The 115,343-nt window shown below is 52.6% G+C and carries 110 protein-coding genes, 5 tRNA genes and 1 other annotated feature (2 of these 116 running past the window's edge); of the genes, 49 read left to right on the forward strand and 66 right to left on the reverse strand.

Translation table 11 applies throughout. The annotated features are described in order from the left end of the window. Window positions 1-679: the 5' portion of a flagellin gene (locus tag ACB496_RS13480; protein WP_102104019.1), read on the reverse strand. The gene continues 227 nt to the left of window position 1, outside the view; the window shows 679 of its 906 coding nt (coding positions 1-679); the start codon lies at window positions 677-679; its stop codon lies beyond the left edge, outside the window. 239 nt (window positions 680-918) lie between these two features. Between ACB496_RS13480 and fliD the strand changes: the two genes are divergently transcribed. The 4 genes from fliD (at window position 919) to amyA (ending at window position 4,705) form a co-directional block, all read left to right on the forward strand. Then, window positions 919-2,322: a flagellar filament capping protein FliD gene (gene fliD, locus ACB496_RS13485; protein ID WP_123427527.1), complete on the forward strand. Its 1,404-nt coding sequence runs from the start codon at window positions 919-921 to the stop codon at window positions 2,320-2,322. A gap of 24 nt (window positions 2,323-2,346) precedes the next feature. Continuing rightward, the gene (gene fliS / locus ACB496_RS13490) at window positions 2,347-2,757 is read left to right on the forward strand and encodes a flagellar export chaperone FliS (protein WP_102104021.1); all 411 of its coding nucleotides are present in this window, start codon (window positions 2,347-2,349) and stop codon (window positions 2,755-2,757) included. After that, window positions 2,757-3,116, forward strand: coding sequence for a flagella biosynthesis regulatory protein FliT (fliT, locus tag ACB496_RS13495; RefSeq protein WP_102104022.1), 360 nt, complete (start codon window positions 2,757-2,759; stop codon window positions 3,114-3,116). The genes fliS and fliT overlap by 1 nt, the downstream gene beginning before the upstream one ends. A gap of 101 nt (window positions 3,117-3,217) precedes the next feature. Next, window positions 3,218-4,705: an alpha-amylase gene (gene amyA, locus ACB496_RS13500; RefSeq protein WP_371972839.1), complete on the forward strand. Its 1,488-nt coding sequence runs from the start codon at window positions 3,218-3,220 to the stop codon at window positions 4,703-4,705. 45 nt (window positions 4,706-4,750) lie between these two features. On the opposite strand, the gene yedD is transcribed toward amyA, so the two are convergent. After that, the gene (gene yedD, locus ACB496_RS13505; RefSeq protein WP_123427523.1) at window positions 4,751-5,164 is read right to left on the reverse strand and encodes a lipoprotein YedD; all 414 of its coding nucleotides are present in this window, start codon (window positions 5,162-5,164) and stop codon (window positions 4,751-4,753) included. Between the two features lie 210 nt (window positions 5,165-5,374). On the opposite strand from yedD, the gene ACB496_RS13510 reads away from it, so the two are divergent. After that, a complete protein-coding gene (locus tag ACB496_RS13510; RefSeq protein ID WP_371972840.1) occupies window positions 5,375-5,962 on the forward strand; it encodes a DapH/DapD/GlmU-related protein in 588 nt (195 codons plus the stop codon). A gap of 279 nt (window positions 5,963-6,241) precedes the next feature. On the opposite strand, the gene fliE is transcribed toward ACB496_RS13510, so the two are convergent. Continuing rightward, complete coding sequence (fliE, locus tag ACB496_RS13515; protein WP_100779700.1) at window positions 6,242-6,556, reverse strand: flagellar hook-basal body complex protein FliE; 315 nt, start codon at window positions 6,554-6,556, stop codon at window positions 6,242-6,244. 228 nt (window positions 6,557-6,784) lie between these two features. Between fliE and fliF the strand changes: the two genes are divergently transcribed. From fliF to rcsA, 14 genes are all read left to right on the forward strand, one after another. Next, window positions 6,785-8,467, forward strand: a complete 1,683-nt coding sequence (fliF, locus tag ACB496_RS13520; protein WP_100779699.1) for a flagellar basal-body MS-ring/collar protein FliF — start codon at window positions 6,785-6,787, stop codon at window positions 8,465-8,467. After that, window positions 8,460-9,455, forward strand: a complete 996-nt coding sequence (fliG, locus tag ACB496_RS13525) for a flagellar motor switch protein FliG (protein ID WP_100779698.1) — start codon at window positions 8,460-8,462, stop codon at window positions 9,453-9,455. Before fliF ends, fliG begins: the two co-directional genes overlap by 8 nt. Next, window positions 9,448-10,155: a flagellar assembly protein FliH gene (gene fliH, locus ACB496_RS13530; RefSeq protein WP_100779697.1), complete on the forward strand. Its 708-nt coding sequence runs from the start codon at window positions 9,448-9,450 to the stop codon at window positions 10,153-10,155. Before fliG ends, fliH begins: the two co-directional genes overlap by 8 nt. Then, complete coding sequence (gene fliI / locus ACB496_RS13535; protein WP_100779696.1) at window positions 10,155-11,525, forward strand: flagellar protein export ATPase FliI; 1,371 nt, start codon at window positions 10,155-10,157, stop codon at window positions 11,523-11,525. Before fliH ends, fliI begins: the two co-directional genes overlap by 1 nt. Window positions 11,526-11,546: 21 nt before the next feature. Further along, window positions 11,547-11,990 (forward strand): flagellar export protein FliJ, encoded by a 444-nt coding sequence (fliJ, locus tag ACB496_RS13540; protein ID WP_100779695.1) that lies wholly within the window; start codon window positions 11,547-11,549, stop codon window positions 11,988-11,990. Then, window positions 11,987-13,213, forward strand: a complete 1,227-nt coding sequence (fliK, locus tag ACB496_RS13545) for a flagellar hook length control protein FliK (RefSeq protein ID WP_371972841.1) — start codon at window positions 11,987-11,989, stop codon at window positions 13,211-13,213. Before fliJ ends, fliK begins: the two co-directional genes overlap by 4 nt. 105 nt (window positions 13,214-13,318) lie before the next feature. Next, the gene (gene fliL / locus ACB496_RS13550; protein ID WP_100779693.1) at window positions 13,319-13,786 is read left to right on the forward strand and encodes a flagellar basal body-associated protein FliL; all 468 of its coding nucleotides are present in this window, start codon (window positions 13,319-13,321) and stop codon (window positions 13,784-13,786) included. A gap of 4 nt (window positions 13,787-13,790) precedes the next feature. Further along, window positions 13,791-14,795 (forward strand): flagellar motor switch protein FliM, encoded by a 1,005-nt coding sequence (fliM, locus tag ACB496_RS13555; RefSeq protein ID WP_107703323.1) that lies wholly within the window; start codon window positions 13,791-13,793, stop codon window positions 14,793-14,795. Further along, on the forward strand, window positions 14,792-15,205 hold the full coding sequence (gene fliN / locus ACB496_RS13560; protein ID WP_100779691.1) for a flagellar motor switch protein FliN: 414 nt from the start codon (window positions 14,792-14,794) through the stop codon (window positions 15,203-15,205). The genes fliM and fliN overlap by 4 nt, the downstream gene beginning before the upstream one ends. A 2-nt stretch (window positions 15,206-15,207) precedes the next feature. Further along, complete coding sequence (fliO, locus tag ACB496_RS13565; RefSeq protein ID WP_107703322.1) at window positions 15,208-15,582, forward strand: flagellar biosynthetic protein FliO; 375 nt, start codon at window positions 15,208-15,210, stop codon at window positions 15,580-15,582. Next, complete coding sequence (fliP, locus tag ACB496_RS13570) at window positions 15,582-16,319, forward strand: flagellar type III secretion system pore protein FliP (protein WP_100779689.1); 738 nt, start codon at window positions 15,582-15,584, stop codon at window positions 16,317-16,319. The genes fliO and fliP overlap by 1 nt, the downstream gene beginning before the upstream one ends. 10 nt (window positions 16,320-16,329) lie before the next feature. Beyond that, complete coding sequence (gene fliQ, locus ACB496_RS13575; RefSeq protein WP_039032550.1) at window positions 16,330-16,599, forward strand: flagellar biosynthesis protein FliQ; 270 nt, start codon at window positions 16,330-16,332, stop codon at window positions 16,597-16,599. Between the two features lie 8 nt (window positions 16,600-16,607). Next, complete coding sequence (gene fliR / locus ACB496_RS13580; RefSeq protein WP_100779688.1) at window positions 16,608-17,402, forward strand: flagellar biosynthetic protein FliR; 795 nt, start codon at window positions 16,608-16,610, stop codon at window positions 17,400-17,402. Window positions 17,403-17,688: 286 nt separating this feature from the next. Next, entirely contained in the window at window positions 17,689-18,312 is a 624-nt protein-coding gene (gene rcsA / locus ACB496_RS13585) for a transcriptional regulator RcsA (protein WP_100779687.1), read from the forward strand. Between the two features lie 89 nt (window positions 18,313-18,401). Here rcsA and dsrB read toward each other — a convergent pair whose 3' ends face one another. Beyond that, window positions 18,402-18,596, reverse strand: a complete 195-nt coding sequence (dsrB, locus tag ACB496_RS13590) for a protein DsrB (RefSeq protein WP_181826524.1) — start codon at window positions 18,594-18,596, stop codon at window positions 18,402-18,404. A gap of 128 nt (window positions 18,597-18,724) precedes the next feature. Here dsrB and yodD point away from each other — a divergent pair, with 128 nt between their 5' ends. Beyond that, the gene (yodD, locus tag ACB496_RS13595; RefSeq protein WP_371972842.1) at window positions 18,725-18,952 is read left to right on the forward strand and encodes a YodD family peroxide/acid resistance protein; all 228 of its coding nucleotides are present in this window, start codon (window positions 18,725-18,727) and stop codon (window positions 18,950-18,952) included. Window positions 18,953-19,245: 293 nt separating this feature from the next. Then, on the forward strand, window positions 19,246-20,073 hold the full coding sequence (locus ACB496_RS13600; protein WP_100779684.1) for a mannosyl-3-phosphoglycerate phosphatase-related protein: 828 nt from the start codon (window positions 19,246-19,248) through the stop codon (window positions 20,071-20,073). On the opposite strand, the gene dgcQ is transcribed toward ACB496_RS13600, so the two are convergent. The 3 genes from dgcQ to ACB496_RS13615 all read right to left on the reverse strand — a co-directional run bounded on the left by dgcQ (window position 20,040) and on the right by ACB496_RS13615 (window position 23,030). After that, entirely contained in the window at window positions 20,040-21,731 is a 1,692-nt protein-coding gene (gene dgcQ / locus ACB496_RS13605; protein ID WP_102104033.1) for a cellulose biosynthesis regulator diguanylate cyclase DgcQ, read from the reverse strand. The two genes, ACB496_RS13600 and dgcQ, sit on opposite strands and share 34 nt — an antisense overlap. A 126-nt stretch (window positions 21,732-21,857) precedes the next feature. Continuing rightward, window positions 21,858-22,040, reverse strand: coding sequence for a YodC family protein (locus ACB496_RS13610; RefSeq protein ID WP_102104034.1), 183 nt, complete (start codon window positions 22,038-22,040; stop codon window positions 21,858-21,860). A gap of 78 nt (window positions 22,041-22,118) precedes the next feature. Continuing rightward, window positions 22,119-23,030 (reverse strand): DUF808 domain-containing protein, encoded by a 912-nt coding sequence (locus ACB496_RS13615; protein ID WP_100779682.1) that lies wholly within the window; start codon window positions 23,028-23,030, stop codon window positions 22,119-22,121. A gap of 177 nt (window positions 23,031-23,207) precedes the next feature. On the opposite strand from ACB496_RS13615, the gene yedA reads away from it, so the two are divergent. Beyond that, window positions 23,208-24,122 carry a drug/metabolite exporter YedA gene (gene yedA / locus ACB496_RS13620; RefSeq protein WP_231275927.1) on the forward strand — a complete coding sequence of 305 codons (915 nt, stop codon included), beginning with the start codon at window positions 23,208-23,210 and terminating at the stop codon, window positions 24,120-24,122. Here the strand turns inward: yedA and ACB496_RS13625 are convergent. From ACB496_RS13625 to ACB496_RS13645, 5 genes are all read right to left on the reverse strand, one after another. After that, on the reverse strand, window positions 24,094-24,585 hold the full coding sequence (locus ACB496_RS13625) for a very short patch repair endonuclease (RefSeq protein ID WP_371972843.1): 492 nt from the start codon (window positions 24,583-24,585) through the stop codon (window positions 24,094-24,096). The genes yedA and ACB496_RS13625 overlap by 29 nt on opposite strands. After that, the gene (locus tag ACB496_RS13630) at window positions 24,566-25,999 is read right to left on the reverse strand and encodes a DNA cytosine methyltransferase (RefSeq protein WP_228483380.1); all 1,434 of its coding nucleotides are present in this window, start codon (window positions 25,997-25,999) and stop codon (window positions 24,566-24,568) included. The genes ACB496_RS13625 and ACB496_RS13630 overlap by 20 nt, the downstream gene beginning before the upstream one ends. A 49-nt stretch (window positions 26,000-26,048) precedes the next feature. Next, on the reverse strand, window positions 26,049-26,744 hold the full coding sequence (locus ACB496_RS13635) for a phosphohydrolase (RefSeq protein WP_371972844.1): 696 nt from the start codon (window positions 26,742-26,744) through the stop codon (window positions 26,049-26,051). A gap of 48 nt (window positions 26,745-26,792) precedes the next feature. Then, window positions 26,793-27,062 carry a cell division protein DrpB gene (drpB, locus tag ACB496_RS13640; RefSeq protein ID WP_100779678.1) on the reverse strand — a complete coding sequence of 90 codons (270 nt, stop codon included), beginning with the start codon at window positions 27,060-27,062 and terminating at the stop codon, window positions 26,793-26,795. Between the two features lie 211 nt (window positions 27,063-27,273). After that, window positions 27,274-28,137 (reverse strand): N-acetylmuramic acid 6-phosphate etherase, encoded by an 864-nt coding sequence (locus ACB496_RS13645; protein ID WP_371972845.1) that lies wholly within the window; start codon window positions 28,135-28,137, stop codon window positions 27,274-27,276. A gap of 164 nt (window positions 28,138-28,301) precedes the next feature. Between ACB496_RS13645 and ACB496_RS13650 the strand changes: the two genes are divergently transcribed. Beyond that, window positions 28,302-29,918, forward strand: coding sequence for a sensor histidine kinase (locus ACB496_RS13650; protein WP_181826529.1), 1,617 nt, complete (start codon window positions 28,302-28,304; stop codon window positions 29,916-29,918). After that, window positions 29,915-30,634, forward strand: a complete 720-nt coding sequence (gene dcuR, locus ACB496_RS13655; RefSeq protein WP_371972846.1) for a two-component system response regulator DcuR — start codon at window positions 29,915-29,917, stop codon at window positions 30,632-30,634. Before ACB496_RS13650 ends, dcuR begins: the two co-directional genes overlap by 4 nt. Here the strand turns inward: dcuR and ACB496_RS13660 are convergent. After that, window positions 30,615-31,580, reverse strand: a complete 966-nt coding sequence (locus tag ACB496_RS13660) for an FAD:protein FMN transferase (protein WP_371972847.1) — start codon at window positions 31,578-31,580, stop codon at window positions 30,615-30,617. The two genes, dcuR and ACB496_RS13660, sit on opposite strands and share 20 nt — an antisense overlap. Window positions 31,581-31,674: 94 nt before the next feature. Then, complete coding sequence (locus ACB496_RS13665) at window positions 31,675-34,452, reverse strand: flavocytochrome c (protein WP_371972848.1); 2,778 nt, start codon at window positions 34,450-34,452, stop codon at window positions 31,675-31,677. Window positions 34,453-35,068: 616 nt separating this feature from the next. Between ACB496_RS13665 and ACB496_RS13670 the strand changes: the two genes are divergently transcribed. Then, window positions 35,069-36,577, forward strand: coding sequence for an anion permease (locus tag ACB496_RS13670; protein ID WP_187469907.1), 1,509 nt, complete (start codon window positions 35,069-35,071; stop codon window positions 36,575-36,577). A gap of 55 nt (window positions 36,578-36,632) precedes the next feature. Further along, the gene (gene fumA / locus ACB496_RS13675) at window positions 36,633-38,282 is read left to right on the forward strand and encodes a class I fumarate hydratase FumA (RefSeq protein WP_371972849.1); all 1,650 of its coding nucleotides are present in this window, start codon (window positions 36,633-36,635) and stop codon (window positions 38,280-38,282) included. A 65-nt stretch (window positions 38,283-38,347) separates the two neighbouring features. Here the strand turns inward: fumA and ACB496_RS13680 are convergent, their stop codons facing one another. Further along, window positions 38,348-38,746, reverse strand: coding sequence for a DUF350 domain-containing protein (locus ACB496_RS13680; protein WP_107703310.1), 399 nt, complete (start codon window positions 38,744-38,746; stop codon window positions 38,348-38,350). Between the two features lie 279 nt (window positions 38,747-39,025). Here ACB496_RS13680 and ACB496_RS13685 point away from each other — a divergent pair, with 279 nt between their 5' ends. Both ACB496_RS13685 and ACB496_RS13690 read left to right on the forward strand, forming a co-directional pair. Next, the gene (locus ACB496_RS13685; RefSeq protein ID WP_319418224.1) at window positions 39,026-39,598 is read left to right on the forward strand and encodes a hypothetical protein; all 573 of its coding nucleotides are present in this window, start codon (window positions 39,026-39,028) and stop codon (window positions 39,596-39,598) included. A 20-nt stretch (window positions 39,599-39,618) separates the two neighbouring features. Continuing rightward, a complete protein-coding gene (locus ACB496_RS13690; RefSeq protein WP_371972850.1) occupies window positions 39,619-40,314 on the forward strand; it encodes a hypothetical protein in 696 nt (231 codons plus the stop codon). Window positions 40,315-40,492: 178 nt separating this feature from the next. Here the strand turns inward: ACB496_RS13690 and ACB496_RS13695 are convergent. Then, window positions 40,493-40,582: transfer RNA gene (locus tag ACB496_RS13695), tRNA-Ser, on the reverse strand. Between the two features lie 93 nt (window positions 40,583-40,675). Here ACB496_RS13695 and mtfA point away from each other — a divergent pair. Further along, entirely contained in the window at window positions 40,676-41,473 is a 798-nt protein-coding gene (mtfA, locus tag ACB496_RS13700) for a DgsA anti-repressor MtfA (RefSeq protein ID WP_107703307.1), read from the forward strand. A 100-nt stretch (window positions 41,474-41,573) separates the two neighbouring features. Beyond that, window positions 41,574-41,649: transfer RNA gene (locus ACB496_RS13705), tRNA-Asn, on the forward strand. Window positions 41,650-41,702: 53 nt separating this feature from the next. Here the strand turns inward: ACB496_RS13705 and cbl are convergent. Both cbl and nac read right to left on the reverse strand, forming a co-directional pair. After that, complete coding sequence (gene cbl / locus ACB496_RS13710) at window positions 41,703-42,653, reverse strand: HTH-type transcriptional regulator Cbl (RefSeq protein ID WP_100779667.1); 951 nt, start codon at window positions 42,651-42,653, stop codon at window positions 41,703-41,705. 96 nt (window positions 42,654-42,749) lie between these two features. Further along, entirely contained in the window at window positions 42,750-43,667 is a 918-nt protein-coding gene (nac, locus tag ACB496_RS13715) for a nitrogen assimilation transcriptional regulator NAC (RefSeq protein ID WP_095282537.1), read from the reverse strand. A gap of 320 nt (window positions 43,668-43,987) precedes the next feature. Here nac and ACB496_RS13720 point away from each other — a divergent pair. Further along, window positions 43,988-44,063, forward strand: a tRNA-Asn gene (locus ACB496_RS13720). Window positions 44,064-44,154: 91 nt separating this feature from the next. On the opposite strand, the gene ACB496_RS13725 is transcribed toward ACB496_RS13720, so the two are convergent. Together ACB496_RS13725 and ACB496_RS13730 are read right to left on the reverse strand one after the other, a co-directional pair. Continuing rightward, entirely contained in the window at window positions 44,155-46,851 is a 2,697-nt protein-coding gene (locus ACB496_RS13725) for a cation-transporting P-type ATPase (RefSeq protein WP_371972851.1), read from the reverse strand. Between the two features lie 51 nt (window positions 46,852-46,902). Further along, window positions 46,903-47,334, reverse strand: coding sequence for a universal stress protein (locus tag ACB496_RS13730; protein WP_100779664.1), 432 nt, complete (start codon window positions 47,332-47,334; stop codon window positions 46,903-46,905). Between the two features lie 516 nt (window positions 47,335-47,850). Here ACB496_RS13730 and ACB496_RS13735 point away from each other — a divergent pair. From ACB496_RS13735 to ACB496_RS13745, 3 genes are read left to right on the forward strand one after another with little or no spacing between them, the layout of a single operon-like run. Then, window positions 47,851-48,936: an efflux RND transporter periplasmic adaptor subunit gene (locus ACB496_RS13735; protein ID WP_371972852.1), complete on the forward strand. Its 1,086-nt coding sequence runs from the start codon at window positions 47,851-47,853 to the stop codon at window positions 48,934-48,936. Continuing rightward, window positions 48,936-51,998, forward strand: a complete 3,063-nt coding sequence (locus tag ACB496_RS13740; protein WP_371972853.1) for an efflux RND transporter permease subunit — start codon at window positions 48,936-48,938, stop codon at window positions 51,996-51,998. Before ACB496_RS13735 ends, ACB496_RS13740 begins: the two co-directional genes overlap by 1 nt. Continuing rightward, window positions 51,995-52,960, forward strand: coding sequence for an acyltransferase (locus tag ACB496_RS13745; protein ID WP_371972854.1), 966 nt, complete (start codon window positions 51,995-51,997; stop codon window positions 52,958-52,960). Before ACB496_RS13740 ends, ACB496_RS13745 begins: the two co-directional genes overlap by 4 nt. 25 nt (window positions 52,961-52,985) lie before the next feature. On the opposite strand, the gene pagP is transcribed toward ACB496_RS13745, so the two are convergent. After that, the gene (gene pagP, locus ACB496_RS13750) at window positions 52,986-53,561 is read right to left on the reverse strand and encodes a lipid IV(A) palmitoyltransferase PagP (RefSeq protein WP_371975237.1); all 576 of its coding nucleotides are present in this window, start codon (window positions 53,559-53,561) and stop codon (window positions 52,986-52,988) included. Window positions 53,562-53,784: 223 nt separating this feature from the next. On the opposite strand from pagP, the gene shiA reads away from it, so the two are divergent. From shiA to ACB496_RS13765, 3 genes are all read left to right on the forward strand, one after another. Beyond that, complete coding sequence (gene shiA, locus ACB496_RS13755) at window positions 53,785-55,098, forward strand: shikimate transporter (RefSeq protein ID WP_107703303.1); 1,314 nt, start codon at window positions 53,785-53,787, stop codon at window positions 55,096-55,098. Between the two features lie 76 nt (window positions 55,099-55,174). Beyond that, window positions 55,175-56,629 carry an AMP nucleosidase gene (locus ACB496_RS13760; RefSeq protein ID WP_107703302.1) on the forward strand — a complete coding sequence of 485 codons (1,455 nt, stop codon included), beginning with the start codon at window positions 55,175-55,177 and terminating at the stop codon, window positions 56,627-56,629. 15 nt (window positions 56,630-56,644) lie between these two features. Further along, on the forward strand, window positions 56,645-58,417 hold the full coding sequence (locus ACB496_RS13765) for an aminopeptidase P family protein (RefSeq protein WP_371972855.1): 1,773 nt from the start codon (window positions 56,645-56,647) through the stop codon (window positions 58,415-58,417). Window positions 58,418-58,512: 95 nt separating this feature from the next. Here the strand turns inward: ACB496_RS13765 and ACB496_RS13770 are convergent. Both ACB496_RS13770 and emmdR read right to left on the reverse strand, forming a co-directional pair. Further along, window positions 58,513-58,588: transfer RNA gene (locus ACB496_RS13770), tRNA-Asn, on the reverse strand. An 80-nt stretch (window positions 58,589-58,668) separates the two neighbouring features. Next, window positions 58,669-60,111 (reverse strand): multidrug efflux MATE transporter EmmdR, encoded by a 1,443-nt coding sequence (gene emmdR, locus ACB496_RS13775; protein ID WP_312068950.1) that lies wholly within the window; start codon window positions 60,109-60,111, stop codon window positions 58,669-58,671. 228 nt (window positions 60,112-60,339) lie between these two features. Here emmdR and ACB496_RS13780 point away from each other — a divergent pair. Beyond that, window positions 60,340-60,415: transfer RNA gene (locus tag ACB496_RS13780), tRNA-Asn, on the forward strand. A gap of 112 nt (window positions 60,416-60,527) precedes the next feature. On the opposite strand, the gene ACB496_RS13785 is transcribed toward ACB496_RS13780, so the two are convergent. The 4 genes from ACB496_RS13785 to dacD all read right to left on the reverse strand — a co-directional run bounded on the left by ACB496_RS13785 (window position 60,528) and on the right by dacD (window position 63,950). After that, window positions 60,528-60,863: a DUF496 family protein gene (locus ACB496_RS13785; RefSeq protein ID WP_095282548.1), complete on the reverse strand. Its 336-nt coding sequence runs from the start codon at window positions 60,861-60,863 to the stop codon at window positions 60,528-60,530. Between the two features lie 168 nt (window positions 60,864-61,031). Beyond that, complete coding sequence (locus tag ACB496_RS13790) at window positions 61,032-62,090, reverse strand: FUSC family protein (RefSeq protein ID WP_100779656.1); 1,059 nt, start codon at window positions 62,088-62,090, stop codon at window positions 61,032-61,034. A 99-nt stretch (window positions 62,091-62,189) separates the two neighbouring features. Then, window positions 62,190-62,663 carry a DNA gyrase inhibitor SbmC gene (sbmC, locus tag ACB496_RS13795; RefSeq protein WP_100779655.1) on the reverse strand — a complete coding sequence of 158 codons (474 nt, stop codon included), beginning with the start codon at window positions 62,661-62,663 and terminating at the stop codon, window positions 62,190-62,192. A 120-nt stretch (window positions 62,664-62,783) separates the two neighbouring features. Further along, complete coding sequence (gene dacD / locus ACB496_RS13800; RefSeq protein ID WP_100779654.1) at window positions 62,784-63,950, reverse strand: serine-type D-Ala-D-Ala carboxypeptidase DacD; 1,167 nt, start codon at window positions 63,948-63,950, stop codon at window positions 62,784-62,786. Window positions 63,951-64,148: 198 nt separating this feature from the next. Here dacD and sbcB point away from each other — a divergent pair, with 198 nt between their 5' ends. Further along, window positions 64,149-65,585: an exodeoxyribonuclease I gene (gene sbcB, locus ACB496_RS13805; protein ID WP_199174656.1), complete on the forward strand. Its 1,437-nt coding sequence runs from the start codon at window positions 64,149-64,151 to the stop codon at window positions 65,583-65,585. A gap of 62 nt (window positions 65,586-65,647) precedes the next feature. Here the strand turns inward: sbcB and ACB496_RS13810 are convergent, their stop codons facing one another. The 4 genes from ACB496_RS13810 to ACB496_RS13825 all read right to left on the reverse strand — a co-directional run bounded on the left by ACB496_RS13810 (window position 65,648) and on the right by ACB496_RS13825 (window position 69,075). Then, window positions 65,648-67,006 carry an APC family permease gene (locus ACB496_RS13810; protein ID WP_181826542.1) on the reverse strand — a complete coding sequence of 453 codons (1,359 nt, stop codon included), beginning with the start codon at window positions 67,004-67,006 and terminating at the stop codon, window positions 65,648-65,650. Further along, window positions 66,996-67,058 (reverse strand): membrane protein YoeI, encoded by a 63-nt coding sequence (gene yoeI, locus ACB496_RS13815; RefSeq protein WP_100780850.1) that lies wholly within the window; start codon window positions 67,056-67,058, stop codon window positions 66,996-66,998. The genes ACB496_RS13810 and yoeI overlap by 11 nt, the downstream gene beginning before the upstream one ends. A gap of 221 nt (window positions 67,059-67,279) precedes the next feature. Continuing rightward, a complete protein-coding gene (locus tag ACB496_RS13820; protein WP_100780849.1) occupies window positions 67,280-68,209 on the reverse strand; it encodes a LysR substrate-binding domain-containing protein in 930 nt (309 codons plus the stop codon). A 41-nt stretch (window positions 68,210-68,250) separates the two neighbouring features. Continuing rightward, window positions 68,251-69,075, reverse strand: a complete 825-nt coding sequence (locus tag ACB496_RS13825; protein WP_107703296.1) for an SDR family oxidoreductase — start codon at window positions 69,073-69,075, stop codon at window positions 68,251-68,253. 175 nt (window positions 69,076-69,250) lie between these two features. On the opposite strand from ACB496_RS13825, the gene hisL reads away from it, so the two are divergent. The 9 genes from hisL to hisIE all read left to right on the forward strand — a co-directional run bounded on the left by hisL (window position 69,251) and on the right by hisIE (window position 76,505). Further along, entirely contained in the window at window positions 69,251-69,301 is a 51-nt protein-coding gene (gene hisL, locus ACB496_RS13830; RefSeq protein ID WP_099516347.1) for a his operon leader peptide, read from the forward strand. Continuing rightward, window positions 69,277-69,400: a sequence feature (His leader region), on the forward strand. It overlaps the preceding gene by 25 nt. Window positions 69,401-69,435: 35 nt before the next feature. Further along, complete coding sequence (gene hisG / locus ACB496_RS13835) at window positions 69,436-70,335, forward strand: ATP phosphoribosyltransferase (RefSeq protein ID WP_100779649.1); 900 nt, start codon at window positions 69,436-69,438, stop codon at window positions 70,333-70,335. 53 nt (window positions 70,336-70,388) lie between these two features. Further along, window positions 70,389-71,693: a histidinol dehydrogenase gene (hisD, locus tag ACB496_RS13840; protein ID WP_107703294.1), complete on the forward strand. Its 1,305-nt coding sequence runs from the start codon at window positions 70,389-70,391 to the stop codon at window positions 71,691-71,693. Beyond that, window positions 71,690-72,751: a histidinol-phosphate transaminase gene (hisC, locus tag ACB496_RS13845; RefSeq protein WP_371972856.1), complete on the forward strand. Its 1,062-nt coding sequence runs from the start codon at window positions 71,690-71,692 to the stop codon at window positions 72,749-72,751. Before hisD ends, hisC begins: the two co-directional genes overlap by 4 nt. Beyond that, window positions 72,748-73,815, forward strand: a complete 1,068-nt coding sequence (gene hisB / locus ACB496_RS13850; protein ID WP_123427473.1) for a bifunctional histidinol-phosphatase/imidazoleglycerol-phosphate dehydratase HisB — start codon at window positions 72,748-72,750, stop codon at window positions 73,813-73,815. Before hisC ends, hisB begins: the two co-directional genes overlap by 4 nt. Continuing rightward, window positions 73,815-74,405 (forward strand): imidazole glycerol phosphate synthase subunit HisH, encoded by a 591-nt coding sequence (hisH, locus tag ACB496_RS13855; RefSeq protein ID WP_371972857.1) that lies wholly within the window; start codon window positions 73,815-73,817, stop codon window positions 74,403-74,405. Before hisB ends, hisH begins: the two co-directional genes overlap by 1 nt. Beyond that, a complete protein-coding gene (gene hisA / locus ACB496_RS13860; RefSeq protein WP_371972858.1) occupies window positions 74,405-75,142 on the forward strand; it encodes a 1-(5-phosphoribosyl)-5-[(5-phosphoribosylamino)methylideneamino]imidazole-4-carboxamide isomerase in 738 nt (245 codons plus the stop codon). The genes hisH and hisA overlap by 1 nt, the downstream gene beginning before the upstream one ends. Continuing rightward, window positions 75,124-75,900 (forward strand): imidazole glycerol phosphate synthase subunit HisF, encoded by a 777-nt coding sequence (hisF, locus tag ACB496_RS13865; protein ID WP_100779643.1) that lies wholly within the window; start codon window positions 75,124-75,126, stop codon window positions 75,898-75,900. Before hisA ends, hisF begins: the two co-directional genes overlap by 19 nt. After that, window positions 75,894-76,505, forward strand: a complete 612-nt coding sequence (gene hisIE, locus ACB496_RS13870; RefSeq protein WP_371972859.1) for a bifunctional phosphoribosyl-AMP cyclohydrolase/phosphoribosyl-ATP diphosphatase HisIE — start codon at window positions 75,894-75,896, stop codon at window positions 76,503-76,505. Before hisF ends, hisIE begins: the two co-directional genes overlap by 7 nt. Before the next feature lie 38 nt (window positions 76,506-76,543). Here the strand turns inward: hisIE and wzzB are convergent, their stop codons facing one another. Then, window positions 76,544-77,524, reverse strand: a complete 981-nt coding sequence (wzzB, locus tag ACB496_RS13875) for an LPS O-antigen chain length determinant protein WzzB (protein WP_312154547.1) — start codon at window positions 77,522-77,524, stop codon at window positions 76,544-76,546. A 193-nt stretch (window positions 77,525-77,717) separates the two neighbouring features. Here wzzB and ACB496_RS13880 point away from each other — a divergent pair, with 193 nt between their 5' ends. After that, complete coding sequence (locus ACB496_RS13880) at window positions 77,718-78,722, forward strand: NAD-dependent epimerase (protein ID WP_371972860.1); 1,005 nt, start codon at window positions 77,718-77,720, stop codon at window positions 78,720-78,722. Between the two features lie 55 nt (window positions 78,723-78,777). Here ACB496_RS13880 and ugd read toward each other — a convergent pair whose 3' ends face one another. From ugd to wcaC, 34 genes are all read right to left on the reverse strand, one after another. Continuing rightward, on the reverse strand, window positions 78,778-79,944 hold the full coding sequence (gene ugd / locus ACB496_RS13885) for a UDP-glucose 6-dehydrogenase (RefSeq protein WP_371972861.1): 1,167 nt from the start codon (window positions 79,942-79,944) through the stop codon (window positions 78,778-78,780). Between the two features lie 253 nt (window positions 79,945-80,197). After that, window positions 80,198-81,604: an NADP-dependent phosphogluconate dehydrogenase gene (gene gndA / locus ACB496_RS13890; RefSeq protein ID WP_371972862.1), complete on the reverse strand. Its 1,407-nt coding sequence runs from the start codon at window positions 81,602-81,604 to the stop codon at window positions 80,198-80,200. Window positions 81,605-81,753: 149 nt separating this feature from the next. Then, a complete protein-coding gene (locus ACB496_RS13895; RefSeq protein WP_371972863.1) occupies window positions 81,754-82,830 on the reverse strand; it encodes a DUF1972 domain-containing protein in 1,077 nt (358 codons plus the stop codon). Then, window positions 82,827-83,912: a hypothetical protein gene (locus ACB496_RS13900; protein WP_371972864.1), complete on the reverse strand. Its 1,086-nt coding sequence runs from the start codon at window positions 83,910-83,912 to the stop codon at window positions 82,827-82,829. The genes ACB496_RS13895 and ACB496_RS13900 overlap by 4 nt, the downstream gene beginning before the upstream one ends. Next, on the reverse strand, window positions 83,896-85,077 hold the full coding sequence (locus ACB496_RS13905; protein WP_371972865.1) for a glycosyltransferase family 4 protein: 1,182 nt from the start codon (window positions 85,075-85,077) through the stop codon (window positions 83,896-83,898). The genes ACB496_RS13900 and ACB496_RS13905 overlap by 17 nt, the downstream gene beginning before the upstream one ends. Beyond that, window positions 85,064-86,035 (reverse strand): glycosyltransferase family 52, encoded by a 972-nt coding sequence (locus ACB496_RS13910; RefSeq protein ID WP_371972866.1) that lies wholly within the window; start codon window positions 86,033-86,035, stop codon window positions 85,064-85,066. The genes ACB496_RS13905 and ACB496_RS13910 overlap by 14 nt, the downstream gene beginning before the upstream one ends. Then, window positions 86,032-87,288: a lipopolysaccharide biosynthesis protein gene (locus tag ACB496_RS13915; protein WP_371972867.1), complete on the reverse strand. Its 1,257-nt coding sequence runs from the start codon at window positions 87,286-87,288 to the stop codon at window positions 86,032-86,034. Before ACB496_RS13915 ends, ACB496_RS13910 begins: the two co-directional genes overlap by 4 nt. A gap of 12 nt (window positions 87,289-87,300) precedes the next feature. Further along, window positions 87,301-87,990 carry a cytidylyltransferase domain-containing protein gene (locus ACB496_RS13920; protein WP_371972868.1) on the reverse strand — a complete coding sequence of 230 codons (690 nt, stop codon included), beginning with the start codon at window positions 87,988-87,990 and terminating at the stop codon, window positions 87,301-87,303. After that, the gene (locus tag ACB496_RS13925) at window positions 87,990-89,048 is read right to left on the reverse strand and encodes a nucleotidyltransferase family protein (RefSeq protein WP_296235716.1); all 1,059 of its coding nucleotides are present in this window, start codon (window positions 89,046-89,048) and stop codon (window positions 87,990-87,992) included. The genes ACB496_RS13920 and ACB496_RS13925 overlap by 1 nt, the downstream gene beginning before the upstream one ends. Window positions 89,049-89,081: 33 nt before the next feature. After that, entirely contained in the window at window positions 89,082-89,693 is a 612-nt protein-coding gene (locus ACB496_RS13930) for an acetyltransferase (protein WP_371972869.1), read from the reverse strand. Continuing rightward, window positions 89,686-90,762: an N-acetylneuraminate synthase gene (gene neuB / locus ACB496_RS13935; protein ID WP_371972870.1), complete on the reverse strand. Its 1,077-nt coding sequence runs from the start codon at window positions 90,760-90,762 to the stop codon at window positions 89,686-89,688. Before neuB ends, ACB496_RS13930 begins: the two co-directional genes overlap by 8 nt. Window positions 90,763-90,766: 4 nt before the next feature. Then, window positions 90,767-91,921 (reverse strand): UDP-N-acetylglucosamine 2-epimerase, encoded by a 1,155-nt coding sequence (neuC, locus tag ACB496_RS13940; protein ID WP_371972871.1) that lies wholly within the window; start codon window positions 91,919-91,921, stop codon window positions 90,767-90,769. Between the two features lie 10 nt (window positions 91,922-91,931). Next, entirely contained in the window at window positions 91,932-93,080 is a 1,149-nt protein-coding gene (locus ACB496_RS13945) for a LegC family aminotransferase (protein ID WP_371972872.1), read from the reverse strand. A 10-nt stretch (window positions 93,081-93,090) separates the two neighbouring features. Then, window positions 93,091-94,281 carry a UDP-N-acetylglucosamine 4,6-dehydratase gene (locus ACB496_RS13950; protein WP_371972873.1) on the reverse strand — a complete coding sequence of 397 codons (1,191 nt, stop codon included), beginning with the start codon at window positions 94,279-94,281 and terminating at the stop codon, window positions 93,091-93,093. A gap of 2 nt (window positions 94,282-94,283) precedes the next feature. Continuing rightward, on the reverse strand, window positions 94,284-94,829 hold the full coding sequence (gene rfbC, locus ACB496_RS13955) for a dTDP-4-dehydrorhamnose 3,5-epimerase (protein WP_048995752.1): 546 nt from the start codon (window positions 94,827-94,829) through the stop codon (window positions 94,284-94,286). A gap of 3 nt (window positions 94,830-94,832) precedes the next feature. Next, window positions 94,833-95,711 carry a glucose-1-phosphate thymidylyltransferase RfbA gene (gene rfbA, locus ACB496_RS13960; protein WP_371972874.1) on the reverse strand — a complete coding sequence of 293 codons (879 nt, stop codon included), beginning with the start codon at window positions 95,709-95,711 and terminating at the stop codon, window positions 94,833-94,835. Between the two features lie 52 nt (window positions 95,712-95,763). Beyond that, window positions 95,764-96,663 carry a dTDP-4-dehydrorhamnose reductase gene (rfbD, locus tag ACB496_RS13965; protein WP_371972875.1) on the reverse strand — a complete coding sequence of 300 codons (900 nt, stop codon included), beginning with the start codon at window positions 96,661-96,663 and terminating at the stop codon, window positions 95,764-95,766. Beyond that, a complete protein-coding gene (rfbB, locus tag ACB496_RS13970) occupies window positions 96,663-97,748 on the reverse strand; it encodes a dTDP-glucose 4,6-dehydratase (RefSeq protein WP_371972876.1) in 1,086 nt (361 codons plus the stop codon). Before rfbB ends, rfbD begins: the two co-directional genes overlap by 1 nt. A 352-nt stretch (window positions 97,749-98,100) precedes the next feature. Next, window positions 98,101-98,997 carry a GalU regulator GalF gene (galF, locus tag ACB496_RS13975; protein WP_371972877.1) on the reverse strand — a complete coding sequence of 299 codons (897 nt, stop codon included), beginning with the start codon at window positions 98,995-98,997 and terminating at the stop codon, window positions 98,101-98,103. A 177-nt stretch (window positions 98,998-99,174) separates the two neighbouring features. Continuing rightward, window positions 99,175-100,566: a colanic acid biosynthesis protein WcaM gene (gene wcaM, locus ACB496_RS13980; protein ID WP_123427441.1), complete on the reverse strand. Its 1,392-nt coding sequence runs from the start codon at window positions 100,564-100,566 to the stop codon at window positions 99,175-99,177. A gap of 11 nt (window positions 100,567-100,577) precedes the next feature. Further along, window positions 100,578-101,798 (reverse strand): colanic acid biosynthesis glycosyltransferase WcaL, encoded by a 1,221-nt coding sequence (wcaL, locus tag ACB496_RS13985; protein ID WP_371972878.1) that lies wholly within the window; start codon window positions 101,796-101,798, stop codon window positions 100,578-100,580. Further along, a complete protein-coding gene (gene wcaK / locus ACB496_RS13990) occupies window positions 101,795-103,075 on the reverse strand; it encodes a colanic acid biosynthesis pyruvyl transferase WcaK (protein ID WP_371972879.1) in 1,281 nt (426 codons plus the stop codon). The genes wcaL and wcaK overlap by 4 nt, the downstream gene beginning before the upstream one ends. A 19-nt stretch (window positions 103,076-103,094) precedes the next feature. Continuing rightward, on the reverse strand, window positions 103,095-104,573 hold the full coding sequence (gene wzxC, locus ACB496_RS13995) for a colanic acid undecaprenyl disphosphate flippase WzxC (RefSeq protein ID WP_102104089.1): 1,479 nt from the start codon (window positions 104,571-104,573) through the stop codon (window positions 103,095-103,097). Window positions 104,574-104,605: 32 nt separating this feature from the next. After that, entirely contained in the window at window positions 104,606-106,000 is a 1,395-nt protein-coding gene (wcaJ, locus tag ACB496_RS14000; protein WP_100779619.1) for an undecaprenyl-phosphate glucose phosphotransferase, read from the reverse strand. A gap of 48 nt (window positions 106,001-106,048) precedes the next feature. After that, complete coding sequence (cpsG, locus tag ACB496_RS14005) at window positions 106,049-107,419, reverse strand: colanic acid biosynthesis phosphomannomutase CpsG (protein ID WP_371972880.1); 1,371 nt, start codon at window positions 107,417-107,419, stop codon at window positions 106,049-106,051. A 110-nt stretch (window positions 107,420-107,529) separates the two neighbouring features. Next, on the reverse strand, window positions 107,530-108,966 hold the full coding sequence (cpsB, locus tag ACB496_RS14010) for a mannose-1-phosphate guanyltransferase (protein ID WP_100779617.1): 1,437 nt from the start codon (window positions 108,964-108,966) through the stop codon (window positions 107,530-107,532). Window positions 108,967-108,969: 3 nt separating this feature from the next. After that, on the reverse strand, window positions 108,970-110,193 hold the full coding sequence (gene wcaI / locus ACB496_RS14015) for a colanic acid biosynthesis fucosyltransferase WcaI (protein ID WP_371972881.1): 1,224 nt from the start codon (window positions 110,191-110,193) through the stop codon (window positions 108,970-108,972). Then, window positions 110,190-110,669, reverse strand: a complete 480-nt coding sequence (locus tag ACB496_RS14020) for a GDP-mannose mannosyl hydrolase (RefSeq protein ID WP_371972882.1) — start codon at window positions 110,667-110,669, stop codon at window positions 110,190-110,192. Before ACB496_RS14020 ends, wcaI begins: the two co-directional genes overlap by 4 nt. A gap of 2 nt (window positions 110,670-110,671) precedes the next feature. Next, window positions 110,672-111,637: a GDP-L-fucose synthase family protein gene (locus ACB496_RS14025; protein WP_100779614.1), complete on the reverse strand. Its 966-nt coding sequence runs from the start codon at window positions 111,635-111,637 to the stop codon at window positions 110,672-110,674. Between the two features lie 3 nt (window positions 111,638-111,640). Further along, the gene (gmd, locus tag ACB496_RS14030; protein ID WP_100779613.1) at window positions 111,641-112,762 is read right to left on the reverse strand and encodes a GDP-mannose 4,6-dehydratase; all 1,122 of its coding nucleotides are present in this window, start codon (window positions 112,760-112,762) and stop codon (window positions 111,641-111,643) included. Between the two features lie 25 nt (window positions 112,763-112,787). After that, complete coding sequence (gene wcaF, locus ACB496_RS14035) at window positions 112,788-113,336, reverse strand: colanic acid biosynthesis acetyltransferase WcaF (RefSeq protein WP_102104095.1); 549 nt, start codon at window positions 113,334-113,336, stop codon at window positions 112,788-112,790. A gap of 15 nt (window positions 113,337-113,351) precedes the next feature. Further along, window positions 113,352-114,098, reverse strand: a complete 747-nt coding sequence (gene wcaE, locus ACB496_RS14040) for a colanic acid biosynthesis glycosyltransferase WcaE (protein ID WP_100779611.1) — start codon at window positions 114,096-114,098, stop codon at window positions 113,352-113,354. A gap of 16 nt (window positions 114,099-114,114) precedes the next feature. After that, window positions 114,115-115,335 (reverse strand): colanic acid polymerase WcaD, encoded by a 1,221-nt coding sequence (gene wcaD, locus ACB496_RS14045; protein ID WP_100779610.1) that lies wholly within the window; start codon window positions 115,333-115,335, stop codon window positions 114,115-114,117. Next, window positions 115,310-115,343, reverse strand: the 3' end of a protein-coding gene (gene wcaC, locus ACB496_RS14050; protein WP_107703265.1) for a colanic acid biosynthesis glycosyltransferase WcaC. Its footprint extends 1,184 nt past the window's final position; only the last 34 of its 1,218 coding nucleotides appear in the window; its start codon lies beyond the right edge, outside the window — the gene reads right to left on this strand; it ends in the stop codon at window positions 115,310-115,312. Before wcaC ends, wcaD begins: the two co-directional genes overlap by 26 nt.

A 115,343-nucleotide genomic window follows, 5' to 3' on the forward strand; every position in this document is an offset into this window, starting at 1 on the left:
TATCAACAGATTTGATTGCCGCATCGATGTCTGCCAGTGGGCCGCCATCTACGCCACCGGTAGAGTTCACTGTACCGCTCAGCACGTCAAAGCCTTCAGCTTTGGTGGTACGTGCAGTACCGTTAATTGTCTGACCAGAGGTATCAAAGGTTGCGCCAGTGGCGTTGTACAGGTTGAAGCTGTCAGAGCTGGTCAGGTTGATAGCGATAGTTTCGTTATCTTTAGAGCCTACCTGGAAGCTGTAGCTGCTTGAACCGGTACCGGTGTTCAGCACTTTGATGCCGTTGAAGTCGGTCTGCGTGGTAACGCGGTTAATTTCTTCCATACGCTGGTTAACTTCAGCCTGGATGGAGTCGATGTCAGATGCAGAGTTAGAGCTGTTCTGCGCCTGAACGGTCAGGTCACGGATACGCTGCAAGTTGTTGTTGATCTCGCCCAGCGCGCCTTCAGCGGTCTGTGCCAGAGAGATACCGTCGTTGGCGTTACGTGCAGCAACACCCAGACCGTTGATGTTAGAGGTGAAACGGTTAGCAATCGCCTGACCCGCAGCATCGTCTTTTGCGCTGTTGATACGCAGGCCGGAGGACAGACGCTCAATGGCGGTGCCCAGAGATGACTGGGATTTGCTCAGGTTGTTCTGAGTCATCAGAGAAAGGGTGTTAGTATTAATAACAGCCATAGTGTATTCCTTTGAATTAGTTGTCAGATTTAGGCGTCTGCCTACGGCTTTCTCGCCGTCAATGTGATTATCGACACCGCTTTCTCAACCTTTAGAAAAAAGATCATTTTTTTAAAGGCGCAAACTACCCATTATTTGCCTCCTTTATTTGCGCATTGTTTTTTTAAATTAACGCTAATCTTTTTTGCGTTTCTGCCGATAGACCATCCAGTGATTGTCTCAATAAAGGATGAAGTGTTATGGCAAGTATCAGTTCGCTCGGCGCAGGTACCAATCTGGGACTCAGTACGTTGTATGACAATTTACAGACTGCTGAGCAGACCAAACTGACACCGATTACTACGCAGCAAACCTCTTATAAAGCAAAACTCACTGCGTGGAACGTGGTTCAGGCTTCGTTAACCAAATTACAGACGGCTTCTGACGCGTTAAAAAATACCTCGGCTATTGCTCAGGCAAAGGTGTCCACCACCAACTCGGCATTTAGCGCCACGCTTTCCACTAGCGCAACAGCGGGCACCTATTCAGTTGAAGTCAGTTCTTTAGCCGCTTCACAGTCTTTGCTCAGCCCGAAAGTGGCCAGCAAAGATACCGATCTTGGCGACAGCAGCATGAGTTCGCGCACGATCACGATCACTCAGCCAGGCCAGAAAGATCCGCTGACCGTCACACTGGCTAGCGATAAAACCAGCCTTTCTGATGTGCGTGACGCGATTAACGCCAAACAGGGCAGCGTGACCGCCAGTATTATTAAAGCAGACGACAACAGCTATTATCTGGCACTGACGTCTCGTGATAGCGGCACGACGAATAAAATGACCGTCACCACGGATGACGCTGAACTGGCTAAATACGTGAGCTACGATCCGGCAGGATCAAGCAATGTCATGACCGAGCAGGTTGCGGCTTCCGATGCGGTCGTAAAAATTAACGGGATTGAAATTACCCGTAGCAGCAACACCATTACCGATGCGCCAGAAGGCGTAACGCTGAACCTGACCAAAACCAATAAAGGCAGCCCAGAAACGCTGACGGTGGTGAAAGATAACCAGCCGATGCTCGACGCGGTTCAGGCTTTTGTGGACGCGTATAACTCGCTGCAAACCACCATTGGTAACCAGACGAAATATACCAAGGTTGATCAGGGTAATGGCGCGCAGGACACCAGCAACGGCGATCTGTTGGGCGATGGTACGCTGCGCAGTATTCAGACTCAGCTGCGTTCAAAACTCTCTGCGCCTCAGGGTAGCGGCGATTTAGCCACTCTGTCTCAGTTGGGGATTACACAGGACATCACCGGTAAATTGACCGTTGATAGCACAAAGCTGAATAAAGCGCTCACCGAGAAATCGGCCGATGTGATTTCGTTCCTGTCGGGTGATGGCAAGACAACGGGCTTCGCGACCGAAACCAGCAACTTGCTGAAAAGTATCTTAGGTACCGACGGTTCCGTTAAAAACGCCACCGACGGCATTAACAAAACGTTGAAACAGCTTTCGGATCAATACGATCGCGTCAACGACCAAATTACCGCCACCATGGCACGTTATAAAACGCAATTTACCAGCTTGAGCCAGCTTGTTTCTCAGATGGATTCCACCGGTAGCTATCTGACTCAACAGTTCAACGCCATGAACAGTTAATCAATGATGAGTTGAGGTTTTACCATGTATACAAAATCGGGGATTCAGGCATATGCCCAGGTTGGCGTGGAGAGCGCCGTCCTGAGCGCCAGCCCGCATCAGTTAGTGGTACTCCTTTTTGATGGCGCGTTAAGCGCCATGAAAAAAGCCATGATACTGATTGAGCAAGGGGATATTCCCGGTAAAGGGCAGGCGCTGAGCAAAGCAATTAATATTATCAGTAACGGTTTGCAGTCCGGGATCAACCATGAAGTTGGCGGAGAACTGGCGACAAACCTTGATAGTCTTTACGACTATATGACAAGGCGCCTTTTACAGGCCAATCTTCATAATGACATTAATGCCATCAATGAAGTGGTGGAGTTACTGAATAACATCGCTGACGCCTGGAAAGAGATAGGCCCACATTCTCAAAACGTGCGGGACAATTACTAATGGATGCCAATCTCGGGTTGCTCCAGCATTATCAGCAGTTGTTAGCCACCAGCACCGCGATGCTGGTGCTGACAAAATCTGGGCGTTGGGATGAACTTATTGCTTACGAAGTCGATTACCTTTCGGCCGTAGAAAAACTTACCCGTTACCAGGATGCAAGCGAAATTGCGCCCCAGCTTCAGGCACAAATTCGCCCTATTCTGAAACAGATCCTCAGCAATGAGGTGGAACTCAAAGCGTTATTGCATCAGCGTATGGAAGAGTTAAAAGCTCTGGTTGGGCAAACCTCCCGACAACATAATCTTAATGCGACCTATGGACGTCTATCAGGCAATATCCTTTTCCCCAACGATCTCTAGATTGACGGTGGCCCTGGCGGGTGAATGAAATTTCGTATTTCACCCGCTAATTCTTTTCTTCTCGACCATACTCTCTGTGTCCTCATTCTGGAGCACGGAAGATGAAAAACCCCACTCTATTACAATGTTTTCACTGGTATTACCCCACAGGCGGTGAGCTGTGGCAGGAAGTCACTGCACTGGCACCCAATCTCAACGAGATCGGCATCAACATGATTTGGCTGCCTCCGGCTTACAAAGGCGCATCGGGCGGGTATTCCGTCGGATACGACTCTTACGATCTTTTCGATCTCGGTGAGTTTGACCAGAAAGGGTCCATCGCCACCAAATACGGTGATAAAGCCCAGCTGCTAGAAGCCATCAATGCTTTAAAAAGCAATGAGATCGCGGTGCTGCTGGACGTGGTGGTGAACCACAAAATGGGCGCGGATGAGAAAGAGTCAATCCGCGTGCAGCGTGTGAACGAGCAGGATCGCACCCAGATTGACGATGAAATCATCGAATGCGAAGCCTGGACCCGCTACACCTTCCCCGTTCGTGCCGGGCAGTATTCCGAGTTTATCTGGGACTACAAATGCTTCAGCGGTATCGACCATATCGAAAACCCCAACGAGGACAGCATCTTTAAGATCGTCAATGATTACACCGGCGAAGGCTGGAACGATCAGGTCGATGATGAGATGGGGAATTTCGATTATCTGATGGGCGAAAACATCGATTTCCGCAATCACGCCGTGACGGAAGAGATAAAATACTGGGCGCGCTGGGTGATGGAGCAAACCCAATGCGACGGTTTTCGTCTCGACGCGGTGAAGCACATTCCGGCCTGGTTCTATAAAGAGTGGATCGAACACGTCCAGGAAGTGGCCCCCAAACCGCTGTTTATCGTGGCCGAATACTGGTCCCACGAAGTCGACAAACTGCAGCACTATATCGATCAGGTGGAGGGCAAAACCATGCTGTTCGACGCTCCGCTGCAGATGAAATTCCATGAAGCGTCCCGCCAGGGCCGCGACTATGACATGAGCCAGATCTTCACCGGTACGCTGGTTGAAGCCGACCCGTTCCATGCCGTCACGCTTGTGGCCAACCATGACACTCAGCCGTTGCAGGCCCTGGAAGCGCCGGTCGAAGCCTGGTTTAAACCGCTGGCCTACGCGCTGATTTTACTGCGCGAAAACGGCGTACCGAGCGTGTTCTATCCGGATCTCTTCGGGGCGAGCTACGACGACACCGGCGGCGACGGCGAAACCTACCACATCGACATGCCAGTAATCGAACAGCTTCACGAGCTGATCCTGGCCCGCCAGCGTTTCGCCCACGGCGTGCAGACATTGTGGTTCGATCATCCTAACTGCATTGCGTTCAGCCGCAGCGGGACGGATGAGGATCCGGGCTGCGTCGTGGTGCTTTCCAACGGAGACGACGGCGAAAAAGTAATTAATCTTGGGGATAATTACGGCAACAAGAACTGGAAAGATTTCCTCGGCAATCGCGAAGAGACGATCACCACCAGCGCCGCCGGCGAAGGGACATTCACCTGCAATGGCGGCAGCGTAAGTATCTGGGTGATGGAGGATGTGTTGTAACGGGGATGGTTTGCCGGGTGGCGCTCTCGCTTACCCGGCAAACACTCACTTCACCTGGCTCTCAAGCGGATTTTTGGTCAGGTAATCTGCGCACTCCACCGTTGGACGGTCGACGCGCTGCAACTCCATTCCATCATATTCCAGCGTGTTGCCATCGCGTTCGAGCGGATAGATATCCAGCTTGCTGGTGACGTTGTAATAATCATCTGAACGCAGCATGATTTTACCCGGCACCGCAATCACGCGCTGCCACTGTCGGCAATCCAGGGTATCGCCCTGCTCTGTCACTACCAGCGTGGCGATCGCTTCCGGACTCACCATTTTGCTTTGCGGCCCTTTGGTCTGCCAGTAGCCCGCCAGATCTGAGGGAACAGGATGCTTAATCACGTCCTGATAATTATCAACCTGCACACATCCCGTTAATGCCAGCAACGCGCCAGCCATGATCATTTTTTTCATCATCTTTCCTGCCTGCGAAGAAAAAAAGATTGTGGCATTAAAGGCATGATGTCGCCAGACTTTCTGCTCTCTGAAGTCGTGTCACATGGGTAAATGCGCAATCAACGATGAACCCTCCCGCCTGCTCATGCGATTGTTTGATTCCTTAAGCGGTTATGCTCAGACTGACAATTTTTACATGCCACCGAATACCCACTGGAGAACTTCATCTTGCGCCAAAATCCCTTCGATCCTGGCTACTACAATGAGAATGAACTTAAGGACTTCGGCATCGGCTCTGTAGGAAAAAACGTCCTCATTGCAAAAAACTGCACCCTCATTGGATTAGAAAATATCTGCATTGGCGATAATGTTCGTATCGACGGTTTCAGCACCATTATCGCCGCCGCCCCCGGCTTTTTACACATCGGTTCCTGGGTGCATATCGGAGGTTACAGCGCGATTTTCGCGGGCGCAGGCGTGGCGCTGCAGGACTTTAGCGGGCTATCCCAGGGCGTTAAAATCTACACCACCAGCGACAATTATGATGGCTCCGTGATGACCAACCCCACTGTCCCGCAGGAGTTTACCGGTGTCATACGCGCGCCCGTTCAGATCGGTAAACATGCCATTGTTGGTTCGCAAAGTATTATTTTGCCTGGGGTTACGCTCGGCGAGGGTTGCGCAGTGGGTGCAAATTCACTGGTCTCTAAAAATGCGGAGGCATGGTCAGTCTATTTTGGATCACCCGCCAGACGTCTAAAAAAACGAAAAATGACACTGCTTGAACTCGAAGTGAAACTTAGAGAAAAGACTTAAGGGTTTCTCTCGGCAGGTTGATTAGCTGCTTTACAGGCTCAGCACTGCGATGCAACCGCCCAAAGGGCTATATGTGATTAACTGACAATATCCACAAGTTTGCTACCGACAGGTGAAATATCACCAGTAGATAAAATGAATGCGGTTATTGGACGTTACCAGGGTGTGCATTATTGCACTCTCTTCTTTCTGGCATGGGAAGATAGACATATTTACCCCGCCCATGCCCAACATTTGGATCTGATGAAATTAAGAAGACGTACTTAACAGGTTAAAAACCTAAACCTGCATCGACATCATTTCCTGATAAGCCGAAACCAGCTTATTACGCACCTGAATACCCATCTGCAAAGAGACCGATGATTTTTGCAAATCGGTCATCACGTCGTTCAGCGCCACACCGGGTTCGCCGAGGGAGAACTTCTCTGCCTGCGCGCGTGCCGCGTTTTGCGTGTCGCTGATGCGATCGAGAGCGGCGTGCAGCTGCCCTGCAAAGCTGACCGTCGATTGTGTGTCCGTAACGTCCTGATTACGGGCTGTCATCGCCGTTGCCTGCAACTGGCTGATCACCCCTTCAATGCCTTGTATTGCCATGACTCTCCCCTGGATGGTTTTTTACGGGGTCAAGACTAGCACCTTGTCAATGAGATAATGGCGGTAAATAGCGTTAAAAAACCAGGTTATTTGACGAATAGAAAATCCCGAATCATCAAATAATGGCAGGGCCATCAATATGGACCTTTTGTCGTGTTTGCCGACCCGGGAGTCAGTTTTGTTTCACTACACGAATAACGTTATCCACAACGAGCCACGAGGTGCGCTATGACTGCGACAGCATCGGCAGCACCGCAAAATAAATCGCTCGAGTGGATGAACCGCCTGCGCGCGAACCCTAAAATCCCGTTGATCGTGGCAGGCGCTGCCGCTATTGCGATTCTCGTGGCGATGGTCCTGTGGGCGAAAAGCCCGGACTATCGCACCCTTTATAGTAACCTGTCCGATCAGGACGGCGGGGCTATCGTCACCCAACTGACCCAGATGAACATCCCTTATCGCTTCGCCGATAACGGCGGCGCCCTGGAAGTTCCTGCGGACAAAGTCCACGAACTGCGTTTACGTCTGGCCCAGCAAGGTCTGCCGAAAGGTGGCGCCGTCGGTTTCGAACTGCTGGATCAGGAAAAGTTCGGTATCAGCCAGTTCAGCGAGCAGATCAACTACCAGCGTGCGCTGGAGGGTGAGCTGGCCCGCACCATCGAAACGCTCGGCCCGGTTAAAACGGCCCGTGTACACCTGGCGATGCCAAAACCGTCCCTCTTCGTGCGCGAGCAAAAATCGCCGACCGCCTCGGTAACCGCCACTCTCGAACCCGGCCGAGCGCTGGACGAAGGACAGATCAGCGCCATTACCCATCTGGTCTCCAGCGCCGTAGCCGGTTTGCCGCCGGGTAACGTGACCGTGGTCGATCAGGGTGGCCATCTGCTGACCCAGTCCAATACCAGCAGCCGTGACCTGAACGACGCCCAGCTGAAGTATGCAACCGACGTGGAAGGCCGCGTCCAGCGCCGTATCGAAGCGATCCTCGGTCCTATCGTTGGCACCGGCAACGTCCACGCGCAGGTTACTGCACAGATCGATTTTGCCAATAAAGAGCAGACGGAAGAGCAGTACAGCCCGAACGGCGATGCGGCTCAAGCGGTGATGCGTTCCCGTCAGCTGAACACCACCGAGCAGATTGGCGGCCAGAATCCGGGCGGCGTACCGGGTGCGCTCTCGAATACCCCTGCCCCGGCTAACGCGGCGCCAATTTCGACGCCTCCGGCGAATCAGCAGAACGGTCAGCAGAATAATGCACAGCAGACCACCTCGACGGCGGCCAGCACGGGTCCACGTAACTCCAGCCGTAACGAGACCACCAACTACGAAGTCGACCGTACCATTCGCCACACCAAAATGAACGTGGGCGATGTACAGCGTCTCTCCGTTGCCGTGGTGGTGAACTACAAAACGCTGCCGGACGGAAAACCGCTGCCGCTGACCACCGATCAGATGAAGCAGATCGAAGACCTGACCCGCGAAGCCATGGGCTACTCCGAGAAACGCGGTGACACCCTGAACGTAGTGAACTCTCCGTTCACGGCGACCGACGAAACAGGTGGCGAGCTGCCGTTCTGGCAACAGCAGTCGTTTATCGATCAGCTGATGTCTGCAGGACGCTGGTTACTGGTACTGATTGTGGCGTGGCTGCTGTGGCGTAAAGGTATTCGTCCACAGCTCAACCGTCGCGCAGAGCAGCTGAAAGCCGCACAAGAAAGCATGAATTCGCGTCAGGAAACGGAAGATGCCGTTGAAGTTCGCCTGAGCAAAGACGAGCAGATGCAGCAACGCCGTGCCAACCAGCGCATGGGCGCTGAGGTCATGAGCCAGCGTATTCGCGAAATGTCCGATAACGATCCACGCGTCGTCGCGCTGGTGATTCGCCAGTGGATGGGTAACGAAGATGAGTAATCTAAGCGGTAAAGATAAAAGCGTCATCCTGCTGATGACCATCGGTGAAGACCGTGCGGCAGAGGTGTTCAAACACCTCTCCCAGCGTGAAGTGCAGTTGCTCAGTGCGGCGATGGCGAACGTGCGTCAGATCTCTAACAAACAGCTGACGGAAGTGCTGGCGGAGTTTGAGCAGGAAGCAGAACAGTTTGCTGCCCTCAACGTCAACGCCAACGACTACCTGCGTTCCGTCCTGGTCAAAGCCCTGGGCGAGGAGCGTGCTGCCAGCCTGCTGGAAGACATTCTCGAGACGCGCGATACCGCCAGCGGCATCGAAACGCTCAACTTTATGGAACCGCAGAGCGCCGCCGACCTGATTCGCGACGAGCACCCGCAGATTATCGCTACCATTCTGGTCCACCTCAAACGTGGTCAGGCGGCAGATATTCTGGCCCTGTTCGACGAGCGCCTGCGTCACGACGTGATGCTGCGTATCGCCACCTTCGGGGGTGTCCAGCCGGCCGCGCTGGCGGAACTGACCGAAGTGCTGAACAGCCTGCTCGACGGCCAGAACCTCAAGCGCAGCAAAATGGGCGGCGTGAGAACTGCAGCGGAAATCATCAACCTGATGAAAACCCAGCAGGAAGAAGCCGTTATTACCGCCGTTCGCGAATTCGACGGCGAGCTGGCACAGAAAATTATCGACGAGATGTTCCTGTTCGAAAACCTGGTCGAGGTCGACGATCGCAGCGTTCAGCGCCTGCTCCAGGAAGTGGATTCCGAATCCCTGCTTATCGCCCTCAAAGGTGCCGAGCAGCCGCTGCGCGAGAAATTCCTGCGCAACATGTCCCAGCGTGCGGCAGATATCCTGCGCGACGACCTTGCCAACCGTGGCCCGGTTCGTCTGTCTCAGGTGGAAAACGAGCAGAAAGCGATCCTGCTTATCGTTCGTCGTCTGGCCGAAACCGGCGAGATGGTGATTGGCAGCGGAGACGATGCGTATGTCTAAGGAGCTGCCGTGGAAGCGCTGGACTCCTGACGATCTGGCCCCTCCGATGACGGAGTTTATGCCCGCGCTGGCCCCTTCCCTCACGGAAGAGCCAGACGAAGAGGCGCCAGAGCTGAGCGAAGAAGAGCAGCGTGCGCAGATGCTGGCGCAGCTGCAAATGCAGGCGCATGAGCAAGGCTATAACGCCGGTCTGAGCGAAGGTCGCCATCAGGGCCACCAGCAGGGCTATGAAGAAGGCAAAGCGCAGGGCCTGGAGCAAGGTCTTGAGCAGTCTCGCCAGCAGCAGGCGCCGATCCATGCCCGGATGCAGCAGCTGGTGAGCGAATTTCAGAACACCCTCGACGCGCTGGATAGCGTGATCGCCTCACGCCTGATGCAGATGGCGCTGGAAGCGGCACGTCAGGTTATCGGGCATACGCCGGTGGTGGATAACTCGGCGCTGATAAAACAGATCCAGGGTCTGCTCCAGCAGGAGCCGCTGTTCAGCGGTAAACCTCAGTTGCGCGTACATCCTGACGATCTCCAGCGTGTCGAAGAGATGCTGGGCGCGACACTGAGCCTGCACGGCTGGCGTCTGCGCGGCGATCCGTCGTTACATCACGGCGGCTGTAAAGTCTCTGCCGACGAAGGCGATCTGGATGCCAGCGTCGCCACGCGCTGGCAGGAACTGTGCCGCCTGGCTGCACCGGGAGTTGTCTGATGACCGCCCGTCTCACGCGCTGGCTCAACACGCTCGACAATTTTGAAACCAAGATGGCGCAACTGCCATCGGTTCGTCGTTACGGGCGTCTGACCCGCGCAACCGGGCTGGTGCTGGAAGCCACCGGCTTGCAGTTGCCTCTCGGCGCGACCTGCGTGATTGAACGTCAGGACGCCAATGAAACGCGCGAAGTGGAAAGCGAAGTCGTCGGTTTTAATGGCCAGCGACTGTTTTTGATGCCGCTGGAAGAGGTGGAAGGCATTCTGCCCGGCGCGCGCGTCTACGCGAAAAATAATGCCGGCGACGGGCTGCACAGCGGCAAGCAATTGCCGCTCGGTCCGGCGCTGTTAGGCCGTGTCCTCGACGGCGCAGGTAAACCACTCGACGGCCTGCCCGCCCCGGACACCACCGAAACCGGTGCGCTGATCACCCAGCCGTTTAACCCGCTGCAACGTACCGCCATTGAACACGTGCTGGATACGGGCGTGCGCCCGATCAACGCCCTGCTCACGGTCGGTCGCGGCCAGCGTATGGGCCTGTTCGCCGGTTCCGGCGTCGGTAAATCGGTGCTGCTCGGGATGATGGCGCGCTACACCCAGGCCGACGTGATTGTCGTCGGGCTGATTGGCGAGCGTGGCCGCGAAGTAAAAGATTTTATCGAGAACATTCTCGGTGCCGAAGGCCGCGCACGTTCCGTGGTCATCGCCGCACCGGCAGATGTCTCTCCGCTGCTGCGTATGCAGGGCGCGGCGTACGCCACCCGTATTGCCGAGGATTTCCGCGATCGCGGCCAGCACGTGCTGCTGATTATGGACTCCCTCACCCGCTACGCGATGGCGCAGCGTGAGATCGCGCTGGCGATCGGCGAACCACCGGCGACCAAAGGCTATCCGCCTTCGGTGTTTGCCAAACTGCCTGCGCTGGTTGAACGCGCGGGTAACGGCATTAGCGGCGGCGGCTCGGTGACGGCGTTTTACACGGTTCTGACCGAAGGCGACGACCAGCAGGACCCGATTGCCGACTCGGCGCGTGCCATCCTCGACGGTCACATCGTGCTCTCGCGTCGTCTGGCCGAAGCGGGCCACTATCCGGCGATTGATATTGAAGCGTCGATCAGCCGTGCGATGACCGCGCTGATTAGCGAAAAACATTACGCCCGCGTGCGTAACTTTAAACAACTGCTCTCAAGCTTCCAGCGCAACCGCGATCTGGTGAGCGTGGGGGCATATGCCAAAGGCAGCGACCCGATGCTGGACAAAGCGATTACGCTTTGGCCGCAACTGGAAGCGTTCTTGCAACAAGGTATTTTTGAACGCGCCGACTGGGAAGACTCAATCCAGGCTCTGGAACTGATATTCCCGCAGGTGTAACACAGGTGGAGGGCGAAGATCATGGCGCAAAACAGCGCATTAGCTACGCTAAAAGATCTGGCTGAAAAAGAAGTTGATGATGCCGCACTGCAGCTTGGCGCAATGCGACGCGGATATCAGCAGGCTGAAGAACAGTTGACGATGTTAATCGACTATCAGCATGAATATCGCACCAACCTCAATACCGATATGACACAGGGCATTGGCAGCCAGCGCTGGATTAACTATCAGCAGTTTATTCAGACGCTGGAAAAGGCGATCGAGCAGCATCGCCAGCAGTTGTCCCAGTGGGACCAGAAAGTCGATAAGGCACTGAATTTCTGGCGAGAGAAAAAGCAGCGGCTGCAGGCCTGGACTACGTTACAGGACCGACAAACCGCCGCCACCCTGCTTGCCGAGAACCGCCTTGATCAGAAAAAAATGGATGAGTTTGCCCAGCGCGCATCAACGAGGAAACCGGAATGATCACACTGCAACAACTGCTGATGACCGACACTGACCTGTCCGGCGGTACGCAGACTGGAAAAGGCGCAGAAGGCGCGCAAGATTTTCTCTCCCTGCTGGCGGGTGCGTTAAGCGACACCGCAGGCCAGGGCAAAGACGCGCCCATTACGCTGGCGTCCCTGAAAGCCGCCACCAGCAAGCTGTCGAAAGAGGCGATCCTGAAGGACGGCGATAGCGCTCTCCAGACGAAACTCGCCACCCTGCTGGCACGTCAGGATCAGCTCGTGGCCGATGACACGGCGCAGGACGCCCCTCTGCAAACGCTGGTGTCCGGGTTAATTCCTGCCACTCACGGCGATGCGCTGAAAGCGCTGACGGCGAACGCAAACGCGCAAAAAGATGAGCTGAAATCAGATCTGAACGACGAAGAGCTGGCCGGGCTGAGTGCGCTGATGGCGATGTTACCGCATCAGCAAACGGCGACGGCGGCCGTTGCCCAGGCAGTTGAGACCCATACAGTGGCAACGCAGCCGACGGCGGCACAGCCTGCTTCAGGACGTAGTTCACTGATGGATGTCGCTGATTTTTCGCTTCGCGGTAAAACTCAGGCAAACAGCGCCGATGCGGACAGCAACCCTCTTCCAGCCAGCGCGCAGCCGTTAACACCGGCAGCCGCAGCGTCTGCCGCGAAGCAGGACGTCGCGAGTGCCGGTTCGGCGACGGCGCCAACCTCCACGCTTGCGCCAATTCTCGCCAGCAATATTACCGCCCCGCCTGCCGCAGCCGCCGCTCCCGCGCCGGTTATCAGCCAGCCGCTGGGGACACACGAATGGCAGCAGGCCGTTAGTCAGCACGTCACGCTGTTCACGAAACAGGGTCAGCAAAGCGCTGAACTGCGCCTGCATCCAGAAGATCTGGGACAAGTGCAAATTTCTCTTAAACTTGAAGATAACCAGGCACAGTTGCAGATGGTTTCAGCCCACAGCAACGTGCGTGCGGCGCTGGAAGCAGCGCTGCCTATGCTGCGCACGCAGCTGGCGGAGAACGGCATTCAGCTGTCGCAAAGCAACATCAGCAGCGAGAGCTTTGCCGGTCAGCAGCAGTCCTCTTCCCAGCAGCAACAGCAGGCTTCGCGCTCTGGTCAGCAGGGTGGATTTAACGACGACAACGATGAATTGCTGGTCACGCCTGCTGCACTGCAGTCCGCAGCACGTGGAAATGGCGCCGTAGACATCTTTGCCTAAACGCCAGAGGTAACGTGATTATCCCCGTCTTTTCCACGCTTTGACCAAAGCAGGACACGGGATAATCACTGTATTAGCTGTACCGAAACAGGATGCTCGAATCAGATGACTGACTCCGCTATCACCAAAAAAAGCAAGCGCTCCATCTGGGTCCCGCTGCTGGTGTTGATTACGCTCGCCGCTTGTGCGACCGCTGGCTATAGTTACTGGCGTTCACAGCAGGCGCCGTCAGCCGCTGCCGTTGCCGAACCCCCGCCGCCTCCGGCCCCGGTCTTTTTCGCACTGGATACGTTCACCGTTAACCTCGGTGATGCGGATCGCGTGCTGTACGTCGGCATTACCCTGCGCCTGAAAGATGACGCAACTCGCACCCGTCTGAGCGAATACCTGCCAGAAGTGCGCAGCCGCCTGTTACTGCTTTTCTCTCGTCAGGACGCCTCCGGGCTTGCCACCGATGACGGGAAGCAAAAGCTGGTCGAGGCCATCAAACAAACGCTGGCAGCGCCACTGGTAGCAGGTCAACCTAAGCAGGAAGTCACTGACGTTCTGTACACAGCATTTATCCTGCGGTAAAGACATGGGCGATAGTATTCTTTCTCAAGCGGAAATCGATGCGCTGCTCAATGGCGACAGCGATAAGAGCGATGAACCAATACCGGGACTGGGCGGCGAACCTGATATTCGCCCCTATGACCCGAATACCCAGCGTCGCGTGGTGCGCGAGCGCCTGCAGGCGCTGGAGATCATCAACGAACGTTTTGCGCGTCAGTTCCGTATGGGGCTGTTTAACCTGTTGCGTCGTAGCCCGGACATCACCGTCGGGGCGATTCGCATTCAGCCGTATCATGAGTTTGCCCGCAACCTGCCGGTGCCAACCAACCTTAACCTTATCCACCTGAAACCACTGCGTGGCACCGGGCTGTTCGTGTTTTCACCGAGCCTGGTCTTTATCGCGGTGGATAACCTGTTTGGTGGTGACGGTCGTTTCCCGACGAAGGTCGAAGGGCGCGAATTTACCCATACCGAGCAGCGTGTCATTAACCGCATGCTGAAGCTGGCGCTGGAATCCTACAGCGACGCATGGAAAGCGATTAACCCGCTGGAAGTGGAGTACGTCCGTTCGGAGATGCAGGTCAAATTCACCAACATCACCACGTCGCCGAACGATATCGTCGTCAATACGCCGTTCCACGTCGAAATCGGCAACCTGACCGGCGAATTTAATATTTGTCTGCCCTTCAGCATGATTGAACCTCTGCGTGAAGTGCTGGTAAACCCACCGCTGGAAAACTCGCGCAATGAAGATCAGAACTGGCGCGAGAATCTGGTGCGTCAGGTTCAGCACTCACAGCTTGAACTGGTGGCGAGCTTTGCGGATATCCCGCTGCGCCTGTCCCAGATCCTGAAATTACAACCCGGCGACGTTCTGCCGATAGAAAAACCCGACCGCATAATTGCCCATGTGGATGGCGTACCGGTATTGACCAGTCAGTACGGCACCGTTAACGGTCAATACGCGCTACGCGTTGAGCACTTGATCAATCCGATATTGAATTCGCTGAATGAGGAACAGCCCAAATGAGTGACATAAACAATCCGTCCGATGAAAACAGCGGAGCACTGGACGATCTGTGGGCTGATGCGTTAAACGAGCAACAGGCAACCCCGAGCAAAAGCGCGGCGGACGCGGTCTTTCAGCAGATAGGCGGCGGCGACGTCAGCGGTACGCTGCAGGATATCGATCTGATTATGGATATCCCGGTCAAGCTGACCGTGGAGCTGGGCCGTAGCCGTATGACCATCAAAGAGCTGCTGCGCCTGACGCAGGGTTCCGTGGTGGCGCTGGAAGGGCTTGCCGGTGAGCCGCTGGATATTCTGATCAACGGCTATCTGATTGCGCAGGGCGAAGTGGTGGTAGTGGCCGATAAATACGGCGTGCGTATCACCGACATCATCACCCCATCCGAACGTATGCGTCGTCTGAGCCGTTAAGCATGAAAACTCAGGCAACGGTATCACAGCCCTCTGCGGTTCCCGGCTCGCCGCTGCTCCAGGTGAGCGGCGCGCTGTTCGGTATTATTGCCTTTATTTTGATCGTCGCGTGGCTGGCTAAACGTTTTGGCCTGGCGGGTAAAACCGCCCACGCGCGCGGTCTTAAAGTGAGCGCCAGTACGTCGCTCGGCCCGCGCGAGCGCGTGGTGATCGTTGAAGTAGAAGATGCGCGCCTGGTATTGGGCGTGACGGCATCACAAATTACTGTGCTGCATAAACTGCCTCCTGCGCCGGAAACGGTGCCAGAGAACGCAGAGAGTCCAGCGGATTTTCAGTCCGTTATGAAGAGTTTGCTTAAGCGTTCCGGGAGATCCTGATGCGCCGTTTGTTGTCCCTTACGCTGGCAGGCATCGCCCTGTTTACTCCCGCGGTCTATGCCCAATTACCCGGTCTGATTTCGACCCCCATTGCTGGTGGTGGTCAAAGCTGGTCCCTGCCGGTTCAGACGCTGGTGTTTATCACCGCACTGACCTTTATCCCGGCCGTTCTCCTGATGATGACCAGCTTCACCCGTATCATCATCGTCTTTGGTTTGCTGCGAAATGCGCTGGGTACACCCTCCGCGCCGCCGAACCAGGTGCTGCTAGGATTAGCCCTGTTTCTGACCTTTTTTATTATGTCGCCGGTGATCGACAAGATATACGCCGACGCCTATCAGCCGTTCAGTGAAGACAAAATTTCCATGCAGGTGGCGCTCGAAAAAGGCGCTCAGCCGCTGCGAGAATTTATGCTGCGCCAGACCCGTGAAGCGGATTTAGCGTTGTTTGCTCGCCTGGCGAACACCGGCCCGATTCAGGGACCTGAAGCGGTGCCAATGCGCATTCTGCTGCCGGCTTACGTGACCAGCGAGCTGAAAACCGCGTTCCAGATTGGCTTCACCATTTTTATCCCGTTCCTGATTATCGACCTGGTGATCGCCAGCGTGCTGATGGCGCTCGGGATGATGATGGTGCCCCCCGCCACCATTGCCCTGCCCTTTAAGATCATGCTCTTTGTGCTGGTCGACGGCTGGCAACTGCTGGTCGGATCGCTGGCACAGAGTTTCTACAGTTGAGGCACGCCGAATGACACCCGAATCGGTCATGATGATGGGCACGGAAGCGATGAAAGTCGCCATTTCCGTGGCCGCCCCTCTGCTGCTGGTGGCGCTGGTCACCGGTCTGGTCATCAGTATTTTGCAGGCCGCGACGCAAATTAACGAAATGACGCTCTCCTTCATCCCGAAGATCATCGCGGTTTTCGTGGCGATTATCATCGCCGGGCCGTGGATGTTAAACCTGTTGCTCGACTACATGCGCAACCTGTTTACCAACCTGCCGTACATCATCGGCTGATCGGCTGAATGCTACATTTCACCAGCGACCAGTTTATACAGTGGCTCGGACTCTATTTCTGGCCGCTGCTGCGCGTGATGGCACTGATCATGACCGCCCCTGTGCTGAGCGAAAAATCGATCCCTAAGCGCGTCAAAATTGGGCTGGGGATGCTGATTACCTTTGTGATTGCCCCTAATCTGCCGCCGGTCAACGTCGCGATTTTCTCCCCGCAGGCCGTCTGGCTTGCGCTGCAGCAGGTGCTGATTGGCGTGGCGATTGGCTTTACCATGCAGCTGGCGTTTGCGGCCATCCGTACCGCCGGTGAGCTGATCGGCCTGCAGATGGGTCTGTCCTTCGCCACGTTCATAGACCCGGGTAGCCACCTCAACATGCCGGTGCTGGCGCGTATCATCGATATGCTGGCGCTGCTGCTGTTCTTAACCTTCAATGGCCACCTGTGGCTGATTTCGATGCTGGTGGATACCTTCCACACGCTGCCGATCGGCGGAAACCCGGTGAACAGCAATGCGTTTATGGCACTGGTCCGTGCGGCCGGGCTGATTTTCCTCAACGGCCTGATGCTGGCGCTGCCGGTCATAACGCTTCTCCTGACCGTTAACCTCGCGCTCGGGTTACTGAACCGTATGGCGCCGCAGCTGTCGGTATTTGTCATTGGCTTCCCGATCACCTTAACCGTCGGCCTGATATTGATGGGCTTGTTAATGCCACTTATCGCCCCCTTCTGTGAACATTTATTTGGCGAACTGTTTAATCTTCTGGCCGATATTGTTCACGAGCTACCCAAGAATATTAATCCTTGATGTTTATATTGTCTCTCTAAGGATATTCTTAAAATAAAACATGAAAAACATCTACCAGGATATATCTGGTGCGGTTTATTTGTTTTTATGCCCTTCACATTACTCAACATTTACTTTACTTTAAGATGATTCCTGGCAAATTATACGTAACTTTACGGGATAGTGAGTTCGCCTGAAAGTCTTTGTATTGCTCACAGGTTTATACCTTTTATTCCATCCCGTATGGCTGTTTATGAGCTCTCAGGCAGATGGTGAATTATCGTTACGCATTGAGTGAGGGTATGCCATGTCAACGATCATTATGGATTTATGCAGTTACACCCGGCTAGGGCTAACCGGGTATCTGACCAGCAGAGGGGTTAAAAAGCGAGACATCAACGATGTTCATGATGTTGGCGAACTTGCAGCCGCTTGTGATACTTACAAGCCTGGCGTGGTGTTTATTAATGAGGACTGTTTCATTCACGATCCAGCCAACAGTCAGCACATTAAGCAGATCATTAATCAACATCCTAAAACCCTGTTTATTGTTTTTATGGCCATTGCAAATATCCATTTCGATGAATATTTGCTAGTGCGTAAAAACCTATTAATCAGTTCTAAATCAATTAAGCCCGAGTCGCTGGATGACATTTTGGGTGATTATTTGAATAAAGAGACAAAGAGTGTAGCTGAGTTTAACTTACCCACGTTATCATTAAGCCGTACTGAATCGAGTATGTTGAGAATGTGGATGGCGGGACAAGGCACAATTCAAATCTCTGACCAGATGAATATCAAAGCAAAAACGGTATCGTCACATAAGGGTAATATTAAAAGGAAAATAAAAACGCATAATAAACAGGTCATCTATCATGTTGTTCGTCTGACAGATAATGTGACTAACGGTATTTTTGTCAATATGCGCTGATAATTTCACTCTTCACACATATCAATCTCTGGCCTGGCCAGAGATTTTTCGTTTTTGGGCCGGGCGAGTTCTCCTCACCCGACACCGTCTTACTCAGATTCTGCTTTTTCCACAAAGATCCCGTCAGAGTGGCCAATCTCGTTAAAGAACCAGATGCCGAGCGGGTAATCTTCCAGCGACACCAGATACATGATGCCTTCGTTGAACTGTTCCACTGCCAGTACTACGCCTGGGCGGCGCGGTCCGCCGTCCGTCTTGACGGTGACCCGATCGTTGACCTTCATAAAATCCTCCTGTGGTTTTGAGCCAGTGTAGAACAAAACGCAGCAACTGGCAGCGGTTGCAAGAGTGAATGGCGCTTTTGTGGGCAGTCTATACTTAACGCTGGGAACGGCGAAATGAGGTATGAAGAATGAAGACCGCGAAAGAGTACAGCGACACGGCGAAACGTGAGGTGAACGTCGATGTCGATGCCCTGCTGGCCGCGATTAACGAAATCAGTGAGAGCGAAGTGAAGCGTGCGGAAGATGATCCTACGCGCGTAAGCATCGACGGACGGGATTATCACACCTACCGTGAGCTGGCCGAGGCGTTCGAATTAGACATTCACGATTTCAGTATCAGCGAAGTGAATCGGTGAGGCGAAAAAAATCCCGGTCATGGGGATGACCGGGATCAAACTTGCTTATGCAAGAAGCACTTGTAAATTCGTTACACCAGGAAATCTGATGTGGGATTTACCTTATCCCCAATAAAATTGCATGACAAGGATATATTCCTTTCATAAATGCTATTTGCGGTAACTGTCAGTTTTGATTATGAATCGCGGCCCTTGCCCCATGCGGGTCGGCGGGATCGGTTCCGGAATCGGGACTGCTTATGCAAAATTTGTTTTAGGATTAATCTCAGGCACAACACCTTTCAGGAGATGCTATGTCCCTACTTAAGGAGACGCTGCTGGTTTTTACCGACCTCGACGGTACGCTGCTGGATATTCATACCTATGACTGGCGCCCAGCCACGTCCTGGCTGAATAAATTGCAGGACCATCAGATCCCGGTCATTTTATGCAGCAGTAAAACGGCCGCCGAAACGCTCGAAATTCAGCAGGATTTGGGGCTGGAAGGGTTGCCCTTTATCGCCGAAAACGGCGCGGTTATACAGCTCGACGTACGCTGGGACGATCACCCCGACGCGCCGCGCCTGATTAACGGGACACCGCACACTGAGATTCGCCGTCTGATTGATCCGATACGGGAGCGCACCGGGTATAAATTCACTACCTTCGATGATGTCGATGAACGGGTCATCGGGGAATGGACCGGCCTTAACCGTGAGCGTTCAGCGCTGGCGCGGCTGCATGAAGCCTCGATTACCCTTATCTGGCGCGACAGCGATGAGCGTATGACGCAGTTTGAAGCCGAACTGGTCCAGCTCGGCCTGAAGTTCGTGCAGGGAGCACGGTTCTGGCACATTCTGGACGCGCGCGGCGGTAAAGATCAGGCGGTGAACTGGCTTATAGACGAGTATCGCAAACGCGAGGGATTTGTTCCCACCACCATCGGGCTGGGAGATGGCCCTAATGACGCCCCGCTGCTCGATAACGTCGATTACGCCGTGGTGGTAAAAGGCATTAACCGTTTCGGTATTCAGCTACAGGATGACATTCCTGAACGGGTCTATCACACCACCCAACCGGGACCGGAAGGCTGGAGTGAAGGACTCGATCATTTCTTATCGGCATCGCGCCACATCACCTGATTTCTCCCCTGCTGCTTCGCCAGGTAGAGGCGCATATCAGCAATGGATTGCAGCTGCGGGAAGTCGAAATTACCGTTCTCCTCCGTGCTACTTACCCCCAGCGAGGCGCTGATCCGCGTGGTGGTGCTCTTCATCACCAGAATCTCTTTGCGATTGATACAGGCGCGAATACGCTCGGCGACATTTGCCGCCTCCTGCGTTGTGGCCCCTGGCAGCACCACGCAAAACTCTTCGCCACCGACACGCCCGGCCACGTCGCTGGTGCGTAACGCGCTGGCGATCAGCCCGGCTGCGTGGCACAACACTTTATCGCCCGCCTGGTGGCCGAATCTGTCGTTAATGCTTTTGAAATGGTCCAGATCGATCTGAATCACGGAGAACGGCAATTTCTGCTGACGGCACTCTTCGGCCAGCACCTTTGCCCGTTCAAACAAGGCACCGCGATTGTTCAGGCGGGTCAGCGGGTCGTGCCACGCCTGCCACTGCAGGGAATGTTGCATCCGGTACATGTTGCTGACCATCCGGCGGATCACCAGCCAGGAAATCAGCAGCATCGCCGTAAAGAGCGCCCACAGCAGGGCCAGTGCAATGCTGATGCTGCCAAACTCACCGTTAACGCCCTCTTGCAGGGTGTGAACCCGCAGCACCACGCCATCAAAATGATCGAGGCGCTCCCAGCTGACATAGCGCGAATTCAGTCGAATCCCCCCTTCCGTGTCGCCTTCGATGGCGTGGGCAATTTGCGCCCGCTCGCGCTCGTCAAACTGATTCACCAGGCCGTCCGGCGGCTCGGAGGTGGTGATCAGGTTGAGGCGGCTGTCGTAAAGCTGATACTCCCCGTCCGTGCGCTTATCGACGGCTTCCGTCAACAGTTGCTTCATGGTCGGGAGGGTGAAATCCATCGCCAGCACGCCGTACCAGTAGTGGTCCAGATAGACCGGCAGGCTGGCGGTGATCACCCGCTCTTCCTGCGCCCCGGATACCGGTGCCATAAACCAGCGCACGCCGCGCGCGCGGTTTTGCCGCTCGGTTTGCTCGGTAAACCACGGGCGCGTCACCAGCTCGTAATAACGCGAGATCAGGGTGTGATTGAGCGGTGAGGGATCTGTTGAGAGGAAAAAACCCGCCCGCGAGACGTACGAGACACGCCGCTCTTTACCGGTGGTTGAGGTGGCGAGACGCAGTAAATACCCCACCTCCAGCGCGGCGGAGAGTTCGTTGCCGATGCGCTGGTTATCCCGCGCCAGCAAAGTCGTGCGCGCCACCGTTGCGTCTGAGACGCCGCTAATGGGCAAGGTGCGCTGCTGGTCGACATCCAGCTGCCAGAAGGGGTCGGTGCGCAGGCGGTTGAAGCTGGTTACCGCATCGTGCAACACGCGAAAGCCGAGCGGCGTTTGCAGCGCATCGCCCATGCTGTGACGAAAAAAGAGCAGTTTATCAATGCTGAACTGAAGCTGACGGTCGAGGGAGTTGGCGACATTTTCCAGATGGTTTTGCTGGCTTGAGATGTACGCCTCTTCAAGCACCACCACTTCGCGCCAGGTCAGGATCGTAGAAAAAATGAGGACAACCAAAAAACAGAGATTAACAATTTTTCCCGGATGATGGCGTAACCGTTCCAGAAATTGCTTTTTTGCTTTATAGACATCGCGCTGCACAGACACTCCCTGCTGAAATCTTGCATCATCCGCTTATAACCCAACGCCGCGGTTCGATCTCTTAAGACAAGCACTGCGCAGGACGATAGTCAACAAAAACGCCCGGACATGCCGGGCGTTGCGTGATTAAGCCGTGTCGCGACGCTGTCGTCCGTCACCAGGCAGAAGCTCGTCTTCACGAAACGCTTCCCGCTTGATGCCGTACCCGTCGTACCACCGGCACTCCACCATACCGCTGGAATAGCCGGTGACAATCATTGGTGGACCACCCTTTTTTGACTTAACTTCATCACTGACCACAAAGACCATACCCGCCTCCTGTATCAGGGTGAAACTGTTTCAATCTAGACGAGGAATGGCCTTTTTGCATAGTGACGCAGGGAACAATTAGTGCGAAACCCCGCGCAGCTTTTCGATGCCCTTCACGGCGGCAATCACAATGGCGCCAATAATGAAGCCAATCACCAGGTTAGCGATCATCGGTGCTATCGCTGCCACCACCGCTCCGTATTCAGCGGAGAAATGTTCAATCGCGTGATGCAGCGGTGGAATACCGTGTACCACAATCCCACCGCCGACGAGGAACATCGCCAGGGTGCCGATAATGGTGAGTGATTTCATCAGCCATGGCGCCAGTACCAGCAGACCCTTACCTACCGCTTTTGCCAGCGCATTGGATTTTTGCTCAAGCCAATAGCCCATGTCGTCCAGTTTCACGATCACACCCACCAGGCCATACACGCCCACGGTGACCAGAATCGCAATACCGGAGAGCACCAGCACCTGGTTAAGCAGCGGCGATTCCGACACGATCCCAAGGGTAATCGCCACGATCTCAGCCGAGAGGATAAAGTCTGTACGAATGGCCCCTTTCACCTTATCGCGCTCGAAAGCCTGCGGGTCCTTCGCCGCGAGCGCTTCCAGGCGCTGCTGGCGCGCCTGCGGGGTCTCTGCGTCTTTATGGGAACCGAAGGAGTGCAGCACTTTCTCGACACCTTCGTAACAGAGGAACGCCCCGCCAATCATCAGCAGTGGCGTAATGGCCCAGGGAATAAAGGCGCTGATCAGCAGGGCCAGCGGCACCAGAATCACTTTATTGATAAATGACCCTTTCGCCACGCTCCACACCACCGGCAGCTCACGGTTGGCGCGCACGCCCGTCACCTGCTGCGCGTTAAGGGATAAATCATCCCCCAGCACCCCAGCCGTTTTCTTCGCGGCCAGTTTTCCCATCACTGATATGTCATCCAGCAAGGTGGCAATATCATCAAGCAATGTTAATAAGCTACTTCCTGCCAAAATCTGATCCTTCTTATTTTGATAATTAAGTGAATAGTATGGAGCAAAAAGCGAAACCCTGAAACAGGCAGCTCAAGTCAACAAATAATTCACATCAGAGACACAATTAAAGGACTCGCCAGCCCGATAGTTTTCACGTTTACTGTATGCGACCTTTTTATATCGCGGTGAAGGATTATGCGTTTTCGGCAATTATTACCCCTTATTGGAGCGCTGTTTTCGCTCTACATCATCTGGGGTTCGACCTATTTTGTGATTCGTATCGGCGTGGAGAGTTGGCCACCGCTGATGATGGCTGGCGTGCGTTTTCTCTCTGCCGGTGTGCTGCTTTTGACATTTCTCCTGCTGCGCGGGCATAAACTCCCACCGCTGCGCCCGATGTTAAACGCCGCACTGATCGGCCTGCTGCTGCTGGCCGTCGGTAACGGCGGTGTGACGGTGGCCGAGCACCAGAACGTCCCTTCCGGTATTGCGGCGGTAGTGGTCGCCACGGTGCCGCTGTTTACCCTCTGCTTTAGCCGACTGTTCGGCATCCGCACCCGCAAGCTGGAGTGGATGGGGATCGCCATAGGTCTGGCGGGCATTATTCTGCTCAACAGCGGCGGGAACCTGAGCGGTAATCCGTGGGGCGCGGTGTTGATTCTGATTGGCTCCCTGAGCTGGGCATTTGGCTCCGTACTGGGTTCACGAGTGGAACTGCCTTCCGGCATGATGGCCGGTGCCATCGAGATGCTGGCGGCGGGCATCGCGCTGCTTTTCGTCTCCGCCGTGAGCGGTGAAAAACTGACTACGATGCCGACGCTGTCCGGTTTCCTGGCGGTCGGTTATCTGGCAATTTTTGGCTCGATTATCGCGATCAACTCATACATGTTCCTGATCCGCAACGTCAGCCCTGCCGTTGCGACCAGCTACGCCTACGTCAACCCGGTGGTAGCCGTATTGCTGGGGACGACCTTTGCGGGAGAAGTGCTCTCATCCGTCGAATGGATAGCGCTGGGGGTGATTATTATGGCGGTGGTACTGGTGACGCTCGGAAAATACCTGTTCCCGGCGAAACCGACCGTTACCCCGTGTGAGGTGGAAAAGCGGTAAACGCGTGAATGCCTTTTGTGTCGATCTGCGCGGTTTGACCGCCGCCGCAGATCCACTCCTCCAGCCGCTCGGTCAGCGCGGCATCATCGAGTTTCAGTCTGCCCCGCAGGGCACATTCCCAGACAATCAACACGCGCCAGCCCTGCGCCATCAGCGTAGTGATATCACGCTGGTCACGCGCCACGTTCTTGCCGATTTTGGTCAGCCAGAATTCGGTGCGCGTCGCCGGGACCTTAAACAGATAACAGTCGTGATGGTGCCAGAAACAGCCGTGGGTAAAAATGATGCACTGATAATCGTCGAGGACGAAATCAGGGCGGCCTGCCAGGGCCGCATCCTGCACGCGAAACGCAAAGCCGCTGTGGGTTAAAAGCCCTACCAGCCGTTTTTCAATCGCCGTATCACGCGTGCCAATCGCACGCATGTTTTTGCTGCGCGTCGCCTTATTGTGCACATCCGTCATTGACGGCCTCGCTCAGGCGTAATTTGACGGCCAGTTGGATACGCGACTCAAGCAGTTTTGCCACCGCCGCAAACGCAGGCACCACCACGGAGTTACCGAACTGGCGATAGGCCTGGGTATCGGAAACCGGAATGCGGAAGCGGTAACCCTGAGGCGATTCGAAGCCCATCAGGCGCGCGCACTCGCGCGGCGTTAAGCGACGCGGACGATGGCGCTGGTTCTCCGGGTCATCGAAATTCACTTCTCCGAGCGCTTTATCCCAGCCGCGATCGATCAGGATCTCGGCCCCGTCCTTGTAATAACGGGCCGACAGCGTGCGGGTGACGCTGTGCGGATTGGTCGGGTCGACCATGCCGAAACCAAAGCCGTTGCCTTTTGCCTGATGCTTTTTGGCATAGCGGTAGAGATATTTCCACAGTACCGGCGTGAGGATAAATTTGGCGTCCACCACCGGCTCCAGCAGTTCGGCCACGGAAGGACGATGCGCCGGATAGCGCGACGGAATATCGCGCAGGGTAAAGTTGCCTTTCAGGTTCAGGTCGCGGCGAAAGCCCACCAGCACAATGCGCTCGCGGTGCTGCGGCAGGAAGTGTTTGCCGTCGATAATCTTGGGATCGTCGGCACCCATATCCTGTGCATCCGCCACGTCGTAGCCCAGCTCGTCCAGCGTTTGCATAATAATGCGGAAGGTTTTTCCGCCGTCGTGGCTTTTCAGGTTCTTGACGTTTTCCAGCACAAAAATCGGCGGACGACGGGCGTCGATAATCCGCACGACATCAAAAAACAGCGTGCCCTGGGTGTCGCAGGCAAAACCGTGTGCCCGCCCAAGAGCATTCTTTTTCGACACGCCAGCCAGCGAGAACGGCTGGCAAGGGAAGCCGGCCAGCAACACATCATGTTGAGGAATATTTTGTCGGATATGCTCCGCCGCCTCTGCATCGCTGACGCCCGCTTTGTGGCTTAACGTCACATCGCGGATGTCTTCGTTAAAATGGTGGGCATGCGGATCGCAGTACCAGTTGGCTTTATAGGTGCGTACCGCATGTTTGTTCCATTCGCTGGTAAAGACACACTGACCGCCGATGGCCTCGAATCCGTTGCGGATCCCACCGATACCGGCGAACAAGTCGACAAAGCGGAAAGCATAATTGGGATGAATGGCAGGCGGGCGCGGCAGCAGATTTTGCAGGTAGCTGAATTCCCGCTCGCTAAGACGGTGCCCTGCCCGCTCGCTGGTGACCAGTCGCTTCAGGATCGCAGGACTCCAGTGGCTTTCACCTTGCGCATTCAGGTCATTGACCAGCGTTTTCGCATCATAGATGGTCAGCAGTTTGCTTAATAACGCCTGCACCGTGGCCGTGGATTTCTCTGCCAGCAGAAGTGCGGGCGGTATCACTGATCGTTTTTCCTGCATACCTTTAACCGGGCAAAAGAGACTGGGGACAGATTACCATAGTTCGACACTACAGACTGCGCTGGAATCGGCTCAGCACCTGCGCATCGCTGCCGAGACAATCGCCCTGCAGCTCCGCGCTGAGTTTCGCCATGAACTGCACCAAAAAGTGCGCGTTATGATTCGCAAGCTCGCGCCCCATTTCAGTTTGCATGGTCTCTGGCAGACGCAGCAGTTTGGTCTGGAAATGGTCGAGGGCAAACTGTTTGTCGTTGAGTTCGCGCTCATCCGCAAAGGGATCGTCGGCATCAAACAGCGCCACGCCAAGCGCTCCCGAAACGGCAAAGACGCGCGCCAGACCAATCGCACCGAGTGCTTCCAGCCGGTCGGCGTCCTGCACAATTTTGGCTTCAAGGGTTTGCGGCACAATCCCGGCGCTGAAGCTGTGGGCTTCGATGGCATGTTCCAGGGCCGGAAAGCGATCCGCCGGGAAATCCGGGAAAAAATCAGTGAGGATTTGCCGGGTTTTGCGCGCCGCCAGCCGCGAGGAGTGGCTGCGTTCCGGATGATTTTTCGGCAGGCTGACAATGTCATGGAAATAACAGGCCGTCAGGACGACCAGCGCGTCGACGGGTTGCCCCACCATCATGCGCTGCGCCGTCATCCACACGCGGCGGAAATGCGAAATGTCATGGGCCGTATCATCTGTGGCGTGGTGTTCCGTTAACCAGGTTTCGTAGCGTTGGGGCCAGTGGGCAAGTTCCATGCTCTCTCCTTCACAAAACACTCACCTTAACAATTTTCCGTCAGCCATTCACTCGTTGTTGCCGCGCGGGCGCGTGTACCAGGCGATCCCGCCCAGTATCAGGCCCACCGCCCCGAGCACCAGAAAACCGAGAAACGCACCGATCCACTTCCCGCTGGTTGAGCCTAAATCGCCCTCGACAACCATATCCGGCGCAGACGGAATTTTGCTGACCACCCATAAATAGCGGAGCATTGCCCAGGCAAAGTACCCGCAAAATGCGTAAAACGCCCACAGGGCGAGCTTGCCTCCCAGGCCTCGAGTCGTGTTCTGTTCCATGTTTAACCTTTACTGCAGCGGTAACGACGTTACTACTTTCACATTACGCGCTCAAAAGTGTGAATAAAGTCACATTTTGGCACTGTTTTTGTCGTCAGGCGACGGTAAAGGTGAAGGGATTTACCTTAAGTTGATCGCACGCAATTAATCATCAGAATCTCAAAAACACAAAAGGCCGCATCTGCGACCTTTTTGTTCACCATCGCAGGATTTACGGTGCTTCCTGCAACGCCACGCGAATAAATCCATTGTTCTGCTCGAGCAAATCACGGGCCTGCCAGGCATCCAGACCGGTCAATACCATCAGCACGGCTGTTTTGCAGTGGTGATTGCAGCTTTCCAGCGCCGCTTTAGCGACGGCACGCGTGCAGCCACCCGCTTCCATTACAATCGCAATTTGTCGTTCGGCCCATTTGGTGCTTTTTGCTTCCAGATCCACGCGCATATTGCTGTAAACCCGGCCCGTGCGAACGGCTAATCCCGTCGCAATCATATTGAGGATCAGTTTTTGCGCCATCCCCGCTTTGGCATTCGTAAAGCCCGCTACCGCGTCTGGCCCGGTTTGCGGCGCAATGACCATACTCGCCAGCTGTGCCGCTTCGCTTTGTGCGTCATGCGTAATGATGGCGACCGGCGATCCCAGTGACCAGGCGTGGCGCATCGCCCCCCAAACCCACGGCGTTTTGCCGCTGACAGAGAGCGCCAGCATCATGTCGTGCTCGCCAAAATTCATCGCCTGCAGATCGGCCACACCGCGATCGTAGTTTCGCGCGCCGTCTCCGGCATCAAGCCCCATCACCGGGTGTTTTCCCGGCGCAAACTCCAGCGCCGCATGCAGCGCCGCACGGCCGGAGGCCCCGGCGCCGACAATAAACAGTCGTCCGCCGTGGCTCAATGTAGCCGCCGCGTTATCGACCACACGGGCAATGACGGGTAAGAAGGGAGTAATAGAATCGGTAATGCACTTATCATCCTGATGAATCACATTCAGCATGTCCAGGGTCGACAACCTGTCGATATCTGCCGTATCCGCGTGGCGTCTTTCCGTGACCAAACCGTTCAGCTTAACGCTCATAAACTGCTCCTTATTTATGAATTCCCCCACACTATAATGTGTTTTATATGGATGACCTGCGAGGGGGGTCACGAAAAGGCGAGCATTCGTCAGCTTTTACATCGCTTTAAGAAAGCGCCGTCATCAGCGATAATTACTCCTTTATCATTATCCACGGGGTTTCGATGAGCGATTTGCAGCCTTTAGCCATGACGCGCAAGCGCCCAATGAAGCTCAATACCCTTGTCACGCTGATGGTGTGCAGCGTGATTGGGTCGGTATTGCTGGTGACGTTCGCGCTCTACTTTATGCAGGTCACCCGCGCCACGCGCGACGGCGTCAAAGATACCGCGCTGGCCATCGCCCGTACCCTCGCCGACAGCCCGGATGTGAAACGCGGCCTGCAACATTCGCCGGAAAACAGCCCCATTCAGTCTGTCTCTGATGCGATCACTCGCCGCAACGATTTGCTTTTCGCGGTTGTCACCAACATGCAGGGCGTGCGTTACTCTCACCCGAACAACACCCTGCTCGGCAAACGCTTTATCGGCGACGACATCAAACCCGCGCTGGAAGGGAAGGAGAACGTCTCGGTCAACCACGGTGTGCTGGCCGAAGCGCTGCGCGTATTCACGCCGGTGTACGACGATAATCACCAGCAGATTGGCGTGGTCGCCGTCGGGATTTCCCTCAACAAAGTCGATGAACAGATAAGCCGCAGCCGCTGGGGGGCGATCTGGACGGTGCTCTTCAGCGCGCTAATGGGCACGCTCGGCACCTGGGGGCTGGTACATCTGCTCAAGAAGATTTTGTTTGGGCTGGAACCCTATGAAATCTCCGCCCTGTTTGAACAGCGCCAGGCAATGCTCCAGTCTCTGAAAGAGGGGGTGATCGCCGTCGACAGCCAGGGGCGCGTGACCATGATTAACCATGCCGCCCGCCAGATCCTGCTCCTGCCCGCCAGCAGCACCGATGAGCCGCGCCACATGCCGATGCTCGCCTCCCTGCGCCGGGTGTCGCAAACCGGAAAAGCCCTGCAGGATCAGGAGATCGACTGCAACGGACGTCTGCTGCTGTGCAACACCTTTCCGGTCAGAAGCCAGAATTCAGTGATTGGGGCGATCAGCACCTTTCGCGACAAGACCGAGGTTCGCGAGCTGATGCAGCGCATGGATGGCATGGTGAGCTATGTCGACGCCCTGCGCACGCACTCCCATGAGTTTATGAATAAGCTGCACGTGATCCTCGGCCTGCTGCACATGAAGCGCTACGACAAGCTCGAAGAGTACGTCATTCAGACCGCGCAGAATTATCAGACCGATATCGGCGCTATTCAGCATAAAATTAAATCACCGGTCATCGCCGGGTTCCTGCTCGGTAAAATCAACCGCGCCAAGGAAGCCGGGTTTACCCTGACGCTGGCCGACGAGTGTCAGGTGCCGGACACGCCAAATACGGAACAGGTGACGGTGCTGATTACCGTGCTGGGTAATTTGATCGAAAACGCGCTGGATGCGATGACTGGCCAGCCTGAGGGCGAAGTGGGTCTGCTGATGCATTATCAACATGGCTGGCTCAGCTGTGAAATCAGCGATGACGGGCCGGGTATCGATCCTGCGCAGCTTGAACATATTTTTACGAAGGGCTTTTCCACGAAGGGTGAAAATCGCGGCGTGGGGCTTTTCCTTGTTCGCCAGCAGCTCGAAAAACTGGGCGGTGAGATTGCCGTCGAATCCGAGCCTGGTGTATTTACTCAATTTTTTGTACAGATCCCCTGGGATAGCGAGAGGAAAATCGCGTGATAAATGTCTTAATTGTCGATGATGATGCCATGGTGGCCGACCTGAACCGTCTGTACGTTAACCGGGTTGAGGGGTTTAGCTGCTGCGGCGTAGCCTCTACGCTGAATCAGGCCGAAGCGGTGATTAATAATCCTGCGCAGCCTGTCGATCTGGTGCTGCTGGATGTCTATATGCAGCAGGACAACGGTCTCGACCTGCTGCCGGTGATTCGCGCTTCTGGCCGCCCGATTGATGTGATCATGATTTCGTCGGCGTCCGATGCCGCTACCATTCAGACGTCGATGCACTACGGCGTGGTGGATTATCTGATCAAACCTTTCCAGTTCCCGCGTTTTGAAGAGGCGCTGAACGGCTGGAAGGAGAAGAAGCAGCTGATGGGCTCGCATCAGTATTATGAACAGGCCGATGTGGATCGCTTGCTGCACGGCGGCGCGCCGGAGCTGGCAGACAGCAAGCGTCTGCCGAAGGGCTTAACCCCGCAGACGCTGCGCACCATTTGCCAGTGGATTGAAGCCCATCCCGACACCGAGTTTTCCACCGACGATCTGGCGAACTCAGTGGGAATTTCCCGCGTTTCGTGCCGTAAATATCTGATCTGGCTGGCGCAGATTAATATTCTGTTCACCAGCATTCACTATGGTGCGACGGGGCGTCCGGTGTATCGCTACCGGCTGCAGCCAGAGCAGGCGGGTCTGCTCAAACAATATTGCCAGTAAGGCGATAGCGATTATCCAGAAGCGTGAAGCGGAAATGCTTCATGGAGGAGAGCACCACCTCTTTCGTTTTGGTGACAAACACCGCTTCAATATCAGGCCGCGCGCGCAGCGCGGCACAGCCCTTCTCCACGCCCATCCCGTAAATCAGCGTGGTCCAGATATCCCCGTCGATAGAGTTCGTCGAGATAATGGTGACGCTATCGAGTTCGTTATCCAACGGATAGCCCGTGCGCGGGTTCAGAATATGGTGGTAGCGCTTGCCATCGCGTTCGAAGAAGCGTTCGTAGGTGCCCGATGTCACCACCGACTTATTCTCCACCGACAGTGTACCGACCAGCTCATCGGCCCCGCCGAAAGGCGTTTTGATACCGAGGGTCCAGCCCCCTTCCGGCGCGCCGAGCGTCTGAATATTGCCGCCGAGGTTAATCAGACCGAGGGTTTCCCCCTCTTTGCGCAGGTAATCGCGCACCCTGTCGGCAATGTAGCCTTTGGCAATGGCCCCGAGATCGATCTCCATGCCCGGTTTGGTCAGGAATACGCTGCTGGCCGTGTCGTCGAGTAAAACATCAGCCGGATCGGTCAGCGCCATCAGCGCTGCGATCTCCTTTGCGGGCGGCACGCTGTCGCCCTGAAATCCAATCTTCCAGCGTTTCACCAGCGGGCCGATGGCCAGATTGAAGGCGCTGTTTTCCAGTATGCTTGCGGCCTTCGCGACGCGGATCAGCTCATACACCGCACGGCTAACGCTGACGGGGTGTTTCCCGGCAGCCTGGTTGATGTCCATCACCTGCGACGGTGCGCGGTTGACGGTCAGGAGATCTTCGTACTGTTTGATGAGGCGAAACACGCGAGATGCGAGGGCTTCGTTATTCGAAAAGAGCTTCAGAAGAATGGGGGAGCCCATGAGTGTGGCGGAATAGCTGTAGACACGATGGTCGTCAGACATGGTATCGCTCCTCGGTTAGAGTGCCGGATGGCGCTGCGCGTATCCGGCCGACAAAACCGTGCCCGGCAAGCGCAAGCGCCACCGGGCATTGAGACTACTGTTTTGCGCGCATCGCGGCGTGCTGTCCGGCAAGGGTACCAAAAATAATGATATCTGCCACTGCGTTACCGCCGATACGGTTGCCGCCGTGGATACCGCCGACCACTTCACCCGCCGCGAAGGCACCCGGAATAACCTGGTGTTCGCCGTTCAGCACGCAAGTTTCGGTGTTGATGGTCACACCGCCCATGGTGTGGTGCACGCCCGGTGCGATACGAATGGCATGGAACGGGCCTTCGTTGATCGGGGCGCGCAGCGCAGTGGTGCGACCAAAATCATCGTCGTGCTGTTTTTCCACAAAGCCGTTGTAGCGCTCCAGGGTGTCGAGGAAGGTGTGGTAATCCATCCCCAGTGTTTCAGCCAGCGCTTTTGGCGAGCTGGCGCTGGTCACCAGGCCTTTGCCGATGTACTCATCCGCCGCTTTGTTTTTCGCGCGAACATGCTCATCAAAGACGATGTAAGCGTATTTCTCAGGCAGCGCGATAATCTGCGCCGAGACTTTGTCGCGGGTCTCCATTTCGTTGAAGAAACGGCTGCCCTTCTGGCTCACCAGGATAGCGCCGCCGCCACGGATAGATTCGGAAATCAGGTACGAGGTATTTTGCTCAACGGTCGGGTGAATCTGAATCTCGCCCATATCGACGGTGCCTGCGCCAATACGTTCCAGCAGCGCGATACCGCCACCGGTAGCCCCTTTATGGTTGGTGGTGACGAAACCGTCCAGATCCGGACGATATTTCACGACCATGCTACTGTTGGCGCTGAAACCGCCCGTCGCCATCACAATGCTGCGGGTGGCTACGGTCAGGGTTTCATTCTCTTCGGTGGTCAGGCGTACGCCGGTCACTTCGCCATTTTCCACGATAATGTCGCTCACGGAGGTATCGAGCATCACCTCGATGTGGCGTTTGTTGACGTTACGCACCAGGCCGCTAATCAGGTAGCCACCCACCGCAGAACCATCTTTTGGACGGTGGGTACGGTCGATGCTCATTCCGCCCGTGGTGGTGATGTCATTTAGCATGATCCCGCGCGTTGCCAGCCATTCGATCGCCTCTGGTGCGTTTTCGACAAAGCGACGCAGCAGTTCCGGGTTGTTCTTGTTATGGCCGCCTTTCAGGGATTCCTGGTAGAACAATTCTTTGCTGTCCTGGATGCCTTTTACGCGCTGGAAGCGGGTTTCTGCGGCGTTCATCCCGGCAGAAGCTTTAATGGTGTTTCCGCCGATGGTCGGCATTTTCTCGACAATCAGGACGCTTGCCCCTTCGTCGTGAGCCTGAATCGCCGCCGCCAGACCGGCACCGCCGCTGCCGACAACCACCACGTCAAACGCTTTGGCAGCGTTCGGGTCGACGCCCTCTTCTGCCGCCAGCACTTTACTCGATTTGACCATCGCTTTAGATACCGCTTTTTTCACGGCTTCACTCTGGCTGGTCGCGCCGGTGATGGCGTCCACGTGCGGAGTGTTCGCGTCGAGAATGCGGCTGCGGATCTCTTCGAAGCTGGAGATGAACTCAACGTCCTGCGTTGGGCCAGACGCCAGTTCGATGCCGGCGATACGGTCGGTTTCGAGGCTGACGTTAATCACCAGTTCGTTGGTGTCATCCTGTACCGTTTCGACAAACACACCCGCTTTGAATTTAGATTCGCCCATGCTCATGTCGCGAATCATCGCCTCCACCAGCGAGAAGCGCCACAGCGGCTCAGGGATGTGCAGCGCTTCACGCTGGGTGCTGTCCATAAACAGCTCCAGGGTTTCGCCGTCACGGATGCGGTCGGTCCAGTCCGGATAGGCGATGGTCGCGCGACCCACAGCAATCAGATCGTAACCGTGGTCCAGCGCCTCGTTAACGTCTGCGGCGTTCACAACGCCACCCACACCCATCACCGGAATTTGCGCGAGCGTTTCGGAACGCATGGCGTGGTATTTCTCGATCAAAGGGGTTGGGTCTTGCGTATCTACGATGGACGGACGCAGCGTTGCACCCACGGAGAAGTGCAGGTAATCCAGGCCACGGGCGGCCAGTTTTTCCAGCAGGTACAGGGTGTCGTCAAAACGGATGCCCGGAACTTCCATCTCTTCCGGCGAGAAGCGATAGCCGATAATGAAGGCGTCGTCGGCGTACTGACGGACCATTTTATGGGTGATGTCCAGGACCGCCAGCGGGAATCTGGCGCGGTTGTCACGGCTGCCGCCCCACTCGTCGTCGCGCTGGTTGGAATTCGGGGAGTAAAACTGCTGGATCAGATAGGTGTTTGCACCGTGAATTTCGACGCCGTCGAAGCCCGCCTGAATCGCACGACGAACCGCTTCGCCAAATTTCCCGATCATGCCTTCGACTTCTTCGCCGGTTAATGCCACCGGGGTCGCGGCACCTTCACGCGGTGCGGCCACGGCGCTTGGGCCGACAGGCGTGCGGCCACCGATCAGTTTCGGGTCCACCATGCGGCCGCCGTGGTAGATCTGCAGCAGCGCTTTAGAGCCTTTGGATTTGATGGCCTCGGCAATTTTTGCCAGCCCGGCGATTTTCTCGTCGTTGTCGATACCGATGGCGCCGGGGAAAGCCAGCCCCAGATCGTCAACAAAACAGCACTCAACAATGATGGTGCCGATGCTGCCGGAGCGCGCGCGGTAGTATTCCACCAGCTCGCTGGTCACCGTGCCGTCGTAATAACCGGTGCAGGTGGTCATCGGCGCCATCAACAGACGGTTTTTGAGTTCGGTACCATTCGGTAAGGTGAAAGGACTAAGAATTCGTTCGTTAGTGCTCATAATAGAAACTCCAAACTTTTAAAATTGAAATCTGAGAATTCTTTATCGGATTATGTTCTGGTTAATTTTTTTGCCGATGTCATGGTATTAATATAACGCTATTTTTAGTTACTAAAGTTATTACGTTAGTTAATAAACTATTTAATCCCTGCAATAATATTATTACTACATTGGTGTTATTGATATTAGGATACCGCGTTCACAATAATATCAATTCCGTTAACGTTTTCATTACTTTGCTCGCGAGAAGAAAAATCAAATAAGCATATGATTTATATGTATTTTTTAATTTAAAATCGTTTGCGTGAAATATCAATCCCGTCAAATAAAACCTATCAAACGGATAATATCCACATAACTCAATAGGGTTATTAAAATATGGATAAAAATAACACTGCAATTCTATTTTATTGATCGCGATCAATTCCACTGGCCTCTAAAGGCGCACTATATAAACATCATCAATTTTTAATTTACCGCCTCCAAAAGCGCGCTAAATAGCTATTCAAGAAATAACCTGAAAGCACTTTAAATAACTAAAGAAAGCAAAGTAATTAAAAAAGTCGCGGTGTTATTTCTGCTAAACCGAATTTTTGACAACTTAAGAAGCAAACCTATGAATGATAAAACAGCTGTAACGCCCCCAGTGGCGAGCAAGCCAAAAGACGGAAGCAACAAACGTCTGCTGATGATGGCACTGCCCATTATTGTCGCAGTGCTCCTCCTGTTTGTGCCGGTTCCTGAAGGGTTACCGCCTTATGCCTGGCACTACTTCGCTATCTTTGTTGGGGTGATCGTTGGTCTGATCTTCGAACCGCTGCCGGGTGCCGTGATTGGACTGACCGGGGTCGTCGCCATCGCCCTGTGCAGCCAGTGGGTGCTGTTTAGCCCGGAACAGCTGGCTGACCCGAAATTCAAGCTGGCAGGTGCCTCCTTTAAATGGGCGGTGAGCGGCTTCGGTAACTCCACTGTCTGGCTGATTTTCGGTGCCTTTATGTTTGCCGCGGGCTACGATAAAACCCGTTTTGGCCGCCGTCTGGCGCTGATTCTGGTGAAATATCTTGGCCGCCGCAGCCTGACGCTGGGTTATGCAATCACCTTCGCGGACCTGCTGCTGGCCCCGTTCACACCGTCTAACACGGCGCGTAGCGGCGGGACTATCTACCCGATCATCGCTAACCTGCCGCCGCTGTATGGTTCAAAACCGAACGACCCAAGTGCGCGTAAAATTGGCTCCTACCTGATGTGGGTGGCCATCACCGCCGCCTGTATCACCAGCTCCATGTTCCTCTCTGCGCTGGCGCCAAACCTGCTCGCTCTGGCGCTGGTGAAAAGCATCGTCGGGATCAACATCTCCTGGGGCACCTGGTTCATTGCCTTCCTGCCGGTGGGTGTGCTGCTGATTCTGGTGATGCCGCTGCTGGCCTACTGGTTCTATCCACCAGAAGTGAAAATCAACGACGAAGTGCCGCTGTGGGCGTGTCGTGAGCTGGAGAAACTGGGCAAACTGTCGCGCAATGAAATTCTGCTGCTGGTCTTTGTCTGCTGTGCGCTGATGATGTGGATTTTCGCCGCCGCGTGGATTGAACCTGCGCTGGCCGCCCTGCTGATTGTTGGCCTGATGCTGTGGACCGGCGTGCTGGAGTGGAACGACATCACCGGCAACAAAGCCGCGTGGAACACCTTTGTCTGGTTCGCCACTTTGGTGGCCCTTGCAGACGGCCTCTCTTCCACCGGCTTCATCGCCTGGCTGGGTAAAGAAGGCGGCCTGCTGATGAGTGGTATCTCGCCGGGTGTCGCAACGGTGGTCCTGCTGCTGGCGTTCTACCTGCTGCACTACCTGTTTGCCAGCACCACCGCGCACACCACCGCGCTGCTGCCTGCGATGCTGACCATCGCCGCCACCATTCCGGGTATTAACATGGAAGTGTTCGTCCTGCTAATGGTGACCTCTCTGGGTATCATGGGGATCATCACCCCATACGGCACCGGCCCAAGCCCGATTTACTACGGGAGCGGCTACCTGCCAACCAAAGACTACTGGCGCCTCGGCACCATCTTTGGCGCCATCTTCCTGGCGGCCCTGCTGCTGATTGGCTATCCGTGGATGTCCATGATGTTCTGATTCATAACCGCCGGAGGGTACCCTCCGGCGGTTTAATTTTATGGAGTGATACGCAATGTCGAACAAAAGCTTTTACTATCAGAATCCCTTCCCTCTCGCACATGACGACACCGAATATTATCTGCTGACCAAAGAGCACGTCTCCGTGGCGGAATTTAACGGCCAGGAGATTCTCCAGGTCGAGCCAGAGGCCCTGACTCTGCTCGCTCAGCAGGCGTTCCACGATGCGGCCTTTATGCTGCGCCCGTCGCACCAGAAACAGGTTGCGGCGATCCTCAACGACCCGGAAGCCAGCGAAAACGATAAATATGTCGCCCTACAGTTCCTGCGCAATTCTGAAATCGCGGCCAAAGGCGTGCTACCGACCTGCCAGGATACGGGTACGGCGATTATCATGGGCAAAAAAGGCCAGCGTGTCTGGACCGGCGGTGGCGACGAAGCCGCGCTGAGCCAGGGTGTCTACAACACTTACATTGAAGATAACCTGCGCTACTCCCAGAACGCGGCGCTGGATATGTATAAAGAGGTGAATACCGGCACCAACCTGCCCGCGCAGATCGACCTCTACAGCGTCGACGGCGATGAGTACAAGTTCCTGTGCATGGCGAAAGGCGGCGGTTCCGCCAACAAAACCTATCTGTATCAGGAAACCAAAGCGCTCATCACCCCGGCTAAACTGAAAAATTACCTGGTCGAGAAGATGCGTTCCCTGGGTACGGCGGCCTGCCCGCCTTACCATATCGCCTTTGTGATTGGCGGAACCTCTGCTGAAAGCACCCTGAAAACCGTGAAACTGGCGTCAACTCGCTACTACGACGGCCTGCCGACAGAAGGTAACGAACACGGCCAGGCGTTCCGCGATGTTCAGCTGGAGCAGGAACTGCTGCTGGAAGCGCAAAATCTGGGCCTGGGCGCTCAGTTCGGCGGGAAATATTTCGCCCACGATATTCGCGTGATCCGCTTGCCGCGCCACGGTGCTTCCTGCCCTGTCGGCATGGGCGTGTCGTGCTCAGCCGACCGTAACATCAAAGCGAAAATCAACCGCGACGGGATCTGGATTGAAAAACTGGAACACAATCCAGGTCAGTACATTCCGGAATCCCTGCGTCAGCAAGGTGAAGGCGAGGTAGTCAGCATTAACCTGAACCAGCCAATGCACGAGATCCTGGCACAGCTCTCAGCCCATCCAGTTTCGACCCGTCTGTCCCTGAACGGCACCATTATCGTGGCCCGTGATATCGCCCATGCCAAGCTGAAAGAGCTGCTGGATAACGGTGAAGAACTGCCGCAGTACGTCAAAGATCACCCGATCTATTACGCCGGCCCGGCGAAGACTCCGGAAGGATATGCTTCTGGCTCATTAGGCCCAACCACTGCCGGTCGTATGGACTCGTATGTGGATTTACTGCAATCGCACGGTGCAAGTATGGTCATGCTGGCGAAAGGTAACCGCAGCCAGCAGGTCACGGATGCCTGCCACAAGCACGGCGGTTTCTACCTGGGCAGCATCGGCGGCCCGGCAGCGGTGCTGGCGCAAAACAGCATTAAGAGTCTGGAGTGTGTCGCCTGGCCTGAACTGGGTATGGAAGCTATCTGGAAAATCGAAGTAGAAAACTTCCCGGCGTTTATCCTGGTGGATGACAAAGGGAATGACTTCTTCCAGCAGATCCAGAACAAGCAGTGCGCGGGTTGCGCGCAGCGTTGATTGATTCTGTAAAGTAAAAAGCCAGGCGTAAGGCCTGGCTTTTTTATTTCCGCAATGTGTCGTCACTACCAGGTCATACAGGCCGCGTTGAGGATACCCCCTGCTAACGCAAAAATGCCCATGAACACCCCCGCAGCGATGTTGTTACTTGAAATCTTGTCACCCAGTGTTGGCATGTAGAGGCGCACGCCGGCATAAATCAGAAGCTGGACGACAAAAGCCACTCCACCCCAGATGCAGTAATCCAGTACCCCCACGGAATTCACTGCCGCGCTGGAGAGCGGAATGACAAAACCTAACAGCGTACCGCTGAAGGCCAGCGCAGCCGCCGCATTGTTATCTTTAATCAGTTGCCATTCATCGTGCGGCGTCACTTTGGTGTAAACAAAAAGAAAAACAATCACCATGGCCACGCCGATAAAAAAATAGGCCGAAAAGGCCAGTAAAGCATCCAGTATGTGCATATTGCCCCCTGAGCAGAAAAAATAATTTTAACTTATCATTAATTTCTGCAACGACTCATTTACCTGTTTTTACCTTGCGCTCCCCTCATAGGCCATGTCGGGTTCAGGTCTTATACCTGCATTAAAGACCTTATTTATGTTATGCCTATTACGCAGGGCTGAATAATATCCACAATACCTTATGATTCCCGCAGAGTTATTTACATTTCTACAGGCTCTATTGCCTACAATCTGGCGCAGGAAAATCAGGCAGTTATTCAGACACGATGATAAGGGTAAATGGAAAAAAAACTCCTGATCGGCGAGATTGAAAAGATTCAGTGGAATTCTGTTGTCCTTAAATGCGGCGATACGAGAGAAGTCTTCGACATCCCGGCTGATGTGCTGCTGCATCTTAAAACAGGTCATGTCGTGCGTCTGTTATTACGTAAACAGCGGCTGGTGCGACTGTTCAACGTCTCGACGCAAACCCTGTATGAAACGGACTTTTTTGCCCATAAGCCGCTGCTACGAAAATACCAGACCCTGCTGTTTATCGTCGCGGCGGCTGTCTGCAGTATTCCCGCCGTCGGTGTCATTCTGAGTATGATCTTTTTCGCCACGCTCATGGGCGTCTCATTCAGGCGGAGCGAAAAAGTGGCTCTTAAAGTCGCACTAACAAGTGCCGTAACAGGCCTTATTTATATCTCCCTTGCCGGATATCTCCTGATGAGCGGCTATTATTTAGCAGCCTTTATCGCCTGCTCGCTGCTGATTTTTATTGCTCTGAAATCCGCAGGCACTATTCAGAATAAAGAAGCACGAAAGCTTGACCAGGAAATCTTAACCGGCCGTTTGCTGGCCCACACTTAATACCGTTGGGGATGCCGATAATGACTATTTTACTGCGGACCGTCGCGACTCTTCCCCTGCTGCTGCCGCTGACCGTATCGGCTGATCCTGCACCTCCCGACAAAGCGGATTATCTCAGTAAGATCAGTTTTCACTCCCCCAGCATGCCCGGATTTCGAACGGCAGAGATGTTAAGCACCGGGTTTACGGGTGCCTATGTCACGATGAGCAGCAACAGTGAGTCTCTTAATCTCAACGATCTGAAATTTAGCGTTAACCATGACTGGATAGTGATAAAGCCGCAGCCCGTGGAGGGACGGATCCAGCTTAGGATGGTCAGGCAACCACGTGCAGAGGAGAGAGCCATGACGCTGACGCTGAAAAACCTCAAGACCGGCAATACGCAGCGCCACGACTTTTTCGTCGATACCTGGCTTACGGGTGATGGCGAACTGGATAAAAATTTTGCCCGCGCGCGCGAGCACTGCGCGCGTCTGGGCGGCAAGCTCCTGAGCACGCAGGAGTTTAGAACCCTATCGCGACAGTGGTTTGGTCTTAGCAGCGGTCGGTTACGCGATCTGTATCCAGAGGCAACGATTTTTAATCAACAAATGCAGGCAGGCGACAGCTTTTGGGTACATGAGGCAAAACCGCTTTATCTGCATACTGGCGCGAAAAGCAACAACCGCAATGTCGGGACGCTATGTCGGCATCAGTATGATAAACGGGCAGTTTGAAAGGGGGAAAAGCGCTAAGAGCGAGATATCTCTCTCAAGTTGCATAAAACATCAATGACTTGAAAAAGCACTAAGGCTAGACTCCTGCGAACTTCAGGTGCATCTTGATGCTGACCTCATTCAGAATGAGGGCGCTGGAAGGAGTCCGATGAGAAATGATGACGATAAAGCAGTGAAGTGGCGGAGAGAGGGGGATTTGAACCCCCGGTAGAGTTGCCCCTACTCTAGTTTTCGAGACTAGTCCGTTCAGCCGCTCCGGCATCTCTCCGTTATAGTGGTTGCCATGATGCCAGGTAATTTGGCATTTTAACAGATCCTTATCCTGCATTTTTGTTCAAGTGATGAGTTTGCGAGCGAAGCGATGATTAAGTGGCCCTGGAAATCGAACGAAACCGCACCGAACACGACTTTTCCGTGGGAAGAGGCGCTGGCTATTCCGGTACTCGCCAGTCTCGACCCCGATGAGCAAACCCGACTGGTTCAGTTAGCCGATCGTTTTTTACAGCAAAAACGCCTCGTCCCGCTTCAGGGTTTTGAGCTGGACGCCCTCAAAAGCGCGCGTATCGCCCTGCTCTTCTGTTTGCCTGTGCTGGAGTTGGGCTTTGAGTGGCTCGACGGCTTCCATGAAGTGTTGATCTACCCGGCGCCATTCGTGGTGGACGACGAATGGGAAGATGACATTGGGCTGGTGCATAATCAGCGCGTCGTGCAGTCAGGACAAAGCTGGCAGCAAGGCCCGATTATCCTCAACTGGCTGGATATTCAGGACTCCTTTGACGCCTCCGGTTTTAATCTGATTATTCACGAAGTCGCCCATAAGCTGGATACCCGCAACGGCGATCGCGCCAGCGGCGTGCCATTTATCCCTCTGCGGGAAGTTGCGAGCTGGGAGCACGATCTGCACGCGGCAATGAACAATATCCAGGATGAGATCGATCTGGTGGGTGAAAGCGCGGCCAGCATTGATGCCTACGCGGCGACCGATCCAGCAGAGTGTTTTGCGGTGTTATCGGAATATTTCTTCAGCGCTCCCGAGCTGTTCGCTCCCCGTTTCCCGGCGCTGTGGCAGCGTTTTTGCCATTTTTACCAGCAAGATCCCCTGCAGCGTCTACGTGAAAATGCGGGACCTGGTGGACATTCATCCTCCCAAGTACACTAAAACAGCAGGTTGGCTCTTAATTAATCATTTGAATCAGCAAGTTGAATTTAGTGTTGACACAAAATAGCGAGGCCATTAACATGCGCCTCGTTCACACGATTCCTCTGTAGTTCAGTCGGTAGAACGGCGGACTGTTAATCCGTATGTCACTGGTTCGAGTCCAGTCAGAGGAGCCAAATTTGAAAAGCCTGCTTTTACAGCAGGCTTTTTGCTTTTCCGCATTCCATCCTCAAATCTGATAATCAATTGCCACTTCTTCCGTTTCCATTACCTGGCGCTTAATTTCATCCACAGACAAACCGGCATTGCATAGCTCGATAAAGCGCCAGACATAGTTACGTTGCAGCTGTCCGCGTTTAAGCCCCAGCCAGACGGTGTTGGCATCAAACAGATGGCGGGTATCCAGGCGCACTAGATCTCCCAGCTCGCGCTCGCCGCCGGACTGTTCCGCCACCAGACCGATGCCAAGCCCCAGCTCTACATAGGTTTTGATCACATCCGAATCCTGTGCGCTCAGCACGATATCCGGCGTCAGCCCTTTGCGATTAAAGGCTTCGTCGATACGCGAACGGCCGGTAATGCCCTGCCGATAGGTAATCAGCGGCCATTTGACAATGTCTTCGAGCGTGAGGGGCGAAACCTGATGAAGTGGATGGTCAACGGGTAATAGCAGGCTGTGATGCCAGCGGAACCAGGGAAATGCCACCAGCAGTGGATCGTTACTTAGACGTTCACTGGCGATACCGATATCCGCCCCGCCGTTTTGCAGCAGTACTTCGATCTCCTGCGGCGTCCCCTGAATCAGCTCCAGCCGGACGTCCGGAAACAGCTCACGAAATGCCTTGATCACCGGCGGTAAACTGTAGCGCGCCTGCGTATGGGTGGTGGCGATTGTCAGCACCCCGGACGCGTCGTTAGTGAAGAGATCCGCCAGGCGTCGAACGTTGCTGGCTTCGTTGAGAATGCGCTCAGCGATGGTCAGTAACGCTTTACCTGGCTCCGTCATCCCCAGCAGGCGTTTGCCGCGGCGGATGAAAATCTCAATGCCCAGCTCTTCTTCCAGCTCGCGGATGTGGCGGCTGACGCCTGACTGAGAGGTGTAAAGCATGTTGGCGACTTCGGTCAGGTTGTAATCCCGCCTGGCCGCCTCACGGATAATTTTAAGTTGCTGGAAATTCACGATTCACTCCGGCGCATCTGACATAGCCCTATTGTTAGAGTCAGCAGACCTGCAGAACAAATAATAAAAACCAGCATCTTATTCCTTTATGGAATATCAGCTCACGAGCTGCAGTTCACGATTCTCCAGCGATGGACGGCTGACCAGCGACATCAGGATCTCTTTCACCGCCTGCGCCTGCGGCGACAGAGAGCCGCGGGCAGACATATTCAGAGACAGCGGCAGGCTCATGGATGGCGTGGTGATCCGCGCCATCCAGCCGTTCGCGGCGCTGCAAAGAGAACGCGCAGCGGATTCCGGCAGCACCGTGACGCCCATTCCGCTGGCAATCGCGGCGGTCAGCGTCGAGATAGAGTCGATCTCACCGATGATTTTTGCCGTCAGGCGACGCAGAGAGAAAGCTTCGTCGACGCGCAGGCGCACGGCGCTGTAATCGCGCGGCAGGAACAGATTCATCTCTGCTACGGCAGTTAAATCAATGCTCTGGCCCGGACAATCGCGCGTCCCTACGAGATAGAGATCTTCTTTCAGCAACGGCTGGCTGGTGATCCCCGCAATCGGTGAGCGATCGTACAGGACCGCCATGTCGAGCTGACCGTTGAGCAGCTTATCGTTAAGAACCGACCCGCTGTTTTCATGCAGATAGACCAGTACCTCCGGCAGCTCGGCGCGAACGGCCTGCAGCAGCGGCATGGTGATGGAAGACGCGGCGGTGCCTGGCGCAAGGCCAATCGACACCTGTCCACTTAGGGTGTGTCCGACGTTACATACGGCCAGCTGCGCTTGTTCGCACTGGCGCAGAATTGTGCGCGCATGGGTGTAAAGAATCTTACCGGCTTCGGTTGGCGTGACGCCACGCTTGGTGCGGATCAACAGCTGCTGGTCCAGTTCACCTTCCAGAGTGGCCACCTGCTGGCTCAGCGCAGGCTGCGCGATATGCAACACTTCCGCGGCCTGGGTCAGGCTACCGATATCGACGATTTTTACGAAGTATTTCAGTCGTCTTAAGTTCATTTTGCCCCCTGTTAAAATACAGTGCCGGTACTGGCGCTCATTGTTGAAAGAGTTTTTGCAATATGGATGCCAGTTTTTAAAAGAGGACGGATGAGTACGCTAAGCGGCTGAAAATAAGGAAATCTAATCACCCTGCTCCGTTTTATTACTGAAACAGCGGTTTACGATCTGCCCCATAAGGGGTAAGCCTGCACCAGAAGTGTGCATTTTGTTGGGAAAGAAAGCACTTTGCTGATTTTGTCAGCAAACGATCACAAGGGATCGATCTCCCCTTTGACAAGCGTTATTGGGGTCGATAATATGCGCCCCGTTCACACGATTCCTCTGTAGTTCAGTCGGTAGAACGGCGGACTGTTAATCCGTATGTCACTGGTTCGAGTCCAGTCAGAGGAGCCAAATTTGAAAAGCCTGCTTTACAGCAGGCTTTTTGCTTTTCTGCGTTCAGGGAAATTACCGGGCGGCGGCTGCACCTTACCCGGCCTCAGGGCTAACCTGTCGCATCCACCCGCCATCTACGGGTCAACGGTTTTTCGAATTCGACAATCAGGAACATCGCGAAGCCGATAATAAAGGTAATGACCCAATAGCGGAACGGAAGTGACTCGGTGCCGAACAGCATCTGCATAAACGGCGCGTAGATAATCAGCAGTTGAAGTACCAGCAGCACCCCGCTCACGATCCAGATCCCGCGATTGGCCAGCAGGCCTTTACTCAGGGAGAAGCCGTCGGAGACACGGCAGTTCAGCATGTAGAACCATTGGGCGGTCACCAGAGTCTGCAACAGGACGGTGCGAATAAACTCCGGTGAATAGCCGCGCGGTTGTAGCCAGGCTTCCAGCACAAAGGCACTCACGGCGATCATCGAGCCGACAAATACCACGCGCCAGATTGCAAACCCGTCCATGACATGCAGGTTCGGGTTGCGCGGTGGGCGTTTCATGATATTCCGCTCGCCCGCCTCAAACGCCAGGCCAAACGACAGCGTGGCGGATGTCGCCATGTTCATCCACAGGATCAGCACCGGCGTCAGCGGAATTAAGTTCCCGGCAAGCAGAGCGATGATAATCAGTAAGCCCTGCGCCAGGTTAGTGGGCATAATAAAGAGAATGGTTTTTTTCAGGTTATCGTAAACCCGACGGCCTTCGCGAACCGCGCTGGCGATGGTGGCGAAGTTATCATCCGTGAGCACCATATCCGCCGCCTCTTTGGTCACCTCGGTCCCTTTGATACCCATGGCGATACCGACGTCAGCCTGTTTCAGTGCAGGCGCATCGTTAACCCCATCGCCGGTCATCCCGACCACCTCTTTCTTACTTTGCAGTGCCTGTACCAGGCGGAATTTATCCTCCGGGCTGGTACGGGCAAAAATATCATAGCTCTGCGCCGCTTCGCTCAGCTGCTGATCATCCATGACCTCCAGCTCACGTCCGGTAATCGCGTTCCCGGCATTGCCAATTCCCAGCATTTTGCCGATGCTCATTGCCGTTTGCGGGTGGTCGCCGGTGATCATTTTCACGCGAATGCCCGCCTGCAGGCATTCGCCAATAGCGGTAATGGCTTCCGGGCGCGGCGGGTCCATCATTCCGGCGATACCGAGCAAAATCACGCCCTGCTGCAAATCCGGATGGTCCAGCGTCGTTTGATCAACACCTGCGGGCTTCCAGGCTGCCGCCACCATACGTAAACCTTCCCGCGCATACTCTTCAATCTGCGCTTCCCAGTAAGGTTGATTCAGCGGTTGCAGCCCGCTTTCCGTCTGCTGATGCTGGCACAGCCTGAACAGCACGTCCGGCGCACCGGTAATCAGGATCATCTCTTCATCGCCGATGCGATGGAGGGTCGACATGTATTTATACTGGGAATCAAACGGGATTTTGCTGCGCAGCTCCGTCTGCAAAGGCGGCAGCGGCACTTTAGCGGCCAGTACCTTCAGCGCCCCTTCCGTCGGACCGCCGGTGATTTTCCACAGCCCCTGTTCGTCTTTCATCAGCTGGCTGTCATTGCAGAGATCGATCGTGCGCAGATAGCGCTCGAGCAGCGAACCGTGAGTCACCGCCACCGGTGTCGGGTCGTCAATCGGGTGAATATTCCCCACCGGCTCATAGCTATCACCTTCGACGCGATAGATTTTCTCCGCCGTGATCACCGCTTTCACCGTCATCTCATTCATGGTCAGGGTGCCGGTTTTATCCGAGCAGATTACCGTCATCGCCCCCAGGGTTTCGACCGTCGGCAGTTTGCGGATAATGGCTTTCTGCCGCGCCATGGTCTGTACACCCAGGGAGAGAATAATCGAGATAATCGCAGGCAGACCTTCCGGGACCGACGCCACCGCCAGGCTGATGAGCGACAGCATAAGCTCGGAAACCGGCATATCGCGGAATAGCAGGCTGAAGACGAACAGCGCCGCCATCATCACCAGGATAATAATGAAAATGGCTTTACCGAGCTTATCCATCTGCACCAGCAGCGGCGTGCGGTGCTGTTCAATATCCGCCATCATCTGGTTGATATGCCCCAGCTCCGTGTCGCCGCCCGTCGCCACCACAATGCCTTTGCCGCCACCGGCGCTGACCGTGGTCCCGGAGAACAGCAGATTGGTGCGATCCCCCAGCGGCAACTCCCCTTCCAGCCTCTCGGTGCTTTTTTCCACGACGGTAGATTCCCCCGTCAGAATCGCCTCCTCTACCCGCAGGTTGTGCGCTTCAAGCAGCCTTAAATCGGCAGGAATTCGATCGCCCGCGCGGATCACCACGATATCCCCCGGCACCAGCGCGGTGGTCGGGACCGTTTCATGATTGCCGTGACGAACCACCACCGCTTCGCTGGAGAGCATATTACGAATGCTCTGCAGGGATTTTTCCGCATTACTTTCCTGAATGTGACCGATGAGGGCGTTGATTACCGCCACGCCCAGAATCACCAGCGTATCAACCCAATGCCCCATTACGGCGGTCAGCAGCGCCGCCGCCAGCAGGACATAGATCAGGACATCTTTAAAGTGCGCTAAAAAGCGCAGCCAGGCGGGTTTGCCGGGTTTCTGCGGCAGGGCATTTTCACCGTACTGCGACAGGCGCGCCGTTGCGTCCGCCCCGCTGATGCCGTCTGGGGTACTGTTTGTTTGTGCCAGGGTTTCTTCTACGGAGAGCCGGTAAAAGGGCTGGACCGGTTTTTCTGTATTCATTCTTCCGTCCTCAAGTCCTGCAACGAAAAACGCACACTGTCACTTTCGCTCTCAGCGCACGACAAAAACCGGAACGTGGGCATAGCGAACAATATTGGCCGCATCCGAGCCGAGCAAATGGGTCTGAATATTCGGGTTGCGCGAACCGATAATGATCACCTCTGCCATCAGCTCGTCGGCGAGTTTGGTGACCTCATCGCGCACGTTGCCGCTGCGCACGTGAAAATGGAGCCGATCGGCTGCGAAAGTGGTTTTCTGCGCCAGAGCAGTGAGTTTTTCTTTTGCGTTATTAATCATATAGTCATCCATCTTTCGCGCGTCGGAAATAAACCCGCGCGTCAGTTCCGGCGAGAATTTTGGAATCACATGCAGTAAGTGGATATCAGCGGAAGCCGCCTCGGCGAGAAACTGTGCGTGAGCCAGCGCCTTATCGGCCAGCCCGATTTCATAGACATCGACCGGGACCAGAATATTTCTGTACATAGTGAGCATCCTTTAATTACCAATAGAATATGTAATGAATAACGCTACGGGTCATGACACACAGGGGAATAAGCACCACAACCGGGTACAAAGAAATGAACGGGATGCTATTAAACGTAGCACAGGACACTCGGTATTTTCTGACGACTGACTAATCTCATGAAAAATAATAAATTAACGTTGAGTTCTTTCGCATATCTCATTCAAAGGTAGCAATTTCATTTGCCTGCCAATTTTAGGCGCTGTTTAACCTTTTCCCGCTTCACAGGCTATGCTTTGCTTAAACATCCGCGACTAACGCTGCATGAGCCGCCCTGGCTCACCGGCGTTGAGATCCTGGGAGGAATGATGTTTGGATATAGCCTGATTCGCCTCGCGTTGTTTATTGTGCTGGCCATTGTGTCCAGTGCCGCCGTAGGACTCTTTACGTATCTAATGGTATCCGCCTTCGCCGAATAAAACCGTTCAAGGTAAGTATTCGTAATAAATGGCGTTTTTATTTATTAGGGGAATAGTGTGAATCGTTACGTTTCGCTTATACCGGCCCTTATTCTTGGTATCATCGCCTGCGATCAAAAAGCGCCAGATGTTCCGCCTCAGCCGAGAATGGTGAAAGTCGCCACGGTGATGGATGCCGGCCAGGCGCAACAGCGCGTCTTTCCGGCAAGAATTGAGTCCGGCGATGCCACCGACCTCTCCTTTAAGCGCGGCGGACAGATTGAAACGCTCGATATCCGCCAGGGCACCCCGGTGAAACAGGGCCAGCAGCTGGCGAGCCTCAATGCGCGCGAAACCCAGCAGCGGGTAAGAGACCGCCAGACCTCGGCCACGCTTGCCCAGCGTCAGTTCGATCGTTTTCAGACGCTGGCCGGACGCCAGGCGATCTCCAAAGCCGAGATGGACGTGCAGCGCGCTACCCGTGATTCCGCCAATGCCGCCCTAAAAATCGCCCAGGAAGAGCTAAGCCAGATGACGCTCACCGCCCCTTTTGCAGGCACCGCGGCAAGCGTTCAGGTACGTAATCATCAGGTGGTTGCAGCCGGGCAGCCGATCGTGACCCTGACCCGAACGGATCTGCTCGATGTGGTGTTTAGCATTCCCGAAAACCTGTTCAAAACCCTGGATATCCGTAACGCTGATTACCGCCCACTGGTGAAAATTAACGCCCTGCCGGGGCGCGAATTCAGCGCGGTCTACAAAGAGCATACGGGCAGCAGTGACAGTAATACCCTCACCTGGCAGGTGATTCTAACCATGCCGCGCCCGGATGATTTCCCGGCTGTCGGCGGCGTTAGCGGCACCGTGACGGTCAATCTGGCGAATCTTCCGGCGGGCGCGGGGCGCAATGCGCTGGTTGTGCCGGTGGAGGCGGTGTTCAATCCGGATAACAGCCCGCGCAACGAGCCGCACGTGTGGGTGGTCAAAGGCGAGGGTGATACGTTGCAGCTGGAAGACCGCAAAGTCGCGGTCGGACAAGTTACCGCTCAGGGGATTATCATTAACGAGGGGCTGAAGGCCGGAGAGCGCGTGGTGGCTGCGGGCGTCGGCGAACTTCACGCCCAACAGCCGGTGCGGATCTGGACCCGCGAGCGGGGTCTGTAATGGATATCTCTCGCCAGTTTATCGATAACCCCATTCGCGTCTGGCTGACGGTTCTGCTGCTGGGCGTCGGCGGTATTTTTGCGCTGCTGAACATTGGTCGCCTGGAAGATCCCACGTTTGCTATCAAAACGGCGGTTGTCATTACCCACTATCCCGGCGCCTCGGCCCAGCAGGTGGAAGAAGAGGTCACGCTTCCCCTGGAAAATGCCCTGCAACAGCTGCCCTACCTCGATAACATTAGTTCGATCTCGTCAAACGGTCTGTCGCAGATCACCGTGAATATCGCCTCGCGCTACCACTCCAACGAACTGCCGCAAATCTGGGATGAGCTGCGCCGCCGGGTGGGCGACGCCTCGCGCCAGTTTCCACCGGGCGTGGTGACACCGTTCGTCAATGACGACTTCGGCGATGTGTTTGGTTTTTTCTTTGCCCTTTCTGGCGACAATTTTACCAACCCTGAACTGGCCCAGTATGCCGACCAGCTGCGCCGCGAGCTGGTGCTCATCCCCGGCGTCGGGAAAGTGGCGATTGGCGGTGCGGTCCCGCAGCAGATTAACGTCGACATTTCGCTCCCCAAAATGGCGGCGCGCGGGATCACTCTCGGGCAGATTTCAACCCTGCTGGGGCGGGTAAACAGCGTCGCCAACGCCGGGGAGATCCTCTCCGGCAGCGAATCCATTCGCCTGCACCCGACGGGCGAATTTGAAAATCTCGACGAACTCGGCGACATGATTATCACCCCGCCCGGCGTCGGGGCCGCGACGCGGCTGCGCGATATCGCCAGCCTTTCTCGCGGGCTGACGGTTTCACCGTCGAGTATTTACCATGCCAATGGCCGCCAGGCCGTGACCATGGGCGTTTCCTTCATTCCGGGCGTCAATGTGATCGACGTGGGCCACGCGCTGGAGGCCAAACTGCAGCAGATGTCAGCGGAAAAACCGGCGGGCATCAACATCGATCTGTTTTACGATCAGGCCGCCGAAGTGGGCCACTCGGTGAACGGTTTTATCATTAACTTTCTGATGGCGCTGGCGATTGTGATCGGCGTGCTGCTGATTTTTATGGGATTACGCAGCGGCATCATTATCGCCCTCTCGCTGGCCCTGAACGTGCTGGGCACGTTGCTGATCATGTACCTCTGGGGTATTGAGCTACAGCGAATTTCCCTGGGCGCGCTGATTATTGCCCTGAGCATGCTGGTCGATAATGCGATTGTGATCGTCGAAGGGGTGCTGATTGCACGCCAGCGCGGCTCCACGCTGATGACCGCGATTAACTACGTCATTCGCCGCTCGGCCCTGCCCCTGCTGGGCGCGACGGTGATCGCCATTCTCGCCTTTGCGCCGATTGGCTTATCCCAGGATTCCACAGGCGAATACTGTAAATCCCTGTTCCAGGTGCTGCTGATCTCCCTGCTGCTGAGCTGGTTCTCGGCGCTCACCATCACGCCGGTGATGATTAAGTGGTGGCTGTTCAAAGGGCAGAAAACCGCTGACGCGCCTGCGGATGCCGATCCCTATAATCAGCGGTTTTACCGCCTGTATCAGCATATGCTCAACGCCCTGTTACAGCGCAAAGCCATCACTCTGGCGCTGATGGTGGTCCTGCTGGCGGCCGCTATCTGGGGGTTTGGCGTAGTCCGGCAAAACTTCTTCCCGTCGTCGAATACGCCCATTTTCTTTGTCGACCTGTGGCTGCCCTACGGCACGGATATTGCCCAGACCGAAAAGATCACCAGCGAAATTGAAAATTCGATCAATGGCCAGCCCGGCGTGGTGACCACCGTCTCAACGATTGGTCAGGGGAGTATGCGTTTTATTCTGACCTACAGCGGCCAGCGCCAGTACAGCAATTACGCGCAGATCATGGTGCGCATGGACGATCAGAGAAATATCGCCGCCCTCACGCGCCACGTCGACGACGATATTGCCCGGCACTATCCCGAAATTAACGCCAGTACCAAACGGGTGATGTTTGGCCCGTCCGGCGACAGCGCCATCGAAGTGCGCATCAAAGGGCCGGACCCGGACCGGCTGCGCCTGATCGCAAGCCAGGTGGATGCGATTCTCGCCCGCGATCCGGCCACCGACAGCGTGCGGAATGACTGGCAAAACCGCAGCAAAGTGATTCGCCCGCAGTACGTTGCGGCATCCGGGCGCGAGCTGGGGGTGGATAAACAGGATATCGACAGCGCACTGGAGATGAATTTCTCCGGCAGCCGCGTCGGGCTGTATCGGGAAGGCTCCGATCTGCTGCCGGTCATCGTGCGCCCGCCGGAAAGCGAGCGCCAGGATGCAAACCATCTGAACAACGTGCTGGTCTGGAGTCAAAACCGTCAGCAGTATATTCCCCTGAGCAACGTGGTGAGCGGCTTTGCCCTTGAGTGGGAAGACCCGCTGATCCTGCGCCGGGACCGCAGCCGGGTGCTGACGGTGCAGACCGATCCCGACCCGCTCAGTCAGGAGACCTCCGGTGATATTCTGGCGCGGGTAAAACCTGACATTGATGCCCTGCCGCTGCCGCACGGCTACAGCATCGAGTGGGGCGGCGACGCGGAAAACTCCAGCGAGGCGCAGCAGGGTATTTTCACCACGCTGCCGCTGGGTTTCCTGGTGATGTTTATCATCACCATTCTGATGTTTAGCTCGGTGAAAAACGCGGTGGCGATCTGGCTGACAGTGCCGCTGGCGCTGATTGGCGTGACGCCGGGCTTTTTACTCACCGGCATTCCCTTTGGCTTTATGGCGCTCATTGGGCTGCTGAGTCTGAGCGGGATGCTCATTCGTAACGGCATCGTGCTGGTGGAAGAGATCGAGCAGCAGAAAGAGCACAAAGCGCAGTACCAGGCGATTATTGATGCCGCTACGTCACGTTTGCGCCCTATCCTGCTCACCGCCTTCACCACGGTGCTGGGGCTCGCTCCGCTGCTGCGCGATGTCTTCTTCCAGAGCATGGCGGTGGTGATTATGTTCGGCCTGGGCTTTGCTACCATCTTGACCCTGCTGGTCCTTCCGGTTATTTATGCCTGTTTCCACCCCACGGAGAGGGAACGACCCCAATGAACCCCACAGGGCTGAACATCATTAAAACGCTGGGATGCATGACGGCGGTGACGTTTTTCACGCTGTACCACACCTGGGATCGCTACGATTACGATTACCACTGGATCCTTGGCTTTCTCACCTTTATCTCGACCATCGCCACCCCGCTGTTTTTTGTGGTGGCGGGATATCTGGATGCCCAGTCGCGCCACGGCTCGCGCTGGCAGCTCGATAAAATCAAAGCCGTGGTGATGGTTTTTCTGTTCTGGATGACGGTCTATTATTTGTGGGAGCCGTATCAGCGCGGGTATTTAATTCAGCCGTGGTTTGTTTTCACCTTTATCGTGATTTACACCTTCCATCCGCTGATCGAGTGGCTAAGCCAGCGGCGCAACCTGTTGATTGGCGTGACCTTCGCCCTGCTAATCTTTGCCTATAGCTATGATTTGCTGTCGGCACTCTACCCGGACAAACATTTGCTCTCGCTGGCCCCGCAGTACCGGCTCTGGACCTGGCTGCTGTTCTATCTCACCGGCCAGATCTTTTTCGACCCGGTTATTTCCGCCTGGATCAGCAAGGGTAAGGTCGTGAAAACGGCCATTGCGGCCATTCCGGTGATTTATCTGTTCACCTGGTTTTATGAGCAGCACTTCTTTTTCGCCCTGTTCAAGGCGGATCGAAACGCGTTCATTCTGACCGGCTCCCAGATTTATATCCTGATTGTGGCGCTGGTGATTGCCGCTAACGGCGTGCGTTTTCGGAAAAATATCGAATTTAAAGAGGCCATTTTAGCCGCCGTCAGCAAAACGATGACCGGGGTGTATATTCTTCACTACTCCGTGTTTCATCTGCTCACCTCGCTGATCCCGGTGACGTCGCTCACCACCAAACTGCTGCTGATTGCGCTGACGTTCATCGCCTCGGTACTGATTTCGATGCTGGCCCTGTCAAACTCGGTGGTGAAAAAGATCATCACCCTTTAATGCGAGGTGGCGCTGCGCCTCGTACCTAAAACCCGTAGCGCAACCAGGCAAACAGCACGTTGCCGTTGTTATAGGTACCGGGAATATAGGTGAACTGCACATTTAGCCGTTTATACCCGGCCGAGAACAGCGGCAAAATAATCGGCAGCGGCACATAGTTGGCAAAGTCCTGGCGGGCGGTGATCCCCGCCGTCACGCCCAGTCCGAGGCGAAAATCGCGCGCATTATCGACATACCAGCCCTTCTCCCAGCCGTAGCCGATAATCGGCTGCCATTCGTTATGAGAGTCTTTAAACATCATCGCGTAGAGGGAACTCCAGTTCCCCTCTTCGTTATAACGGGACACGCCAAACCCACCGCCCCACGGCGTTTCATTGTATTTATCGGTTTTCTCTTTATCGTACATAAAGCGCGCATGCCAGCTCAAAAAGGGCAGATAGAGATCGTAGTTTTGCGGGTCGTTCCACGTCTGGGAGACATCGCTGGTAAGATTGTTCCACCAGCCGGTAATGCGCTGTTCCCCGTAAACGCCCGGTTCAGCATACAGGGGAGCCACAAACCACATCAGCATAATGAGTAAGACAATCCGAATCGGGTGCATCATCATTCCCTCAGCAAAATCGTTCTGCGATAAGTATTACTGTAACCCCTTTCTGGAAACTCCTTCGCCGCGTTTTGGAAATTTTACCGCCCAGGAGGGATAAAATTGTTTTCGCCTGCTGCCTGTCGGGGTAGTCTCATTGTTCCCGTCTCTCTGACGGGGACGATGTGAGCAACCTTTTAGCATACTAATAATTAGAAATTTGGTACTGACAGGACAAAAAATGGACTCCACCCTCATCTCCGAACGCCCCAACGAGGAGACACCATCGCTTAACCGCGCCCGACGCGCTGCTCTTGGAAGCTTCGCCGGTGCCGTCGTCGACTGGTATGACTTTCTGCTCTACGGCATCACTGCCGCTCTGGTGTTTAACCGCGAATTTTTTCCCCAGGTCAGCCCGGCGATGGGCACGCTCGCCGCGTTTGCCACCTTTGGCGTCGGCTTCCTGTTCCGTCCGTTAGGCGGTGTGATTTTCGGTCACTTCGGTGACAAGCTGGGCCGCAAACGGATGTTAATGCTCACGGTCTGGATGATGGGCATCGCCACCGCGCTGATCGGCATTCTACCCTCCTTCGACACCATCGGCTGGTGGGCACCGGTGTTGCTGGTGACCCTGCGCGCGATTCAGGGCTTTGCCGTGGGCGGCGAATGGGGCGGTGCGGCGCTGTTGTCCGTCGAAAGCGCGCCGAAACATAAGAAAGCCTTTTACAGCAGCGGCGTACAGGTGGGGTATGGCGTTGGCCTGTTGCTCTCAACAGGGCTGGTGTCACTCATCAGTTCGCTCACCACCGACGAGCAGTTCCTGAGCTGGGGCTGGCGCATTCCGTTCCTGTTCAGCATTGTGCTGGTGCTGGCCGCCCTGTGGATCCGCAACGGCATGGAAGAGTCCGCCGAATTTGAAAAGCAGAAGAGCGAACCGCCGGTGGCGAAAAAACGCCTGCCGGTGATGGAAGCGTTGCTGCAGCATCCCGGCGCCTTCATGAAAATTATCGCCCTGCGCCTGTGCGAACTGCTGACGATGTATATCGTCACCGCCTTTGCCCTCAATTATTCGACACAAAACCTCGGCCTGCCGCGTGAGCTTTTTCTGAATATTGGTCTGCTGGTCGGCGGAATCAGCTGTCTGACGATCCCCTGTTTTGCCTGGCTGGCGGATCGCTTTGGTCGTCGCCGCGTGTACATCACCGGGGCGCTGATTGGCAGCCTCAGCGCCTGGCCCTTCTTTATGGCGCTGGAAGCTCAGTCAATGTTCTGGATTGTGTTCTTCGCCATTATGCTGGCCAATGTTGCCCATGACATGGTGGTGTGCGTGCAGCAGCCGATGTTTACCGAGATGTTTGGCGCAAGCTATCGCTATAGCGGTGCAGGCGTCGGCTATCAGGTGGCGAGCGTGGTGGGCGGCGGATTTACGCCTTTTATCGCCGCCGCCCTCGTGACCTTCTCCGGCGGAAACTGGCAGAGCGTGGCGGTCTATCTGCTGGCGGGCTGCCTGATCTCCGCGATGACGGCGCTGCTGATGAAAGAGTCTCACGAATGATGTCCTGACTTTTTTTTCACATGTGGGTGACATACTATCGAGTGACGTCGCACATCTGTGGATCAAGGAGACAGACATGAATAATAAGGGCTTAAGCCTGACACCTGCTCAGGCTCTGGAAAAGCTGGAGGCGTTGTACGATCAATCGGTTAACGCCCTGCGCAACGCCATTAGCGAGTATATTGAAAACGGAACGCTTCCTGATGAAAAGGCCAGAATCGATGGCCTTTTTGTTTATCCCTCGCTTTCGGTGACCTGGGACGGCGGCACCACCACCACGCCAAAAACCCGCGCCTACGCACGCTTTACCCATTCAGGATGCTACTCCACCACCGTTACTCGCCCTTCCCTGTTCCGCCCTTATCTGGAAGAGCAACTGACGCTGCTGTATCAGGATTACGGCGCCCATATCGCCGTAGAACCGTCGCTGCATGAAATTCCTTACCCGTACGTCATCGACGGCTCAGCGCTGACGCTGGACCGCTCCATGAGCGCCGGGCTGACGCGCCATTTCCCGACCACCGAGCTGTCGCAGATTGGCGATGAGACCGCCGACGGGATTTACCATCCTGCGGAGTTTTCTCCGCTGTCGCACTTCGATGCCCGACGCGTCGATTTCTCCCTGGCACGCCTGCGTCACTACACCGGGACCCCGGTTGAACATTTCCAGCCCTTTGTGCTGTTCACCAACTACACCCGCTATGTAGATGAGTTTGTGCGCTGGGGCTGCAGCCAGATCCTCGACCCGGACAGCCCGTACGTGGCGCTCTCCTGCGCGGGTGGGATCTGGATCACCGCCGAGACCGAAGCGCCTGAAATGGCGATTTCCGATCTGGCGTGGAAAAAGCACCAGATGCCAGCCTGGCACCTGATCACCGCTGACGGCCAGGGGATTACCCTGATCAACATCGGCGTCGGCCCGTCGAATGCTAAAACCATTTGCGACCATCTGGCGGTGCTGCGCCCGGACGTGTGGCTGATGATCGGCCACTGCGGTGGGCTGCGTGAAAGCCAGCTGATTGGCGACTACGTGCTGGCACACGCGTATCTGCGTGACGATCATGTTCTCGACGCCGTGCTGCCGCCTGATATCCCCATTCCCAGCATCGCCGAAGTCCAGCGCGCCCTGTACGACGCCACCAAACAGGTGAGCGGAATGCCGGGTGAAGAGGTCAAACAGCGCTTGCGCACCGGCACCGTGGTCACGACCGATGACCGTAACTGGGAGTTGCGTTACTCCGCCTCCTCCCTGCGCTTTAACTTAAGCCGCGCGGTGGCGATCGACATGGAAAGCGCCACCATTGCCGCTCAGGGCTATCGTTTCCGCGTTCCGTACGGCACGCTGCTGTGCGTTTCCGATAAACCGCTGCACGGTGAGATAAAACTTCCGGGCCAGGCTAACCGCTTCTATGAAGGGGCGATTTCCGAACATCTGCAGATCGGCATTCGCGCGATTGATTTACTGCGTGCGGAAGGCGACAAGCTGCATTCGCGCAAACTGCGTACCTTTAACGAGCCGCCGTTCCGCTAAAAACAAGGATTACTCATGCACACCTCATCACCCCTTACGGCGCTTCGCCAGTGGCTACAGGAAAACAGCCTCGACGGCATGATCGTGCCGCGCACGGATGCGTGGCAGAGCGAGTACTGCGCACCACATTTCGAAAAACTGGCGTGGCTGACCGGCTTTGACGGCTCTGCGGGGCTGGCGCTGGTCCTTAAAGATCGCGCCCTGCTGTTCGTCGATGGCCGCTATCAGGTGCAGGCCCGTGTGCAGGTCAATATGGATGATTTTGCGATCCATCATCTGCACAACGAACCGCTGGCCCAGTGGCTGGAAAACAACGCGAGCGCAGGCGTGCGCATCGCCTTTGATCCCCTGCTGATGACTCACAACGAATATCAGCAGCTTGCCGCCACCGCCTGTGAATTTGTCCCGCTTGAGACATCGCCTTTCGACACGCTCTGGACCGACCGCCCTGCTGCTCCGGCAGGCTTGATTCGCGAAATGCCGGTGGCAATCAGCGGTGAAAGCAGCGCCGAAAAACGTGGTCGTGTGGCGCAGTTGCTACAGGATAACGGCGCGGATTATCTGGCAGTAACCATGCCGGATAACATCGCCTGGCTGTTGAACGTGCGTGGCTGCGACATCCCCACCAGCCCGGTGCCGCTCTCGTTTGCGTTGTTGAGCCGCACGGGAGACGTGGAATGGTTCGTTAATGGGGACAAAATCCGCGATCTCCCCGCCTCTGCCCTGGAGGGGATTGTCGTCTCGCCGCAAGATGATTTTGTGCCTCGCTGCAAGCAGCTGGGTGAAGGCAAGCGCGTGTGGCTGGATGCGGATTCCGCGCCCGTCGCGCTGCGTTTCGCGATTGAGCCGCAGGGAGAGATCCTCTGGCAGGCCGATCCGGTGACGCTGATGAAGGCGAATAAAAATCCGGTCGAGCTGGAAGGCTATCGCGAATGCCACCAGCAGGATGGCGCCGCCTGGGTGAATTTCCTCGCCTGGCTGTCTCACGAAATCCCTCAGCGCGAGGCCGCAGGCAAGCCGCTGACCGAGCTGGAAGCGCAGGCGCAGCAGCTGGTCTTCCGCGAGCAGCAGCCTGGTTTTATCGAGCAGAGCTTCGAGACGATTTCGGCCTCCGCCAGTAACGCCGCGATGTGTCACTACCACTCCAGCGCAGCATCAAACAAAGCGATCACCAGCGGGCATTTCTACCTCAATGATTCGGGTGGTCAGTATCAGAACGGCACCACCGATGCGACCCGTACGCTCGCGTATAGCAAGCTGGACCCACAACAGCGCCTGCACTATACCGCCGTGTTGAAAGGCTTTTTATCCCTGATTTCACTGCAATTCCCGTCGGGCACGCAGGGGCATCAGCTCGATGCGTTCGCCCGCCGTCCGCTGTGGGAGCTGGGGCTGGATTACGATCACGGTACCGGCCACGGCGTGGGGCATCAGCTGCTAATCCATGAAAATCCGCAGCGTATCGCCAAAAAAGTGAATCCGTGGCCGCTGGTGGCCGGGAATATTATTACTATCGAGCCAGGGTATTATCAGGCCGACAGTCACGGTATTCGCATTGAGAATCAGGTGGAGATCGTGGAGAGCATGCCAGGCTTCTGCAAGTTTGCCTCGCTGACACTGATCCCGATTGATTTGAGCCAGGTGGAACTCGCGCTGCTGACCGAGCAAGAGAAGCAGTGGCTGGATGATTACCATCAGCAGGTGCGGGATGTGTTATCGCCACGGGTGAACAGCGATGCGCGTCCGTGGCTGTTTGAAGCGACGGCTCCGATTCGCGTGAACCGATAGCGCGTCGTGTTGCCCGGTAAGCGAAGTCGCTATCGGGCAATTTCCCTGAACGCAGAAAAGCAAAAAGCCTGCTGTAAAAGCAGGCTTTTCAAATTTGGCTCCTCTGACTGGACTCGAACCAGTGACATACGGATTAACAGTCCGCCGTTCTACCGACTGAACTACAGAGGAATCGTGTGAACGGGGCGCATATTATCGACGCCACCTTTCGTTGTCAAAGACAGATTGCAGAAAATCGTTCGATTGCTGCTTTATTCCTCACTTCGCACATTTGTCATCCGTTCTGACACGTCAGGAGCAGCATTCGTGGTCTTGATTCGTGGATATTTCCATAGCCAGCGGCCGCTGACCATTCGCCAGTAGAACAGTGCGCCGCGCACCGCCCAGTCGAGGAACATCCCCAGCCAGACGCCCACCACGCCCATCCCGAGCATAATCCCGAGTCCATAGCCCGCCACCACGCGACAGCCCCACATGCCCAGCATCGACACCCACATCGCAAAGCGCGCATCACGCGCCCCTTTCAGCCCCGCAGGAAGCACCCAGGAGGCCGCCCAGATCGGCATAAAGGCCGCATTCAGCCAGATGAGGATTTTCACCACCTCTTTAACGTCATCCTCATGGGTGTAGAACGAGGCCATCAGCCCTGCGAACGGCGCGGTTCCCCACGCGATAATCGTCAGGCCAATCGTTGACAGCCAGAACACGTGGCGCAGCTGGCGCTCCGCCTGAGCAATTTGCCCTTTGCCGAGCCGTTTACCGGTGATGATCGTCGAAGCCGAACCGAGGGCGTTCCCCGGCAGGTTAATCAGCGAGGCGATTGAAAACGCGATGAAGTTACCAGCGATGACATCGGTGCCCATTCCGGCGACAAACATCTGGGTCAGCAGTTTCCCGCCGTTAAACAGCACCGACTCAATGCTGGCAGGAATACCGATTCCCATCACTTCCCAGATAATGGCGAAATTCAGCGGGCGGAAGTAGCTTTTCAATGAAATACGCAGCGCGGGATTAAGACCAATCATCAGCACCGCGACAATCGCGGCTGCACCGATGTAGCGGGAGATAGTCAGCCCCAGCCCGGCACCGACAAATCCCATGCCATCCCAGGAGAAAAGCCCGTAAATTAAAATGCTGCTGATGATGATATTGAGGATGTTCATCCCGCCGTTAATGAGCAGCGGAATTTTGGTGTTGCCCGCACCGCGAAGCGCGCCGCTGCCAATCAGCGTAATGGCCGCCGCCGGATAGCTCAGCACCGTCATTTCGAGGTACGTCAGCGCCAGGCCTTTCACTTCACTGGTCGCCTCCCCCGCCACGATATCGATAATTTCTTTACCGAAATAGTGGATCACCGCCGCCAGGATGATCGAGAAGATGGTCATGATCATCAGGGATTGTCTCGCCGCCTCGCGCGCGCGTTTCGGGTCGAGTTTACCGAGACTAAAGGCCACCACCACCGTGGTACCGAGATCGATGGCCGCAAAGAATGACATCACGACCATGTTAAAACTGTCCGCAAGGCCCACACCCGCCATCGCCTCTTTACCCAGCCAGCTCACGAGGAACGTGCTGAGCACGCCCATCAGCAGGACACAGGTATTTTCCAGAAAGATAGGCACAGCAAGAGGGGTGATTTCACGCCAGAACAGAACACGATAGCTTTTACGTTTGGCATACCAGGGCGTACGCATGACGGCATGGCGCAGAGCGGAAGTGACGTTCAAAATGGACCTTAACGAGAGAAAGTTGAAACTCCATTTCAAATAATGAGGGAGAAACGCTAATCCTGCAAAGTATTTTCCACAAAAAATTGTAGAGAATGACGACAAACTGTCGACAGAATCAGCAGTTGAACCATTGAGTGTAAGATCAGGTTTGACAAAAGTTTTTTCGCCGCTAAGATAAGCCTCCTAACCGATTCCTCTGTAGTTCAGTCGGTAGAACGGCGGACTGTTAATCCGTATGTCACTGGTTCGAGTCCAGTCAGAGGAGCCAAATTTGAAAAGCCTGCTTTTACAGCAGGCTTTTTGCTTTTCTGGATCTGTAAAATCCCCTAAAAAAAAGCCCCCCTGCTTTCGCAGAGAGGCCGTATCACTCTTCGCGACAGTTACTCGCTTTTCGCTTCGCCGTTTTTGATTTCGCCAATCACTTTCAGCTTCTTGGAGATGTCACGACGCTCTTTGGACAGCTCAGCATTTTTGATGATGTAGTCGTCTACGCGATCTTCGTAGTCGGTTTTCATGCTGGCGATAATGCCCTGAATGGCTTCAACGCTCATACCTGGCTTGATGTAGTCGCTCAGGTTATCAAGCAGCAGAACGCGTTTCTGGTTGTCACGGATCTTCTTCTCAACGTCCTGGATTTCACGCTGCAGTTTGTTTTTGCGGCGGAACAGGCGGACGAATTCCAGAACATCCTGGAACGAAGGCTTAGTAGTTTCCATTTTGATACCCCTGCTAATGTAAGATTCGGATTCGTTTAAGCAACCACTGTGCAGATAACCTTACTGACAGCCGCTGCGAATGACAATGACTATATCGTTTGATCCTATCATAACCCCAATCGCTGCTGAATCGAAGCAGCAGGCGTCACAACGGGAGATAGCTGCTTTTTATTTGCGCAGCGCCCGGCAGATAAGATGCGACAAAAGCTCCAGCTGCCGCGCCATTTCCATGCTCAACCATACATAGCCGTGGATAGGCGTTTCCGCCACGCCGTCGCCCTGATGTTCGTTGATCAGCTCTCTTAACTCAGCTGTGATTTCATTCAACCGCTCGCTGTTGGCGAGAATCGGCTGTGGGTTACCCTCATACAGCGCGTGAGCGATAGTCAGCAGCGTTTGCTGCGTCATCTGCTGCGTTTCCTTGAGCGTATGGGCATTCAGCAGCACAAAGTGGCTGGCGCGCGAGGCCCAGTGGGCATTGATCTGCAATTCGAGCATGCACACCAGATTACGACTGACCGTCTGAATCGCCTCAAAGATAGACTTTTGAATATGCGTCTCTTTGCTGGCGGGGGCAATAATCCCGCGCATTTTGACGATATCGTTGAGAATTTTTTGCAGATGCTTTTCGAGGCGCGGGCGTTCCACCAGATTCGGGGAAAAACCCGCCTGATAGACACGGTTGACGGCGGTCACGTAGTTCGCCATCTGAATACGCCAGTGCAGGAATGCACGCTGCGGCCAGATGCCAGTGAACAGCATCGCCAGAAGCGATCCCAGAATGACGTCGCCGCTTCGCCAGAGCGCAGTGGCCATATCCCCCGCCGGGGCGCCAACGACCACCGAAAGGGTGATGCCAATCAGCAGCGCCTGATAGGGCTTTTTACCGAGCGCCAGCCAGCCGCACAGGAACATCGCCCCTGCGCACCACAGCAACATCACGGGAAGTGAAATCAGCTCCAGCTTTAACGCAATCAACCCAAGCGCGGAGCCAAAAATGGTGCCGCCAATACGCTCAAAGGCGCGCGGAACCACGTTTCCCCAAAAAGAGATTGGCCCCATGATCACCACCAGCGTGATTAACGGCCAGGTACCTTCAGGGATGTGCAGCAGTCTCACCAGCAGGAAAGTGAGAATAAACGCCAGCGCGATACGACAACCATGCACAACGCGATAGTGTCGGTATAAACGGATTTCAAAAGGAGTTAATGATTTGTCGGGACGCACACCCGCTCTCCAGCTACACGGCAAATCACAATTGTACTGTGTTTTCTGCCGGACGCATCACGTCCGACAGAAAAACCACACAAATAACAGGATTGCTGCTCAACCCACTTTATTTTGCACCGCGACGTACATTTCGATATCCCAGTAACCATCGACATTGCCATCGTTCAGGTAGCGCTCAAAGCACGGTTTGGGAGCGATCTGGTAATGGTGATCTTCAAGAAGACTGTTGAAGAAGCTATACCACGGCGTGGCAAAATCATGGTTTTCGACACGCGCAACGGCGACAGCATAGTCGCCTGCGGCGATTTCAGTGAGGATCACCCCTTCACTGTTCGCGGGGATCTGAAAATCTTCCGGGACCGTCACCGCCGTATCGCAGCGCAGTTTTTCCGCGGGGACTTCATCGGGATTGTCATAATAGACCGCAACCCATTCGAGAGGCTGGATGTGGTTGCCATCGACCCACATCGCCAGCTGTTCAAAACCCTGTTTGACCGTTTGCTCCCACGGGCCAACCATATGAAAACCAGCGATTTTACGTTTCGGTTGCTGCTTGATGCTGTAGTCCATACTGCCTCCGTTTATTACTGTATATTTATACACTATAAAGCAGATTCGTTATGTCCGGCAAATGCGAGATGTTTATTATGTGAGCAGACTCGCAGGAGTGCCAGTCTGCTCTTTTGGCCGTCAGGCTTTGTGGTGCAGATAGTCGCTCAGACGTGAGAAAAGACCGCCCTTGTTGACCTTCTCCAGCGTCACCAGCGGCCAGTGTGCAACGACTTTATCGCGGTCATACAGCTCAATTTCACCCACGCGCTGATGCGCGGCGATAGGCGCCTCCAGCTCTTTTTTATCGAGTACATATTTGGCTTTGATGTTCGCCACTTCTGATTTTGGCAGCGCCAGCCAGAAATCCTGATCCGTCCCGAGGGAAATCTGCTCTTTATCGCCGTACCAGATGCGCTCCGTGCCGACCTGTTTTCCACTGCGCAGAATCTGCACGGTATCGAAGTTTTGCTGGCCCCAGTGGAGCAGCTTGCGGGCCTGATCTTCGCGCCCTTTCGGGCTGTCTGCCCCCATCACCACGGCAATCAGGCGACGCTGACCGTCCACCGCCGACGCAATCAGGTTAAAGCCCGCTCCGGAAGTGTGCCCGGTCTTCAGCCCGTCGACATTCATGGTTTTATCCCACAGCAGCCCGTTACGGTTTTGCTGGGTGATCCCGTTCCAGGTGAGGCTCTTTTCACTGTACATGTGGTAGAAATCCGGCTCGCCGTGAATAATCGCCCGCGACAGCACCGCCAGATCGTAAGCCGAACTGTGCTGGCCCGGAGCGTCCAGGCCGTGCACGGTTTCAAAGTGCGTATCACGCAGGTTCAGCTTTTGCACGTAGTCGTTCATCATGTTGACGAACTGCGGCTGGCCGCCTGCGACGTGGTCGGCTAACGCGACACAGGCGTCGTTACCGGAATCCACAATCAGGCCACGGCTCAGGTCGCGAACGGTGACGCGATCCCCCGCTTTCAGGAACATCAGCGACGATCCGTCGAACACCGGATTGCCTTTCGCCCATGCGTCGCGCCCGACGGTCACGATGTCATCGGGCGTAATACGATGGCTGTCGATCGCGCGGTCGACCACATAGCCCGTCATTAGCTTGGTAAGGCTGGCCGGATTGCGCTGTTGGTGCTCGTTGCCCGCTGTTAAAATTTGACCAGTAGTGTAATCCATCAGCACCCAGGAGCCTGCCTGAATGGCCGGCGGCTGCGGCGAGTAGTCCATGGGATCGGCAGCCAGGGCAGACGTAATACTCGAAGCGAGTAAAGAAACAGCAATAAACAGACGGCGTTTCAACGAAATTTCCTCAGGTCATTTAAAATCGTTGCCCTTTTTACGGAAGTTCTCGCTCCATTACCTGTTTAAATTGCAAAAAAATGTGACGTAACGCAGAGATTTAGCGGAAGGCCGCGCGCAATTCTGGCGCTGAGAAACGCTTTTTATTCGGCGTGTCGTCGCCGATCGTTTACCATAGCAGTGTCACTTTTTAACAGGATGGTAATACTGGTGTCTGATTCCGCCGCGCTTCCCACATTTCTCTTTCACGATTACGAAACCTTTGGCACCAGCCCGTCGCTGGACAGGCCTTCGCAGTTCGCGGCGATCCGCACCGACGCTGATTTCAATATCATTGGCGAGCCGGACGTTTTTTACTGTAAGCCTGCCGACGACTATCTGCCCCAGCCCGGCGCCGTGATGGTGACCGGCATTACGCCACAGGAAGCGCGTGAGAAAGGCGTGAACGAAGCCGAGTTTGCCCGTCGCGTTCATGACCTGTTTACCGTGCCGAATACCTGCGTGGTGGGCTATAACAACATCCGTTTCGATGATGAAGTTACGCGCAATATCCTCTACCGCAATTTCTACGACCCGTACGCCTGGAGCTGGCAGAACCGCAATTCGCGCTGGGACCTGCTGGACGTGATGCGCGCCTGCTACGCTTTGCGCCCTGAGGGGATCAACTGGCCTGAGAATGACGACGGGTTACCCAGCTTCCGTCTTGAGCATCTGACCCGCGCCAACGGCATTGAGCACAGCAATGCGCACGATGCAATGGCCGATGTGTACGCCACCATCGCCATGGCGAAGCTGGTGAAAACCGCGCAGCCTAAACTGTTCGACTATTTGCTCAGCCATCGCAGCAAACAGAAACTGATGACCCTGATTGACGTCCCGCAGATGAAACCGCTGGTGCATATCTCCGGCATGTTCGGCGCATGGCGTGGAAATACCAGTTGGGTCGCGCCGCTGGCGTGGCACCCTGATAATCGCAATGCGGTGATTATGGTCGATCTGGCGGGCGATATTTCCCCCCTGCTTGAACTGGACAGCGACGCCCTACGCGAGCGTTTATATACGCCGAAGAGTGAGCTGGGCGATAACGCCGCCGTTCCGGTTAAGCTGGTGCATATCAACAAATGCCCAGTGCTGGCGCAGGCGAATACGCTGCGCCCGGAAGATGCCGACAGGCTGGGTGTAAACCGCCAGCGTTGCCTCGATAACCTGAAAGTGCTGCGCGACAACCCGCAGGTGCGTGAAAAAGTCGTGGCGATCTTTGCCGAAGCCGAGCCTTTTGTGCCGTCGGATAACGTCGATGCGCAGCTCTATAACGGTTTTTTCAGCGATGCCGACCGCGCTGCCATGAATATCGTCTTGCAGACAGATCCGCAAAATTTACCGGCGCTGGATATCACCTTTGCCGATAAGCGTATCGAGAAGCTGATGTTTAACTACCGGGCACGTAACTTCCCTGGCACCCTCGATGAAGCCGAGCAGGAGCGCTGGTTGCAGCACCGTCGTAACGTCTTTACGCCGGAGTTTTTGCAGCAGTACGCCGATGAGCTGGAAATGCTGTATACGCAGTATGAAGGGAACGCTGAGAAACAGGCGCTGCTTAAAGCGCTGTACCAGTACGCGCAAGAGATTGTCTGAGGGTTTCAGGCATAAAAAAACCGGAGACATGTGCTCCGGTTTTTTTTCGTCATCGCTCAGGATCAGGCGATATCTTCGTACTGTGGAACCGGGTTGCGGAAGCTTTTGGTCACGCAAGCCAGGTACACCAGACCGATCCCACCCCAGATCAGGCCCAGAATCATTGAGCTTTCTTCCAGGTTAATCCACAGCGCCCCCACCGTCATCGCGCCACACATCGGCAGGAACAGGTAGTTGAAGTGGTCTTTCAGCGTTTTGTTGCGCTTCTCACGGATCCAGAACTGAGAGATCACGGAGAGGTTAACAAAGGTAAAGGCCACCAGCGCACCGAAGTTAATCAGCGCCGTTGCGGTTACCAGATCAAATTTAATCGCCAGCAGCGCGATAGCGCCTACCAGCAGCACGTTCCATGCCGGGGTACGCCATTTCGGATGAATGTAGCCGAAGAAGCGAGTCGGGAACACGCCGTCGCGACCCATCACGTACATCAGACGAGAAACGCCTGCATGAGCGGCCATGCCGGAGGCCAGTACGGTGACGCTTGAGAAGATCAGCACGCCCCACTGGAAGGTTTTACCCGCAACGTACAGCATGATTTCAGGCTGAGACGCATCCGGATCTTTAAAGCGAGAGATATCCGGGAAGTACAGCTGCAGGAAGTAAGAGGCACCGATAAACACCATGCCGCCCAGCAGCGCAGTCAGCAGAATTGCGCGCGGAATGACACGCTCTGCGTCTTTGGTCTCTTCAGACAGAGAAGAGATGCCGTCAAAGCCGAGGAACGAGAAGCACAGAATTGTCGCGCCAGTAATCATCGGCACCACGTGTGCACCTTCAGACCAGAACGGACGGGTGCTGGTCAGCGTACCTGCGCCTTCACCGTGTGCCACACCGTAGATGATCATGCCGACGATAACGGCCACGATACCCATCTGCAGAATAACAATCAGGGTATTGAAGTTAGCCACGGTCTTGATGCTGCGCAGGTTAGAGATGGTCATAAAGGCCACCAGCGCGACAACGAAGATCCACGACGGTACGGAAGGCACCAGCGCTTCAAAGTAAATTTTTGCCAGCAGAATGTTGATCATCGGCATGAACAGGTAGTCCAGCAGAGATGACCAGCCCACCATAAAGCCAACAGCCGGGCTAATGGATTTCTGAGCATAGGTGTACGCAGAGCCAGCGGACGGGAAACGGCGAACCAGTTTGCCGTAGCTCAACGCAGTAAAGAGAATAGCGACCAGCGCAAAGGCGTAAGCCGTTGCAACGTGACCGTCAGTGAGGCCTGAAACGATACCAAACGTATCGAACAGCGTCATCGGCTGCATATAGGCGAGGCCCATCATGACAACCGGAATCAACGTAAGTGTTTTACGTAATTCCACGCGAGAGGTTTTTGGAGTAGCGTTATGCGACATGGTTATTCTCCTTTACGGTGAAAACCGCCACGTAAGCAAAAGATTGCCCCATTTTCTGGATTCCTCAGCGACAACAACTGTCGGATTTTAGTAAGTATCTATCCGGTACGAAGCCCGGCCTCTTTGTTTTTAAATGGCGTTTGTTACATGCAAAAAAAATAACCGACGCCTTTTATATCGTCGGTTAATCTCATTTTTTTGCAGCGGCGCATTTTGCCCCATCTTTGGCATAAAAGGCAATAGATTCAGAACCCCTTCGCGATTTTCTTTTTACTAAGCGGTTGATATTCCGCCCTCAGGTAAAGTGTAAACGGCAGCGATAGCACTATTTGCTAAAATCTCATCCCGCCACCATGCGCTGGCAAGCCCAGCCGTCTGTTCATTCCACCCCACCCACACCGATTCGCTGTTGGTTTGCGCCAGCACTTGCTTCTCAACCAGCGCTCCACTTTCAATGAATCGCTGGGCGAGATAACGCGGTAAATACCCGCAGCCCAGGCCGCTGATTTGCAGCTCCAGCTTGGTTTTAAAGTCGAAAACGGTGATCGCTTCCTGATCGTCGAGCAGTTGCGAAGAGGCGGCGCACTCGGGCAGCGAGCTGTCGCCGACGACGATAGCGCGACAGCCTTTAATGACGCGTCGCGGAATCGGCTCCGGCTCTTGCGCAAGAGGATGATGCGGGGCGACCACGAAAACCTGTTCAAGGGTACCGATACGCGCAAACCCAAAATCGCTCGACTGGGGTGGATCGCGCAGGGCACCGACGATGATATCCGCCCTCCCCTGAGTGAGTGCCTCCCAGGAGCCGCCCAGCACGCCGTTGATAAATTTGAGTCGGGTGACGCTGTGACGCTGATAAAACGCTTCGATCAGCGGAGAGAGTAATGAGAAGGGAAACGTATCATCCACGCCGATGATAAGCTCATTTTCCCAGCCCTGATGCAGTTTGATCGCCTGCTTTTCCAGCTCGCGCACTGTGTGAAGCACCTCGCGCCCCTTCTCGAGCAGCATCTGCCCTGTTCGGGTGAAACGCGCGCGGTGACCGCTGCGATCGAGCAGCTGAATATTGAGGTCACTTTCGAGCTTGTGGACGGTGTAGCTTAACGCCGAGGGAGTTTTGAAGAGCTTCGCTGACGCGGCAGCAAAGCTCCCCTCTTTTTCGAGTGCATCGAGGATAATAAGAACATCCAGCAGCGGTTTCATGTCGCCCCCAAAACGGTGTGCGATCAAACCCGCTGGCAGGGTTATTCCATTGGCATCACCAGCGGATCGGGATATTGATACTCAAATCCCAGTTCACGACAAATACGATTGCCATCAATCACTTTGCCTTGCCCTTCCCCAGATGCGTCGCGAAATTGCGGCGGCTCAAGCCCAAGCTGTCGGGCCATCACGGGATAAAACTGACTTCGCGCCGGATGAGAGGGCGCACATATATTATAGATGTGACCGCCCTTCGGGGCCTGTAACAGGAGCGTAATTGCGCCGATCACGTCTTCAAGATGAACAAGATTGACGCCATGTTGCCCATTCGGTGCCGTTTTCCCGGCAAAGAAGCGCCCCGGATGACGTTCTGGCCCGACTAAACCGGCGAGGCGTAAAATGTCCACCTGGGTACCCGGTAAATTGTGCAGCCAGTCTTCCAGCTCTTTCAGCACGCGCCCGCTGGCGGTGACGGGCTTGCGCTCGGTACTCTCTTTCACCGTGCCTTCCACATCGCCGTACACCGACGTCGAACTGGTGAAAATAATGCGCGGAATGTGATGCGCCAGGGCGCTGTCGACAATCTCCTGCACGGCCTGACGGTAAAACTCCTCGCCCGGCCCGCTGCGGCGTGCGGGCAGCGTGATCACCAGCGCATCCACATTCATCAAGCTGTCGAGATCGTCCGTATCGCACACCAGCTCCGGTTCCAGGCGTAACTCGACGCCCTCAATGCCGCACATTCGCGCGGCCTCAACGCCGTCCACCGTGGTTTTGCTGCCGGTCACCTGCCAGCCTCGCGCCGTTAACGACATCGCCAGCGGCATGCCTAACCATCCTAAACCGACAATTGCGACCTTTTTCATGCGTTTTCTCCTGGCTTGCACGCGTCTGACTTAAGGCTACGCCAGCGCTGAGGAACTGACAATTCATAGCATCAATATGAAATGAATTAATGATTAAAAAAAGCCCTTGCTTTACACCGTGAATGTGGTTTAGGTTAAAAGACATCAGATGCATAAGCATTCACAGAGAATTTATATGACACGCGTTCCTTTTAAAAACCACCATCATCACCATCATCCTGACTAGTCTTTCAGGCGATGTGTGCTGGAAGACATTCAGATCTTCCAGTGGTGCGAGAACGCAAGAGAGAGCCCCCGGAAGATCATCTTCCGGGGGCTTTTTTTTGGACCGTATCCAGACAGGGTAATAAGGACAACAGAATGTTAGATAACTCACGTTTACGCATAGCTATTCAAAAATCAGGCCGCCTGAGCGACGATTCACGCGAATTACTCTCCCGCTGCGGGATCAAAATTAACCTGCACACGCAGCGCCTGATTGCCCTCGCTGAAAATATGCCGATCGATATCCTGCGCGTTCGCGATGACGATATTCCGGGCCTGGTGATGGACGGCGTGGTTGATCTTGGCATCATCGGCGAAAACGTGCTGGAAGAAGAGCTGCTGACCCGCCGCGCGCAGGGCGAAGACCCGCGCTATTTCACCCTGCGTCGTCTGGACTTTGGCGGTTGCCGTCTCTCCCTCGCCACCGCAGTGGATGAGGCCTGGGACGGCCCGGCTGGGCTGAACGGCAAGCGCATTGCCACCTCTTACCCTCACCTGCTGAAACGCTACCTCGATCAGAAAGGCGTGCAGTTTAAATCCTGTCTGTTAAACGGTTCCGTCGAAGTGGCCCCACGCGCCGGACTGGCGGACGCCATTTGCGACCTGGTCTCTACCGGCGCGACCCTTGAAGCCAACGGCCTGCGCGAAGTAGAAGTGATTTACCGCTCGAAAGCCTGCCTGATTCAGCGCGATGGAGACATGCCGGATGCCAAGCAGCAGCTGATTGACCGTCTGCTGACCCGTATTCAGGGTGTTATTCAGGCTCGCGAATCGAAATACATCATGATGCATGCGCCAACCGAACGTCTGGATGAAGTGATTGCTCTGCTGCCAGGCGCGGAACGCCCAACCATTCTGCCGCTGGCGGGCGATCAGCAGCGCGTAGCGATGCATATGGTCAGCAGCGAAACCCTATTCTGGGAAACCATGGAAAAACTGAAAGCCCTGGGTGCCAGCTCCATTCTGGTGCTGCCGATTGAGAAGATGATGGAATAATTCCGCGAACAGTGCCCGGTCAGCGTTCGCGCATCCGGCAAAAGGAAAGTGATATGAGCTTTAATACAATCATCGACTGGAATACCTGCAGCACTGAACAACAGCGTGAACTGCTGACGCGCCCGGCCATTTCGGCTTCGGACAGCATTACCCGCACCGTGGCGGAAATCCTGGATAACGTGAAAGCCCGCGGCGACGACGCACTGCGCGAATACAGCGCCAGGTTTGACAAAACTGACGTCGGTGCGCTGAAAGTAACGGCGCAAGAAATTGATGACGCCTGCAACCGTCTTGGCGATGACATCAAGCAGGCGATGGCCGTGGCGGTCAAAAACATCGACACCTTCCACACCGCGCAGAAACTGCAGGTGGTGGACGTCGAAACCCTGCCCGGCGTGCGCTGCCAGCAGGTGACGCGCCCCGTGGCCTCCGTCGGACTCTACATTCCCGGTGGCTCCGCCCCGCTGTTTTCCACCGTCTTGATGCTCGCCACGCCGGCGCGTATCGCCGGTTGTCAGAAAGTGGTGCTCTGCTCGCCGCCGCCGATTGCCGATGAGATCCTCTACGCGGCAAAACTGTGTGGCGTGCAGGACGTCTTTAAAGTAGGCGGGGCGCAGGCCATCTCCGCCCTCGCGTTTGGCACCGAATCCGTGCCGAAAGTCGATAAGATTTTTGGGCCGGGTAATGCCTACGTCACTGAAGCCAAACGCCAGGTTAGCCAGCGTCTGGATGGCGCGGCGATTGACATGCCTGCAGGCCCGTCGGAAGTGCTGGTGATTGCCGACAGCGGCGCGACGCCGGACTTTGTGGCCTCTGACCTGCTCTCTCAGGCCGAACACGGTCCCGATTCCCAGGTGATTTTGCTGACGCCAGACGCTGACATGGCGCAGCGCGTGGGCGAAGCGGTTGAGCGCCAACTGGCAGAGCTGCCGCGAGCCGACACGGCACGTCAGGCGCTCTCTGCCAGCCGCCTGATCGTGGCGAATTCGCTCGAGCAGTGCATCGCCATCTCTAACCAGTACGGCCCGGAGCACCTGATCATTCAAACCCGCGACGCCCGTTCTCTGGTCGATGGCATCACCAGCGCCGGTTCCGTGTTCCTCGGTGACTGGTCGCCTGAATCCGCAGGCGATTACGCCTCTGGGACCAACCACGTGTTGCCAACCTACGGCTACACCGCAACCTGTTCAAGCCTGGGGCTGGCTGATTTCCAGAAACGCATGACCGTGCAGGAGTTGTCCCGCGAAGGTTTTGCCGCCCTCGCCTCCACGATTGAAACGCTGGCCGCCGCCGAGCGCCTGACCGCCCACAAAAACGCCGTGACGCTGCGCGTTGCCGCCCTGAAGGAGCAAGCATGAGCATTGAAGAATTAGCCCGCGAAAACGTTCGTCGACTGACACCCTATCAATCTGCTCGTCGCCTGGGGGGAAATGGTGATGTCTGGCTGAATGCCAATGAATTCCCAATGGCAGTCGCGTTCGAACTTTCCCAGCAGACGCTGAACCGTTATCCGGAGTGCCAGCCAAAGGCGGTAATTGAGAATTACTCCCAGTACGCAGGCGTGAAGCCGGAGCAGGTGCTGGTCAGCCGTGGGGCCGATGAGGGTATCGAACTGCTGATTCGCGCCTTCTGCGAGCCGGGCAAAGACGCGGTGCTCTATTGCCAGCCGACTTACGGCATGTACAGCGTTAGCGCCGAAACGTTTGGCGTGGCGTGTCGCAACGTGCTGGCGCTGGATGACTGGCAGCTTGATCTCCCGACCATCGCCGAGAACCTTGACGGCGTGAAAGTGATTTTCGTCTGCAGCCCGAATAACCCAACCGGCCAACTCATTAATCCGCAGGATATCCGCACCCTGCTTGAGATGACGCGCGGCAAAGCGCTGGTTGTTGCCGATGAGGCCTATATCGAATTTTGCCCTCAGGCGACGCTGGCGGGCTGGCTGGAAGAGTATCCAAATCTGGTGGTGCTGCGTACGCTCTCGAAAGCCTTCGCACTGGCCGGCCTGCGCTGCGGATTTACGCTGGCCAATAAAGAGGTCATCGATCTGCTGATGAAAGTGATCGCCCCTTACCCGCTGTCAACGCCGGTCGCGGATATCGCCGCGCAGGCACTGGCCCCCCAGGGCATCAACGCCATGCGTGAGCGTGTAGCGCAGATTCTGGTGGAGCGTCAGTATCTCGTCTCTGCACTGAAAACGCTGCCCTGCGTGGAGCAGGTTTTTGACTCGGAAACCAATTACATCCTGGTGCGCTTCACTGCTTCCAGCGCCATATTTAAATCTTTGTGGGATCAGGGCATTATCTTACGAGACCAAAACAAACAACCTTCCCTGAGCGGCTGTCTGCGCATTACCGTGGGCACCCGGGAAGAGAGTCAGCGCGTGATTGACGCCCTGAAAGCGGAGAAAGTATGAGCCAGAAGACCCTTTTTATCGATCGCGACGGCACTATTATTGCTGAGCCACCAAGTGATTATCAGGTCGATCGATTCGACAAACTGGCTTTTGAAGCTGACGTGATCCCGGTTCTGCTTAAGCTGCAGAAAGCGGGCTATAAGCTGGTGATGATCACCAACCAGGACGGACTGGGCACCGACAGCTTCCCGCAGGCCGATTTCGATGGCCCGCACAACCTGATGATGCAGATCCTCACTTCGCAAGGTATTACCTTCGATGACGTGCTGATCTGCCCGCACCTGCCAGCGGATAATTGCGACTGCCGCAAACCGAAAGTGAAGCTGGTTGAGCGCTATCTTGCCGATGGCGTGCTGGATAAAGCGAACAGCTATGTGATTGGCGATCGCGCAACCGATATCCAACTTGCCGAGAACATGGGCATTCAGGGGCTGCGTTTTAATCGCAATGAGCTGGACTGGGCGACGATTGGCGAGCAGCTCACCAAGCGTGACCGTTACTCCCACGTCGAGCGCAACACGAAAGAGACGCAGATTGACGTAAAAGTGTGGCTGGACCGCGAAGGCGGCAGCAAAATTCACACCGGCGTCGGTTTCTTCGATCACATGCTAGATCAGATTTCGACCCATGGCGGATTTCGCATGGAGATCAACGTGAAGGGCGATCTGTACATCGACGATCACCACACCGTTGAAGATACCGGCCTGGCATTGGGCGAAGCCCTGAAGCTGGCGCTCGGCGATAAGCGCGGCATTAACCGTTTTGGTTTTGTACTGCCGATGGACGAATGTCTGGCCCGCTGCGCGCTGGATATCTCCGGCCGTCCGCACCTGGAATATAAAGCCGACTTTACCTATCAGCGCGTCGGGGATCTGAGCACCGAGATGGTTGAGCACTTCTTCCGCTCGCTCTCCTACACCATGGGCGTGACGCTGCACCTGAAAACCAAAGGCAAAAACGATCACCACCGCGTCGAGAGCCTGTTTAAAGTCTTTGGCCGCACGCTACGCCAGGCGATCCGCGTGGAGGGCGATACGCTGCCTTCATCGAAAGGGGTGTTGTGATGAACGTGGTTATTCTGGATACCGGTTGTGCGAATCTCAACTCGGTGAAATCGGCCATCGCGCGCCACGGCTATGATCCGATGGTCAGCCGCGATCCGGACGTGGTGCTGCGCGCCGACAAACTCTTCTTACCGGGCGTCGGAACCGCGCAGGCGGCGATGGATCAGATCCACGAGCGTGAACTGGTCGAGCTGATTAAAGCCTGCACCCAGCCGGTGCTGGGCATTTGCCTGGGGATGCAGATCCTGGGGCGTCGCAGCGAAGAGAGCAATGGCGTGGACCTGCTGGGTATCATCGAAGAAGATGTGCCAAAGATGACCGACTTTGGCCTCCCCCTGCCGCACATGGGCTGGAACCGCGTTTATCCGAAAGCGGGTGACCGGCTGTTTCGCGGTATCGAAGACGGGGCCTATTTCTACTTTGTGCACAGCTACGCCATGCCGCTGAACCCGTACACCATCGCCCAGTGCAATTACGGCGAGCCATTCACGGCAGCGGTCAACAAAGATAATTTCTTTGGCGTGCAGTTCCACCCGGAACGTTCGGGTGCTGCGGGTGCGCAGTTGCTGAAAAACTTCCTGGAGATGTGATGATTATTCCCGCATTAGATTTAATTGACGGCACCGTTGTCCGTCTCCATCAGGGCGATTACGGCCAGCAGCGCGACTACGGCAACGATCCCCTGCCGCGTTTGCAGGATTATGCGGCGCAGGGCGCAGAAGTGCTGCACCTGGTCGATCTCACGGGCGCGAAAGATCCGGCGAAACGCCAGATCCCACTGCTGAAAACCCTGGTCGCGGGCGTTAACGTTCCGGTGCAGGTGGGCGGTGGTGTGCGTTCTGAAGAGGATGTTGCCGCCCTGCTCGAAGCCGGTGTGGCGCGGGTGGTGGTCGGCTCGACGGCAGTCAAAAACCCGGAGCAGGTTAAAGGCTGGTTCCGCCGCTTTGGCCCCGACGCGCTGGTGCTGGCGCTGGATGTGCGCATTGATGAGCAGGGTAACAAGCAGGTAGCGGTCAGCGGCTGGCAGGAAAATTCCGGCGTGACGCTGGAAGAGCTGGTTGAAATTTATCTCCCCGTAGGGCTGAAACATGTCCTTTGCACGGATATCTCCCGCGACGGGACGCTGGCTGGCTCTAACGTCTCGCTGTATCAGGAAGTGTGCGCCCGCTATCCGCAGGTGGCTTTCCAGTCATCGGGCGGTATTGGTGATTTAGCAGATATCGCCGCTCTGCGCGGCACCGGCGTGCGCGGCGTCATCGTGGGACGCGCTTTACTGGAAGAGAAGTTTACTGTGACGGAGGCGATTCAATGCTGGCAAAACGGATAATCCCGTGTCTGGACGTGCGCGATGGCCAGGTGGTGAAAGGCGTGCAATTCCGCAATCACGAAATCATCGGCGACATCGTCCCCCTCGCAAAACGCTATGCTGACGAAGGCGCAGACGAACTGGTCTTTTACGATATCACCGCCTCCAGCGATGGCCGTGTGGTCGACAAAAGCTGGGTCGAGCGCGTAGCGGAAGTGATCGATATTCCGTTTTGCGTGGCGGGCGGAATTAAATCGGCGGAAGACGCTGCGCAGATCCTCTCCTTCGGCGCAGATAAAATTTCCATCAACTCCCCTGCCCTGGCAGATCCGGAGCTGATTACCCGTCTGGCGGATCGCTTTGGCGTACAGTGTATCGTGGTGGGGATTGATACCTGGTACGACGCGGCAACCGGCAAGTATCACGTAAATCAATATACGGGCGATGAAAACCGCACCCGCGTGACGCAATGGGAAACGCTGGACTGGGTGCAGGAAGTGCAAAAACGCGGCGCAGGTGAAATCGTACTGAACATGATGAACCAGGATGGCGTGCGTAATGGCTATGACCTGGAGCAACTCAAAAAAGTGCGTGCCGTGTGCCGCGTGCCGATGATTGCCTCTGGTGGTGCTGGAACGATGGAACACTTTCTGGAAGCCTTCCGCGATGCGGATGTCGACGGCGCGCTTGCGGCATCGGTGTTCCATAAGCAGATTATCAATATTGGCGAGTTAAAAACGTTCCTGATTAACCAGGGCGTGGAGATTAGGGTATGTTAACTGAACAACAACGGGCTCAGCTGGACTGGGAAAAAACGGACGGATTATTGCCGGTGGTTGTGCAGCACGCCGTGTCAGGCGAAGTCCTGATGCTGGGCTATATGAACCAGGATGCGCTGAGCACGACGCTTGAGAGCGGGAAAGCCACCTTTTTCTCGCGCACTAAACAGCGTCTGTGGACCAAAGGCGAATCGTCCGGTCATTTCCTCAATGTGGTGAGCATTACCCCTGACTGCGATAACGACACCCTGCTGGTACTCGCAAACCCTATCGGGCCAACCTGCCATCTGGGCACCAGCAGCTGTTTTGGCGATGCCAGCCACCAGTGGCTGTTCCTGTATCAGCTCGAACAACTACTCGCCGCGCGTAAAACTGCCGATCCGGAAAGCTCGTATACGGCAAAACTTTACGCGAGCGGAACCAAGCGTATCGCGCAGAAGGTGGGGGAAGAAGGCGTGGAAACGGCACTGGCTGCAACCGTAAACGATCGCGATGAGCTGACCAACGAGGCGTCTGATTTAATGTATCACCTGCTGGTGTTGCTCCAGGATCAGGATCTCGATTTAACGGCGGTGATTGAGAATTTGCGAAAACGGCATAAATAAAAAAGACCGGGGAGTCCCGGTCTTTTTTTGTCTGGTTATCAAGCTTTTGGTTTGTAGTTGCGCAGCGCATTGCGCCCTAACACAACGCCAGAACCGATAATGCCGCCCAGCAGAACAGCCAGAATCAGCGTGATACCTTTCTTCGGACTATCGCGACGGATAGGCAGGTTAGGCTTCATGACATAGCGGTAGGCATGAATGCTAGCCGGATCGACATTAAGATTCTGAATATCCAACAAATTTTGCTTGGTCTGATAATAAGCACCAGAGAAGACCAGAGGACGCGTAGACTCGTGTTCAATCATTGAGTTCAGCGCTTCACTGCCCAACAGGAACATTGTGTCCTGTGTGACATCCTGCGTCTGCTGGATTTGAGGTGTCGTGATTTTCGCGGCCTGCGCGAACTTCAATGCCTCTGTAATCTGTTTAATACGCAGATCTTTCTGTTCTTGCGAGACTTTTTCCTGGTTCTGCAGAGAGTCATTCAACGTAATGATTTGCTGTTTGATGTTATCTTTAAGGTCAACATCCAGTTCTTTCGCCGTCTGCTCGTCAATTTGCTGAATGTATTGTGCCAATTGTTTTTGTGCAGCTTCAGCAGTTTCGCCGACATAGCTTACGGTTAAGGGCAGCGACTGCCCTTTTACTGCTGCCTCAATGGTCAACTTTTCAGGGGCTTCCTGATTTTCAAGGGCCTGTGCTAACGCGGAAAACGCGGAGTTGAAGCGCCCGACAACACGGACTTGAGTATCAAGCATAGAGGGTGCAGCTGATCCATACAGAATATTCAGAGCGTTAGTGTAGGTGGCAAGCTGAGCGGCATCCGGCTGGGTAATTATCGCGCTAGAGGTCCATTTCTCTTTTGCAATGGTTATATAAATGCCGGCAAGCACTATCGCTATGGCTACAAATGCAGCAATGATCCACTTCCCACGCCAAAGCTGTATGATTAAATCTAATAAATCAATCTGTTCCGGGTCATGCCGACTGCTGACCTCGTTATTGCTGTTCTGAGACATACAATCCTTAACGGTGAAATTAGCGTAATAAAATTTTCTAACTAGTCTATCTCGTACTGATAATTTTTCTATAAGAATCCGTTGAGAATCTGCCGACTGGTGAAGTTTTGCTTACTCCACGCTTAGAGGTATGATGTGCGTCATAGGTTTTACGCTTAACAGATAGCAGTTTTTGATTCTAAAGAGGATGGATATGAAATTTCTGGTCACTGGTGCAGCGGGTTTTATCGGCTCACACATCAGTAAGCGTCTTTTAGACGCAGGGCATCAGGTTGTCGGTATCGACAATCTCAACGGCTACTACGATGTCAACCTGAAGCAGGCGCGTCTGGATCTGCTGACATCCGGGAATTTCAGCTTTCACAAACTCGATCTGGCCGACCGCGAAGGCATGGCAGCCCTGTTTGCCGACGAGAAGTTTGACCGCGTCATCCATCTGGCCGCTCAGGCAGGTGTGCGTTACTCGCTGGAAAACCCGCATGCGTATGCTGATGCCAACCTGACCGGCCATCTGAACGTACTGGAAGGTTGTCGCCATAATAAGGTTCAGCACCTGCTGTACGCCTCCTCGAGTTCGGTTTATGGCCTTAACCGTAAAATGCCCTTCTCGACCGATGATTCGGTAGACCATCCGGTATCACTTTACGCTGCGACCAAAAAAGCCAACGAGCTGATGTCGCATACCTATTCGCATCTCTATAGCTTGCCCACCACCGGCCTGCGCTTCTTTACGGTGTACGGGCCGTGGGGCCGTCCGGATATGGCGCTGTTTAAGTTCACCAAAGCGATGCTCGAAGGCAAAAGCATTGATGTGTACAACTACGGCAAGATGAAGCGTGATTTCACCTACATTGACGACATTGCCGAAGCCATTATTCGCCTGCAGGATGTTATTCCACAGGCGGATGAAAGCTGGACCGTTGAAGCAGGCACGCCAGCAACCAGCTCCGCCCCCTATCGCGTCTACAACATCGGTAATAGCTCGCCTGTTGAACTGATGGATTACATTACAGCGCTGGAAGAAGCGTTAGGCATTGAAGCAGTTAAGAATATGATGCCGATTCAGCCGGGTGATGTACTGGAGACCAGTGCGGATACCAAAGCGCTGTACGAGGTGATTGGCTTCAAACCTCAGACGTCGGTTAAAGAAGGCGTGAAAAATTTCGTCGACTGGTACCGTGACTTCTACAAGGCTTAAAAACAACAATGCCCGGCAGTGCCGGGCATTTTCTTGATGTGCTTAGCAACAAAGATTAATCACTTCCGAACAGATCGCGGGTATAGACTTTATCCGCCACGTCCGCCAGCTCTTCTGCCATACGGTTTGAAATAATTACATCGGCATCTTTCTTGAAAGCGTCCAGATCGCGAATGACCCGTGAATGGAAGAACTCGTCTTCTTTCATCGCCGGTTCATAAATAATCACTTGCACGCCTTTCGCCTTAATACGCTTCATGATCCCCTGGATGGAGGATGCGCGGAAGTTATCTGACCCGCTCTTCATGATCAGACGATACACCCCCACCACTTTCGGCTGACGCGCCAGAATGGAGTCAGAGATGAAATCTTTACGCGTACGGTTTGCTTCCACAATCGCGGAAATCAGGTTGTTTGGCACCGTCTGGTAGTTTGCGAGCAGCTGTTTAGTATCTTTTGGCAGGCAGTAACCGCCGTAACCGAATGACGGATTGTTATAGTGGTTGCCAATGCGCGGGTCCAGGCAGACACCTTCAATGATCTGTTTGGTATTCAGGCCAAGGCTTTCCGCGTAGCTGTCCAGCTCGTTGAAGAAGGCCACACGCATCGCCAGATAGGTATTGGCGAAAAGCTTGATAGCCTCAGCTTCCGTGGTGTCGGTGAACAGTACATCAATATCTTTCTTGATCGCCCCCTCCTGTAACAGCGCCGCAAAACGCTCAGCACGTGCGGAACGCTCACCAATAACAATACGCGATGGATACAGGTTGTCGTAAAGAGCCTTGCCTTCACGCAGGAATTCTGGAGAGAAGATCACGTTATCGATACCCAGTTTCTCTTTAATTGACTGGGTGAACCCGACAGGGATAGTCGATTTGATGATCATCACGGCTTCAGGATTCAATGCCACCACATCTTTAATCACCGCTTCTACGCTGGAGGTATTGAAGTAGTTGGTCTTAGGATCATAATCCGTTGGAGTGGCGATAATCACATAATCTGCACCGCGGTATGCGTCTTCTTTATCAGTTGTAGCGCGGAAATTCAGAGGCTTTTTGGACAAATAGTCCTGGATCTCTTTATCAACAATCGGAGAGATCTTCTGGTTGAGCATATCCACTTTGGCCTGCACGATGTCCAGCGCCACCACTTCATGGTTCTGCGCAATCAGAATACCGTTAGATAGACCGACATAGCCTGTTCCGGAGATTGTAATTTTCATTCGTTCTACTTCTTCAAGTATGAGTGTCAGGAGGCATCAGCAACGCCACCGCAGTAAACAACTGTTGAGGTTTTTACCTCTTATGTTTATGCACTGTCAAGGCAAAGCCCTTACTGCCGGATCGAGATAAAAGAGTGAATTATTCTGTGATAACAGGATTGTGTTGCACAAAGCGAGGAGACACGGGGAAAGGAACAATAAAAAAGCCCGGTAACGATAACCGGGCCTTGCTATCAGACTGAGTTAAATCAGATTAATCCAGCCATTCGGTGTGGAACACACCTTCTTTGTCAGTACGCTTATACGTGTGTGCACCGAAGTAGTCACGCTGCGCCTGGATCAGATTCGCAGGCAACACCGCCGCACGGTAGCTGTCGTAATACGCAACTGCTGCTGAGAAAGTCGGAACCGGAATACCGTTCTGGACCGCGTATGCAACAACATCACGCAGTGCTTGCTGGTAGTCGTCAGCAATTTTCTTGAAGTACGGTGCCAGCAGCAGGTTAGCAATGCCTGCGTTTTCCGCGTAAGCATCGGTGATTTTCTGCAGGAACTGGGCGCGGATGATGCAACCGGCGCGGAAGATCTTGGCGATCTCACCGTAGTTCAGATCCCAGTTGTTCTCGTCAGATGCAGCACGCAGCTGAGAGAAGCCCTGTGCGTAAGAGACGATTTTGCCCAAGTACAGAGCACGACGAACTTTCTCGATGAACTCAACTTTGTCAGCGGCAGGTTTAGCCTGTGGGCCAGACAGCACTTTAGACGCTGCAACGCGCTGCTCTTTCAGAGAAGAGATATAACGTGCAAACACGGACTCAGTAATCAGAGACAGTGGCTCACCAAGATCTAGAGAGCTCTGGCTGGTCCATTTACCGGTACCTTTGTTCGCCGCTTCGTCCAGAATCACATCTACCAGGTATTTCCCCTCTTCGTCTTTCTTAGTGAAGATGTCTTTGGTGATGTCGATCAGGTAGCTGTTCAGCTCGCCGGTGTTCCACTCATTGAAAGTCTGCGCCAGCTCTTCGTTAGACAGATTCAGGCCGCCTTTCAGCAACGAGTAGGCTTCAGCAATCAGCTGCATGTCGCCGTATTCGATACCGTTGTGAACCATTTTCACATAGTGACCCGCACCGTCTGGACCAATATAGGTCACGCACGGTTCGCCATCTTCTGCAACAGCGGCAATTTTAGTCAGGATAGGCGCGACCAGCTCATACGCTTCTTTCTGACCGCCAGGCATGATAGATGGGCCTTTCAGGGCGCCCTCTTCACCGCCAGATACGCCGGTACCGATGAAGTTGAAACCTTCCGCAGAAAGCTCACGATTACGACGAATGGTGTCGTGGAAGAAGGTATTACCGCCATCAATGATGATGTCGCCTTTATCCAGATAAGGCTTCAGGGAGTCGATAGCAGCATCAGTACCCGCGCCAGCTTTCACCATTAACAGGATACGACGCGGCGTTTCCAGGGATTCAACAAACTCCTGCACCGTATAGAAGGGAACCAGCTTCTTGCCAGGGTTCTCGGCAATCACTTCTTCGGTTTTTTCACGGGAACGGTTGAAAACGGAGACGGTATAACCACGGCTTTCGATGTTGAGCGCCAGGTTGCGCCCCATCACTGCCATACCGACAACGCCGATCTGTTGTTTGGACATTACATACTCCTGTCAGGTGTGGTCACCACGAAAAATACGTGGCTTTAATGTATCTATGATGTTAACTCAGGATATGAGGAGAAAGGTAGTGGAAGATGCTCTTTAAATAATTTTTATTTTTATCAATGCGTTATGAAACACTGAACATCTTAATACAAGCTTTCATACTGCTTGGAGATAATCTTCCAGGTATACCTGCGTTCTGCAATTTCCTGCATTGCAGCTGCATTCTCTGAAATATTAAGCTTTTGATCATTCAAAAGTTGTACAAGGTTATCGCTGTTAGTAAAATAGAAAGCTTGTCCTTCCGTTGTGAAACGGTTGAAGCTGCAATCATATGCATATATAGGTTTGCCAAAGTGCATTGCTTCAACCAGGGAAGGATTAGTACCTCCAGCGGAATGCCCGTGAAGATAGCCAGCACAAGCCATTCGAATTTGATAGAGAAGATTTATATCATAAATTGGATTGATTAGCTCAATGTTGGAAAAGTGGCTAAATTTCTTTACGAGCTCACGCCCATATTCGCTAGAATTCCAATTACCAATGAATTTAATTTTCTTTTGACTTTTCGTAAACGAATCAAGAATAAGGTGTATATTATTCTCTGGTTCTATCCGGCAGATGCTGAGAAAAAACTCTTCATCATCCTGGAGGAATGTATCAACTCCACTGGAGGTTAAAATTCCACCAACATTTACTGCGTGATCACCGCCATATGCAATAACTTCACTTTGCAGCTTATATTTGCTATAAACATAATCCGACAAAGCTTGATTATCAGTAATAATTACATCAGAAAATTTAATGGCTATATATTCAGAAAATTTCAAAAATAAACGTGCGAACCGACCCCATTTTTCTCTCCTCCACTCCAAACCATCAATATTTGTAATAACCTTACTGCGGCTAAAGAGTTTAAAAAAAGGGAAAATAACAGCGCCAGAAACGCCGAGCACAAGTATCACATCTGGCTTGGTTTTCAGAGTTTGCATTATTGAAACCATATCATATGCAATACTTTGAATTCCATTCGCTTTTAATGGTAGATACTTTAATTTAGCGCCATTGTGGTGTTCTAAACGTGTCGAAAGTTGTTTTGATGAACAAAAGACTTCGTAGTTAATATCTTCACTAGAAAACCTTGTCAGGTTTTCAACAAGCGACTCAAATCCACCATAGGAAGCAGGAATACCAACAATACCAATTATAGATATTTTTTTCATTTATAACCTTCATTATTCGAATCAATTGAATTAATTGATCGCTTTCCATTCATTAACAGCATAATAGGGAACATATAAAAAACATCTAACAAATTAAAAAATAAAACACTGTCCGTCATTGCTTTAATAGGTATTATTGCGAACAATAAAGAGCATATAAAGCCATAGCGTAAAAACGTTTTAAACGTCACGACTATAAATAGAATTAAAAGAATTAATACCGGTAGCAACCCAAATAATGAGTGTATTAAGACAAAAGAATTATGTGGGTTATTATTTAAAATATTAATTATCTCCATCCCATTAAATGATCGACCCAGGACAAGATCAGTCAGACCGAAATTAGAAAAATACTCATCATATATAACACTTCTTGTGGTTTTTAACCCTTCGGAAAAATTTGTATTATCGGCAATTCTTTCATTCAGAGAACTGAAATCAACAAACATTATAAAAGGTGAGCAAATCAAAACTACAATCAGCATTCCTTTCAAGCCAAAGGTCTTATACAGCGCAACAAACAATATCACTGCGGAAATTAATAAAGCTGTTCTTCCCTTTAATAAAAAGCACATTAATAACGTAACAATTGCGACGGGGAGTAAGTTTCTATTTCGTAGAGTAAACAAAAAACTACAGGCAACGGGAAAAATTATAAAGGTGGCTACAATATTTCTGCTAGCCTCAAAGAAAATTAGATTTTCATCATGAACAATTAAAAGGCGTATTATAATCAGTGCACACGCTAAAAGAAGAAAGTGAAAAAAATAACGCTTATAATCCAAAATATACAATGCATATGAAAAAGATAAAAACGCCAACCCAGAGAATATAAAGTAGATCTTCAGTTTCCAGTCATCGTTTGGTGATAATAAAGCTGAAATAGAAAATATAATCAAAATAATTGCAAGCCCAAAAATGACGTTTTGGGAGAAATAAGTCCTGTTAAAGATGAATAACATTAGAGAAGATGCTAAAAAAAGGACTGTTACCATTTGTCGAATTAGCACACCATCGAATGTCATTGAAAAGAGATAAATTGCAGTCAATAATATGAATACTGCTTTAAATATGCTTTTCATCGATATGATCTTTTATAAAATTTTGAATATGATTAAGAATGTTCTTTTCGAAAATATCTTTAGTTAGGTTGGTAGCATAAAACTCTCTGGCTCGGGAAGCTAAAAGCTCAGTATCTACTTTTTGTTGGCAGATATTTTTTAACACTTCGGCGAAAGCGTCACTATCATCTTTATTAATGAGTATCCCATTATTATTATTGCTAACTATCTCTGCAGCTCCACCATGTGAAGTTGTAATTATTACACATTTTGCTCGCATTGCCTCCAACACTGTAGTTGGAAAAGGATCACTCATAACAGATGGAACCAGAACCACGTCATAGTTGAACATTTGACGATCAGCACAGTCACTGAAACCAAGTAATCGAACATTATTCTCTATATTATTTTCTTTAAGATAATGTCGAAAATCGTCGAGCAATGAAGGTCGATTAGGTGGTGCATCTCCGTATGCATCAATTAAGATACTTAGGTTATCATTATTTGTGAGTGTCTTTACAGCATCAGCTAAAAACCAATATCCCTTTTCAGGCATTATTCTACCTACTATAAGGAATTTCGGGTTGGAAAGATCGATCTTCTTTTGGGAAATGGAAGCTTCAAAAATATCTGGAACACCATTTTTTATTACGGTAGCACATATACTCTCGTCTCCATTCGTTACATAATCTTTAACTACATTGGATACGCAAAAAATTTGATTCGCACTCTTCTTTATTAGAAAAGCCAATGCCTTACCTGAGAATTTTTGTTTTTGATTTTCATGGCAATGGACTATATTTTTAACAAGAAATAATTTACAACAAAAAGAAACCAAACCTGCAGCATAGGTGTTAATGTAAAAAAAATCATAATTATTTTTATTTTTGAACAAATAAAAAATAAATTTTATGAAATCTTTAACAAGAGAAGATATACCTTTCGCGGTGAAAATTTTACTATGTACAACTGGAATAGTATCGACTTTATTATATTTTATATTCTCAATTTTGCTTGATTGTTTTGAAATAAATTCTTCAAGACACTTTTTATCATTTTTAAACCAGACTTCAATCAAAAAATAATTTGATAAAATAGATATCACATAAGATAAAATCTTCGTTGCGCCATAACTGTCATCTAAAGGATGAATTACAACAATCTTTCTCATTTCATTCAAATCCATTATAGTTTCCTTCGAAGTAACCAGCTTTCTTCAAAAGAGATTCGTTAAAAGACGTTCCCCATACATGGGTCTGGGCATTACCTTTTACAAAACCCACGCTCGAATAAATTGTTGCTAATACCTCAGGCTGATCCATTAATATCATGATCTGACCAGGGATTTTTGATTGAATAAAAGTACAGTCAAAATATCGAGAATAATCCGTATTTTCTCGCGGGTGGGATTTTATGCAAATTTCATTTTTATCATAGATGCTGCAATAATGCTCATAAAGAACTTTATAAATCGCGATTTTTTCTGTCTCGGGCATCATTCCATCTTCTGAAAATGGTTGGGTAAAAATAACAACTTTTGAAAGTGGTACGTAAGGCTCATTAGAAAAAAGATCTAGAAAATAGTTTTTCTGAATAGATGAGAGGTTATTCCAAGTTTTAGTAATATCGATCTGCGTTACTTTGCTGCTGATTTCTTCTGGTATATTAACAATACCAGAGAGAATAACCTCATTTGTATCATCGCCCCATCCAAAGAAAGGACCACTTGAACCGAATAGATATTTCCTGAATAAAGATTTTCGATTTTGCTTTATAGATGCATAATTAGCCAATCCATCTTCAATTAAGACAAAACTAAGACTGCGCTTAATGTAAAGCTGCGAAAAATATAGATGATCATGCCCATACACTTTACTTTTTTTCATTTTAAAATGAAGGCAAATATTTTTATAACGATAATAAACTGCCCTTAGCAAAAGGCTTATTAATTTAGGATGATTATTGAATGAAGGAAATAACACTAAAGAAGGCAGCTTTTTTTGGATATCTTGTGAAATGCCATCGGAAACAATAAAAGTTGTCTTTTTAAAATCTTCTGGTCTTATAAGATAATATATGAAAAGACCATGTATATTATTAACAACACAAATTATTGGTAATTGCAATTCTCGACTATTTATCATCTAACATTCCCTAAAGCCCACGGTACAAGTTTTGTTTTATAAGCAAGAATCCAGGTACCTAAAAAACGTAGAAACATCGAAATAGCAAATGAAATCGCGACGCCTTTTATACCAAATGGAGTAATCAATAACATAAGAAGAATGACATTAAATATTCCGCAGGCTATCGTTAAAACTGATAGTTGTCCTGTTTTTTTGGCGTAAAACAGATAATTAGTTACCATTAAATACATGCCAAGACAAACCTGCCCTATGCACAACCAGCCTATAACTGATTTTCCTGTTTCATATTTTTCGCCTGCAACCAAGGTTAAAATATAAGGTGAAATGAAGAAAGATAACACACCAATACATACTAATAGAATAAAATAATAATACGTTTTACTAACGATATGCTTCCTCTCAATAAACGCACTATTACTCAATTCCTTGAAAAGCCATGGCATAAATGCTTTATTAACTGCATCGAAAACGATCACCATTCCCATACTTAATTGCATTGCTACCATGTATATACCAGCCTGATCAGAACCCATTTTAGCATTTATAAAAAAACGGTCGACTGAACTAATAAGATACATGCCAAAAACATGAGGTATTAGAGGAACGCTAAAACTTAACGCATCCAGAAACATATCTTTATGTATTTTCTTAAAGCTTAATAATTTATCTTTTTGAATGAGATAAATAACAATGCCTAAAATAATAATCATGGTATATATTTGAGCTTCAATTCGTCCCTCGGCATGACGTCCAAGAACCACAACGAAAGTCAATGTGAAAATAAAAAGAAGAAGGCTTTGTCCGATTTGCAACATTCCAAATGATATCGCTTTCTCAGTAACTTGCCATTGGTTAAGGCGAAATTGGACAATGAAATTTATACCACTTATGAATATAGCAGCGAGAATCCAGCTTTTATTTATCCCAGTAAAATATTCCAAGTGTGATGAAAACATTAAAGTTAAAGGAATAATGATTGCTAGACTTAGAATCAAAAGATAAAAACAAGCACCGTTGTAATTCCTTAAATAATCTTTATCTTTTTTATCGAAAAAAACCCGTGCAGTTGCGCCTAGAGTATTAAATGCAATAACTGACACTAATCCTGTAATAATTGTTTGGAAAATAGCGATTTTTCCATATTCGGATGTCGTAAGATATCGGGTTAATATTGGTAAAAGAACAAAAGGTATAGATGCATTTAATATGTTTGAAATCAAATATATTGATGATTTCTTTAGAAAAGACATAGGATACCTGTTTTAATTAATTCTTTTAGACAGTAGTATTTCAGCCAATTCAAAATCTATTTCCTCATCAATATCAATAGAATTAAACCTGTTCATTATATAAGCAAAGGTCCCTTTACTATAAATAGCATTTATGTTTGTGACATAATCCCTATTAAATAAATAGATTGAGCCATTTAATCTATAATATGTAGGAAGATCTTGTGTCCGTTTAATACTGGCTTCTGGAATAAAATTATCCATCGATAAATCATCTTCCAAAACGTTACAATATTGAATAGGATGCTCGATCTCGCATACTGAGACTATCGCCTTTGCTTTTTTTTCTACCATCAAGTCAAATGCATTAATGATGTCAGTCTCGGTTCGCAGAGGTGAAGTAGGTTGTAATATCATAATAGTAGAAACTACGACACCAGTTCCCTCTAACCAATTTACTATATCTGTAACAACATCATTGGTAGTTGCCGTATCAGATGCGAGTTCAGGCGAACGAAGGTAAGGAACCTCTGCTCCGGCGCGTATAGAAATTTCACGGATCTCATCAGAATCCGTGCTAACTATAATCCTATCGAATAGCTTAGATTTTAAGGCTGCTTCTATCGTCCATTCAATCAGAGGTCTCCCACAAATTTTTTTAATATTCTTACCTGGAAGTCTTTTACTACCGCCTCTGGCAGGAATTATCGCTATTTTCTTCATTATAAGTACAACCCCTGGATATCTTGTTGAGCTTTATTAAAATCATCCATGCGACCAATATCCAACCAGTATTCATGGATTGGGAACATTGTTACTTGTTTATCCATTTTTATTTGTTGCTCTAATAAAGTTGGCATGTCAATTTTAGTATTTGCTCCAACATTTTTATATATTTCTGGATTAACAACATAAATGCCTGCATTCACAAAAAATTTTTGAATTGGCTTTTCAACCATGTCCGTAATGACATTCCCTTTGCCACGAACAACTCCATATGGGATTTGATACTCATATTCCCGCACACACATAGTCGCAATTGATTTTGATTCAATATGAAATTGCAAAAGCTTCTCAACATTAAGCGTCGTAAGTACGTCACCATTAATCATGATCAATGGTAAATTACCAATATCATTCGGTAAAAGCCCAAGGGCACCGCCAGTCCCTAAAGGCTCAGCCTCATAAACATAGGTTATATTAACACCCCATTTAGAACCGTCGCCAAAATAGTCTGAAATATAATCTGGCATATAATGTGTTGAAATATATATATTCTCAAACCCAGAGGAAATAAACTGAGTTAAAAGTGTTTCCAAAATAGGTTTATCCCCAACCTTAAGCATTGGTTTTGGGCAATTATCAGTCAAGGGTTTTAGCCTGGTCCCAAACCCGCCCGCCATTATAAAAATAGGATTTTGGTAGCTAGGCTTCTCAATACTTGTTTCATAAGTTTCCAAACCAACTACTTTCCTAGTCAGAGAATCAATAATTGGTATTGCTAGTATAGATCGATTTGACATTAATTGGACTAACTGGGATTTTGATGTTTCAACGGTTGCTGTAATGGGTGATTTATTCATCACGCAGCTGACATTTTCGTCAAGATCAATATTATTTATTATACCACGCCGTATATCACCATCGGTAAGTACTCCAAGCAACCGGCCTTCAGCATCGATAACAAGGGCTATACGTAAGGCTTCGTCATTGATTATTTTGAGTGCACTACGAATACTTTCATTTGGTGATATAAGAACTTTTTGCCATTTTTTTTTCATCGTATCCCCCTGACTAGCGAGCAATCATTATATTTAGTAAAAGGTTGACTTAGGTAGAATATTTTTCCGGACAAGTGCTGCAGAACCGATAATGCTTTCATCTCCGATAGTGATGTTTTGAATAACAGTCGCATTCGCGCCTACAAAAACATTATCACCACAAGTAACACCACCGCACAGCACCCCACCAGGTGAAATATGGCAGTTATTACCAACAATTGAGTCATGCTCAATGATAACGCCTGTATTGATAATTGTATTTTCACCAAGTCTTACGCCAGGTTGAATTATTGCACCAGGTAAAACCTGTACACCTTCGCCTAATTCTGAGTACGAAGAAACTATAGCATCTTTAGATACAACTGTTTCAAATACAAACCCAATAGTTTTTAATTTCTCAAATATCGCTTTTCTGATATGAGACCCAGGCACAAAGCCTAAGCCATTTACTACCTTTATTGCCTCGGGTGAGTATTTGCTAATAAAAACATCATCAGAAATAACGGATATACCATTAAATACCTCTCGATTTAGAGATAAATGTTTATCAACTATAACTTCTATTTTATACCCAAGCTTGAGTAACATATCAGCAATAACAGAGGCATGGCCTCCACCACCAAATAAAGCAATCGTTTTAGTCATTGCTGATTCTATCACCTTCACAATAATCTTTTTTTGCTGTTTTCCCTTGCATACTCCAATATTCATACGGTGAAATACCATCACCGGGACGTTTGATAGCAATATTATCGCTACTAAAATTAGAACCCGAACTGATATCTTTTGCAGCAACAATGCTTCGACGTGCTATCGATTTATTCTTTTGCTCTGAAGCCGTAGGTCTTTTAACTCCATCACCTAAAGCTAATTCAACATTTCTAATTGCTTTAACCATTTCTGCAAGCTCGTTTGGTTCAAGAGATGCTTTATGATCAGGCCCTTCCATATTTTTATCGAGAGTGAAATGTTTTTCTATTATAACAGCCCCTCTTGCAACAGCGGCAACTGGAATAGTGATACCTTGACTATGATCTGAATAACCTGTCGGTAAGCCAAAGGCTAAAGCCATAGAATCCATAGCTCTCAGATTTATTTCATTCATTGGTGCAGGATATTCAGTAGTGCAATGTAATATACGTACCTTTTCTTTAAGTGCGCGCTGCCCAGCATCCGATGAATATGCTTTCTGAAATTCTGAGCGTGACGGTTCCACCTCACCATCAGAAGTAAATCCAAATGCAAGCACACCCAGAGCATCTTCAATTTCGGATAATGTAGCCATTCCTGTTGACAACATAATATTGCAGCCTGTCAATGCATGCGATAATACGAATGGAGCGTTCGTTATCTCTCCTGAGGGTATTTTCAACGTTTTCAAGTTTAAGTCATTCACCAAAAAGTTTAAGCTTTCTTCATCAAATGCAGTAGATAAAAACTCAATTCCTAACTGGTTGCAATAGTCAATTAGTTCCTTATGAACTTCATAAGATAACTCTAATCGACTTAACATGGCTAGCTGCGATTCGGTTTTATTAGTATTAGCAACTTGATATTCAGCCTGAACTGCACTAGATGTAACGAGACTTTGCGATTTGAAGGTTTGAAACTTTACTATATCAGCTCCGGCGTCGTGTGCCGCATCGACCAAACGAAAAGCCAGGTCACGCTGGCCATTGTGATTTACACCGGCCTCAGCAATGATAAGAGTCATAATGTTATCCTAAGTCGTGAAATTTTTTCATGGGATTAAAATCGAGTGTTTTAACTGCATTAATAATTTTTTTGCTCGAATCACCTTCCCCATAAGGATTATCAATTTTTACAGAATTAAGTTTAACTTTCATCTGGCAGGCTGCTTTTACAGCCTCAACAATAGCATTCTTATTTGGAAGGCAGTTAAAGACAGAGTCAGCAGCCAATCTACCATTTTGACGAGAGCCAATATTTATAGTTGGGACACCAAATGATGGTGCTTCAATGATTCCACTTGAAGAGTTCCCAATTACCATAGTGCTATGCTTCAATGCAGAAAGATAGCGAAGTTGCCCTAAGGAGGGTATAGCAAAAACTCTACCCGCCTGATTCTTCGCATATTGCTCAAGGATTGGAATTATTTGCCGCCCACCATCGTCTGAATTTGGATAAGTTATAATGATTTTGTATTTTTTAAATTCATCAAGTGCATCCAATAATGCCTCAAAAGAGGACTTTGGTGATTCGGCTGCAAGAGTCACAGGGTGATATGTAACTAGAAAATAAGGACAATCTAACGCAAAATTTAATGATTTACTTAATGCAGCTAATCCTAGTAGCTTAGTACGATGAAGGTGTTCGAGGCCTAACGCACCGACATTGTAAACCCTGTTAGGTTCCTCACCTAATTGAATGACTCTTGTACGATATTCTTCTGTTGAAACTCCATGCAGATAACTAAGCTTAGTTATAGCATGGCGAATCGCATCGTCGTATGCACCTTCAGTAATTTCACCGCCATGTAAATGAAAGATAGGTATTCTTAAGAACATTGCTGCCTGGGCTGCTGCAAAAGCTTCATATCGATCCCCCAGAATGATAATCAGGTCAGGTTTCATTCTGGTTAGTGCATCGGCAAATCCAATTAAACCAAGCCCTATACTCTTCACCACTCCAACAGCACTGTCCGAAGATAGCAGGATTTCTACTTTTTCATCAATCTTAAAACCATCTTTTTCTATCTGCTGCCATGTTAGGCCAAATTCAGGGGACAAATGCATCCCGCTGACCAAAACCTGGAGTTCAAGAGTAGGATCATTTTTTATGTCCTGCATTAACCAATATAGCAGACCATATTCAGCTCTTGTACCAGTAAAGACAGCAATTTTTTTTGGCATACCAAATTTCCTACAAAGTATTGATAGGGGTACTTGGAAGATTAATTAATCTCTCTTCAATAATTTCCGATTGTGTCAATTCATCACGAATGCATCCGCTATACATTGGTAAACGATGCATTAATTTCCAGACAGGCCTGGTCATTATCCCCTTCTGATTCAAATCGTTAAGCAACCTTTCTCTGGTTTCTTTTGTGTCACATATAACCGCATTTAACCAGTAATTAGAACGTGCATATTCAGGCTCAGATACAAATATCAGTTCACTTTTAGCAAAAAACTCTTGATATTTTTTAGCAAGTTCTCTTTTTTCAGAGAGGAACAGATCAATATTTTCTATTTGTGCACAACCAAGAGCGGCATTAATATTTGGCATCCGATAATTAAATCCTGGTTCATCATGATTAAACTCGTAAGGATGAGGGATTTTCGCCGTCGTTGTTACATGCTTAGTTCTTTTACCTTCCTCCTCTGAATGACATAAAATCATTCCACCACCGCCAGTGGTGATTATTTTGTTACCATTAAAACTTAAACATCCATATTTTCCGATTGTGCCAGTATGTCTACCTTTATAATAAGAGCCCAGGCTTTCTGCAGCATCTTCTACTAATATGATGCCCCACTTAAGACATACTTTAAGTAATTCATCTAACTCAACTGGATGGCCAAATGTATGCATGGGAACTGCCGCTCGAATATTTTTACCCGTTTTCCGATGAATTGCACCAGATTCAGTGAGCTCAGCATTTTCATCAAGCCAATTACTCATCGCTACTGGACATAGGCCCATGCTAATAGGTGATATATCGATGAAAACAGGCTCTGCACCTAAATGATATATGGCATTGCATGTTGCGACAAAAGTTAATGCTTGTGTAATGACCAAGTCACCACGTTGCACTCCAGAAAGATAGAGTGCTGCGTGCAGCGCAGCGGTACCATTTACTGTCGCCACTGCCTTTGGGCTTTTTGTATAAGATTCGATTTTCCTCTCGAATTCATCCACATACTTCCCAACACTAGAAACAAAACTTGATTCAATTGTATCTGCAACATATGCCTTTTCATTTCCAATGAATGTTGGCACATGGAGAGGAATGAAATCATCCGTTTTATACAGGTCTCTAATAAAATCCACCAAGATATCAGCGTTCATGTTTCAACCTTTACATTTTGCCATCTAAATATTTGCCTTTTTCTTGATGTCCGAAACCACCAATAGTTTCGTGAAATAAAGAAACGATTTCATCTTTGCTCCATGATAAATCTTTCTTCATAACCTGAATTTTATCACGGAAATTCTGTATTTTTTCAGAATCAGGCGAAGATATATTTTTAACTATTCCAATGTTATTGTATTTATACATATCAACAATTTCATTTGCCATGAAAAACTCTTCGAAATCCTTTTCACCTGTAGTATCACTCGGTGTAAACAAACAAGGCCATAAATCTTTGTTTAAATTAGTTTTGGCAAATTCTCGCGCTTCTTCCTCTGAATTACATAAATATGGCTTTAGTCCTAGCTGTTGTAAATACAGCACAGCTATTTCTGAAAAAGTTATTAAATCTAACTCTTCGCTTAGTTTAGGGAAGAATATATCACCGCGTTCGCCGAAGATACATGACATCAAGCATAATTCACCGGACTCTTGTGGAGTAACAAAATAGCGTTTGATATCATTCGGAGCAACAATCGGTTGTCTTTTCTGTATTCTCTGGTTAAAACCATGTAATAACGAACCATCAGAGAAAGCAACATTTGCAAATCTTGCTGTTGAGATATTTATATTCTGGCTTTGTTCCATTAAAAACATTTCCATGATACGTTTAGAGCCACCCATCATATTAACGGGGTTTGCGGCCTTGTCCGTTGACACACAGAAATATTTTTTTGCGCCGTGCAAATGAGATTGAATAATTGTTTTTTCAGTATTAAACACATTAACATCTATCATACGCATTAATGTGTAAGGGTCTTTTTCACTACGAACGTGCTTTAGAGCAGATAAATTTAATACATAATCATATTCACCATCAGCTTTTATGAATGCATCATATACGATAGAGCCTATATCTAAAGCGAAAGTTTTAAAATCTCCATTGATATAACCAAAAGAACTTCGAATATCACGGACGAGCTCAACTAAATTGTTTTCACTGATATCAACCACATGTAACTTTTTAGGATTTCTTTTAAAGATTTCTTTAGTTACAGCCTGACCTATTGAACCAGCGCCACCAAGAACTAGAAATTTCGAATCTGAAACAATCTCTTTTAATTCTTTCTCATGGTGGATGATATCCGATTCGAACAACGCTTTATTTCTTCCAATTAACTTTAAAATATCAATCATTTTTATCTTACTCCAATAGATTTATTGAATCGTGGATTTTGTTTATCTTTTTCTGATAAAACCACTTCAATTGAAGGCCATTCAATATTTATAGTTTCATCATTCCAAATTATTCCAGCCTCATGCTGGGGTGCATAATAATTTGTCGTTTTATAAACAAACTCAGCAGATTCACTTAATACTAAAAATCCATGCGCAAATCCTTCAGGGATCCACAATTGTTTTTTATTTTCAGCAGAGATATTTACACCCACCCATTTACCAAAAGTTGGAGAAGATTCGCGAATATCCACGGCGACATCAAATACTTCGCCCGCAACGCAACGTACTAATTTACCCTGCGCGTAGGGATCCAACTGATAGTGCAGTCCACGTAAAACACCTTTACACGATTTCGAATGGTTATCTTGTACAAATTCAATTTTTCGCCCAACTGCTTCTTCAAAAACTTTATGGCTAAAGCTTTCAAAGAAAAAACCGCGTTCGTCACCAAATACTTTCGGCTCAAAAATGAGTACATCTGGAATATCAGTTTTTACAACTTTCATCGATTAGTAACCTTTTATCATTTTGAGCAGATATTGACCGTAGGCATTCTTTTTCAGGGGTTCTGCCAGTATCTTGACCTGCTCCGCATCGATGAAACCTTTTCGAAAAGCAATCTCTTCCGGACAGGAAACCTTTAGCCCCTGACGCTCTTCAATTGTCGCAATAAAGTTACTTGCCTCGATCAGGCTCTGGTGCGTACCGGTATCCAGCCAGGCATAGCCACGTCCCATCATGGCAACTGACAGACGTCCCTGCTCCAGGTAGATACGGTTGATATCGGTAATTTCCAGCTCACCGCGCGCAGATGGTTTCAGGTTTTTAGCCATTTCGACAACATCATTATCATAGAAATAAAGACCCGTAACGGCATAGTTGCTCTTAGGCTCCAGCGGCTTCTCTTCCAGGCTGATAGCCGTACCGTTTTTATCAAACTCCACAACACCATAGCGTTCAGGGTCGTTAACGTGATAAGCAAATACCGTTGCACCATCATCTTTATTCAACGCAGCTTCAAGCTGTTTTGGCAGGTCATGACCATAGAAAATGTTATCGCCCAGCACCAGCGCGCAGCTGTCGTCACCAATGAACTCTTCGCCAATAATAAAGGCCTGCGCCAGTCCGTCCGGGCTTTGCTGCACTTTATATTGAAGGTTTAACCCCCACTGGCTACCGTCACCCAGCAGTTGTTCAAAACGTGGCGTGTCCTGTGGCGTGCTGATGATGAGAATATCTTTAATACCTGCCAGCATTAGCGTTGACAGCGGATAGTAAATCATTGGTTTGTCATAAATTGGCAACAATTGCTTGCTCACTGCCATAGTTACCGGGTAGAGACGAGTGCCGGATCCACCAGCAAGAATAATACCTTTACGCGTAGCCATTGTAATTTCTCTATAAATGCAAATTGCCCTAATTCGGGCAATTATTTAATGATTAGATTGATTCAGCAGTAAAAAGCTCGGCGAGCATTCGCTTAACGCCCACATCCCATGCCGGTAAAACCAAGCCAAAGTTGCGCTGGAATTTCTCTGTATTTAAACGCGAATTATGTGGCCGACGTGCAGGCGTAGGATACGCGGTTGTTGGAACGGCATTGAGTTTGTCAATTGCCAGTTCAATGCCTGCCTTTCTGGCTTCATCAAATACCAGCGCAGCATAGTCATACCAGGTTGTCGTATCTGACGCGACAAGATGATAAAGGCCAGCCACTTCTGGTTTTACCATCGCTACACGAATAGCATGTGCGGTACAGTCTGCCAGTAATTCTGCTCCCGTAGGTGCACCAACCTGATCGTTGATCACGGAAAGTTCTTTACGCGTTTTCGCCAGGCGAAGCATTGTTTTTGCAAAGTTATTCCCTTTGCCGGCGTAAACCCAACTTGTACGGAAAATCAGGTGATTAGCGCAATGTGCCTGAAGCGCTTTTTCGCCGTCGAGCTTGGTCTGACCATACACATTGAGCGGTGCGGTCGCATCCGTTTCACGCCATGGCGTTTCGCCATCCCCTGGAAACACGTAATCAGTAGAATAGTGTACAACCCAGGCACCGATTTTCGCCGCTTCTTTCGCAATTGCCTCGACGCTGGTTGCGTTGAGCAGCTGCGCGAAATCCTGCTCTGATTCAGCTTTATCGACTGCGGTATGCGCCGCAGCATTGACGATGACGTCGGGCTTAATTGTACGAACGGTTTCAGCGATACCTTCAGGGTTGCTAAAATCACCACAATATTCTTTCGACTGCACATCGAGTGCAATCACGTTGCCTAATGGTGCGAGTGAACGCTGGAGTTCCCAACCCACCTGCCCTGTCTTGCCGAACAGAAGAATGTTCATTATTGACGTTCTCCGTAATTCTGTTCGATCCAGGTCTTATAAGCACCGCTTTTAACGTTGTTTACCCAGTCCTGGTTGCTTAGATACCATTCAACGGTCTTACGGATACCGCTTTCGAAGGTCTCTTCGGGCTTCCATCCCAGCTCAACGCCAATTTTATGTGCGTCAATCGCGTAGCGGCGGTCATGCCCGGGGCGGTCAGCGACGTAGGTGATCTGATCGCGATAGGAGCCTTCTTTCGGCACGATTTCATCCAGCAGATCGCAAATGGTGTGCACTACATCCAGATTTTGCTTTTCGTTATGCCCACCGATGTTGTAAGTCTCACCCGGTTTACCCTGGGTTACGACGGTGTAAAGCGCACGCGCATGGTCTTCAACGTACAACCAGTCGCGGATCTGGTCGCCTTTGCCATAAATTGGCAGGGCTTTACCGTCCAGGGCATTCAAAATTACCAGCGGGATCAGCTTCTCAGGGAAGTGATACGGGCCATAGTTATTAGAGCAGTTGGTCACAATCGTTGGGAAACCGTAGGTACGCAGCCATGCGCGAACCAGGTGATCGCTGGACGCTTTAGACGCAGAATACGGGCTGCTCGGCGCATAGGCTGTGGTTTCTGTAAACAATGGCAGCTCAGAAGAGGCAGGATGTTCATCAGGATGAGGTAAATCACCGTACACTTCATCCGTAGAGATGTGGTGGAAGCGAAACGCCGCTTTGGCCGCGTCATCCAGCGTCGACCAGTAAGCCCGTGCGGCTTCCAGAAGCACATAGGTACCGACAATATTGGTCTCAATAAATGCAGCGGGGCCGGTAATCGAACGGTCAACGTGACTTTCTGCCGCAAGGTGCATCACCGCATCCGGTTTGTGCTCGGCGAAAATACGATCCATAGCCGCTTTATCGCAAATATCCGCATGTTCAAAGACATAACGATCGCTATCATTAACGTCGGTCAGTGACTCCAGGTTACCGGCATACGTCAGCTTATCCACATTGACGACTGCATCCTGAGTATTTTTAATAATATGTCGCACCACTGCTGAGCCGATAAAACCGGCACCGCCCGTAACAAGAATCTTCACGTTAGCTATTCCATCTAAAGGGTATATCGAGATATTGATGCTCTGGAACCCGCTTAATAATAACGGTTTCAGAAATTTTGCACGCTACCGCCCCTGGCTTAACAGCTACCAGTGCACTGAGCGAATGTTGAATAAAGGATTTTGAAGTCTGATTACAAACAAAAAACTGGCATTAATTGTCGTCTTAAATGGCCCTGGAGACAAGCACAAATCGTTACAAATCAGCCCACAACTGAATCAGATAACTGCATGTTATTGCTAGAATTAATAACAAAAAACGGCAGTTACCATTTTGGTGATGTTCAACATACCAAAATGATAACTGCCGTTTGTTCGAACCGTGGCAGGAATATCAGTCGTTAGCCAGCAGCTTCTCAATCCGGCTTCTGAACTTCGCCCCTTCCTTCAGGTTGCGCAGCCCATAATTCACAAACGCCTGCATATAGCCCATTTTCTTACCGCAGTCGTAGCTGTCACCGGTCATCAGCATCGCATCAACGGACTGTTTTTTCGCCAGTTCTGCAATGGCATCCGTCAGCTGTATACGGTCCCAGGCACCCGGTTCCGTTTTTTCCAGCTCGGCCCAGATATCAGCGTTCAGCACATAGCGGCCTACTGCCATCAGGTCAGAAGCCAGTGTCTGCGGCTGATCGGGTTTTTCGATGAATTCAACGATACGGCTGACCTGCCCTTCTGAATCCAGCGGCTCTTTGGTTTTAATCACAGAGTACTCAGACAGATCGCCTTTCATGCGTTTCGCAAGCACCTGGCTACGGCCCGTTTCATTGAAACGCGCCACCATAGCGGCGAGGTTATAGCGCAGCGGATCGGCTGAAGCATTGTCCAGAATGATATCTGGCAGCACCACGATAAACGGGTTGTCACCGACAACCGGACGCGCGCAGAGAATGGAATGCCCAAGACCCAGCGGCTGTGCCTGGCGCACGTTCATGATGGTCACCCCTGGCGGGCAGATAGACTGCACTTCGGCCAGAAGCTGACGCTTAACACGCTGCTCAAGCAGCGCTTCGAGTTCGTAAGAGGTGTCGAAGTGGTTCTCTACCGCATTCTTGGAAGAGTGAGTCACCAGAACGATTTCTTTGATCCCTGCAGCAACAATCTCGTCGACGATGTACTGGATCATCGGCTTGTCAACGATCGGCAGCATCTCTTTAGGAATCGCTTTTGTGGCTGGCAGCATATGCATACCCAAGCCCGCTACCGGAATGACTGCTTTCAAATTAATCATTATTTCTTCCACCTTAAAATGGTTGCCGAATTATAGCTGTTAAACCCGTTTTCGCCAGCATGTTTTACGGTAATTCAGGACCTGATGGTACGCTTTCGACCCACAAATTACAGTAGTTGTTGTCCGAATACGTCACAGTTTTGACACAGAATAATCGCAAAATGGCTGACGCAGACTCTATCTGTGGGGCAGTTTGAAGTTCAGCCTCTCCACATTCACCACCTGCTGATCCACCCGGTCGATATCCACCGAACTCTGCCCTTTTTCATTCACCGCATGGATATTCGCCAGTGAGAGCAGCGTCTCATCTTTCGCCATAAACTTGCCGCGCACGTCTTTGCGCAGGTCAAAATTCATCTTCAGCGCGGGACCGACTGTCGCCTGCTGCATCACGTTGATGTTGCGTAAAAACAGGTGCTGCGGTTTGTTGTGCAACTCAAGCGTCGCGCGCTGCATCTCCACGTTGGTGATGGCGACAAACGAGGTCGCGTTGCCCGATGAAATCTGTATGCCGCGCAATTTGTACGCCAGCTGTCGATTATCCAGGCGGATATTGTTGAGCCTGAAGTTCTGCGGAATCGACAGGTAATCGCCCTTAACCACCCCGTAACCGATCAACATCCCGGCGCTGTTGACCATATCAACATTGTCGATGACAAAGTTATCGCAGCCGTAAATCGCCACCGTGGCGTTATCAATTCCGGCTTTTTTACTGAAATCCGGGGTGATGTTTTTGGCTTTCACATTACGAATAATAAAGTGCTTACCGTTTTCCACATGCACCAGTTGCCGACAGTTACTGCCCGTAATGTTCGCCACCACAAAGTTCTTCACGGTCTGCTTTTCCGGGTAGTCGTTATCGTAGGTACTTCCGGCGAGGCCAATACCGATGCCCCAGTTAATCTTGCCGTTGGTACAGTTGATATTGTCGATCACATGGTCAGAGATCAGGATATTGCGGTCGTTAATGGCGACGTTCCATTCGATCGCATCGCCTTGCAAATGGCTGAAACGGCTGTTCGTGATCCGCGCGCCGTCGACCTGATTATGGAATCCCTGACGCAGAATGGCGTAGTTGGCCTGCGACACGCTGATGTTATCGATCAGCAAATTCCGCATCACCCGCGGTTTTTTACCGCCGATGTAAATCTGCGTCACCGGGCCAAAGCCACTCATCGCCAGCCCCTGAATCACGCAGTCAGAGCCACGCACATCCAGGGTGATGTTTTCCGTGCGGCCCTTCCCTTCGCCGATCACTTTGCTGCCCTCCTGTAACACAAAGCGCCCGCGCCCGTTGCCGGTGAGCGCCCCGCGAATCAGCAGGGTCTTGCCATCTGGGATAAATATCCCGGTGTTGATGTTCTCGCAGGTGAGTCCCGCCGGAACCACCACCGTATCGCCGTCGACAAAGGCCTGCTTAAAAGCAGCGATCCAGTCCTTGCGATTGTACTGACTGATATCGACCGTGCCGCTGCCCGCCGCGCGTGCGAGACGTGACGTGAGCAACGGCGTCGCGGCCAGCAGCGAGCAGGCGGTCACAAAGTTGCGTCGGGTTATTTTTTTCAGCATACCACCTCGGCTTATAGCGTTTGTAACAGGCTCGCTAACTGACGATTTATTACCTGCTGATTAAATTCAGTTTCGACTTTTTGCCGCGCGTTATGCAGCACGGGTGCCAGCTCCAGCTGGTCGATATCGCTGAACGCGGCCAGCCTGTCGGCAAGCGCGACCGCGTTATTTTCCGGCACCAGCCAGCCGGAATGGCCAGGCTCGATCAGCTCCGGGATGCCGCTGTGCACGGTGGAGACCACCGGAATACCCACCGCCATCGCCTCCATCAGGGCCACAGGAATTCCCTCCATATCGCCATCCGCACCGGTCACGGACGGCAGCAGGAACACATCGGCGTCGTCGAGCATGGCTTTGACTTCATGACTCGGCTTAAAGCCCGGCATCTCTACAAAACCTTCCAGCTGGTATTGCTCGATCAACGTGCGCAGGCGGCGCTCCCACGGGCCAATTCCGAGAATACGGTAGTGAAAATCCACCCCACGCGCCCTGAGCTGACGGCAGGCTTCAATCGCCACGTGCAGCCCTTTTTTCTCGGTGAGACGCGCCACAGAGATAATTTGCAGCGGTTTACCCGGCACTTTGACCGGGCGCTGGGTAAAGCGCTCCATGTTCACGCCCATCCGCGACACGGTGATTTTATCGGACGGACAGCCCATGGTTTTCAGCCGTCCGGCCCAGAGTTCGCTGATCGGCAGCATCATGTCGCCGCGACGAAACAGCTGCTGATATTCACCGGTGTAATGGTTCAACACCTCATGGCTGGAGATGTCGATCCCGTGGAAGATGGTCGCGATTTTGCCGTCAATCACTCCCAACTCGCGCAGTTTTGCCGCTGTCACGCCCGCCGGGCCAAAGTGGGCGATAAACACATCAGCGCGAAATGGCCGGGCCGTTTGCCCGCGAATCGAGGAGAGGATCAGGTTGCGCGCTTCAGCGCCGTAGCGGGAAACATTGAGCGCCCGCCAGGTTGATGTGCGATGCAGCCCGCGCAGCGTCTGGCCTGCACGGTAGCGCAGCTTCGCCAGGCGGCCCTGTGGCTCATCCTGCAGCCAGCGGGTTTTCGCCGCAAGATCATACTGCGTCCAGGCCGCATGGGTATTCTGCGTATCGCCCTTTTGCAGGGCGACAATCTCCACGTCATATCCCATATCGATAAACGCGGTGATTTGGTTCAGCACAAAGGTCTCCGACGAGAGCGGGAATTTCAGCAAGAAGAAACCAACCTTCATTTGCCCTCCCCGATGCGATCGAGGACGGATTTGACCATGCTAATCCCGTTTTCCCGCTCGGCTTTCACCGCGTGCGCCAGACGTTCATTAATTGCCGGAAGCTGACCGAGCGTATCGCCCACCATCGCGCCCAGGGAACCGTCCAGCAGATGTCGAATATCCACCGCCATCTCCGGCATGCCCAGCTGCTGCATAATGCCCGCCGATTTGTGTTCATAGTTGATGGCGATAGCCGGTGTGCCAAAGTTCATGGAGATGATCGCAGAGTGCAGGCGCGTGCCCACCGTCAGGTCGCAGGCGGAAAGCAGCTTGCCCATCTCCAGATCGTTAAGCTCATCCATCACCACGTGGTAGCGCGACGGATCGTTCACGAGGTTGCGCAGGTTCAGCGCCACCATCCGGTCATCTTTGTTGTAGCTGTCGATGCCCGTACAGGTGGAAAGCGCCAGCACCTGATAGCCGCTGTCGAGCACGCGGTTCACCACGTCGGCGAACGCCTGCTCGTAAGCCGCCTGAGTGGTGCCCAGACGCTTATCGAACGGCGCCAGTTCACGCAGGGTAATAGCCACGGTTTTCTGTTTCGCCGCCACGTTCAGCCAGTGCTGAACCGCATAGCTGGCCTCAAAGTTATCGTTCTGATGATCCACCAGCCAGGCCGTATCCACCCCGTGCTCAACTTTCGAGGTATCAATTTCACTGCGCTTCATCAGATCCAGACTCACGGATTCACGCAGGATCAGCGCATCGCAGTGGCCAAACACATAGTTCGCCAGCTGGTTAAACTGCTGGTCCTGGAATGGCCCGACGCTGTGGCCAATCATAAACAGCGGCTTTTTCGCCATAAAGGTGCAGAGCGCATGCTCGAACTGCGGCACGCCGTAGAGATCTACAAAGAACGACCCGCCAACCTGAATAATGGCGTCATAGCCCGACAGCAGGCGCACAAAATCGGTAAAACCCTGGGCGATAGCAATGTTGCGCAGCTTGCCGGTGTCGGTGACACGCGACAGCAACACCTGATGCTGATAACGGCGACGCAGCACTTTTTTCACGCGGCCCACAACGCCTGCGGCGGTGTTGTGCTGTTTCATCTGGCTGTAGAGCGGATCGCCCATCACCGGGCGGTTGAGTAACCACGACGAGCTCACCGGATAGCGGCTCATCACATCCACTTCTGTCTCAGGCTCGAGTGTGTTAATGGCATCCAGCAGGCCGCGCAGAATGGCGCTGTCGCCACGGTTGCCGCAGGTATGGTTGCCCAGAATCAGTAATTTCATAATGACCTCTTAAAAAAAATCAGCCTGCACGAAGCAATGTTTTCATTTTTTCGCTGCGACAAAACTGGCGCTTCATCTCAACCACCAGCGCATTACGGGACAGCACAATCATCACCACAAACGCCAGCGCACCTGCGGCGATCTGTACCGCCAGCAACGCGCCCAGCGGCAGATGTCCGTTGAGTACAAATCCTAATCCGTAGCTCACAGCCAGCGTCGGCAGCGACAGATAAAACGGCAGCCACAGGCTCAGGATGTACTGGCGATAGCTGGAGCCAAGCACCGGTTTAATCATCACGAAGTAGCTCAGCACGGTGTTGATTATCTGCACCAGCAGGAAGCCAAGCGTTACGCCAATCGCGCCCGCCATGTGCCCACCGACGATAATCGCCGGAATAAACAGGAACGTTTTAAAGACGTTGAATTTGAAGCTGATATCGACGCGCGCTTTGGCCATCAGCAGTGAACCAATCGGGTTACCGACGGAACGCAGCAGGCCCACCACGCACAACAGCTGCAGGATCGGGATAATCCCGCTCCACTTCTCGCCAAACACCAGCGGAACAAAATTATTGGAGACCACCATCAGCCCGAGCAGCGCCGGGAAGTTAATAATCCCCACCACCGACAGCAGCTTGTAGAAGTTCACGCGCAGCTTGTCCGTGTCGTCCTGAATTTTGGCGAACGCCGGAAACAGCACGCGGGTAATGATCGGGTTGAGTTTCATCGGCGGAACAACCGCCACGTTGTACGCCAGGTTATAGCCACCCGCGACGCTGGCACCGAGAATACGCGCCAGCACCAGCGTGGAGAGATTGGTATTCACATAGTTGATAATGCTGTCGGCAGTCAGCCACGCGCCGAAACGCAGATTGGAGGAGACAGACGCCAGCGAAAAGTGAAAACCGGGGCGGTATATCTTTCGGCCAAAAAAGCCGAACAGCAGCGTACGCACCGCCGTGTTGACCAGATACCCGAGGATCGCCGTCATCGCCAGCGGCCAGAAATGGGCGCTGACCACGGTGAAGGTAAAACCTGCCAGTACCGAGGTAGTCTCGATCATGCCGATCTTGTTGAACTCCAGCTCTTTTTGCATCAGCGCGCGGAACTGCTGACCGTGCGGGATCACCACAAAGGCAAACGACAGGGTGCGGATAAGCGGCGCGAGATCCGGGTTGTTCAGCACATCGCCGATAACGTCACTCAGCAGAAACACCACCACAAACACCGCAATCCCCAGCCCGACGTTCAGCCAGTAAAGCGTCGTGAGTTCAAGATGACTGATCTCTTTGCGCTGAATAATCGAGTTGGCAATGCCGAAGTCCGACAGGGTATCCGCCAGCGCGATAATCACCAGCGAGACCGTCAGCAGGCCGAACTGGTGATTATCAATAATCCGCGCCAGCACCGTCATCTGCACCAGCCCGAGGCCGATGATGATGATGGTGGCCATCGCCGACCACTTGGCCCCGCTGATGGTTTTTTCACGTAAACTCATGACCACTCCTTTAAGCCTGTTCCATCAGGCACTTAATACGCGGCTTTATTGACAAAGCCCTTAAAGATGGTCAGAAACACGATTTTGATATCGAACCAGACGCTCCACTCGCGGATGTATTCCAGATCGAATTCAATGCGTTTTTCCATTTTTTCCAGCGTGTCGGTTTCGCCGCGCCAGCCGTTGATTTGCGCCCAGCCGGTAATGCCTGGCTTCACTTTGTGACGCAGCATGTAGCCCTCGATCAGCGCACGGTACTGCTCGTTATGCGCCACCGCATGCGGACGTGGCCCGACAATCGACATTCCGCCGGTCAGCACGTTGATAAACTGCGGCAGTTCGTCGAGGGACGTGCGGCGCAGGAAGTTGCCCACGCGGGTGACGCGCGGATCGTTCTGCGTGGCCTGAGTCACGACCCTGTCGTTTTCCATCACCTTCATCGAGCGGAATTTCCATACCATGATCGGCTTGCCGTCCATCCCGTAGCGGGTCTGGCGGAAGATCACCGGGCCTGGCGAGGTGATTTTGACCGCCAGCGCAATGCCGCACAGCACCGGGGAGATCAGCAGCAAAATCAAAGAGGAGAGCACGATATCTTCTGCGCGCTTGAGCAGACGGTTGATCCCGGAAAGCGGCGTGTCATACAGCGGTACCACCGGCACGCCGTTCACTTCTTCAATACGCGAGTGCAGAATGTTGAAGGTAAACACGTCAGGGATCAGGATCACCGAGCAGGTAGTATCGGCCAGCTCACGCATCAGGTGTTTGATACAGGACTCTTCGCTCATTTTCAGGGCGAGATAGACGTTGTGAATTTTGCCCGCGCGCGCATCTTCGATCAGTTGGTCGTAGTTACCCGCCCAGTCCGACGTCACGCCGCCCGGTTTAGCATCGTGATACACCCCCACCACGTCGAAGCCCAGCCACGGCTCTTTGCGAAAACTGTCCAGCAGCGCCTGACCCACGGGTAAATCCCCGGCCACCGCCACGTAACGCTTGTTATAGCCGCGGTTACGCAGCCAGCCTGCGATAAAGCGGATCAGGGAACGGCAGACCACCATCCCGACGCTGGTTAACGCGTACCAGCAAAGATAGGTTTTCAGGCTGTTATCAAAGTCGCTGCTGAATGCCACCAGCCCGGCGCTGAAAATCAGGCTTAAGGTCCAGTTTTGCAGAAGTAACATCAGCTCGGTGGTGATTTTGACGCCACGGTAAGAGCGATAAAAATCGGTCATCCCGCCGATCATCTGAAAGACCACCAGCGCCAGCAGCGCCATCAACAGATGCATGTATAAAAACGACAGGTCGCTTAGCTGACACACCACCCACAGCCCACCGAACATGATGGTGATATCAGAAAAACGCTGCACCATAGAGATTAACGATGCATTCGTTTTGGCTCGCTCGCGCTTTTTTAGATTTGTCATCGTTGTTCCTGTTATCGGGTTCCCTCTCCCATCGGGAGAGGGCAATGATCACTGTTTCAACAGCGCCAGAATGTCCTGCGTTCGTGCCTCCATCAGCGGAACGTCGGCACGCGACTCCACGTTCAGGCGTACCACCGGCTCGGTGTTCGACGAGCGCAAATTAAAGCGCCACTGCGGGAACGACATGCTGATCCCATCCGTACGGTCGATTTCGAGGGCGTGCAGGGCAAAATGCTGCTCGACGCGGGAGATAGACTCGGCAGGCTGTTCCAGCTTGCTGTTGATTTCGCCGCTCGCCGGGAACGCCGCCATGCGGTCGCGCACCAGTTCGCCCAGGGTCTGCCCCTTCAGGCACAGCAGCTCGGTCACCAGCAGCCACGGGATCATCCCGCTGTCGCAGTAGGCAAAATCACGGAAGTAGTGATGGGCGCTCATCTCGCCGCCGTAAATGGCGTCTTCTTCGCGCATGCGCTCTTTAATGAACGCGTGACCGGTCTTCGACATCACCGGCGTGCCGCCCGCAGCGCTGACCACATCGACGGTGTTCCAGGAGAGACGCGGGTCATGAATGATTTTCGCCCCCGGGTTTTTCTCAAGGAAGGCTTCAGCCAGCAGGCCGACAATGTAATAGCCCTCGATAAACTGGCCTTTTTCATCGAACAGGAAGCAGCGGTCGAAATCGCCGTCAAAGGCAATCCCCATATCCGCGCCGTGCTCGATTACCGCGTTGCGGGTATCGTCGCGGCACTCTGGCAGCAGCGGGTTCGGGATCCCGTTCGGGAAGTTGCCATCCGGGATGTTGTGGACTTTCACAAAGGTGACCGGCACGTTCAGCGCCTTAAAACGGGCTTCAAGGGCGTCCACCACCGGACCCGCCGCGCCGTTGCCGGAGTTAATCACCAGCTTCAGCGGCTTGAGGTTTGCCACGTTGATATATCCCAGCAGATGGTCGATATACGCGTTGCGCAGATCAATCTGCTGATAGCTGCCGCGCGCGGCCTCGTTCACCGGCGGGAAGTCGTTGGCTTCCGCCAGACGCTGCACGTCGCGAAGCCCAGTGTCGCCGCTGATCGGGCGCGCGCCTTCGCGCACCAGCTTCATGCCGTTGTAATCCATCGGATTATGGCTGGCCGTGACTTCGATGCCGCCGTCCACGCCCAGGTGGAAAGTGGCGAAATAGATCTCTTCGGTGCCGGACAGGCCGATATCAAGCACATCCACACCGGCGTCCTGCAGCCCTTTCGCCAGCGCCAGTTTCAGCGCTTCACTGGTGAGACGCACATCGCCGCCGAGCACAATGGTTTTCGGTTTCAGGTATTCGCCGTACGCGCGGCCAATGCGCCACGCGATATCTTCATTCAGCTCTTCACCCAATTTGCCGCGAATATCGTAGGCTTTGAAACAGGTTAACTTATTCATGTTTTTACCCTTCTTCAGGCAACAGTCAGCCCTGACCAGAAAGTGGCCAAAAATTATCGTTGTCGTTATTAGCCGGATGGCGCCATGCCACCGGGCATTGTTAACCGGTGCTAAACCCGCCCGTACCGATCCTGGAACCGGACAATATCGTCCTCTTCCAGATAGGAGCCGGATCGCACTTCGATCAGATCGAGAGGAATTTTTCCTGGGTTTTCCAGACAGTGCGTCGCGCCCAGCGGAATATAGATAGATTCGTTTTCGCCAAGCAGTTTGATCTCACCATCAATGGTGACTTTCGCCGTCCCCGCGACCACCACCCAGTGTTCCGCGCGATGATGATGCATCTGCACAGAAAGCCCCTCGCCCGGTTTCACGGTAATGCGCTTCACCTGATAGCGATCGCCCGCGTCGATGGAGTCATATTTGCCCCACGGACGGTACACTTCGCGGTGAATGTGATGCTCATGACGGCCATCGGCTTTAATCTGCTCAACAACTTTTTTGACGTCCTGGACGGAGTTACGGTCGGCAATCAGCACCGCGTCTTTAGTCTGTACCACCACCAGATCTTTGACGCCGACCGTGGTGACCAGGCCAGATTCCGCATAGACATAGCTGTTTTCGGTTTTATGGCTGATGACATCGCCATGATGGACGTTGCCTTCCGCCGTATGGGCGCTGATTTCCCAGAGAGAGGACCATGAGCCGACGTCGCTCCAGCCCGCATCCATCGGCACCACCACCGCGTCCGCCGTGCGTTCCATTACCGCGTAATCCACGGACTCTTCCGGACAGGCGAGGAACGCCGCTTCATCCACGCGGATAAAGTCGAGATCCGGGTCTACCACCGCCATCGCTTTTTCGCAGGCGCGGAGAATATCCGGGCGATATTTTTCCAGCTCTTCCAGATAGCGCCCGGCGCGGAACAGGAACATTCCGCTGTTCCAGTAGTATTCGCCGCTGCCGACATAGGCCTGAGCAGTTTCCAGATTCGGTTTTTCGACAAACTGCGCCACGTTAAAGGCCACGCTGTCGCCTTCTCCGGTCGTTACGTCGCCGCGACGGATATAGCCGTAGCCGGTTTCCGGGAGATCCGGCACGATGCCGAAGGTCACCAGTTTGCCGCTTTCGGCGTAAGGAATCGCGGCGCGCACCGCGTTACGGAAGGCGTCTTCCTGCTGAATCACATGGTCAGCCGCCAGCACCAGCATCAGCGGATCGCAATCGGGGCTGCTGCGTCGCGCGGCCAGTGCCGCCAGAGCGATCGCCGGGGCGGTATTACGGCCTGCCGGTTCCAGAATGATGTTCTCCGTCAGCTTATTCAGCTGACGCAGCTGTTCGGCGACAATAAAGCGGTGCTGCTCGTTGCAAATCACCACCGGACTTTCGCACTCCACGCCGTTCAGACGAGAAACCGTCGTTTGCAGCATGGTGAGTTCCCCTTTCAGGCAGAGGAACTGCTTGGGATAGAGCACGCGGGACAGCGGCCACAACCGACTACCGGAGCCACCCGCCATCACGACCGGGTACAATTTATTCTGACTCATTATTCATCCCCGTATATCTGCAATAAATTGGCTAAGCACGTTCTCTTTTTCGAGCGTGCGTTCGGCATAATCACGTGCCACCGTGTTCTCTTTTGGCATGGCGAGAGCCTGTTCAATTCCGGCGACCAGCGCCGTTACCGACTCCGGCTCAACGCAAACGGCGATCCCCGGATAGCTGTCGCACAGCTGGCCTAACTCGGTCTCCGGCTCGGCGGTGATGACCGCATTGCCGCCGACGGCCAAAATGTTGGTCAGCTTGGAGGGCAGAACCGCATCTGCGGCGCCGCGCTTTTGCACGACCAGGTGGCAATCGCCCATCTTCAGCAGGGCTGGCAGCGCCTCATAAGACTGAAGCGGGAAAAACTTCACGTTGTTCAGGCCGCGTTCGCTGACCATTTTCTCAAGCCGGGCTTTGCCACCGCCCTGCCCGACAATCACAAACATCCACGGGTGATTGCGAAGCTGCTGCGCGGCGTCGATAACGCTCTCCAGCCCCTGTTTTTCCCCGATGTTGCCTGAGTAAAGAATGATTTTTTGATCAGAAGGCAGACCGAGCTGGGCACGTAACGCCAGCGCATCGCTCTCCGTTACGTCGCGAAAACGCGCCACTTCGGACCAGTTTGGGAAAAAGATCACTTTCTGCGCCGGGACGCCCTTCTCCTGCGCTTTGTTCATCATCGAGCGCGAGATGGTTGAGACGTAATCGACGTTATGCAGGCCGCTGCGCTCAAAGGCGCTGGCCAGTTTCGCGACTTTCCCGCCCTTGCCTTTCCCGGCCATACCGAGGCCGAGCATCGCGTCGACTTCATAATCCTGAATGTGCAGCAGAGTGCGTGCGCCAGAGAGTTTGCCCAGCAGGCGCATGCCTGGCGTGCAAAACAGCGTCGGCACCACGCCAATAATGCGATCCGGCTTCCAGCGACGCTGGGCCATCAGCGGGAAGAAACTGCTCAGAGCAAAGCTTCCCAAATGCAGCAGGCGTTTTAGCGTCGAGGGCTGTTTTGGCACATACAGCGGGCAGCGCCAGACGGTCGCGTCCCCCTGCTCGCGGCGATAGCGCCAGCTGGAGTAGCGCTCGCCAACTTTCCATTCCGGGTAGTAAGGCGGGGCCGTAATGACCCGCACCTCGTGACCTTGACGGGTCATCCATTCGACCATCTCACCGGTGTACTTACCGATACCGGTTAGCTCCGGCGAGTAGTTGATGCCGTAGACCAAAATCTTCATAGTCCCGGCACCTCAGCCTGACGTTCCGCCAGGAAGTAGGCGCGACTGTTGTCGTGAACGTTGTCACTGGCCAGCAGCGCGGCCTGTTCCAGCCAGCGGTAATCGTCGTGCTGAGAATCAGGCAGACGCAGGTCTGCCTCACTCACCTTCAGGCGAAAACCGAGCACCACGTAATGGGTGCTAAAACCGGTGCCGGAAAAGTTATCGTCATAGAAGTGCTGCCAAACCCCGTAAAACTGGCCTGCCGCCATCGGCAGACGCAGCCCCAGCTCCGCCAGGGTGAGACGTTCAAACGCAGTGTCTAACGTCTCATCCTTTTGCACGCGTCCTCCCGGAACAAACCAGAGCCCTTGCGCCGGGCGATTGGTGCGTTTACCGAGCAGAAACTCACCGCGTTCGTTCTCCACGATCAAATCAATGGAGATCAGCGGAGTGGAGCGGACTACCGTGGCAAAATCTTCCTGACTTAAAAACATGATTACCCCCGGAAGCGATGCTGGTTTTCCAGGAACCACTGGTACGTACTGGCCAGTCCCTGTTCGAGCGACACTTCGTGATACCAGCCGAGCTGATGCAGACGCGTCACGTCCAGCAATTTACGCGGTGTGCCGTCGGGCTTAGTGGCATCGAACACCACGCGGCCTTTGTAACCCACCACCTGGGCGATGGTCTGCGCCAGTTCGCGAATGGTGCAATCCACGCCGGTGCCAACGTTGATGTGCGACAGCATCGGCTGGGTGTTTTCAGCCCACACCTCGCGATCCAGCTCCATCACGTGAATGCTGGCGGCAGCCATGTCATCCACATGCAGGAATTCGCGCATCGGCGTCCCGCTGCCCCACACCACCACATCAGGCGTGTTGGCGGCGGTCGCTTCGTGGAAGCGGCGCAGCAGCGCCGGGATCACGTGCGAGTTACTCGGGTGGAAGTTATCGTGCGGGCCGTACAGATTGGTTGGCATCACCGAGCGATAGTCGCGGTCATACTGGCGGTTATAGGACTCGCACAGTTTGATCCCGGCAATCTTGGCGATGGCATACGGCTCGTTCGTCGCTTCCAGCGTGCCCTGCAGCAGCTCGCTCTCAGCGATCGGCTGTTTGGCCAGCTTCGGGTAGATACAGGATGAGCCGAGGAACAGCAGCTTATTCACATTGTGCAGATGCGCCGCGTGAATGATGTTGCTCTCAATCATCATGTTTTCGTAGATGAAATCCGCCGGGTAGCTGTTGTTGGCGACAATGCCGCCCACTTTCGCCGCCGCCAGATACACCTGGTCAATGCGTTCGTTAGCAAAGAACTGCTGCACCGCCTGGCTGTCAAGCAGGTTCAGCTCGTCGCGGGTGCGAAGAATCAGCTCTGCATCGCCACGCTGTTCCAGCTGGCGAACGATGGCCGATCCCACCATTCCACGATGACCGGCGACAAAAATACGTTGTTTGGTCATGACTCAGGACTCCAGCGCGATGGCAACCTCGTAGCCATGGGACTTCAGCAGGGAGTGTTTTTTCGCTGCTTCGAGATCGTGGGCAACCATTTCAGAGACCATCTCCTGCAGAGTGATTTCCGGTTTCCAGCCCAGTTTTTCGTGCGCTTTGGTTGGGTCGCCGAGCAGGGTTTCCACTTCCGCAGGACGGAAGTAACGCGGGTCAACCTGAACAATCACGTCGCCCGGTTTCACGCCCGGTGCATCGTGACCAGTTACAGAAACCACCACACCACGCTCTTCAACGCCAGTGCCTTCAAAGCGCAGTTTGATACCGAGCTGTGCGGCTGCCATTTCAACGAACTGACGCACGGAGTACTGCACGCCGGTGGCAATCACGAAATCTTCCGGTTTGTCCTGCTGCAGCATCATCCACTGCATTTTCACGTAGTCTTTCGCATGGCCCCAGTCACGCAGGGAGTCCATGTTGCCGAGGTGCAGGCAGGATTCCAGGCCCTGCGCGATGTTAGCGATCGCACGGGTAATTTTACGGGTCACGAAGGTTTCGCCACGGCGTGGGGATTCGTGGTTGAACAGAATGCCGTTACAGGCGTACATGCCGTAGGATTCGCGGTAGTTCACGGTGATCCAGTAAGCGTAGAGTTTGGCGACAGCGTAAGGAGAGCGCGGGTAGAACGGCGTGGTCTCTTTCTGTGGGATTTCCTGCACCAGGCCGTACAGCTCAGAGGTGGATGCCTGGTAGAAACGGGTTTTCTTTTCCAGACCCAGGAAGCGGATAGCTTCCAGCAGGCGCAGCGTGCCCATGCCATCGACATCTGCGGTGTATTCCGGGGATTCGAAGGAGACAGCCACGTGGCTCATTGCGCCCAGGTTGTAGACTTCATCCGGCTGCACTTCCTGCAGGATACGGGTAAGGTTGGAGCTGTCGGTCAGGTCGCCGTAGTGCAGATGGAATTTCGGGTTTGCAGCATGCGGATCCTGATAGATGTGGTCCACACGTTCGGTGTTGAACGAAGAAGCGCGGCGTTTAATGCCGTGAACTTCATACCCTTTCTCCAGCAGAAACTCCGCCAGATAAGAACCATCCTGCCCGGTAACGCCGGTGATGAGAGCGACTTTAGACATGTTTATATTCCTCTACTTATCGAATTTAATCAGTTTCAACGCGTTCGCGTATCACCACTGCGGGGTTGCCACGGCAAATCTTATTTGCCGGTAGCGATTTAAAAACGCTGCTGCGGGCGCCAATAACGGTGCCATCGCCAACAGAAACACCAGGTGCAACAAAAACATCTGTCGCCAGCCAGCATTTTTCGCCAATCACAATAGGCGTGGCGTTAATATCGAAATGCTGACTCATAAAATCGTGACTGCCGGTGCACAAATAACACTTTTGTGACACCACAGAGTGAGCGCCAATCGTAATATCGCCCAGGGTATATAACACCGCGTCATCACCCACCCAGGCGTAATCCCCGAGGGTTAATTTCCATGGATAGGTAATTTTCACGGACGGGCGAATAACCACATTTTTTCCAATTTTTGCGCCAAATAAACGCAGCAAAAAGGCTCGCCAGCGATACAGCACCTGCGGTGACCAGGCAAATAATGTTGCCTGTACCGCCCACCACAGCTGCACTTTTATTCCATTTCCACCGCGAAAACCTTTCGGGACGGTAAAACCACTGAGATCCTGCATCACCTTTCCTTATATTCAGGCTTTGTTATATAAGGCTTTCGTTTTGCCCGTCGTTTTCAGACGTAATAAATAGGATAATTCCGCCCAGAAGCCCGGTACGCGCAATATGTTGCGCTGGACTTTTTTAGCATCCTGGCATAATTCCAGATTATTCGAGGTTGACACACCACCCATCGAGAATTCCGATACCAGCCCTTTAATTCGACGGAACGGATAACCGGATTTATACAGACTGGCGGCCAGTGCATAATCAGATGACACTTTATACTGCAAATCGTACGGGTGTTTTTTCAGGCCCGCCGTCGGGAAGAAAATCGCCTGATGGCTGGCAGGCAAACTGTGGTAGATATACCAGCCGCTTTTGGCGCTACGACGAATTTTTGTGCCATCGCCGAAATCGAGCAGCGCATCACCGATAAACATCGCTTCTTCTTTCTGACGCGACAGTTGACGGGCAAACAGCGCCACATCGTCGTGGAAAACATCACCGGAATTAAGGAAGATCGCATAGCGCCCTTGCGCCATGTCGATGCCTTTATTCATCGCATCGTAAATGCCTTTATCTTTCTCGCTGATGTAACGTAAGTTGAACTCACCGTTGAGTTTTTCCAGAAACTCCGCTGTGCCATCGTCAGAGCCGCCGTCGACCACAATCCATTCAAACGTGAGGCTGGGATCGCGGGCCAGATTGCGCAGCGAGCGCCAGGTTTTGACGACCCCTTCGTGATTGCGAAAAGCGACTGTAATGACGCTAAGAAACATAAACCACCTCGTTTCGTCATACGTTCGTAATATTAAGCGCTTTGCGCAGAATAAACGGACAGACAATTAAGAATGCATATTCCGGGCTAAATATTGACCCGGTAAAAAACAGCGACACCGGCGTAAAAAGATAAAGCTGCACACGGAAATTCTGATTATCACCAAACGCGTTAATCATCATTTTGAACACTTTAAACAGGTACCATGCTGTTAACAGTACGGCGAACCAAGAAAAGTAAATAATTAACAGATACAGCCCATTGTCTATGGTTTTACCGACATCCGCACCGTTAAAGATTCCGAATGATGCAACATATTCGTAAAGTGAGCCAAATCTGACTACGCCATCAATATGGGTTAATGAATACCCCACCATCACCAGTGGCCCAATGATACGATAATATGATGACGAACCTTCCGTACCTAAATCACCGAGACGCGTGGCGATGTAGGGGAATGCAAAAACAATACCCACTAAAAATACGGCTAATGAAATGATAGCCAGGGGTAGTTTTTTCTTAATCGCGTCTTTATTCAGGTACTGAAAGGCCCACTCCAGCAGGTAAAACAAGATAAATGTCATTACCCCGGAGAAAGAGCCTGACAGAACAATCCCTGCAAGAATCATAGCATCGGTCTTAGGGGTTTTGATACCAAACTGTTTGATGCTGAGCCAAATTGAGATTAGTGCCAGAGCAAAAAACGCCGGTTCAAAATAAAGCGCAGTGGTGCGTTTACCGCCAAATTTAATGAAGTTCAGAACATAGCTATTACTGTAAATCAGATATTTCGAAATCATCTCCATCAGGCTACTGCCGCCGGTCAAAATAATTTGCGCCATTTCCATCGCGGCAAGCATAACAATGAACGCAACGGCAATATAAAAGAACCTAAGGATTTTCCGATAATTGTGCGGCGAAATAGTTTTAAACCGAATACTCCACACCATGCCAATAATAATGACGATATAGACAAATAACATGGTAGAGGTGACGTACTTGCTGGCATCCAGCGACTGACCAAAGATGTAGTTAAATGCCGTTAAGCCAAACCCCAGCCCCAGGGCAATCATCAGTTTCTTCACGCTAATTTTGTCGACATAGAGCAGCAACAAAAGCGGTAAGAAAGTCACGATGGTGATCGGGAAGCTTTCGCCCAGCTGGGCAATTTTGACGTTAACCAGCAGATAGATCAGCGGCAACAGCAGGTAGCTACAGATTCTGATAGAACGAGACATACTCCTCC

The sequence above is a fragment of the Lelliottia nimipressuralis genome, assembly GCF_041464075.1.
In the GTDB taxonomy this organism is placed as follows: Bacteria; Pseudomonadota; Gammaproteobacteria; order Enterobacterales; family Enterobacteriaceae; genus Enterobacter; species Enterobacter nimipressuralis.

Excerpts from the sequence above, each read along its gene's own strand:
- ACB496_RS13745 (WP_371972854.1), top strand. The coding sequence starts at position 51,995 with ATGAACCCCACAGGGCTGAACATCATTAAAACGCTGGGATGCATGACG.
- ACB496_RS13740 (WP_371972853.1), top strand. The coding sequence starts at position 48,936 with ATGGATATCTCTCGCCAGTTTATCGATAACCCCATTCGCGTCTGGCTG.
- ACB496_RS13600 (WP_100779684.1), top strand. The coding sequence starts at position 19,246 with ATGTCCCTACTTAAGGAGACGCTGCTGGTTTTTACCGACCTCGACGGT.
- wcaI (WP_371972881.1), bottom strand. The coding sequence starts at position 110,193 with ATGAAGATTTTGGTCTACGGCATCAACTACTCGCCGGAGCTAACCGGT.
- rcsA (WP_100779687.1), top strand. The coding sequence starts at position 17,689 with ATGTCAACGATCATTATGGATTTATGCAGTTACACCCGGCTAGGGCTA.
- pagP (WP_371975237.1), bottom strand. The coding sequence starts at position 53,561 with ATGCACCCGATTCGGATTGTCTTACTCATTATGCTGATGTGGTTTGTG.
- fliM (WP_107703323.1), top strand. The coding sequence starts at position 13,791 with ATGGGCGATAGTATTCTTTCTCAAGCGGAAATCGATGCGCTGCTCAAT.
- shiA (WP_107703303.1), top strand. The coding sequence starts at position 53,785 with ATGGACTCCACCCTCATCTCCGAACGCCCCAACGAGGAGACACCATCG.
- ACB496_RS13690 (WP_371972850.1), top strand. The coding sequence starts at position 39,619 with ATGACTATTTTACTGCGGACCGTCGCGACTCTTCCCCTGCTGCTGCCG.
- ugd (WP_371972861.1), bottom strand. The coding sequence starts at position 79,944 with ATGAAAATTACAATCTCCGGAACAGGCTATGTCGGTCTATCTAACGGT.
- galF (WP_371972877.1), bottom strand. The coding sequence starts at position 98,997 with ATGATTAATTTGAAAGCAGTCATTCCGGTAGCGGGCTTGGGTATGCAT.
- hisIE (WP_371972859.1), top strand. The coding sequence starts at position 75,894 with ATGTTAACTGAACAACAACGGGCTCAGCTGGACTGGGAAAAAACGGAC.
- ACB496_RS13730 (WP_100779664.1), bottom strand. The coding sequence starts at position 47,334 with ATGTACAGAAATATTCTGGTCCCGGTCGATGTCTATGAAATCGGGCTG.
- ACB496_RS13625 (WP_371972843.1), bottom strand. The coding sequence starts at position 24,585 with ATGACGGATGTGCACAATAAGGCGACGCGCAGCAAAAACATGCGTGCG.
- fliH (WP_100779697.1), top strand. The coding sequence starts at position 9,448 with ATGTCTAAGGAGCTGCCGTGGAAGCGCTGGACTCCTGACGATCTGGCC.
- ACB496_RS13665 (WP_371972848.1), bottom strand. The coding sequence starts at position 34,452 with ATGAGCACTAACGAACGAATTCTTAGTCCTTTCACCTTACCGAATGGT.
- ACB496_RS13760 (WP_107703302.1), top strand. The coding sequence starts at position 55,175 with ATGAATAATAAGGGCTTAAGCCTGACACCTGCTCAGGCTCTGGAAAAG.
- fliR (WP_100779688.1), top strand. The coding sequence starts at position 16,608 with ATGCTACATTTCACCAGCGACCAGTTTATACAGTGGCTCGGACTCTAT.
- gndA (WP_371972862.1), bottom strand. The coding sequence starts at position 81,604 with ATGTCCAAACAACAGATCGGCGTTGTCGGTATGGCAGTGATGGGGCGC.
- ACB496_RS13765 (WP_371972855.1), top strand. The coding sequence starts at position 56,645 with ATGCACACCTCATCACCCCTTACGGCGCTTCGCCAGTGGCTACAGGAA.
- amyA (WP_371972839.1), top strand. The coding sequence starts at position 3,218 with ATGAAAAACCCCACTCTATTACAATGTTTTCACTGGTATTACCCCACA.
- ACB496_RS13900 (WP_371972864.1), bottom strand. The coding sequence starts at position 83,912 with ATGAAAAGCATATTTAAAGCAGTATTCATATTATTGACTGCAATTTAT.
- wcaF (WP_102104095.1), bottom strand. The coding sequence starts at position 113,336 with ATGCAGGATCTCAGTGGTTTTACCGTCCCGAAAGGTTTTCGCGGTGGA.
- wcaJ (WP_100779619.1), bottom strand. The coding sequence starts at position 106,000 with ATGACAAATCTAAAAAAGCGCGAGCGAGCCAAAACGAATGCATCGTTA.
- ACB496_RS13610 (WP_102104034.1), bottom strand. The coding sequence starts at position 22,040 with ATGGTCTTTGTGGTCAGTGATGAAGTTAAGTCAAAAAAGGGTGGTCCA.
- yedA (WP_231275927.1), top strand. The coding sequence starts at position 23,208 with ATGCGTTTTCGGCAATTATTACCCCTTATTGGAGCGCTGTTTTCGCTC.
- fliO (WP_107703322.1), top strand. The coding sequence starts at position 15,208 with ATGAAAACTCAGGCAACGGTATCACAGCCCTCTGCGGTTCCCGGCTCG.
- hisC (WP_371972856.1), top strand. The coding sequence starts at position 71,690 with ATGAGCATTGAAGAATTAGCCCGCGAAAACGTTCGTCGACTGACACCC.
- fliS (WP_102104021.1), top strand. The coding sequence starts at position 2,347 with ATGTATACAAAATCGGGGATTCAGGCATATGCCCAGGTTGGCGTGGAG.
- ACB496_RS13670 (WP_187469907.1), top strand. The coding sequence starts at position 35,069 with ATGAATGATAAAACAGCTGTAACGCCCCCAGTGGCGAGCAAGCCAAAA.
- sbmC (WP_100779655.1), bottom strand. The coding sequence starts at position 62,663 with ATGGACTACAGCATCAAGCAGCAACCGAAACGTAAAATCGCTGGTTTT.
- fliE (WP_100779700.1), bottom strand. The coding sequence starts at position 6,556 with ATGGCAATACAAGGCATTGAAGGGGTGATCAGCCAGTTGCAGGCAACG.
- ACB496_RS13930 (WP_371972869.1), bottom strand. The coding sequence starts at position 89,693 with ATGACTAAAACGATTGCTTTATTTGGTGGTGGAGGCCATGCCTCTGTT.
- wcaK (WP_371972879.1), bottom strand. The coding sequence starts at position 103,075 with ATGAAATTACTGATTCTGGGCAACCATACCTGCGGCAACCGTGGCGAC.
- ACB496_RS13825 (WP_107703296.1), bottom strand. The coding sequence starts at position 69,075 with ATGAAAAAGGTCGCAATTGTCGGTTTAGGATGGTTAGGCATGCCGCTG.
- ACB496_RS13905 (WP_371972865.1), bottom strand. The coding sequence starts at position 85,077 with ATGGATTTGAATGAAATGAGAAAGATTGTTGTAATTCATCCTTTAGAT.
- ACB496_RS13650 (WP_181826529.1), top strand. The coding sequence starts at position 28,302 with ATGAGCGATTTGCAGCCTTTAGCCATGACGCGCAAGCGCCCAATGAAG.
- ACB496_RS13895 (WP_371972863.1), bottom strand. The coding sequence starts at position 82,830 with ATGAAAAAAATATCTATAATTGGTATTGTTGGTATTCCTGCTTCCTAT.
- wcaD (WP_100779610.1), bottom strand. The coding sequence starts at position 115,335 with ATGTCTCGTTCTATCAGAATCTGTAGCTACCTGCTGTTGCCGCTGATC.
- gmd (WP_100779613.1), bottom strand. The coding sequence starts at position 112,762 with ATGTCTAAAGTCGCTCTCATCACCGGCGTTACCGGGCAGGATGGTTCT.
- fliQ (WP_039032550.1), top strand. The coding sequence starts at position 16,330 with ATGACACCCGAATCGGTCATGATGATGGGCACGGAAGCGATGAAAGTC.
- ACB496_RS13945 (WP_371972872.1), bottom strand. The coding sequence starts at position 93,080 with ATGAACGCTGATATCTTGGTGGATTTTATTAGAGACCTGTATAAAACG.
- fumA (WP_371972849.1), top strand. The coding sequence starts at position 36,633 with ATGTCGAACAAAAGCTTTTACTATCAGAATCCCTTCCCTCTCGCACAT.
- ACB496_RS13680 (WP_107703310.1), bottom strand. The coding sequence starts at position 38,746 with ATGCACATACTGGATGCTTTACTGGCCTTTTCGGCCTATTTTTTTATC.
- ACB496_RS13725 (WP_371972851.1), bottom strand. The coding sequence starts at position 46,851 with ATGAATACAGAAAAACCGGTCCAGCCCTTTTACCGGCTCTCCGTAGAA.
- ACB496_RS13920 (WP_371972868.1), bottom strand. The coding sequence starts at position 87,990 with ATGAAGAAAATAGCGATAATTCCTGCCAGAGGCGGTAGTAAAAGACTT.
- nac (WP_095282537.1), bottom strand. The coding sequence starts at position 43,667 with ATGAACTTAAGACGACTGAAATACTTCGTAAAAATCGTCGATATCGGT.
- hisF (WP_100779643.1), top strand. The coding sequence starts at position 75,124 with ATGCTGGCAAAACGGATAATCCCGTGTCTGGACGTGCGCGATGGCCAG.
- hisA (WP_371972858.1), top strand. The coding sequence starts at position 74,405 with ATGATTATTCCCGCATTAGATTTAATTGACGGCACCGTTGTCCGTCTC.
- ACB496_RS13880 (WP_371972860.1), top strand. The coding sequence starts at position 77,718 with ATGAAATTTCTGGTCACTGGTGCAGCGGGTTTTATCGGCTCACACATC.
- ACB496_RS13660 (WP_371972847.1), bottom strand. The coding sequence starts at position 31,580 with ATGTCTGACGACCATCGTGTCTACAGCTATTCCGCCACACTCATGGGC.
- wzzB (WP_312154547.1), bottom strand. The coding sequence starts at position 77,524 with ATGTCTCAGAACAGCAATAACGAGGTCAGCAGTCGGCATGACCCGGAA.
- wcaL (WP_371972878.1), bottom strand. The coding sequence starts at position 101,798 with ATGAAGGTTGGTTTCTTCTTGCTGAAATTCCCGCTCTCGTCGGAGACC.
- ACB496_RS13925 (WP_296235716.1), bottom strand. The coding sequence starts at position 89,048 with ATGAAAAAAAAATGGCAAAAAGTTCTTATATCACCAAATGAAAGTATT.
- ACB496_RS13685 (WP_319418224.1), top strand. The coding sequence starts at position 39,026 with ATGGAAAAAAAACTCCTGATCGGCGAGATTGAAAAGATTCAGTGGAAT.
- fliN (WP_100779691.1), top strand. The coding sequence starts at position 14,792 with ATGAGTGACATAAACAATCCGTCCGATGAAAACAGCGGAGCACTGGAC.
- fliT (WP_102104022.1), top strand. The coding sequence starts at position 2,757 with ATGGATGCCAATCTCGGGTTGCTCCAGCATTATCAGCAGTTGTTAGCC.
- fliK (WP_371972841.1), top strand. The coding sequence starts at position 11,987 with ATGATCACACTGCAACAACTGCTGATGACCGACACTGACCTGTCCGGC.
- wcaE (WP_100779611.1), bottom strand. The coding sequence starts at position 114,098 with ATGTTTCTTAGCGTCATTACAGTCGCTTTTCGCAATCACGAAGGGGTC.
- rfbD (WP_371972875.1), bottom strand. The coding sequence starts at position 96,663 with ATGAACATTCTTCTGTTCGGCAAGACAGGGCAGGTGGGTTGGGAACTC.
- fliP (WP_100779689.1), top strand. The coding sequence starts at position 15,582 with ATGCGCCGTTTGTTGTCCCTTACGCTGGCAGGCATCGCCCTGTTTACT.
- fliD (WP_123427527.1), top strand. The coding sequence starts at position 919 with ATGGCAAGTATCAGTTCGCTCGGCGCAGGTACCAATCTGGGACTCAGT.
- ACB496_RS13910 (WP_371972866.1), bottom strand. The coding sequence starts at position 86,035 with ATGATAAATAGTCGAGAATTGCAATTACCAATAATTTGTGTTGTTAAT.
- wcaM (WP_123427441.1), bottom strand. The coding sequence starts at position 100,566 with ATGCTGAAAAAAATAACCCGACGCAACTTTGTGACCGCCTGCTCGCTG.
- ACB496_RS13645 (WP_371972845.1), bottom strand. The coding sequence starts at position 28,137 with ATGAGCGTTAAGCTGAACGGTTTGGTCACGGAAAGACGCCACGCGGAT.
- ACB496_RS13950 (WP_371972873.1), bottom strand. The coding sequence starts at position 94,281 with ATGATTGATATTTTAAAGTTAATTGGAAGAAATAAAGCGTTGTTCGAA.
- rfbC (WP_048995752.1), bottom strand. The coding sequence starts at position 94,829 with ATGAAAGTTGTAAAAACTGATATTCCAGATGTACTCATTTTTGAGCCG.
- ACB496_RS13630 (WP_228483380.1), bottom strand. The coding sequence starts at position 25,999 with ATGCAGGAAAAACGATCAGTGATACCGCCCGCACTTCTGCTGGCAGAG.
- hisH (WP_371972857.1), top strand. The coding sequence starts at position 73,815 with ATGAACGTGGTTATTCTGGATACCGGTTGTGCGAATCTCAACTCGGTG.
- neuB (WP_371972870.1), bottom strand. The coding sequence starts at position 90,762 with ATGACTCTTATCATTGCTGAGGCCGGTGTAAATCACAATGGCCAGCGT.
- ACB496_RS13785 (WP_095282548.1), bottom strand. The coding sequence starts at position 60,863 with ATGGAAACTACTAAGCCTTCGTTCCAGGATGTTCTGGAATTCGTCCGC.
- fliL (WP_100779693.1), top strand. The coding sequence starts at position 13,319 with ATGACTGACTCCGCTATCACCAAAAAAAGCAAGCGCTCCATCTGGGTC.
- hisD (WP_107703294.1), top strand. The coding sequence starts at position 70,389 with ATGAGCTTTAATACAATCATCGACTGGAATACCTGCAGCACTGAACAA.
- fliI (WP_100779696.1), top strand. The coding sequence starts at position 10,155 with ATGACCGCCCGTCTCACGCGCTGGCTCAACACGCTCGACAATTTTGAA.
- ACB496_RS13915 (WP_371972867.1), bottom strand. The coding sequence starts at position 87,288 with ATGTCTTTTCTAAAGAAATCATCAATATATTTGATTTCAAACATATTA.
- yodD (WP_371972842.1), top strand. The coding sequence starts at position 18,725 with ATGAAGACCGCGAAAGAGTACAGCGACACGGCGAAACGTGAGGTGAAC.
- fliF (WP_100779699.1), top strand. The coding sequence starts at position 6,785 with ATGACTGCGACAGCATCGGCAGCACCGCAAAATAAATCGCTCGAGTGG.
- ACB496_RS14020 (WP_371972882.1), bottom strand. The coding sequence starts at position 110,669 with ATGTTTTTAAGTCAGGAAGATTTTGCCACGGTAGTCCGCTCCACTCCG.
- ACB496_RS13635 (WP_371972844.1), bottom strand. The coding sequence starts at position 26,744 with ATGGAACTTGCCCACTGGCCCCAACGCTACGAAACCTGGTTAACGGAA.
- ACB496_RS14025 (WP_100779614.1), bottom strand. The coding sequence starts at position 111,637 with ATGACCAAACAACGTATTTTTGTCGCCGGTCATCGTGGAATGGTGGGA.
- cpsB (WP_100779617.1), bottom strand. The coding sequence starts at position 108,966 with ATGAGTCAGAATAAATTGTACCCGGTCGTGATGGCGGGTGGCTCCGGT.
- emmdR (WP_312068950.1), bottom strand. The coding sequence starts at position 60,111 with ATGCGTACGCCCTGGTATGCCAAACGTAAAAGCTATCGTGTTCTGTTC.
- ACB496_RS13810 (WP_181826542.1), bottom strand. The coding sequence starts at position 67,006 with ATGTCGCATAACGCTACTCCAAAAACCTCTCGCGTGGAATTACGTAAA.
- cpsG (WP_371972880.1), bottom strand. The coding sequence starts at position 107,419 with ATGAATAAGTTAACCTGTTTCAAAGCCTACGATATTCGCGGCAAATTG.
- fliJ (WP_100779695.1), top strand. The coding sequence starts at position 11,547 with ATGGCGCAAAACAGCGCATTAGCTACGCTAAAAGATCTGGCTGAAAAA.
- rfbA (WP_371972874.1), bottom strand. The coding sequence starts at position 95,711 with ATGGCTACGCGTAAAGGTATTATTCTTGCTGGTGGATCCGGCACTCGT.
- mtfA (WP_107703307.1), top strand. The coding sequence starts at position 40,676 with ATGATTAAGTGGCCCTGGAAATCGAACGAAACCGCACCGAACACGACT.
- hisB (WP_123427473.1), top strand. The coding sequence starts at position 72,748 with ATGAGCCAGAAGACCCTTTTTATCGATCGCGACGGCACTATTATTGCT.
- fliG (WP_100779698.1), top strand. The coding sequence starts at position 8,460 with ATGAGTAATCTAAGCGGTAAAGATAAAAGCGTCATCCTGCTGATGACC.
- ACB496_RS13820 (WP_100780849.1), bottom strand. The coding sequence starts at position 68,209 with ATGAAACCGCTGCTGGATGTTCTTATTATCCTCGATGCACTCGAAAAA.
- yedD (WP_123427523.1), bottom strand. The coding sequence starts at position 5,164 with ATGAAAAAAATGATCATGGCTGGCGCGTTGCTGGCATTAACGGGATGT.
- drpB (WP_100779678.1), bottom strand. The coding sequence starts at position 27,062 with ATGGAACAGAACACGACTCGAGGCCTGGGAGGCAAGCTCGCCCTGTGG.
- dsrB (WP_181826524.1), bottom strand. The coding sequence starts at position 18,596 with ATGAAGGTCAACGATCGGGTCACCGTCAAGACGGACGGCGGACCGCGC.
- neuC (WP_371972871.1), bottom strand. The coding sequence starts at position 91,921 with ATGCCAAAAAAAATTGCTGTCTTTACTGGTACAAGAGCTGAATATGGT.
- hisG (WP_100779649.1), top strand. The coding sequence starts at position 69,436 with ATGTTAGATAACTCACGTTTACGCATAGCTATTCAAAAATCAGGCCGC.
- wzxC (WP_102104089.1), bottom strand. The coding sequence starts at position 104,573 with ATGAGTTTACGTGAAAAAACCATCAGCGGGGCCAAGTGGTCGGCGATG.
- sbcB (WP_199174656.1), top strand. The coding sequence starts at position 64,149 with ATGGTAATACTGGTGTCTGATTCCGCCGCGCTTCCCACATTTCTCTTT.